The 115,343-nt window shown below is 66.9% G+C and carries 87 protein-coding genes, 1 tRNA gene, 4 pseudogenes and 1 riboswitch (1 of these 93 only partly in view); of the genes and pseudogenes, 51 read left to right on the forward strand and 41 right to left on the reverse strand.

Going from position 1 to position 115,343, the window contains the following annotated elements; genetic code table 11:
• Positions 1-575 carry the 5' end (the start) of a hydantoinase/carbamoylase family amidase gene (locus tag AC0IY1_RS12150; protein ID WP_471769819.1) on the reverse strand. Its footprint begins 628 nt before the window's first position, so only the first 575 of its 1,203 coding nucleotides appear in the window; its start codon is at positions 573-575; its stop codon lies off the left edge, out of view.
• Between the two features lie 360 nt (positions 576-935).
• Positions 936-2,138, reverse strand: coding sequence for an acetylornithine deacetylase (argE, locus tag AC0IY1_RS12155; protein WP_471769820.1), 1,203 nt, complete (start codon positions 2,136-2,138; stop codon positions 936-938).
• A 368-nt stretch (positions 2,139-2,506) separates the two neighbouring features.
• Between argE and AC0IY1_RS12160 the strand changes: the two genes are divergently transcribed.
• From AC0IY1_RS12160 to AC0IY1_RS12245, 18 genes are all read left to right on the forward strand, one after another.
• Complete coding sequence (locus tag AC0IY1_RS12160; protein ID WP_471769821.1) at positions 2,507-4,183, forward strand: ABC transporter substrate-binding protein; 1,677 nt, start codon at positions 2,507-2,509, stop codon at positions 4,181-4,183.
• A 28-nt stretch (positions 4,184-4,211) separates the two neighbouring features.
• Positions 4,212-5,189 (forward strand): ABC transporter permease, encoded by a 978-nt coding sequence (locus AC0IY1_RS12165; protein WP_471769822.1) that lies wholly within the window; start codon positions 4,212-4,214, stop codon positions 5,187-5,189.
• On the forward strand, positions 5,186-6,103 hold the full coding sequence (locus AC0IY1_RS12170; protein WP_055958619.1) for an ABC transporter permease: 918 nt from the start codon (positions 5,186-5,188) through the stop codon (positions 6,101-6,103). Before AC0IY1_RS12165 ends, AC0IY1_RS12170 begins: the two co-directional genes overlap by 4 nt.
• Positions 6,100-7,104 (forward strand): ABC transporter ATP-binding protein, encoded by a 1,005-nt coding sequence (locus tag AC0IY1_RS12175; protein WP_471769824.1) that lies wholly within the window; start codon positions 6,100-6,102, stop codon positions 7,102-7,104. Before AC0IY1_RS12170 ends, AC0IY1_RS12175 begins: the two co-directional genes overlap by 4 nt.
• Positions 7,101-8,102 (forward strand): ABC transporter ATP-binding protein, encoded by a 1,002-nt coding sequence (locus tag AC0IY1_RS12180; protein ID WP_471769825.1) that lies wholly within the window; start codon positions 7,101-7,103, stop codon positions 8,100-8,102. The genes AC0IY1_RS12175 and AC0IY1_RS12180 overlap by 4 nt, the downstream gene beginning before the upstream one ends.
• 283 nt (positions 8,103-8,385) lie before the next feature.
• Positions 8,386-9,357, forward strand: coding sequence for a Gfo/Idh/MocA family protein (locus AC0IY1_RS12185; protein WP_055958628.1), 972 nt, complete (start codon positions 8,386-8,388; stop codon positions 9,355-9,357).
• A 153-nt stretch (positions 9,358-9,510) separates the two neighbouring features.
• Positions 9,511-10,296, forward strand: a complete 786-nt coding sequence (locus AC0IY1_RS12190) for a GntR family transcriptional regulator (RefSeq protein ID WP_471769827.1) — start codon at positions 9,511-9,513, stop codon at positions 10,294-10,296.
• Between the two features lie 206 nt (positions 10,297-10,502).
• Positions 10,503-11,372 (forward strand): transporter substrate-binding domain-containing protein, encoded by an 870-nt coding sequence (locus AC0IY1_RS12195; RefSeq protein ID WP_471769828.1) that lies wholly within the window; start codon positions 10,503-10,505, stop codon positions 11,370-11,372.
• A 9-nt stretch (positions 11,373-11,381) separates the two neighbouring features.
• Positions 11,382-12,035, forward strand: coding sequence for an amino acid ABC transporter permease (locus tag AC0IY1_RS12200; RefSeq protein WP_244477472.1), 654 nt, complete (start codon positions 11,382-11,384; stop codon positions 12,033-12,035).
• 77 nt (positions 12,036-12,112) lie between these two features.
• The gene (locus AC0IY1_RS12205) at positions 12,113-12,835 is read left to right on the forward strand and encodes an amino acid ABC transporter ATP-binding protein (RefSeq protein WP_471769829.1); all 723 of its coding nucleotides are present in this window, start codon (positions 12,113-12,115) and stop codon (positions 12,833-12,835) included.
• Positions 12,832-14,181 (forward strand): amidohydrolase family protein, encoded by a 1,350-nt coding sequence (locus tag AC0IY1_RS12210; RefSeq protein WP_471769831.1) that lies wholly within the window; start codon positions 12,832-12,834, stop codon positions 14,179-14,181. The genes AC0IY1_RS12205 and AC0IY1_RS12210 overlap by 4 nt, the downstream gene beginning before the upstream one ends.
• Entirely contained in the window at positions 14,178-14,933 is a 756-nt protein-coding gene (locus AC0IY1_RS12215) for an aspartate/glutamate racemase family protein (RefSeq protein WP_471769833.1), read from the forward strand. Before AC0IY1_RS12210 ends, AC0IY1_RS12215 begins: the two co-directional genes overlap by 4 nt.
• 258 nt (positions 14,934-15,191) lie before the next feature.
• Positions 15,192-16,811 (forward strand): ABC transporter substrate-binding protein, encoded by a 1,620-nt coding sequence (locus tag AC0IY1_RS12220; RefSeq protein ID WP_471769834.1) that lies wholly within the window; start codon positions 15,192-15,194, stop codon positions 16,809-16,811.
• A gap of 4 nt (positions 16,812-16,815) precedes the next feature.
• Positions 16,816-17,787 carry an ABC transporter permease gene (locus tag AC0IY1_RS12225; protein ID WP_103710886.1) on the forward strand — a complete coding sequence of 324 codons (972 nt, stop codon included), beginning with the start codon at positions 16,816-16,818 and terminating at the stop codon, positions 17,785-17,787.
• Positions 17,788-17,789: 2 nt separating this feature from the next.
• Positions 17,790-18,617: an ABC transporter permease gene (locus AC0IY1_RS12230; RefSeq protein WP_471769836.1), complete on the forward strand. Its 828-nt coding sequence runs from the start codon at positions 17,790-17,792 to the stop codon at positions 18,615-18,617.
• Positions 18,614-20,254, forward strand: coding sequence for an ABC transporter ATP-binding protein (locus AC0IY1_RS12235; RefSeq protein WP_471769838.1), 1,641 nt, complete (start codon positions 18,614-18,616; stop codon positions 20,252-20,254). The genes AC0IY1_RS12230 and AC0IY1_RS12235 overlap by 4 nt, the downstream gene beginning before the upstream one ends.
• The gene (locus tag AC0IY1_RS12240) at positions 20,251-21,432 is read left to right on the forward strand and encodes an amidase (protein WP_471769840.1); all 1,182 of its coding nucleotides are present in this window, start codon (positions 20,251-20,253) and stop codon (positions 21,430-21,432) included. The genes AC0IY1_RS12235 and AC0IY1_RS12240 overlap by 4 nt, the downstream gene beginning before the upstream one ends.
• Before the next feature lie 3 nt (positions 21,433-21,435).
• Positions 21,436-21,849 (forward strand): AtzH-like domain-containing protein, encoded by a 414-nt coding sequence (locus tag AC0IY1_RS12245; RefSeq protein WP_055958659.1) that lies wholly within the window; start codon positions 21,436-21,438, stop codon positions 21,847-21,849.
• A 7-nt stretch (positions 21,850-21,856) separates the two neighbouring features.
• On the opposite strand, the gene AC0IY1_RS12250 is transcribed toward AC0IY1_RS12245, so the two are convergent.
• Both AC0IY1_RS12250 and AC0IY1_RS12255 read right to left on the reverse strand, forming a co-directional pair.
• On the reverse strand, positions 21,857-22,873 hold the full coding sequence (locus tag AC0IY1_RS12250) for an alpha/beta fold hydrolase (RefSeq protein WP_471769842.1): 1,017 nt from the start codon (positions 22,871-22,873) through the stop codon (positions 21,857-21,859).
• Between the two features lie 327 nt (positions 22,874-23,200).
• On the reverse strand, positions 23,201-23,608 hold the full coding sequence (locus AC0IY1_RS12255; protein WP_471769844.1) for a VOC family protein: 408 nt from the start codon (positions 23,606-23,608) through the stop codon (positions 23,201-23,203).
• Between the two features lie 91 nt (positions 23,609-23,699).
• Between AC0IY1_RS12255 and AC0IY1_RS12260 the strand changes: the two genes are divergently transcribed.
• Positions 23,700-24,401: a helix-turn-helix transcriptional regulator gene (locus tag AC0IY1_RS12260; RefSeq protein ID WP_471769846.1), complete on the forward strand. Its 702-nt coding sequence runs from the start codon at positions 23,700-23,702 to the stop codon at positions 24,399-24,401.
• Between the two features lie 153 nt (positions 24,402-24,554).
• Here AC0IY1_RS12260 and AC0IY1_RS12265 read toward each other — a convergent pair whose 3' ends face one another.
• From AC0IY1_RS12265 to solA, 5 genes are all read right to left on the reverse strand, one after another.
• Positions 24,555-25,307 (reverse strand): amino acid ABC transporter ATP-binding protein, encoded by a 753-nt coding sequence (locus AC0IY1_RS12265; RefSeq protein WP_471769848.1) that lies wholly within the window; start codon positions 25,305-25,307, stop codon positions 24,555-24,557.
• 29 nt (positions 25,308-25,336) lie between these two features.
• The gene (locus AC0IY1_RS12270; RefSeq protein ID WP_471769849.1) at positions 25,337-26,188 is read right to left on the reverse strand and encodes an amino acid ABC transporter permease; all 852 of its coding nucleotides are present in this window, start codon (positions 26,186-26,188) and stop codon (positions 25,337-25,339) included.
• The gene (locus tag AC0IY1_RS12275; protein ID WP_055958678.1) at positions 26,185-26,931 is read right to left on the reverse strand and encodes an amino acid ABC transporter permease; all 747 of its coding nucleotides are present in this window, start codon (positions 26,929-26,931) and stop codon (positions 26,185-26,187) included. Before AC0IY1_RS12275 ends, AC0IY1_RS12270 begins: the two co-directional genes overlap by 4 nt.
• Before the next feature lie 40 nt (positions 26,932-26,971).
• The gene (locus AC0IY1_RS12280) at positions 26,972-27,802 is read right to left on the reverse strand and encodes a transporter substrate-binding domain-containing protein (RefSeq protein WP_471769851.1); all 831 of its coding nucleotides are present in this window, start codon (positions 27,800-27,802) and stop codon (positions 26,972-26,974) included.
• 131 nt (positions 27,803-27,933) lie between these two features.
• Positions 27,934-29,103: an N-methyl-L-tryptophan oxidase gene (gene solA / locus AC0IY1_RS12285; protein WP_471769853.1), complete on the reverse strand. Its 1,170-nt coding sequence runs from the start codon at positions 29,101-29,103 to the stop codon at positions 27,934-27,936.
• A 533-nt stretch (positions 29,104-29,636) separates the two neighbouring features.
• Between solA and AC0IY1_RS12290 the strand changes: the two genes are divergently transcribed.
• The 8 genes and pseudogenes from AC0IY1_RS12290 to AC0IY1_RS12325 all read left to right on the forward strand — a co-directional run bounded on the left by AC0IY1_RS12290 (position 29,637) and on the right by AC0IY1_RS12325 (position 38,566).
• Complete coding sequence (locus AC0IY1_RS12290; RefSeq protein WP_471769854.1) at positions 29,637-30,692, forward strand: ABC transporter substrate-binding protein; 1,056 nt, start codon at positions 29,637-29,639, stop codon at positions 30,690-30,692.
• Positions 30,693-30,743: 51 nt separating this feature from the next.
• Positions 30,744-31,673, forward strand: a complete 930-nt coding sequence (locus tag AC0IY1_RS12295; RefSeq protein WP_471769856.1) for an ABC transporter permease — start codon at positions 30,744-30,746, stop codon at positions 31,671-31,673.
• A complete protein-coding gene (locus tag AC0IY1_RS12300) occupies positions 31,670-32,485 on the forward strand; it encodes an ABC transporter ATP-binding protein (protein ID WP_103710859.1) in 816 nt (271 codons plus the stop codon). Before AC0IY1_RS12295 ends, AC0IY1_RS12300 begins: the two co-directional genes overlap by 4 nt.
• A gap of 49 nt (positions 32,486-32,534) precedes the next feature.
• Positions 32,535-34,073, forward strand: coding sequence for an amidohydrolase family protein (locus tag AC0IY1_RS12305; protein ID WP_471769857.1), 1,539 nt, complete (start codon positions 32,535-32,537; stop codon positions 34,071-34,073).
• Positions 34,074-34,116: 43 nt separating this feature from the next.
• Positions 34,117-35,718 (forward strand): ABC transporter substrate-binding protein, encoded by a 1,602-nt coding sequence (locus tag AC0IY1_RS12310; protein WP_471769859.1) that lies wholly within the window; start codon positions 34,117-34,119, stop codon positions 35,716-35,718.
• 7 nt (positions 35,719-35,725) lie between these two features.
• Positions 35,726-37,153 (forward strand): amidase, encoded by a 1,428-nt coding sequence (locus AC0IY1_RS12315; protein ID WP_471769861.1) that lies wholly within the window; start codon positions 35,726-35,728, stop codon positions 37,151-37,153.
• A gap of 71 nt (positions 37,154-37,224) precedes the next feature.
• Positions 37,225-37,380, forward strand: a pseudogene (locus AC0IY1_RS12320) (SDR family NAD(P)-dependent oxidoreductase); the annotation flags it as partial.
• A gap of 163 nt (positions 37,381-37,543) precedes the next feature.
• Complete coding sequence (locus AC0IY1_RS12325; protein WP_471769862.1) at positions 37,544-38,566, forward strand: aldo/keto reductase; 1,023 nt, start codon at positions 37,544-37,546, stop codon at positions 38,564-38,566.
• Between the two features lie 99 nt (positions 38,567-38,665).
• On the opposite strand, the pseudogene AC0IY1_RS12330 reads toward AC0IY1_RS12325, so the two are convergent.
• The 6 genes and pseudogenes from AC0IY1_RS12330 to AC0IY1_RS12355 all read right to left on the reverse strand — a co-directional run bounded on the left by AC0IY1_RS12330 (position 38,666) and on the right by AC0IY1_RS12355 (position 47,928).
• Positions 38,666-39,808: pseudogene (locus tag AC0IY1_RS12330) on the reverse strand (IS3 family transposase).
• A 247-nt stretch (positions 39,809-40,055) separates the two neighbouring features.
• Positions 40,056-42,443 carry a TonB-dependent siderophore receptor gene (locus tag AC0IY1_RS12335; RefSeq protein ID WP_471769864.1) on the reverse strand — a complete coding sequence of 796 codons (2,388 nt, stop codon included), beginning with the start codon at positions 42,441-42,443 and terminating at the stop codon, positions 40,056-40,058.
• 251 nt (positions 42,444-42,694) lie between these two features.
• Complete coding sequence (gene fhuB, locus AC0IY1_RS12340; RefSeq protein ID WP_471769866.1) at positions 42,695-44,692, reverse strand: Fe(3+)-hydroxamate ABC transporter permease FhuB; 1,998 nt, start codon at positions 44,690-44,692, stop codon at positions 42,695-42,697.
• A complete protein-coding gene (locus AC0IY1_RS12345; RefSeq protein ID WP_471769868.1) occupies positions 44,685-45,578 on the reverse strand; it encodes an ABC transporter substrate-binding protein in 894 nt (297 codons plus the stop codon). Before AC0IY1_RS12345 ends, fhuB begins: the two co-directional genes overlap by 8 nt.
• A complete protein-coding gene (locus AC0IY1_RS12350; protein ID WP_471769869.1) occupies positions 45,568-46,848 on the reverse strand; it encodes an MFS transporter in 1,281 nt (426 codons plus the stop codon). Before AC0IY1_RS12350 ends, AC0IY1_RS12345 begins: the two co-directional genes overlap by 11 nt.
• A gap of 9 nt (positions 46,849-46,857) precedes the next feature.
• Entirely contained in the window at positions 46,858-47,928 is a 1,071-nt protein-coding gene (locus AC0IY1_RS12355; RefSeq protein ID WP_471769871.1) for a DUF2218 domain-containing protein, read from the reverse strand.
• Positions 47,929-48,168: 240 nt separating this feature from the next.
• Between AC0IY1_RS12355 and AC0IY1_RS12360 the strand changes: the two genes are divergently transcribed.
• On the forward strand, positions 48,169-48,927 hold the full coding sequence (locus AC0IY1_RS12360; protein WP_471769873.1) for a thioesterase II family protein: 759 nt from the start codon (positions 48,169-48,171) through the stop codon (positions 48,925-48,927).
• A gap of 7 nt (positions 48,928-48,934) precedes the next feature.
• Here the strand turns inward: AC0IY1_RS12360 and AC0IY1_RS12365 are convergent, their stop codons facing one another.
• Entirely contained in the window at positions 48,935-49,471 is a 537-nt protein-coding gene (locus tag AC0IY1_RS12365; protein WP_244477474.1) for a sigma-70 family RNA polymerase sigma factor, read from the reverse strand.
• Positions 49,472-49,813: 342 nt separating this feature from the next.
• Between AC0IY1_RS12365 and AC0IY1_RS12370 the strand changes: the two genes are divergently transcribed.
• On the forward strand, positions 49,814-50,566 hold the full coding sequence (locus tag AC0IY1_RS12370; RefSeq protein ID WP_471769875.1) for a GNAT family N-acetyltransferase: 753 nt from the start codon (positions 49,814-49,816) through the stop codon (positions 50,564-50,566).
• Positions 50,567-50,608: 42 nt separating this feature from the next.
• On the opposite strand, the gene AC0IY1_RS12375 is transcribed toward AC0IY1_RS12370, so the two are convergent.
• Genes AC0IY1_RS12375 through AC0IY1_RS12385 form a run of 3 tightly spaced genes read right to left on the reverse strand, consistent with a single transcriptional unit; the run spans position 50,609 to position 64,700 of the window.
• Positions 50,609-54,730, reverse strand: a complete 4,122-nt coding sequence (locus AC0IY1_RS12375) for an amino acid adenylation domain-containing protein (protein ID WP_471769876.1) — start codon at positions 54,728-54,730, stop codon at positions 50,609-50,611.
• Positions 54,731-64,432, reverse strand: a complete 9,702-nt coding sequence (locus AC0IY1_RS12380; RefSeq protein WP_471769878.1) for an amino acid adenylation domain-containing protein — start codon at positions 64,430-64,432, stop codon at positions 54,731-54,733.
• A gap of 43 nt (positions 64,433-64,475) precedes the next feature.
• Positions 64,476-64,700 carry an MbtH family protein gene (locus AC0IY1_RS12385; RefSeq protein ID WP_055955600.1) on the reverse strand — a complete coding sequence of 75 codons (225 nt, stop codon included), beginning with the start codon at positions 64,698-64,700 and terminating at the stop codon, positions 64,476-64,478.
• Between the two features lie 270 nt (positions 64,701-64,970).
• Between AC0IY1_RS12385 and AC0IY1_RS12390 the strand changes: the two genes are divergently transcribed.
• The 3 genes from AC0IY1_RS12390 to AC0IY1_RS12400 are packed head-to-tail and all read left to right on the forward strand — an operon-like array spanning position 64,971 to position 68,301.
• Positions 64,971-66,053 (forward strand): GNAT family N-acetyltransferase, encoded by a 1,083-nt coding sequence (locus AC0IY1_RS12390; protein ID WP_471769880.1) that lies wholly within the window; start codon positions 64,971-64,973, stop codon positions 66,051-66,053.
• The gene (locus tag AC0IY1_RS12395) at positions 66,050-67,426 is read left to right on the forward strand and encodes a lysine N(6)-hydroxylase/L-ornithine N(5)-oxygenase family protein (RefSeq protein WP_082513158.1); all 1,377 of its coding nucleotides are present in this window, start codon (positions 66,050-66,052) and stop codon (positions 67,424-67,426) included. Before AC0IY1_RS12390 ends, AC0IY1_RS12395 begins: the two co-directional genes overlap by 4 nt.
• A gap of 41 nt (positions 67,427-67,467) precedes the next feature.
• A complete protein-coding gene (locus AC0IY1_RS12400; protein WP_055955597.1) occupies positions 67,468-68,301 on the forward strand; it encodes an ATP-binding cassette domain-containing protein in 834 nt (277 codons plus the stop codon).
• Here AC0IY1_RS12400 and AC0IY1_RS12405 read toward each other — a convergent pair.
• On the reverse strand, positions 68,291-68,419 hold the full coding sequence (locus AC0IY1_RS12405) for a hypothetical protein (RefSeq protein WP_280137557.1): 129 nt from the start codon (positions 68,417-68,419) through the stop codon (positions 68,291-68,293). The genes AC0IY1_RS12400 and AC0IY1_RS12405 overlap by 11 nt on opposite strands.
• Before the next feature lie 615 nt (positions 68,420-69,034).
• On the opposite strand from AC0IY1_RS12405, the pseudogene AC0IY1_RS12410 reads away from it, so the two are divergent.
• Positions 69,035-69,551: pseudogene (locus tag AC0IY1_RS12410) on the forward strand (hypothetical protein).
• Positions 69,552-70,066: 515 nt separating this feature from the next.
• Here the strand turns inward: AC0IY1_RS12410 and AC0IY1_RS12415 are convergent.
• Positions 70,067-70,172 (reverse strand) — tRNA-OTHER (locus AC0IY1_RS12415).
• 322 nt (positions 70,173-70,494) lie between these two features.
• Between AC0IY1_RS12415 and AC0IY1_RS12420 the strand changes: the two genes are divergently transcribed.
• Positions 70,495-70,842 (forward strand): hypothetical protein, encoded by a 348-nt coding sequence (locus tag AC0IY1_RS12420; protein WP_471769882.1) that lies wholly within the window; start codon positions 70,495-70,497, stop codon positions 70,840-70,842.
• A 112-nt stretch (positions 70,843-70,954) separates the two neighbouring features.
• Here AC0IY1_RS12420 and AC0IY1_RS12425 read toward each other — a convergent pair whose 3' ends face one another.
• Positions 70,955-72,028 (reverse strand): HD domain-containing phosphohydrolase, encoded by a 1,074-nt coding sequence (locus AC0IY1_RS12425; RefSeq protein WP_471769884.1) that lies wholly within the window; start codon positions 72,026-72,028, stop codon positions 70,955-70,957.
• Positions 72,029-72,402: 374 nt separating this feature from the next.
• Here AC0IY1_RS12425 and AC0IY1_RS12430 point away from each other — a divergent pair, with 374 nt between their 5' ends.
• The 4 genes from AC0IY1_RS12430 to AC0IY1_RS12445 all read left to right on the forward strand — a co-directional run bounded on the left by AC0IY1_RS12430 (position 72,403) and on the right by AC0IY1_RS12445 (position 74,961).
• Entirely contained in the window at positions 72,403-72,606 is a 204-nt protein-coding gene (locus tag AC0IY1_RS12430) for a hypothetical protein (RefSeq protein WP_471769886.1), read from the forward strand.
• The gene (locus AC0IY1_RS12435) at positions 72,597-72,992 is read left to right on the forward strand and encodes a response regulator (protein WP_471769888.1); all 396 of its coding nucleotides are present in this window, start codon (positions 72,597-72,599) and stop codon (positions 72,990-72,992) included. The genes AC0IY1_RS12430 and AC0IY1_RS12435 overlap by 10 nt, the downstream gene beginning before the upstream one ends.
• 951 nt (positions 72,993-73,943) lie before the next feature.
• The gene (locus AC0IY1_RS12440; protein WP_471770006.1) at positions 73,944-74,393 is read left to right on the forward strand and encodes a Ros/MucR family transcriptional regulator; all 450 of its coding nucleotides are present in this window, start codon (positions 73,944-73,946) and stop codon (positions 74,391-74,393) included.
• 199 nt (positions 74,394-74,592) lie between these two features.
• Complete coding sequence (locus AC0IY1_RS12445) at positions 74,593-74,961, forward strand: cupredoxin domain-containing protein (protein WP_471769889.1); 369 nt, start codon at positions 74,593-74,595, stop codon at positions 74,959-74,961.
• 32 nt (positions 74,962-74,993) lie between these two features.
• On the opposite strand, the gene AC0IY1_RS12450 is transcribed toward AC0IY1_RS12445, so the two are convergent.
• From AC0IY1_RS12450 to AC0IY1_RS12460, 3 genes are all read right to left on the reverse strand, one after another.
• Entirely contained in the window at positions 74,994-75,983 is a 990-nt protein-coding gene (locus tag AC0IY1_RS12450; protein WP_471769890.1) for a hypothetical protein, read from the reverse strand.
• A gap of 557 nt (positions 75,984-76,540) precedes the next feature.
• Positions 76,541-76,780, reverse strand: coding sequence for a DUF6894 family protein (locus tag AC0IY1_RS12455; RefSeq protein WP_471769891.1), 240 nt, complete (start codon positions 76,778-76,780; stop codon positions 76,541-76,543).
• Between the two features lie 160 nt (positions 76,781-76,940).
• Positions 76,941-77,591 (reverse strand): Crp/Fnr family transcriptional regulator, encoded by a 651-nt coding sequence (locus AC0IY1_RS12460; RefSeq protein WP_471769893.1) that lies wholly within the window; start codon positions 77,589-77,591, stop codon positions 76,941-76,943.
• Positions 77,592-78,252: 661 nt separating this feature from the next.
• Between AC0IY1_RS12460 and AC0IY1_RS12465 the strand changes: the two genes are divergently transcribed.
• The 4 genes from AC0IY1_RS12465 to AC0IY1_RS12480 all read left to right on the forward strand — a co-directional run bounded on the left by AC0IY1_RS12465 (position 78,253) and on the right by AC0IY1_RS12480 (position 86,947).
• Positions 78,253-83,874: a beta strand repeat-containing protein gene (locus AC0IY1_RS12465; protein WP_471769894.1), complete on the forward strand. Its 5,622-nt coding sequence runs from the start codon at positions 78,253-78,255 to the stop codon at positions 83,872-83,874.
• Positions 83,875-84,317: 443 nt separating this feature from the next.
• Positions 84,318-85,796 carry a TadE/TadG family type IV pilus assembly protein gene (locus AC0IY1_RS12470; protein ID WP_471769896.1) on the forward strand — a complete coding sequence of 493 codons (1,479 nt, stop codon included), beginning with the start codon at positions 84,318-84,320 and terminating at the stop codon, positions 85,794-85,796.
• Positions 85,793-86,374: a TadE/TadG family type IV pilus assembly protein gene (locus AC0IY1_RS12475; RefSeq protein WP_471769897.1), complete on the forward strand. Its 582-nt coding sequence runs from the start codon at positions 85,793-85,795 to the stop codon at positions 86,372-86,374. Before AC0IY1_RS12470 ends, AC0IY1_RS12475 begins: the two co-directional genes overlap by 4 nt.
• A 3-nt stretch (positions 86,375-86,377) precedes the next feature.
• The gene (locus tag AC0IY1_RS12480; protein WP_471769899.1) at positions 86,378-86,947 is read left to right on the forward strand and encodes a TadE/TadG family type IV pilus assembly protein; all 570 of its coding nucleotides are present in this window, start codon (positions 86,378-86,380) and stop codon (positions 86,945-86,947) included.
• A gap of 315 nt (positions 86,948-87,262) precedes the next feature.
• Here the strand turns inward: AC0IY1_RS12480 and AC0IY1_RS12485 are convergent, their stop codons facing one another.
• From AC0IY1_RS12485 to AC0IY1_RS12505, 5 genes and pseudogenes are all read right to left on the reverse strand, one after another.
• On the reverse strand, positions 87,263-88,027 hold the full coding sequence (locus tag AC0IY1_RS12485; protein WP_471769900.1) for a GGDEF domain-containing protein: 765 nt from the start codon (positions 88,025-88,027) through the stop codon (positions 87,263-87,265).
• A 373-nt stretch (positions 88,028-88,400) separates the two neighbouring features.
• Positions 88,401-88,585, reverse strand: a pseudogene (locus AC0IY1_RS12490) (IS5/IS1182 family transposase); the annotation flags it as partial.
• A gap of 57 nt (positions 88,586-88,642) precedes the next feature.
• The gene (locus AC0IY1_RS12495; RefSeq protein WP_471769902.1) at positions 88,643-89,035 is read right to left on the reverse strand and encodes a group III truncated hemoglobin; all 393 of its coding nucleotides are present in this window, start codon (positions 89,033-89,035) and stop codon (positions 88,643-88,645) included.
• Positions 89,036-89,115: 80 nt separating this feature from the next.
• A complete protein-coding gene (tnpC, locus tag AC0IY1_RS12500) occupies positions 89,116-90,396 on the reverse strand; it encodes an IS66 family transposase (RefSeq protein ID WP_471769904.1) in 1,281 nt (426 codons plus the stop codon).
• A gap of 64 nt (positions 90,397-90,460) precedes the next feature.
• On the reverse strand, positions 90,461-91,102 hold the full coding sequence (locus tag AC0IY1_RS12505) for a 2,3-bisphosphoglycerate-dependent phosphoglycerate mutase (protein ID WP_471769905.1): 642 nt from the start codon (positions 91,100-91,102) through the stop codon (positions 90,461-90,463).
• A gap of 324 nt (positions 91,103-91,426) precedes the next feature.
• Between AC0IY1_RS12505 and AC0IY1_RS12510 the strand changes: the two genes are divergently transcribed.
• Positions 91,427-91,768 (forward strand): hypothetical protein, encoded by a 342-nt coding sequence (locus tag AC0IY1_RS12510; protein ID WP_471769906.1) that lies wholly within the window; start codon positions 91,427-91,429, stop codon positions 91,766-91,768.
• A 14-nt stretch (positions 91,769-91,782) separates the two neighbouring features.
• Here AC0IY1_RS12510 and AC0IY1_RS12515 read toward each other — a convergent pair whose 3' ends face one another.
• Positions 91,783-92,643 carry a hypothetical protein gene (locus AC0IY1_RS12515; protein ID WP_471769907.1) on the reverse strand — a complete coding sequence of 287 codons (861 nt, stop codon included), beginning with the start codon at positions 92,641-92,643 and terminating at the stop codon, positions 91,783-91,785.
• Between the two features lie 228 nt (positions 92,644-92,871).
• On the opposite strand from AC0IY1_RS12515, the gene AC0IY1_RS12520 reads away from it, so the two are divergent.
• Complete coding sequence (locus AC0IY1_RS12520) at positions 92,872-93,705, forward strand: hypothetical protein (RefSeq protein ID WP_471769908.1); 834 nt, start codon at positions 92,872-92,874, stop codon at positions 93,703-93,705.
• Positions 93,706-93,941: 236 nt separating this feature from the next.
• Here the strand turns inward: AC0IY1_RS12520 and AC0IY1_RS12525 are convergent, their stop codons facing one another.
• Positions 93,942-94,406, reverse strand: a complete 465-nt coding sequence (locus AC0IY1_RS12525; RefSeq protein WP_471769909.1) for a DUF6641 family protein — start codon at positions 94,404-94,406, stop codon at positions 93,942-93,944.
• Positions 94,407-95,141: 735 nt separating this feature from the next.
• Here AC0IY1_RS12525 and AC0IY1_RS12530 point away from each other — a divergent pair.
• From AC0IY1_RS12530 to AC0IY1_RS12545, 4 genes are all read left to right on the forward strand, one after another.
• On the forward strand, positions 95,142-95,726 hold the full coding sequence (locus AC0IY1_RS12530; protein ID WP_471769910.1) for a hypothetical protein: 585 nt from the start codon (positions 95,142-95,144) through the stop codon (positions 95,724-95,726).
• Positions 95,727-95,967: 241 nt separating this feature from the next.
• On the forward strand, positions 95,968-97,731 hold the full coding sequence (locus tag AC0IY1_RS12535; protein WP_471769912.1) for a hypothetical protein: 1,764 nt from the start codon (positions 95,968-95,970) through the stop codon (positions 97,729-97,731).
• A 79-nt stretch (positions 97,732-97,810) separates the two neighbouring features.
• Positions 97,811-99,073 carry a hypothetical protein gene (locus tag AC0IY1_RS12540; RefSeq protein ID WP_471769915.1) on the forward strand — a complete coding sequence of 421 codons (1,263 nt, stop codon included), beginning with the start codon at positions 97,811-97,813 and terminating at the stop codon, positions 99,071-99,073.
• Between the two features lie 101 nt (positions 99,074-99,174).
• Positions 99,175-100,269 (forward strand): hypothetical protein, encoded by a 1,095-nt coding sequence (locus tag AC0IY1_RS12545; RefSeq protein ID WP_471769917.1) that lies wholly within the window; start codon positions 99,175-99,177, stop codon positions 100,267-100,269.
• Between the two features lie 34 nt (positions 100,270-100,303).
• Here AC0IY1_RS12545 and AC0IY1_RS12550 read toward each other — a convergent pair whose 3' ends face one another.
• Complete coding sequence (locus tag AC0IY1_RS12550; protein ID WP_471769919.1) at positions 100,304-100,681, reverse strand: DUF2958 domain-containing protein; 378 nt, start codon at positions 100,679-100,681, stop codon at positions 100,304-100,306.
• 647 nt (positions 100,682-101,328) lie between these two features.
• Between AC0IY1_RS12550 and AC0IY1_RS12555 the strand changes: the two genes are divergently transcribed.
• Positions 101,329-103,521, forward strand: a complete 2,193-nt coding sequence (locus tag AC0IY1_RS12555; RefSeq protein WP_471769920.1) for a TonB-dependent siderophore receptor — start codon at positions 101,329-101,331, stop codon at positions 103,519-103,521.
• Positions 103,522-103,591: 70 nt separating this feature from the next.
• On the forward strand, positions 103,592-104,539 hold the full coding sequence (locus AC0IY1_RS12560; protein WP_471769922.1) for an alpha/beta hydrolase: 948 nt from the start codon (positions 103,592-103,594) through the stop codon (positions 104,537-104,539).
• 366 nt (positions 104,540-104,905) lie between these two features.
• Here AC0IY1_RS12560 and AC0IY1_RS12565 read toward each other — a convergent pair whose 3' ends face one another.
• From AC0IY1_RS12565 to AC0IY1_RS12590, 6 genes are read right to left on the reverse strand one after another with little or no spacing between them, the layout of a single operon-like run.
• Positions 104,906-106,069: an acetyltransferase domain-containing protein gene (locus AC0IY1_RS12565; RefSeq protein ID WP_471769924.1), complete on the reverse strand. Its 1,164-nt coding sequence runs from the start codon at positions 106,067-106,069 to the stop codon at positions 104,906-104,908.
• Positions 106,066-106,377 carry a hypothetical protein gene (locus tag AC0IY1_RS12570; protein ID WP_471769927.1) on the reverse strand — a complete coding sequence of 104 codons (312 nt, stop codon included), beginning with the start codon at positions 106,375-106,377 and terminating at the stop codon, positions 106,066-106,068. The genes AC0IY1_RS12565 and AC0IY1_RS12570 overlap by 4 nt, the downstream gene beginning before the upstream one ends.
• The gene (locus tag AC0IY1_RS12575) at positions 106,374-107,861 is read right to left on the reverse strand and encodes an ABC transporter permease subunit (protein WP_471769929.1); all 1,488 of its coding nucleotides are present in this window, start codon (positions 107,859-107,861) and stop codon (positions 106,374-106,376) included. Before AC0IY1_RS12575 ends, AC0IY1_RS12570 begins: the two co-directional genes overlap by 4 nt.
• Entirely contained in the window at positions 107,858-109,252 is a 1,395-nt protein-coding gene (locus tag AC0IY1_RS12580) for a DUF3526 domain-containing protein (protein ID WP_471769931.1), read from the reverse strand. The genes AC0IY1_RS12575 and AC0IY1_RS12580 overlap by 4 nt, the downstream gene beginning before the upstream one ends.
• A complete protein-coding gene (locus AC0IY1_RS12585) occupies positions 109,249-109,992 on the reverse strand; it encodes an ABC transporter ATP-binding protein (protein ID WP_471769933.1) in 744 nt (247 codons plus the stop codon). Before AC0IY1_RS12585 ends, AC0IY1_RS12580 begins: the two co-directional genes overlap by 4 nt.
• Positions 109,992-112,151: a TonB-dependent siderophore receptor gene (locus AC0IY1_RS12590; RefSeq protein WP_471770008.1), complete on the reverse strand. Its 2,160-nt coding sequence runs from the start codon at positions 112,149-112,151 to the stop codon at positions 109,992-109,994. Before AC0IY1_RS12590 ends, AC0IY1_RS12585 begins: the two co-directional genes overlap by 1 nt.
• A 183-nt stretch (positions 112,152-112,334) precedes the next feature.
• A riboswitch (cobalamin riboswitch) is annotated at positions 112,335-112,544 on the reverse strand.
• Positions 112,545-113,081: 537 nt separating this feature from the next.
• Here AC0IY1_RS12590 and AC0IY1_RS12595 point away from each other — a divergent pair.
• The gene (locus tag AC0IY1_RS12595; protein ID WP_471769935.1) at positions 113,082-113,651 is read left to right on the forward strand and encodes a tyrosine-type recombinase/integrase; all 570 of its coding nucleotides are present in this window, start codon (positions 113,082-113,084) and stop codon (positions 113,649-113,651) included.
• Positions 113,652-113,694: 43 nt separating this feature from the next.
• Here AC0IY1_RS12595 and AC0IY1_RS12600 read toward each other — a convergent pair whose 3' ends face one another.
• Positions 113,695-113,976 (reverse strand): DUF2312 domain-containing protein, encoded by a 282-nt coding sequence (locus AC0IY1_RS12600; protein ID WP_471769937.1) that lies wholly within the window; start codon positions 113,974-113,976, stop codon positions 113,695-113,697.
• A 251-nt stretch (positions 113,977-114,227) separates the two neighbouring features.
• Positions 114,228-114,443: a hypothetical protein gene (locus AC0IY1_RS12605; protein ID WP_471769938.1), complete on the reverse strand. Its 216-nt coding sequence runs from the start codon at positions 114,441-114,443 to the stop codon at positions 114,228-114,230.
• Positions 114,444-115,343: the final 900 nt, after the last annotated feature.

Genomic DNA, 115,343 nt, shown 5'->3' on the forward strand with positions numbered 1-115,343 from the left:
AGATGCAGGCCGGCGGCCTCTAGCTGCGTGCCCTGTTCGATATGCAGTTCCAGAAAGCCGCGGTAGCGGGCGGGATCCAATCGCGTCCGCGGTTGCCCCGCGAGACCGGCCGATTCGAGGGCCGCGCGCAGGGGCGTGCCGTCGGTCCGGTTGCGGGCGGCGTCGATCTCGGCCTCGGTCAGGTCACCGATCGCTGAGCGGCTCCCGAGGAAGCCGCCGGAGAAATGCCCCTCTTCGTCCGCGAAGGCGACGACGTCGACCGGAAGGCCGGCCCGGGCCAGCGCCAAGCCGGCGACGACGCCGAGCGCCCCGTCGAGCCAGCCAGCCTCGTTCTGGGTCTCGATGTGGCTGCCTACGAGGAGGTGGGGGCCTGGGCCGCGATGACGCCCGAGGACGTTGCCGATTCCATCGATCGATGCCTCAAGTCCGCATCCCTCGAGTCGCGCCATCAGCCAGCGGCGCGATTCCATATCTTGGGGCGAGAAGGTGGGCCGGTGAACACCGGTCCGGAACTGGCCGATCTCGCGCAAGGCGTACAGGTCGGCGAGGAAAGCGTCCGTATCGATCTTGGTCATTGCAGGGTCCGGCCTCTGAGCGCCCGAACCCTGCAAGCCTCGTGCAGAGGGGAATTCGGCCGCTTCGCGCCGCCCATCCACCCTCGGACTCCCAGCCGAGCGAGGAAAGATCGCCTGACCACAGCGCCGTCTCGTCCCCCGCTCGCGAACCCACAGAGGCCACGGCCCGTCGCCCGCCTGTCATGGCTGATGTTGAGACGCTGGGTGATCTTCGCGGACAGGGAATTTCCTGCTTCGCCAGGACTCATGTTCGCCAGGACTGATGCCAAGCGTGTTTTCATCGTGGGTTCAAGAGGTTTGAGCTGAGGTTGATGCCGTCATGACGCCTGCCGGCATCGACGAAAACGGGCGTGTTCCCTTTCAGATGCAGCTGTGCGCGATGAGCTGATGGATAAAGGCTGCACAGGCTTCGAGTTCGTCGCGGGTCACATACTCGTCCGCCTTGTGCGCGCGCGCGATGGAGCCCGGGCCGATCACCACGCTCGGCGTGTTGCCCAGCGCCTCGAACAGGCCGGCCTCGGTTCCGTAGGAAACTTTGGCGTGGCCATTTCGGCCGGCGAGCGTCTTGGCCAGGGTGACGATCTCGGCCTCCGGGCGGGTCTCAAGGCCCGGATAGTCGATCAGCGGCTCTATCGCGACGCCGCAGGCAGGATCGACGGCCTGCATCATCGGCGCCAAGATGTCCGTGGCATAGGCGATCGCCGCCGCCGCGAGAGCCGCCGCATCGTCGCCACCGATCGCGCGGTACTCGAACTCCACCGAGCAGGTTTCCGGCACGATATTGAGCGCCGATCCGCCACGGACGACGCTGGACAGGCCCGTGGTGTGGGGCACATCGTAGAGTGCGTCCCGCCGCCCGTCACGAACGAGTGCCTCGGCCGAGAGCCGCACATGTTCGATGAAGCGGGCCGCGTACTCCACCGCATTGACGCCCTGCGGGGCCAATGCCGAATGGCAGGCGAGGCCCCGAAAGGTGACGCGCGCAGCAGACTTCCCCTTGTGGCCGACGACCACCTCCATTCCTGTCGGTTCGCCGACGAAACAGCCGCGCGGGTGCAGGCCCCGTTCCAGCATCCGCGCGATGAGGGGGCGGACGCCGAGGCAGCCGATTTCCTCGTCGTAGGAAATCGCGAGATGGATCGGTGTCGTGAGCCCCGCCGTGATCATCGCAGGTAACGCAGCGAGGCAGACGGCGAGGAAGCCCTTCATGTCGGAAGTGCCGCGACCGTAGAGGCGCCCTGCCTCCTCGCGCAGGACGAAGGGATCGGACGACCAAGGCTGGCCCTCGACCGGGACCACGTCGCTGTGGCCCGAGAGCACGTAACCCGGTTTGTCCCCGGGCCCCACGCTGATCCAGAGAGCCGCCTTGTTGCCGGTGGCGTCCGGGACCCGCTCCACCGCGGCCCCATGACCACGGGCGAAGGCTTCCACCCAGTCGATCAGCGGTAGGTTCGAGCGCGTGCTGACTGTGTCGAAAGCGACGAGCGTGGCGAGAATCGCGACGCTATCGGGCACCTCCGCTCGCGAGGGGGCATCTGACGTTATCCGGGTCTGTCGCGTCATGGCTTTGGCGTCATGGCTTTGGCGTCATGGATTTCGCGTCACGGCTTTCGATCGTGTGCCGGAGCAGTGTGTGGCGACCTGTCGGATCCGGGCCGGAGCCGAAACGCGGATCACCGGTCCCACGGCTGCGAAGCCCGGCGGAAACCCCGGGCCCGATCCGAAACCCGAGTCCGGGCAGCGGTCGCCGGAGCGGTAAGCAACCGCCTTGGTAACGGATCAGTCGGCGTTCGTCTGCAAAGACGTTTGGACCGTCACGTCACGGTTTGGCATGATTGACGCTTCCGGCCCAGAGAGGCAGACCTTGCTGCCGCTGGGCTCGGCCCTGCCCGTGCCTCACGCCGTTTCACGATCCACGACGGACATCCTTGATGACGCAGACGCCTGAGACTGCCGGGCGGACCCCCGGCCTATGCTGGATTCGGGCCGTGGCCGGCCTCGCCATCTCAGGTGTCGTCGCCATCTCGGGTGTCGTCGCCCTCGCGGGCGATGCGGCGCAGGCGCGGGACCTTCGGGTCGGCCTGAGCGCCGAGCCGACCTCGATGGATCCGCACTTCCACAACCTCGGGCCCAACAACGCCTTGCGCCGGCACATCTTCGAGTCGCTCGTCGATACGGACGCCCAGATGAGGCTCAAGCCTTCGCTCGCCCTGTCGTGGACGCCGCGCGATACGACCACCTGGGAGTTCAAGCTGCGGCCCGGCGTGACCTTCTCGGACGGCACGCCGTTCACGGCGCAGGACGTGATCTACACCTTCTGCCGGATCCCGCTGGTCGAGAATTCGCCCTCGTCCTTCGCCACCTTCGTCAAACCCTTCACGCGGGTCGAAGCGCCTGATCCGCTCACCGTGGTGGTGACCACCGACGGCCCGCTGCCGCTTCTGCCCACGAACCTGACGGCGCTCGGAATGCTGAGCGCCAAGGCGTCGGGGGCCGCGGGCGCGGTGACCTTCGCCAAGGGCGGCTGCACCGGCATGGGAACGCCGCCGCGGTCCACCGACTTCGCCGATCCGAAGGTCTCGGTCGGCACCGGCCCCTACGTCCTGCGGGAATACGTCCGCGGCACGCAGATCGTGCTGGCGCCGAACCCGTCCTACTGGGGACCCAAGTCCGCCTTCGACAAGGTGACGATGAAGCCGATCCCCTCGACGGGACCGCGGGTCGCGGCGCTGCTCGCCGGCGACGTCGATCTCATCGAGAGCCCGGCGATCCAGGACCTGCCCCGGATCGAGGGGGCCGGGTTCACCGTAACCAAGGGGCTGTCGAACCGCATCATCTACGTCCATCTCGACCAGTTCGATGGGCCGGACTGGAAGACCCCGACCATCAAGGGCACCGACCGGAACCCCCTGCGTGACGTTCGCGTGCGGGAAGCCCTCTCCAAGGCGGTCGACCGGAAGGCCATCGTCGAGCGGGTGATGGGCGGAGTGGCGCAGGCGGCGGGCGAGATCCTGCCTTACCCGCTCTCCGGCACGACCAAGGACTTCCCGATCGTGCCCTACGACCCCAAGGGGGCCAAGGACCTGCTCACGCAAGCCGGTTATCCGAACGGGTTCGAGATCACGCTCGGCACGCCGAACGACCGCTACATCAACGACGAGAAGGTGGCACAGGTCATCGCGCAGATGTGGACCCGCATCGGCGTGAAGACCGGCATCGACGCCTCCACGGCTTCGACCTTCTTCACCCGGCGCAACAAGTTCGAGTTCTCGGCCTATCTCTCCGGCTGGGGAGCGGACTCGGGCGACATGTCGAACTCCCTGAACTCGCTGCTGCTGTGCTTCGACCCGGTGAAGGGGCTCGGCTTCACAAATCGCGGGCGCTACTGCAACCGCGAGGTCGACCGACTGACGGTCGAGGCGATGGCGACCTTCGAGGAGGCGAAGCGCGAGGATCTGCTTCGGCAGGCCTCGGCGCTCGCCATGAAGGACTACCCGCTGATCCCGCTTCACTTCGAGGTGACGCCCTGGGCCACGGCCAAGGGCCTGCGCTACGTGCCGCGCATCGATCAGTACACGCTGGTGATGAACGTGGAACTGACCCCGTGACGGTCGATCCTCGGGAGCAGCCCTGCCCGTGCTGACCTACCTCATCCAGCGTTTCGGCCAGGCGGTGCTCACGGTCGCTGCCATGGCGACCTTGGTGTTTCTCGGTGTCTACGCCATTGCCGACCCGGTCGACGTGCTCGCCGCACCGGACGCGACGCCGGACGAACGCGCGCAGATCAGCCGACGCCTCGGCCTCGACCAGCCCCTCTGGATGCAGTTCGCCACCTTCGTCTGGCGCGCGCTGCACGGCGACCTCGGCCGCTCGTTCGTCTACAACGAGCCGGCCTTCACGGTGATCCTGCAGCGGCTCCCCGCGACCCTGGAACTCGCCTTCACAGCGCTCTTCATCGCGATCGCCCTCGGCCTGCCCCTCGGACTCTGGGCGGGCCTGCGCGCGGAAAAAGCCACCGACAAGGCGATCATGGGCGGGTCCATCCTGGCCTTCTCCCTGCCGAACTTCTGGCAGGGACTGATGCTGGTCCTGATCTTTTCGGTGACGCTGGGCTGGCTGCCGGCCGGGGGGCGTGGCGAGACCGTGCGCGTCCTCGGGCTCGATCTCGGCTTCCTCACCCTCGACGGCCTTCGCCACCTCATCCTGCCGGCCGTGAACCTCGCCCTGTTCAAGCTCGCGGTGGTGATCCGCCTCGCCCGGGCCGGAACCCGTGAGGCCATGCTGCAGGACTACGTCCGGTTTGCCCGCGCCAAGGGATTGCGGCCGGCCCGCATCGTCGGCGTTCATGTCCTCAAGAACATCCTGCTGCCCGTGGTCACGGTGATCGGCCTGGAATTCGGCTCGATGATCGCGTTCGCGGTGGTCACCGAGACGGTGTTCGCCTGGCCCGGCATCGGCAAGCTGCTGATTGATTCGATCAACCGCCTCGACCGGCCGGTGATCGTCGCCTACCTCATGCTGACGGTGTGTCTGTTCGTGCTGATCAACTTCGTCATCGATCTGATCTATGCCGCCCTCGACCCCCGGGTGCGCCTCGCGGAAACGGACGCATGACGCCCGCGGCCACTCTCCCGGAAGAGCCGGTCCCGTACCGGGCGGATCCGGTCTGGCGCGCCCACGCTCGCGCGTTCTTCCGCTCCCCCGCGGCCGGCCTCGGCCTCGTCATCCTGGTGGCCGTGGCCCTGGTGGCAGCGCTGGCGCCCTGGATCACGCCGCAGGATCCCTACGACCTCGCGAGCCTCGATGTCATGGATGGCACGCAGCCGCCTGGAAGCCGGAGCTTCGCCGGGCTCACCTACTGGCTCGGAACCGATGCCCAGGGGCGCGACATGCTGTCGGCCATCGTCTACGGGCTGCGCGTCTCGCTCGTCGTCAGCCTCTCGGCGACACTCATCGCCGCGTCCGTCGGCTCCTGCATCGGCGTGCTCGCAGCCAATGCGGGCGGGCGGCTGGATGCCGTGCTGATGCGCCTCGTCGACCTGCAGCTCTCGTTCCCCGCGATCCTGATCGCCCTGGTGTTGCTCGCCGCTTTCGGGCGGGGCATCGACAAGGTGGTGATCGCCCTGGTGGCCGTGCAGTGGGCCTACTACGCTCGGGCGATCCGGGCCCAGGCCTTGGTGGAACGGCGCCGGGAGTACATGGAGGCGGCCCGGGCGCTCGCGCTCCCGCGCACCAGCCTGATCTTCCGGCACCTCCTGCCGAACTGTCTGGCTCCGGTGATCGTGGTCGCGACCATGCAGGTGGCCCACGCCATCGCCCTCGAAGCCACGCTCTCCTTCCTCGGCGTCGGCGTGCCGGTGACCGAACCCTCCCTCGGGCTTCTGATCAAGAACGGCTACGACTACCTGCTCTCGGGCAAGTACTGGATCTCGACCTTTCCGGGCCTTGCCCTCGTCGCCGTCATCGTGGCCATCAACCTCGTGGGAGACCGTTTGCGCGACGTGCTCAACCCCAGGCTCTCCGCGTGAGCGCGCCGGACCGGACACCTCCGGCCAATGCGCCCGTCCTCGCCGTCGAGAACCTTCAGGTCGCCTTTCGGGCCGGCGGCCGGGAACACCTCGCGGTCCAGGGGCTGGACCTGTCCGTATACCGCGGGGAGGTGGTGGGGCTCGTCGGTGAATCCGGCTCCGGCAAATCCGTCACCGGGCTTGCCCTCATGGGCCTGATCGACGCTCCGGGCCGTGTCGCCGGAGGAAGGATCGTCTTCGAGGGCCGCGATCTCATGGGCCTGTCCGAGGCCGAGCTTCGGCGCCTGCGCGGCGCCCGCATGGCGATGATCTTCCAGGACCCGATGACCACCCTGAACCCGGTACTCCGGGTGGAAACCCAGATCGTCGAGGCGATCACCGCCCACGAGCGGGTTTCCGCGAAGGCGGCCCGCGCCCGCGCCCGCGAGGCGCTGGTGCGCGTTGGCATCCCCGCGCCCGACGAGCGCCTCGGGGCCTACCCGCACCAGCTCTCGGGCGGCATGCGCCAGCGGATCGCCATCGCCATCGCGCTGCTGCATCGCCCCGCCCTCCTCATCGCTGACGAACCCACCACCGCGCTCGACGTGACGATCCAGGCCCAGATACTGGCGGAGGCGCAGGATCTGTGTGCCGAGATGGGCACCGCGTTGATCTGGATCACCCACGACCTCGCGGTGGTCTCCGGTCTCGCCGACCGGCTCCTCGTGATGTATGCGGGTCGGGTCGTCGAGGCCGGTCCGGTGGCCGAGGTTGTGGAGGCGCCGCTCCACCCCTACAGCGCCGGACTGATCGGCTCGGCCCCGAGCCGCAACAAGCGCGGCGCCCGCTTGGCGCAGATCCCTGGCCTCGCCCCGCCGCTGGGCCGACGTCCACCGGGCTGCGCCTTCGCGCCCCGCTGCTTCAACGTCCGGCCCGACTGTTCCGAGCCTCCGCCCCTGGTCCGCCGGTCGGGCCGGGAGGCCCTCTGCCGGTATCCTCTCAGCGAGACCGTCGTCGCGTGAAGCCCCTCGTGACCCTGGAATCCGTGTCGAAGCGTTTCGGCACAACACCCTCCCTCGCCGCCCGCATCGCCCGCCTGCTCGGCGAGCGCCGCCGACCCACCAGCGTCCAGGCGGTTTCGGACATCGACATGCGCGTGGAGGCCGGCGAAGTCGTCGGGCTCGTCGGTGAGTCCGGTTGCGGCAAGTCCACACTCGCCCGCCTCGTGGCCGGCCTCCACGTGCCGAGCGACGGGCGCGTTCGACGCGCGGGCGTGGATCTCACTGAGATGACCCCCACCGAGCGCCGGGCCGCTCAGCTCAGCGTTCAGATGGTGTTTCAAGACGCCACGGCCTCACTCAATCCACGCATGCGCGTTCTCGACATCGTCGGCGAGGCGCCCGTCGCCCATGGCCTCGTGAGCGCCGGGGCCAAGCGGGACTACGTCGCCGACCTCCTCGCACGCGTGAGCCTCGGGGCGGATGCGATGGCCCGCTTCCCCCATCAGTTCTCCGGGGGGCAGCGAGCCCGGATCGGCATCGCCCGGGCGCTGGCGGTGCGGCCGAAGATGCTCGTCCTCGACGAGTCCGTTGCGGCCCTCGACGTCTCGATCCAAGCCCAGGTGCTCAACCTCTTTCTCGACCTGCGCCGCGATCTCGGGCTGACCTACCTGTTCGTCAGCCACGATCTCGGGGTGATCGAGCACGTGGCGACGCGGGTCCTGGTCATGTATCTCGGCCGCATCGTCGAGGAGGGGCCGGCGGAGGCACTGTTCGCCGCCCCGGCCCATCCCTACACGATCAGCCTCCTCGCGCAGACGCCGCGGCTCGTGCCGGGCAAGCGCCGCTTCCAGGGGCTCGTCGGCGAGCCTCCCTCGCCCCTGGCTCCGCCGCCCGGCTGCGCCTTCCATCCGCGCTGTGCCCATGCCATCGCGCGCTGCCGGGTCGAGCGACCGGTGCTGCGCAGCCTTGCGGGTGAACGCCACGTCGCCTGCCACCTGGACCGATCGGAGTTCGGATGAGGTCAGCCCCCGAGCTCTGCCCGTCACGAGGATGATCGATGGACCGAACCCAAAGGCCGGATGATCAGAAATCCCGGGCAAATCGTCAGGGCAGTCCGACCGCCGTGCGTCTTTCTCCAAGCCGCTGACTTGCTCCAAGCAGCTGAGTTGCTCCAGGCCTCTGAAATGAACGCCGGCAACCATCGTCACGCCCGGCTGGAGCCGCCGGCTGGACGCTCATCCCTGAACCAAGACCGTTCACGCAGATACAGCCTGGACATTCCCGCGAGAAGGCCGTTTGCACATGACACGAGACGCTCTGTCCCTCGGCATCATCGGCGCCGGCATCATGGGGGAACGCATGCTCGGCGTCGTGTCCGCTCAGACGGACATTCCTATCCGCGTTGCCGGGATCTGGGATCCATCCCCCGCCTCGCTGGACCGGATCGCCGGCACGTTTCCGGCGGTGACAAGGATGGCGGATGCCGACGCGCTGATCGCGGCAAGTACGTGTGTCTACGTGGCTTCGCCGCCCGGCTCGCATATCGGCTACGCCCGGAGGGCCTCGGCCGCGGGGCGCAGCGTCTTCCTGGAGAAGCCCCTCGCTGTCGACCTGGAAGAGGCACGCCGGTTCGTGGCGGAGGGCGACGCTGTGGGCGCAGTGAACTTCCCGTTCGCGTCCTCTCCTGCGGTGGCCACCATCGCACGCTGGATCGCCGAGGGCGCAATCGGCGCCCCGCGTCGTCTGGTGATCGATGTGGCCTTCGCGCATTGGCCGCGGCCCTGGCAGACCGACGCCGCGGCTTGGCTCGACGCGCGCAGGGAGGGCGGCTTCACGCGCGAAGTCGTCTCGCATTTCCTGTTCCTGACCCGACGTCTCGTGGGCCCGCTGCGCGAGCTGCGGGGCAATGCCAACTTTCCCGAGCCCCACCGCTCCGAACGGGCGATCCAGGCGACGCTCCGAGCGGGCGACGTACCGGTCTTCGTCACCGGCCAAGTCGGTGGAACCCGGCAGGACGACCACAACACCTGGACCCTCCTGGGCGAGAGCGGGGCGGTTCGCCTGCGGGATTGGTCGATCGCCGAGCGCCTACGGCCGAACGGACACTTCGAGACGGCACCGGATGCGTTGCCCAACGACCAGGCACGGCTGGTCGCCCTCCGGCGTCAGCTCGACGGTGTCGTCCGGATGACCCGTGGCGAGCCGCACGCGCTCGCCACCTTCGTCGAGGCGCTGGAGGTCCAGGAAGTCGTCGAAGGGCTCGTCGCCCGATAGGCGCGACCTGACGTCAGCCTGAACTGCAGGCAATGGCGGTGGCGGTTGCCACACGGGGCATCGACCGCACCGGTCGATGCGGATTGCCATGAGGACGTCCCTGGGTATTCCCTGCGCGAACGCCGATTGAGGCATGACCGGGAATGCGTTGAGATGGATCGCCCTGCCGAGCCAGCCCGGCCCGCCCCGCCTGCCGACGCAATCCCGCTGTCCCGCCGCGTTCCTTTCGCCCGGCAGATCGCCGACACCCTGCGGGATCTGATCGTTCGTGGCGATCTGGCTGCGGGGAGCCGGATCGTCGAGCGCACGCTGTGCGAACGCTTGAGCGTCTCGCGCACGCCCCTGCGCGAGGCTTTGAAGCTTTTGGAGGCCGATGGTCTGATCGAACTCAGCCAAAATCGCGGTGCGCGGGTCATGTCCATGACGATCACGGAGGCCGGGCACCTGTTCGAGCTGATCGCAGGCCTGGAAGGTTTTGCCGCGGAGTTGGCCGTTGCTCGCGCATGCCCTGACGACATCATCGCTCTGGAGCTTCAACATGCACAAATGCTTAAGCATTACGCTGACCAGGAGAAAGATGCTTACTTTGCGCTCAACAATGCCATCCACGACGCCGTGGTTCGCCTGTCCGGGAACCCGCTCCTGATCGCGACCCATGCGTCGATCCTGTTGCGGGCCCGACGGGGACGCTACATGGCGATCGTCGACCCTCTGCGCTGGCGCGAGTCCGTTGCTGAGCACGCGGCGCTGATGGCGGCATTCCGGTCCTGCGATGCGCCCGCGGCCGGTGCCGTGTGGCGGCAGCATCTTCGGAGGACGGGTGAAACCGTCCGTACCGCGCTGGGCCAGCCAGCGGTTTCCGCGGACGGGGCGAGCGAACAGCATTCCGCCGAGACGTGCCTTACCGGCTCCGAGACCCGCCGACCCAGTTCGGACTGACCGCCCGACCCGCGCTCACGCGCCCGGTCGCGAAGACGCAGTTCCCGGATGTCCCTCGGCATCGCACCGTTCGGTCTGCGGCCTTCCACCTGGCAAGCGTGCCTGCCAGTCACGCGTCGTCGCCGTTGATTCTATTCGGTTTTTACCGATGGCATGCAATTTGGATGGGGTGATCACCTGTCCGGCGAACCGATTGCGAGACTGCCATGGTCGCGAAGATCCACCTCAGGCACCCGAACCGCCGCGGGCTCCTGCGCGTCGGGGGGCTCGCGGGCCTGGCCTCGGTGTCCTTGCGCCGATCGGCCTGGGCGGCAGCAGAGACGACGCTCGAAGCGATCCGCCGGGCCGGGCTCGTGCGCGTCGGCTGCGAGGCCGCGTACCGGCCCTTCACCTTTCGCGAGGGCGGCAATGTGGTCGGCTACGATGTCGATCTCGCCGCGCTCCTCTTCGCACCCCTCGGCGTCAGGGTTGAGATGGTGGACACGGCTTGGGCCGGCGTGATCCCGGCCCTCTACGCCGGCAACTTCGACCTGATCATGACCTCGCTCACCTACACCAAGGAGCGCGTTCAGCGCGTCGGCTATACGATCCCCTACGCGGAGGCGACCCAGGAACTCCTCGTCCGCGCATCCGACGCCCAGGCAATCCGCTCCCTGGATGGGATGGCCGGCAAGATCCTCGGCGTGAAGCTGGGCTCGGCCGGCGACACCATGAAGGTCGGGCTCGACGCGAAGCTGAAGGCCGCCGCCGGCACCGGATTCTCGGAGGTCAAGACCTACGACGATCACCCCGCGGCCTATCTCGCACTGGCTCAGGGTTCCGTCGATGGGGTGATCAACACGCTTGCGACCCTGACGCAGGTCACCAAGGATGCGCCCGGACGGTATGCCGTTGTCCGCGATATCGGGCCCCGCAACTGGGCCGGTATCGGGGTGCGGAAAGAGGATGCGGCGCTGATCGCGTTCCTCGACGCACGGATCACCGCCCTGAAGGCGAGCGGCGATATCTATGCCCTGCAGGAGAAATGGTTCGGCATCCGCATGGATCTCGCCGACCACATCCCGACCTTCTCCTGAGGCGATGCCGTGAGCATCGATTGGGCCGTCGTCGCGATGGCCATACCACTCCTGGCGCAGGGCGCCCTCACGAGCCTGAGGATCGCCGCCCTCGCAGGTCTCCTCGGGTTGGCAGGGGGCGTCGCGCTCGGCCTGATCGCCCTCGGCGGCTTTACGCCGGCGCGCCTCGCCGTTCGGGCCTACGTGGACTTCATCCGTGGAACGCCGCTCCTCATCCAGATCTTCATCGTCTTCTTCGGCCTTCCGATGCTCGGATGGCGGCCCGGCGAATACCTGTCGGGGGTCATCGCGCTCTCGCTGAACAGTGCCGGCTATATCGCCGAGATCGTGCGCGGCGCGGTCGGTTCGATCGAACGGGGCCAGACAGAGGCGGCGCAGTCCATCGGGCTCACCCGCGGCAAGATCCTGCTCCACGTCCTGCTGCCGCAGGCCATCCGCCCGATGACGCCGGCGCTGACCAACGACCTGATCACCCTCGTGAAGAACACCTCACTTCTGTCGGTGATCTCCGTCTACGAGCTGACCCGCTCCGGCCAGGCGATCATCGCGTCACACTTTGCCCCGCTGGAGATCTTCGCGCTGCTGGCGCTGTACTACTACCTCATCATTTCAGTGCTGGCTTACATCTCCAGATTGATCGAACGGAAGCTTCCCGCATGGTAGGGCCCGAACGATCATCCCTCCCCGCGCCGGCGCCGCTGCTGTCCATCCGGAACCTGTGCAAGCGGTTCGGGGACCGCATGGTCCTCAAGGATGTCTCCTTCGAGATCGGCGCGGGCGAGGCCGTGGTGCTGATCGGGCCATCGGGCTCGGGCAAGACCACGGTGCTGCGCTGCCTGAACCAGCTCGAGACCCCCACATCGGGCACGATCACCCTGGCGGGCGACGTCATCGGCGGCAAGCTGGCTCCGGATGGGACACGGTGGAAGCCTTTCGGTGAGGCAGACATCGCCGGCCAGCGCCGACGCTTCGGCTTCGTGTTTCAACGCTTCAACCTTTTCCCCCACCTCAGCGCCTTGCAGAACGTCGCTCTGGGACCGCGCCTGACCCTGGGACTACCGAAGGCCACGGCCGAGGCGCGCGCGGCGGCGCACCTGGAGCGGGTTCGGCTCGCAGACCACCGGGACAAGCGGCCCGGGCAACTCTCCGGCGGCCAGCAACAGCGTGTGGCCATCGCGCGTGCGCTCGCCATGGAGCCGGAGTTGATCCTCTTCGACGAGCCGACCTCCGCGCTCGATCCCGAACTCGTCCACGAAGTCCTCGACGTCATGCGCGCTCTTGCCCGCGACGGCATGACGATGATCGTCGTCACGCACGAGATGAGCTTCGCGCGGCAGGTCGCCCACCGCGTGGTCTTCATGGCGGACGGGGCGATCGTCGAGCAGGGCGCGCCCGACGCCCTCTTCACCGCGCCGCAGCACGAGACGACGCGCCGCTTCCTCGCCCACGTGCGGAATCGATGACCCCGATGCGTCCGCTCGACCTCCTGCTGACGGGCGCCACGGCGCTGACGGCGAACCCCCGCGACCCGGTGATCGCCGATGCCGTCGTCGGGATCACGGCCAACCGCATCACGCGGATCGGTCGTGCGCCGACCGGCGAGCCCCTGCCCGTTGCGCGCCGTGTCCTGCATCTGCCGGGACGCGTCATCACGCCCGGCTTCGTCAACATCCACACGCATACGACCCTCGCCATGGTGCGCGGCGTCGCCGAGGATCTGGGCTTCGCCCCGGCCTACACGCCGGGCATCCCGCAGGGGCACATGGTGACCCCGGACGAGGCCTGCGCCATCGCTCGGCTCGGGGCCCTCGAGGCGCTGCTGTTCGGCTCGACGCTGATCAACGATACCTTCGTGCATGCCGATGTGATCACCCCCGCGATGGCGGAGCTCGGTCTCCGGGTCTGGTCCTGCGGCCGCATCCACGACGTCGATTTCAGCGGCGTCTCGACGGGGCGCTGGGTGCATCGGGACGCGATCGGCGACCAAACCCTCGGGGCGGCGCTCGACCTCGCCGCGCGCTACGAGGGCCGCAGTGACCTTCGGATCGGCGTCCAGCTCGCGGCGCACGCGCCCGATACCTGCTCGACGCCGTTCCTTCGGCGGATCGCGGAGGCGGCCCGCTCTACCGGCCTGCGGGTCACGACGCACCTGTCCCAGAGCAAGGTCGAAGTCGCCCGCATCCGCGAGCGGGACGGGATGAGCCCGCCCGAACTTCTCGACGCGGTCGGGCTTCTCGACGATCGGTTGCTCGCCGCCCACTGCATCCACGTCAGCGAGGCCGACATCGCCCGCATCGGGCGTGCGGGTATCGGCATCGCGCATATCGCGAAGGGCAATGCCACGGGGGGAACGATCGCCCCCACCGCACGCCTCCGCGCGGCGGGGGCACGGCTGACCCTCGGCACCGACAACATGCACGCGGATATGGTGGAGGTGATGCGCTGGGCGCTCGCCATAGGCCGCATCCAGGCCGGCGCGGTCACCGCGGAGTGGCAACCCGAGGCCGTGCTCGACATGGCGACGATGGCGGGCGCCCACGCCATGGGTCTTGCGGACGAGATCGGGAGCCTGGAGCCCGGCAAAAGGGCGGACCTCGTCGTCTTCGATTTCCGCCGCCCGCACCTGACGCCGAACCGCAATCCCCTCGGAAACCTCGTCCACACCGCGCAGGGACGGGACGTCGCGATGGTTCTGGTCGACGGCGCCGTCGTGGTGGAGGACGGCCGCCCCACCCGCGCCGATGCCGACACGATCCGGCGCGACGCCGAGCGCGCCATCACGGCCTTGTGGGAGCGCGCCCGGGCATGAAGATCCTGCTTCTCAATCCGAACACTTCCACGGCGATGACGGAGCGGATGTCGACGGAGGCCGCCGGAGCCCTGGCGCCCGACACCGACCTGACCGCCATCACGGCGATCCGGGGCCTGCCCTACATCGCGAGCCGGGCCGAGGCGCAACTGGCCGGCAGCACTGTCCTCGAAATGCTGGCCGAGCATCGCCGGGGGTACGACGCGGCCATCATCGCGGCCTTCGGCGATCCCGGCCTGATCGCGGCGCGGGAACTCTTCGACCTGCCCGTGATCGGCATGGCGGAAGCCGCAATGCACACCGCCTGCATGCTTGGCCAGCGGTTCGCCATCGTCACCTTCTCACCCACCCTGCTGCCCTGGTACGAGGATGCCGTCGCGCTCGCCGGCCTCGGCGCGCGCTGTTCGGCTCTGCGGGCCGTCCGGGTGGGGTTCCGCTCGGTCACCGAGGTCCAGCATGAGCTGGAAGCCGAGATCGCGGCGCTGATCCGGCGAACGATCCGGGAGGACGGCGCCGACGTGGTGGTGCTCGCCGGCGCTCCCCTGACGGGTCTCGCGAAGCGCCTTCGCGCAGAGATGTCCGTTCCCCTCGTGGATCCGCTCGCCGCGGCCCTGGGCCAGGCGCAGGCCCTGGTCCGCCTGGCACCCGCGCCGGCGCGCGCCGGTCGCTTCGCGCGGCCCGGGGCGAAGGCGACCGCAGGTCTGGCGCCTGCTCTCGCGCGGTGGATCGAACACCGTGAGGAGCCGGGATGAGGCAGGGGCCGTTCGACCCGCCGCCCGCGACGCTGGCGGGATGCGGGCGGCCGTCGGATCCGTCGCGGGAGCAACAATCTCCTTGTTGGGCGCCGGCAGACGACATCGCTCATCGTATTGTCTTCATCGGGCGGCGGATTTTGCTGCTGTTTCTCAAATACTGATCGCGAACACGACCGCCGTGTTTCGGGGAGACATCCTCGGACGTTCTGGCATCCGTTTTGCTGAGCCTTCGCCTATCGCCTGGAGTACTCTGGTTTGTCTCAGTCACCACACCTGACGAAGCTCTCCCGCCGCGCGGTGCTCGCTCTCCCGGTCGGCCTTGCGGCGGCCTCGGGACACGTGGCCGCGGCCGAACCCCGGCGGGGCGGCACGATGGTGATGATCGTGCATCCCGAACCTTCGACGCTGGCGCACTACGCCGTCACCGCCGGCAACATCCCGCCCATCGCGACGCAGGTCTACGAGGGGCTGTGCACCTATGACTGGGACCTGAACCCCCAACCGAACCTGGCCCGATCGTGGGAGATCGCGCCCGACGGCAAAACCATCACCTTCAAGCTGCAGGAGGGCGTGACCTTCCACAACGGCAAGCCGTTCACCAGCGCCGACGTGCAGTACTCGTTCATGGAAGTCCTGAAGAAGTACAACCCGATCGCTCCGGTGATGCTGACGGAACTGACGTCGGTCGACACGCCTGATCCCCTGACGGCGGTTCTGCACCTCGCCAACCCGGCGCCGTACCTGATGAAGGCCCTGTCCGGGCGTGACCTTCCGATCCTGTGCAAGTCCGTCTTCGAGGGGACCGATGTCCTCCAGAACCCCAGCGCCAACAAACCGATCGGCACCGGGCCGTTCAAGTTTGTGAGTTGGGAGCGTGGGCAGTCCGTGCGGCTCGATCGGAACGAGCATTACTGGAAACCCGGCCTGCCCTACCTCAACCGCATCATCGCCCGTTTCATCCCGGATGCGGGAACCCGGTCGGCGGCGATGGAGGCCGGCGAGGCCCATTTCGCCGCCTACAGCGCGGTGAACTACGCCGACCTGGCACGCATGACATCCAATCCCATCCTGGGGCTGACGACCAAGGGCTACGAGATGACGCCGGCCCAGAGCGTGCTCGAACTCAACGGCCGGCACCCGCAACTCCAGAAGAAGGGCGTGCGTCAGGCGATCGCCTATGCGATCGATCGCAACGTCATCCTGCGGGACGTCATGTACGGCTACGGCCAGCCCGCGACCGGTCCGCTCAGCCGCAAATTCAAGACGGCCGGGCTCTACACGGACGACCTGCGACGGTTCGACGTTCCGGATCGCCTCGAGATCGCCAACCGTCTGCTCGACGAGGCCGGCGCGCCGCGCGGCGCCGACTCCATGCGCTTCGGCCTGCATCTGGAGGTCAATTCATTCGGCGAACAATGGCTGCGGCAGGCCGAATACCTGAAGCAGGCCCTGGCACCGGTCGGCATCGACGTGACGCTGCGGTCCGAGGACACGGCGACGTGGCTCCGGCGGGTCTACACGAACTACGACTACGACCTGAACGAGCCGTTCCTGAGCCAGGGCGTCGATCCGGTCTATGGCCTGAACAAGCAGTTCCTGACGTCGCAGATCCGCAAGGGCGTCACCTTCGTCAACGACATGTTCTACAGCAACCCGGAGGTCGACCGGATACTCGACGCGGGCATGCGCGAGCCAGATCCGATCAAGCGCGGCGACATCTACAAGAAAGTCCAGCAGATCCTTGCCGAGGACTGCCCGATGGTCTGGCTGATCGACGTACAATACGTCAGCGTGTTCAACACGAAGCTGCACGACCACACCACAGGTCCGCTGGGGACGCAGCAGGCGTTCGAGCGGGCCTGGATGGACAAGTAGCGTCGTGCGGCTCGCGCGCTATCTCGGCCACCGGATCCTGCTGGCGATTCCGGTGGTGCTCGGCATCGTCGTACTCAACTTCTTCCTCATTCACCTCGCGCCCGGCGACGCGGCCTCGGTCCTGGCGGGCGAGAGCGGTGCGGCGAGCCCTGAATACCTGGAGCAGTTGCGGCAGAAGTTCGGGCTGGACCAGCCGCTCGGCACGCAGTTCCTCGTCTACCTGACGAACATGCTGCACCTGAACCTCGGATACTCGTTCCGCAACGACAGTCCGGTCACCGACCTCATCCTCGACCGGCTCTGGCCGACGGGCCTGCTGATGCTGACGGCCTTCGGGGCCGCCCTCGTGGCCGGGACCCTGCTGGGGTTGATCGCCGCCACACGGCGGAACTCGTGGCGCGATAGCGTCATCTCGCTCGTGAGCCTCGTCGCCTACGCGACGCCGGGCTTCTGGCTCGGCCTGATGATGATCGTGGTCTTCGCGATCCATCTCGGCTGGCTCCCGACCAGCGGCTTCGACACGGTCGGCGCCGACACCGAGGGCTGGGATCAGGTTTGGGACGTTGCCCGCCATCTCGTGATGCCGGCCATCGCCCTGTCGCTGTTCTATCTCGCCGTCTACGCCCGGGTGATGCGGGCCTCCGTGCTGGAGCAGGTCGGCATGGACTACGTCACCACGGCGCGCGCCAAGGGTCAGACCGAAACCCGGATCATGACGGGGCACGTTCTGCGCAACGCGCTTCTCCCCGTCGTGACCATGGCGGGCGTTCAGGCCGGTAACCTGATCGGCGGGTCCATCGTCGTCGAGACGGTCTTCGGCTGGCCGGGGATCGGCACGCTGGCGTTCAACGCCCTGCAATCTCGTGACCTGAACCTGCTGCTGGGGATCTTCTTCGTGTCGGCCTGCCTCGTCGTTCTGGTGAACCTCGCGGTCGATCTCATCTACACCGCCCTCGATCCGCGAATGGAGCTCTGAGCATGGGCGCCGGTCTCGCGCGCTTCGCCCGCAACCGCATGGCCCTGTTCGGCGCGGCCATCCTGCTCGGGCTTCTGCTTCTGGTCCTGGCGACGCCAGCCCTCTTTCCAGGCGATCCATTCCGCCTCGTCGGGCCTGCCCTCCAGCCACCGGGCGGGCGCTTCCTGCTCGGCACCGATACCCTCGGGCGGGACGTCGCCGCGCAGATCGCCTACGGCGCCCGCACCTCCCTGCTGATCGGCGTCGGCGCAACGCTCGGCGCCATCCTCTTCGGCGTGATCGTCGGCGGATTGGCCGGGTACTACCGCGGCGCCGTCGAGATCGTCCTCATGCGGGTCACCGAGTTCTTCCAGACCATTCCGGCCTTCGTCCTCGCGATCCTGATCGTGGCGATCCTCTCGCCCTCCGTGACGAGCGAGATCATTGCCATCGCGGCCGTGTCCTGGCCGGGCATCGCGCGCCTCGTCCGGGGCGAGTTCGCGGTCCTCGGTGGCCGGGAGTTCATCCTCGCCTGCACGGGGCTCGGGGCCAGCGACGCGCGGATCATCTTCCGGCACATGCTGCCGAACTGCACCGCGCCGATCATCGCGGTCGGCTCACTTCTGATCGGCACGGCGATCCTGATCGAGGCCGGGCTCGCCTTCCTCGGCCTCGGCGACCCCAACGTGATGAGTTGGGGCCTGATCATCAGCGCCGGCCGCGCGGTTCTGCGTTCGGCGTGGTGGATCTGCACCTTCCCGGGCATCGCCATCCTGCTCACGGTGCTGGCCATCAATCTCGTGGGCGATGGATTGAACGAAGCTCTGAATCCGAGGCTGCGCGAGCGATGAACACCACCGTTCTCGACATCGAGAAGCTCTCGATCGGCCTGCCGCCCGGAGCGGACCGCGCCCAGGCCGTGACGGATGTCGACCTCGCCCTCCGGGCCGGGGCGGTCACCTGCCTGATCGGCGAGAGTGGATCGGGGAAGTCGATGGTGGCTCGCGCGATCCTGGGATTGCTGCCGAAACCGCATGTCCGCATTGCCGGCGGCCGCCTCCTGTTCGAGGGGCAGGACCTTGCGGCGATCGATGAGCGCGGGATGCGAGCGATCCGGGGCGCCAGGATCGCGATGATTTTCCAGGAGCCGATGACGGCCCTGAACCCCCTCCATACGATCGGGCGCCAACTCGACGAGATCCTGCGCATTCACACGACGATCGGCCGCGCCGCGCGTCGCGACAGGATCCTCGCGCTCCTCGACAGCGTCCACCTGCCGGACCCGGCACGCCTCGCCCGCGCGTTCCCGCACCAATTGTCGGGAGGGCAGCGACAGCGCGCGATGATCGCCATGGCGCTAGCGCTCAAACCGCGCCTGCTGATCGCGGACGAGCCGACCACGGCTCTCGACGTCACCACCCAGGCGCAGATCCTTCACCTGATCCGTGACCTTCAACGCGAGCACGGCACCTCGGTCCTGTTCATCACGCATGATTTCGGCGTGGTCGCCGATATCGCCGACAGCGTGGCGGTCCTGCAGAAGGGACGGCTGGTGGAGCAAGGCGGGGTCGCGGACGTCCTCGGCCGCCCCCAGCATCCGTATACCCGCTCGCTCATCGCCGCCGTGCCGAAGCTGGCGCCGCCTCCGGTCCGGCCAGCGAGTACGGCCCCCCTGGTCGTGGAGGGACGTAAGATCGAGAAGGCCTACGGGGCGCGCGGGCTGTTCGGCGGCCGGGCGATCCGGGCGCTGGCCCAGGTCGATGTCGAACTCCGGCGCGGGGAGACCCTCGGAGTGGTCGGGGAGAGCGGCTCCGGCAAGAGCACCCTGGCCCGCGCCGTGACCCGGCTCATGCCGGTGGATGGCGGCGAAATCCTGCTCTCGGGCCACAACGTCGCCGACCTGAGCCGCGCCCAGATGCGCCCGCATCGCAAGCGCGTGCAGATGGTGTTCCAGGATCCCTACGCCTCCCTCGATCCGCGCCAGCGCGTGATCGACATCATCGCGGAGGGACCAATCATCCACGGCACCACGCCCGCGGTGGCTCAGGAGGAAGCGCGCGTGCTGCTCGGTCTGGTCGGCCTCGATCCGTCGGCCGCGCGACGCTTTCCCCACGAGTTCAGCGGAGGCCAGCGCCAACGGATCGGCATCGCCCGCGCGCTCGCTCTCCAGCCGGATATCCTCGTCGCCGACGAACCGGTCTCCGCGCTCGACGTTTCGGTGCAGGCCCAGATCCTCGCGCTTCTTGCCGACATCAAGGCTCGGCTTCAGCTCAGCATGCTGTTCGTCACCCACGATCTGCGCGTCGCCCTCCAGGTCTGCGACCGGATCGCCGTGATGCGGCAGGGGGCTGTGGTGGAAGTCGGCCCCACGGCAGAGATCTACGCGTCGCCGAAGCATCCCTACACGGCCGCCCTGTTCGCCGCCGTACCCGGCGCCGACTGGCAGGAACGGGCGAGCCGGCCCATTCACGAGCGGACACACGCATGACCCCACCCCCTGGAAACGCCACCGAAGCCTTCCTGCCCGGCCCCCGGGCCAAGGTCGCGGGGGCCCCGTCCGGTCCGCTTGTCGGTCTCACTTTCGCGGTCAAGGATCTGATCGACGTCGCCGACATTCCGACCGGCGGCGGCAATCCGGATTGGCCGCGTGTCCATCCGACGCCGACCCGGCATGCGGCCGTCGTGCGGTCCCTGCTGGACGCCGGAGCCTCCGTCGTCGGGAAGACCGTCACGGACGAGGTCTCGCTCGGCATCCTCGGCGAGAACGCGCATGACGGCACCCCCCTGAACCCGGTCGCGCCCGATCGTGTCCCCGGAGGCTCATCCAGCGGGTCGGCCTCCGCCGTGGCTGCCGGGGCGTGCGATTTCGCCCTGGGAACAGACACGGGCGGCTCGGTGCGCGTCCCGGCGAGTTTCTGCGGACTCTACGGGATTCGCCCGACCCATGGTCGCGTCGACTTCACCGGCATCGCCCCGCAGGCGCCGACCTCCGATACGTGCGGATGGTTCGCCCGCGACGCTGGCACGTTCTCCCGCGTCGCCGAGATCCTCCTCGGCGACCCGCTTCCGACCACCCTGCCCCCTCGCCTGCTCGTCGCCACCGATGCCTTCGGCTTCGCGGACGCTTCGGTGCAGGCCGCACTGGCACCCATGGTCGACCGGCTCGCGAGCCTGATCGGACATCGGCAGGACGTGACCTTGGCGCCGCAGGGCTTGTCGGTCTGGCAACGGGCGCAGCGGGTGCTGCAGGGAAGCGAGGCCTGGGCGACGTTCGCGCCTTGGATCGATACCTGCAATCCCCGCCTGGCCTTCGGTGTCGCCCGGGCCCTCATTCAGGGCTCGATGATGTCGGAGGCCGAGCGGAATGCCGCGACCCTCATGCGGATCGAGGCGCGGGCGCGGATGGCCCTCCTCCTCCCGCCGGGCACGATCCTGTGTCTGCCGACGACACCGTTCGCGGCGCCGCCCAAAGGACTGCCCCTCCACCTGCTCAACCCGCTGCGTGAGCGCATCAGCTGCCTCACCAGCCATGGCGGCCTGACGGGTGTGCCGCAGGTGAACCTTCCGGGCGCTACGGACCAGGACGCCCCGATCGGCCTGTCGATCATCGGGGGTGTCGGAACGGATCTCGACCTGATCCGGGTCGCGGTTGCTATGGAGAGATAAGCGATGGATGCCAGCCTGAACCAGCCGCACGTGGTCGCCGAAGTGTCCGCCCTGTTCGAGCGCTACGAGCAGGCGCTGATCGACAAGGATGTGGGTGTCCTGGACGACACGTTCTGGGATAGCCCCCACACGATCCGCTATGCGGTCCACGAGAACGGTTATGGCTTCGCGGCAATCCATGCCGCCCGCGTCGCCGCCGTCCCGGTGCCCGGGGGCATCAAGGAGGCCCGCATTCGCCTCGAGATCCTGACCGTGGGCACGGATCTCGCCACGGTGAACCTCGAGTTCAAGCCACGGGGAAAGCCCGGGATCGGCCGCCAGAGCCAGACGTGGTTCCGTTTCCCGGAGCAGGGGTGGAAGGTGATCGCCGCCCACGTGTCGATCATGCCCCCGGCGTCGGAGGGCGCCGGGGCCTGATCGCGCGCTAGGTCTCGAGCCAGGCGCGGACAGCGTTCTTGAGGAACGCGGCGTCCGCCGGAATGCCGGCGGGATTGCCGGCCCGGTGTCCCCAGATGCTGGGGATCGGCGTCAGCGCGGCGGTGCGCAGCCGGGATCGTTCGGCCGCGTTGTCGGCAACGCGAAAGTACAGGTCGGTCTCCCCCGGCATGAGCAGGACCCGGGCGGTGATCGCTCCGAGCGCCCGGTCCAGGTCCCCGCCGTAGCGATCGTTGGCACTGATGTCGCTCGCTTCCCAGGTCTGGAGCTGCGCGTAGAGGTCCGCTGCGGGACGGCGCGCGAAGCGCTCCTCCCAATCGGATCGCAGGAACGTCTCCAGATCCGGGGCGCCGAGGGCGACCTCGTGCAGGTTGGCGCGATAGAAGTCCTGGCTCAGCGCCCAACCGGCATAGATGCGCCCGAACGCCCGCAACGCAGCCTTCGGTTCAGAGAGGAAACGCCCTGGCCCGCGGTATTCCGGCGCGGCTTCCAGAACCGCCAGCAACCCCTTCAGGAAGACCCGGTTGTGCGTGGCCGTCCGGGCGCTTCCACAGACGACGACCGCGCGTTCGACCGCCTCGGGAAACAGGGCGGCCCAGTGATAGGCCTGCTGCGCACCCATCGACCAGCCGTAGACGGCATGCAGCCGTTCGATCCCCCAGAGGTCTGCCAGGAGGCGTCGCTGGGCATGAACGTTGTCCCAAGTGGTCACGAGACCGGGCCAGGCCGGTGTCCCCGACGGGCTGGTCGAGAGGCCGTTGCCGAACATGTCGGGAATGACGACGAACCAGCGCGTGGGATCGAGCACGCCGTCAGGACCGATCAACCATTCCAGGTCGGGGTGTTGGGCGGAATAGCTGGTCGGGTAGAGCACGACGTTGTCCCGCGCAGCGGAAAGCGTACCGTGCGTCTTCCAGGTCAGACGTGCATCGGGGAGGATGTCGCCCGATTGCAACCGCAAATCACCGAGGTGGTAAGAGCCGGTATCCGTAGGCCAGCCGCCCATGTGGCGCTCCTCGTTCGTCGAACATGCAGGACTGAAGACCAGCGCGTCGCGCGGGCGGGCACGCCACGGGCGAGGCGGTGAAGACGGGCGTACCCCATCCCGCGATGCGACGTTAGCACGATGACGCGTCATGGCGATGTCGACGCGCCGCTCAGAGTCTCGATGAGACGCGCCCCCAGGAGGGCTCGCGCGTCGTCGCCGAGGCGGTCCTCACCTGCACGCCCGATGGCCGGCCGGACGTGGTCCTCGCGACCGGCACGGTCACGCCGGGGACGCCCATCAGGGCCGAGAGTGGTCCCAGCATGCGACGGCCCGCGTCTCGCCGTATCAGCCTTGATCGAAGCGCTGCCTGGCCTCCGACGTCATGGGGGCGAACAGATTGACGAGCGTGCCGTCCGGGTCACGCAGGAGCAGCGAGCGGTTACCCCACGGCATCGTTGTGGGCGGCTGCACCACCGCCACGGCGATGCTGGACGTGATCCGTGCGTGTTCCGCGTCCACGTCGCCGACCCGGAACTCGATGATGACGCTTCGATTGGCTGCAGGCTCGGCGACAGCATCCCCGCCGAAGAAGCCCAGCGTACGCGTGCTCCCAATCGCCAGCGTTGCGCCCGGCGTGCGGATCTCGATGAAGTCGGGCGTGTAGTGCGTGGCGGTAAGCCCCGTCACAGCCTCGTAGAAGCTGACGAGACGGCCGACGTCGGCGGTGATGATACGGGTCGAGGCAAGATGCACGTCGTTCTCCGGAGCAAGTGCGGTTTTGTCCCCGCCGAGGATGGACGTAGCCGAACCCTGCTGACAGCATCCTGTCAGGAGAGATGAGCCGATGCGCCGCGCCGACCGCCTGTTCCAGATCATCCAGATCCTGCGCCGCTCGGCGCGTCCGATCACGGCCGCGGTGCTGGCGGGCGAACTCGAAGTGACCGTCCGCACGGTCTACCGCGACGTCGCGGACCTGATCGCGCAGCGCGTGCCGATCCGTGGCGAGGCTGGGGTCGGCTACGTCCTCGACCGCGCGTACGACATGCCGCCGCTGATGCTCAGCGCCGACGAACTGGAAGCGGCGGTGATCGGTGCGCAGTGGGTCGCCAAGCGGGGCGATCCAGGGCTGGCGAGCGCAGCACGCAACCTGCTCGCCAAGATTTCCGAGGTCGTCCCCGATCACCTGCGCCCGTTCATCGCTGACCCGGGCGTCAGTGCCGGCCCCACGCGGCCCGCATCCGCCGATGGCCTCGACATGGCGCGGCTGCGCGCCGCGATCCGCACTGGGTGCAAGCTGCGCATCAGCTATCGTGACGAAGCTGGCCGTGCGAGCGAGCGCGTCGTCTGGCCGGTGATGGTCGGCTACGCCGAAACCGTCCGGCTGCTCGCGGCATGGTGTGAATGGCGGCAGGCCTTCCGCCACTTCCGCACCGACCGCATCGAGGCTTCGGCCCTCCTGGACGAGCGCTTCGAGCGACGACCCGGCGATCTGCGGCGGGACTGGAAGCGCCAGTTCGAGGCCGAGCGCGGCGTTCGCCTCCCTTGATCGGCTGCCGGAACCGTCGCCGGTCGAGCCACCGGTTCCGGACACGGCGCGGGTCGCGTGCCCCGACGGAGTGGGGCCGCGAGCCGTCGGTCGCGTTCCCAGCAGGCACGGAGGCGATGCCCCGAGCTTGTCCGACGGCGCCGGGCGAGCGCCTCAAAGAACCTGGGACAGAAAACGTCGGGTGCGCGGATCGACGGCGGACGCAAACAGGGTCTCGGGGGGACCGTGCTCGACGATGACGCCGCGATCGGTGAAGTAGACGTGGTCGGCGACCTCGCGGGCGAAGTTCATCTCGTGGGTGACGAGGAGGCAGGTCATGCCCTCCTCGGCCAGTTCGCGGATGGTGACCAGCACCTCCTTGACCGTCTCGGGATCGAGCGCGGCGGTGACCTCGTCGAACAGCATCACCTCCGGCCGCATCGCCAGCGATCGGGCGATGGCGACCCGCTGCTGCTGCCCGCCCGACATCTCGCCGGGATAGGCCGCCTCCTTGCCCGCGAGCCGCACCTTGGCGAGGAGCGCGCGCGCCCGGACCTCGACCTCCCGCTTGTCCTGGCCGAGCACGTGGATGGGCGCCATCATCACGTTCTGCAGCGCCGTCTTGTGTGGAAACAGGTTGTACTGCTGGAACACCATGCCGACCTTGCGCCGCAGGGCCAGCTTGTCGAGCTTCGGATCGACCACCTCGATGCCGTCGACCCGGATGGTGCCGGAGGTGACCGGGACGAGGGCGTTGATGCAGCGGATCAGCGTCGACTTGCCCGAGCCCGACGGCCCGATGATGCAGACGACCTCGCCCCGGCGCACGTCGAAGCTGATGCCCTTGAGGACCTCGGCCTCGCCGAAGGCCTTGTGCACGTCGAGCACCTGCACGATCGGGCGGTCGGCGGGCGGGACACGCGACATCGGGGACGCACCATCGGACAAGGGAGGCCTCACGCCGTCTCGAACCGCCGCTCCAGGCGCGCGGTCAGCCGGTCGATCGGGTAGCAGTAGAGGAAGAAGCACAGCAGGGCGAAGCCGTAGAGCGGCGCGAACAGTTCGGGCCTGCCCCCTTCCGCCGCGTGGACCTGCGCCGTCAGCGTCAGCATCTCGGTGACGCCCACGATGGAGGCCTGGACGGTGGCCATGGCGATCAAGGCGTAGACGTTCATCCAGGGGGGCAACATCCGCTTGAGGCATTGCGGCAGGATGATGCGGAACAGCGTCTGGCGCCGGGTGAAGGCCAGGGATTCGGCCGCTTCCCACTGGGTGGCCGGAACGGAGCGCACGGCGCCGCGCACGATCTCGGCGACGTTGGCCATCACCGGCAGCGCGAATCCGACCGTCGCCTTGATCCAGTCGGGCAGCGGCACGCGCAACCCGAACACCGTGACCTGGAACGGCACGAGAAACATCACGAAGAACAGCAGCACCAGCCAGGGCACGTTGCGGAAGAACTGCGTCAGGCCCCAGGCGACGCGGCGCAGGATCGGCCCCTCGCTGACCAGGGCGAGGCCCAGCCCGACGCCCGCCCCCGTCCCGAGGAGCATCGCCACGAGCGAGATCGCGACGTTGAAGGCAAAGCCCGTGAGCAGCAGCGGTGCCCAGCGCAGGATCACCTGGAGCGGCGACAGCACTGCGTCGGGCCCCTGGGCGAGGGCCGGCATCACGAGGACGAGGCCGGCGAGCCACGCTCCGAGGAGCCAGGCCCGCACCGGGCTGAGGGTGAACCGGGCCCGGGTGCGCGAGACCCGGAACGGTAGCAGGACCGGCAGGTCGCCCGCCGTCGACGGCCGTGGCCTCACCGGCTGTAACCCGGGATTCGCAGGGCCCGCTCCCAGCGGTGCATCAGCCAGACCAGGACGCCGACGAGGACGGCGTAGGTCGCCAGCAGGACGATCATCATCTCCAGCACGTTCTGCGATTCCGACCAGATCTGCTTCACCGCGTAGAGCGTCTCCGGCACCGCGATGGCGTAGGCCAGGGTGGTGGTCTTCAGGAGATTGATCAGGTTGTTGTTGAGGGCCGGCAGGCAGACCCGGAGGGCGAGCGGCAGCACGACGTAGAGGTAGGCCTTGAGCCGGGTGTAGCCGAGGGACTCGGCCGCCTCGACGGTGGTGCGCGGCACCGCCTCGATGCCCGAGCGGAAGATCTCGACGTTGAAGGCCCCGGCGAACAGGGCCAGCGCGACGATGGCCCATTGCACGTTGTCGAGGAGCGGCACCCGCAGGCCGTCGGCGGTCTGGGTGGCCGGCAGCAGGGTGCCGAGCCCGAAGTAGAAGAAGAAGATCTGCACCAGCGGCGGCGTATTCCGGAACACGACGACGAAGCCGTTGACGAGGCCGCGCAGGAACCGGGAGGGGCCGCCCTGCAGAAGCGCTCCCACGGCGCCGATGACGAGGCTCGCCAGGATCGTCGTCACCGCGAGCAGCAGGGTGGTCTTCAAGCCGTTGACGTAGCGGTCCCAGTCATAGGGGTCGTAGAAGACCGTGAAGTTGTAGCCCGTGGTCTCGTAGAGGCCCCGGAACCAGTTCGGAACGGCGTCCATCGTGCTCCTCGAGATGGCCGGTCGTTCGGCCCGGCGCGGTTCAGTTGGTCGCGTTCTTGTACTTTTCGTGCATCGCCTTTGAGTATTCCGTCGGCTCGATGCCCCACTTCTTCTCCTCCGCGACGATGAAGCCGGACTTCATCCACTCCTTGGTCGTCGTCTCCAGGAGGCCCTGCAGCGCGCCGTTGCCGAGCGCCACCGCCATCATCCAGGGGGCGTCGAGGATGCCCTTCAGCGGCAGCCCGTAATCCGCCTTCCAGTCGGCGTCGAGGAGTTTCCCCTGAAGCATGCTCTGGTCGTAGACGTAGCCGAGACAATTGCCCTGCTTGAGCGCGAAGAGCGGCTTCTCGGAGCCGTCGAAGGCGACGATCTCCGCACCGTAGGTCCGGGCCACGTCCTTGTTGTACCAGGCGCCCGAGGTGGCGCAGAGGGGCTTGCCCTTCAGCTGCGCCCAGTCCGTGATGCCGGCTTTCTTCGGCAGCATCACGTTGACGAAGTCGGAATAGTATTGCGGGTCGATGGCCTGCACCACGCGGCGGCGCTCCGGCTTGTCTGAGAGCGTGGCGATGAGGAGGTCGACCTTGCCCTGCTGCAGGAACTCGATCCGGTTGGAGGAGACCACCGGCACGAGCTCGAGCTTCACGCCGAGGCGCTTGGCGACGTCGGCGGCCAGGTCCGGCTCGAGCCCGATGATCGCCCCGCTGGGATCGCGGAAGCCGAAGGGCCGGTAATCCGCCTTCACGCCGACGATGAGGGTCCCGCGCTGCTTGATCGCCTCGATCCCATCCGCCGCCGTCGCCAGGGACGCCGACAGCACGGTGGCCGCCGCGAGCAGACCAGAGCCGAGAAACGTCGAAGTCGGCTTGCGCATGGAAGGATACCTTCTGCTGAGCACATCCGGCTCGACCGGAGACGAGACCGGGGCTCGACGCGCGCTCTTCGGGGAGACTGCCCTTACGGGTCCGATCGGGTCAAGCAATCGACAGGCCATGGCTGTGGGGATCAGCCGAACCGCGCGAGCGCATAGGGTGCGAGAGCGATGCGCCCGCCGCCCCGCAGCATCTCCTCGGCCACGGCCTCGCCGATTCCGGCCGAGTGCTTGAAGCCGTGCCCGGAGCAGGCCGACACGACGAGGACCCGGTCCATCCGCGGGTGGCGATCGATGATGAAGCCCCGGTCGGGCGTCACGGTGTAGAGGCAGGCGGCGGCCCGGGTCACCCGCGCCGATGCGCCGGCGAGCCGGCCCGCCACGTGGTGTCGGTGCATCGCGGCGGATTCCGCGGGGCTCACGACGCGGTCGAGGGACTCGGCCTGCGTCGATGTCGCGTACTGCTCGGTGGCGACCTTCACCTCGGCCTCGCCCGGCAGGGGCGGGAAGCCGTAGAGGTAGTCTGTGTCGCCGGAACCGTGCATCCAGATGAAGACCGGCGCATCGGGCCCGTAGGCCGAGGCGTCGTCGAGGGCGTACCAGTGCAGCAGCTGGCGGTTGACGGTGAGCAGGTCCGTGAAGGGCGCGCCGAGCAGGGGCGCGGTCCAGGCTCCGGCGGCGACCACCACCTGATCGGCCTGGACGAGGCCGCGATCGGTCTCGATGCGGACCCCGCCCGGCTCCTGGCGGATCGATCGCACCGTCGTCCCGGTGCGGATCTCGGCCCCGAGCGCGCCGGCTCGGTGGAGCTGCGCGGCGATGCAGCGCTCGGGCCGGACGTAGCCGCCGCCGGGCTCGTAATAGGCCTTCTCGTCGCCGCCGAGATGGCGGAACTGGGGGAAGCGGCGCGCCACCTCGCGCCCGTCGAGAACCTCGTGCGGGATCGCGAAAGCCCGCGCGGCATCGATCGAGCGCCCGACGAAATCCGGCTTCCCGTGATGCGAGGAAACACCGCTGCCCGGCCCCATCACGAGCGCGCCGCAGGCCGTCAGCAGCGTTTCGCCGGTCTCTGCTTCCAGGCTCCGCCAGATCCGGTGCGAGGCCAGGACGAAGGGGACGTAATCGCGGCCCTCGCCGACGGCCTGCCGAGTGATGCGGCTCTCACCGTGGCTCGACCCCGAGCTATGCGGCGGGGCGAAGCGATCGAGGCCGACCGCCTTCGCCCCGCGCAAGCCCAACTGGTAGAGGGCCGCGCTGCCCATGGCGCCGAGGCCGACGACGGCAATCTCAAAACGGTCTTCCATCGGTGGATGCGCTCCGGTCCGCCCTCGCGGAGAATGCCGTTCGCTTGCGGAAAAATCGATGGCGAGGCAATGCGCCGGGCGGGATGCCAAGCCCGGCCTGCCGATGGGACGGCGCCGTCGCCGGCTCGCTCCGTCGCCGGACCCCGCTGCGATCGCTGAATCGATCGCCGGCACCCGTAAGCGACCGTACAAGAGGGCGATGTCGTCCAATATGAATCAGATTCAAAACGCGAATGCTTGCCTGATACGCGCCTCTGAGCGCCTTCTGGATTGATTTTTCTCGTGATTGATCTTCCATGGCGCGAACGGATAGGACGGTGAACGGCCTGCATAGGCGGCTTGGCGCGTGCCTTGCATGAGGTGGCGCGCAGCGCAGAGCCACCGGCTCTCATGGGTTGGCGTGCCCATCCGACGATGCCCGTCCTGGACGGTGCTGCCCGGTCCGACTGCATCATGCCCTCCTCGATGCAGCCCTGCGTCCGGCAGACCGAACGGTCGCGGTGTCATCGCCCTCTGCGGGATCGGAGAGCATCATGTGCGAACGTGACGGTCTGTTCTTTCAACGCTTCTCCCGGCGTGGCCTGCTCCGCGCAGCGGGATCGGCCGGCGCGGCCATCGCGCTGCCGGCCCATCTCGCGGCCCTGGTCGCACCGGCCGCCGCGGCGGGCGCGATGACCACCGTCAAGGCGACCCACGGGTCCGGCTTCTGCAACCTCGGCATGTTCCTCGCCCATGAGCGCAAACTGACCGAGGGCGACGGGGTCAGCCTGGATTTCGTGGTGACGCCCTCGAACGCCGAGATCACGACCATGTTCGGTGCCGGGCTCGTCGACATGTCGATGATCCCCTACTCGAACTTCATGACCCTGTACGACGCCGGTGCCCCGGTGAAGATCGTCGCCGGCGGCGGTGTCCAGGGCTGCATGATCGTGGCGCGCGAAGGCATCCGGTCCGCGGCCGACCTGAGGGGCAAGACCCTGGGCACCTTCCAGGCCGACACCCTCGAGGTCCTGCCGTTCGACTACCTCAAGAAGGCCGGACTGACCTTCCAGGACCTCGACGTACGCTACCTCGATACCTCACCGGAGCTGGCCCAGGCCTTCATCGCCGGCGCGGTCGATGCGATCTGCCATATCGAGCCCTACGCCACGCAGTGCCTGCAGTCGCGCAAGGGCGCCACGCTCCTCTCGGACGGAACCGATGTCTACGGCGCCGGCTATTCCGATTGCGTCCTCGCGGCGCGGACGCCGCTGATCGAGAAGAGCCCCGCCACCGTACGGGCGGTGATCAAGGCCCTGTTCACCGCGCAGTCGCAGATCGAATCCGATCGCGCCGCGGCGCTGAAGGACACCGTCGGCAACTACTACAAGACCACCATGGAAGCCGCGGTCGACGCCTCCGCCAAGCAACCCGTCTGCACGGATCAGCGCAATCAGACCGACTTCATCATCGCCCGCGGGCAGTCGATGAAGGAGATGGGCTACGTCAAGAAGGCGCCCGGACCCGATGCCTTCGACTGGAGCCTGATGGAGCAGGTCATCGCCGAGAACCGGCCGCTCTATGACGGGCTGAAGCTGAAATCGGCCTGACGGACCCCGCGTCTCCCGGACCCGATTCCCGATCTTCCGAAAGGCAGCCTCATGGCCGCGACGGACGTTCCCCTCGGCGCAGTGGCGCCGGTTTCCGCACAATCCGCGCAGGCGGCTCCGGGACAGGGGCGGCCCCTCGCTCCCCGGCGATACCCGCGCCTGCGCGCGGGTCTGGCGACCCTCGGCTGGAGCCTGGCCTCGCTCGGCCTGTTCGCCGGCCTGTGGGAGGCCCTCTGGGCCCTGGGGTTCCTGAACCCGCTGCTCCTGCCGCCCCCGCACCTGTTCCTCGCCGACCTGCCCGCGACCCTGAAGTATTTCGACCGGTCCAACCGGATCGGCAGCCGCAGCGAGGGCGGGGGTGTGACGCCGCTCCTCGCCACCATCGGGTGGACGACCATGCGGGTCACGGTCGGGCTCGTCCTCGGCTTCGTCGGCGGCGTCCTGGTGGGCGCGCTGCTCCACTATGTCCGGCTGTTCCGCAACCTCGTCCTGCCCACGGTGCTCCTGCTGGCGCCGATCTCGCCGGTGGCCTGGCTGCCGGTGGCGATCTTCGTCTTCGGAATCGGCGACGTGCCGGCGATCTTCCTCGTCTTCATCACGCTGTTCTTCGCCATCGCGCTGACGACGAGCACCCAGATCGCAGCGGTGCCGGTCACCTACCTCAACGTCGCCCGCATCATGGGGGCGGATACCCGCCAGACCTTCTTCCGCGTGGTGCTGCCGGCGATCCTGCCGGGGCTGTTCATGACCCTGCGCCTCAACCTGTTCGCCGCCTGGATGGTGGTGCTGATCGCGGAGGCGGTGGGCGTCGGCAGCGGCCTCGGGCAGATCGTCTCGCTCGCCCGCTCGACCTTCAACGCCCGCCTCAGTTTCTTCACCATGGCGATCATCGGCCTGCTCGGCTTCAGCTTCGACTGGGCCCTGCGCCAGATCCAGGCCCGGATGCTGTGGTGGATCGCACCCCAGGGAGGCGGTCGATGAACGCTCCGGTCCCGACCCCCTCGCTCCGCCGCCCGGCCGTGCACCTGTCGGGTGTCGGCAAGACCTGGACGCCGGCCGGACGCGGCCCCGTCCAGGCCCTGCGCGACGTCGACCTCGACATCGCCCCCGGCGAGTTCGTGGTCTTCCTCGGCCCCTCCGGCTGCGGAAAGTCGACGCTGCTCTACATGATCGCCGGGCTGGAGCCGGCGAGCGCCGGCACGATGGAAGCTGACGGCCTGCCGATCACGGGGCCGTCGGCCGAGCGCGGCCTGATCTTCCAGGACGCCTCGCTGTTCCCCTGGCTGACGATCCTCGACAACGTCGCCTTCGGCCTCTCCATCGGCGCGGTCCAGAAGCTGAAGCGCCGGGAGATTGCCGCCGAGATGCTGCGGCGGGTCGGCCTCGCCGACATGATGGACAAGAAGCCGGACGAGCTCTCCGGGGGCATGCGCCAGCGCGCCGCCTGCGCCCGGGCCCTCGCCATGCGCCCGAAGGTCCTCATGATGGACGAGCCCTTCGCGGCCCTCGACGTCCAGACCCGCGCCAAGATGCAGGATTTCCTGCTGCAGATCTGGCGCGACAGCGGTGCCTCGATCGTCCTCGTCACGCATTCCATCGACGAGGCGGTCGCGCTGGCCGATCGGGTCGTGGTGTTCACCGCCCGTCCCGGCCGGGTGAAGACCATCGTACCGGTGGATCTGCCCCGCCCGCGCAATCCCCGCGACCCGCGCTTCCACGACCTGCGCGACCGCTTCGGCGAACTCCTCGCCGACGAGGTCGACCGGGCCTTCGCGGAGCAGGAGGCGCGCTGAGCGCCGTCCTCGTCCGCCGCCATCGTTCTCAACCGCCTGAAGGATCAGCATGACCGAGATCATCGTCGAGGCCCGCACCATCATCACGGGCGTGCAGGACCGGCATACCCCGATCGTCCACGACAACGCCGCCGTGCTGGTGCGCGACGGCGTCCTCGTCGCGGTCGGCGATCCGGCGGCCTTGCGCGCCACGGCACCGGACGCGACCGTGCATCGTTACCCGCGCCACGTGATGCTGCCGGGCTTCGTCAACAGCCATCACCATGTCGGGCTCACCCCCCTGCAACTCGGCTCGCCCGACCACGCCCTGGAACTCTGGTTCGCCACCCGCATCGCCGCCAAGCGGGTCGACCACGAACTCGACACCCTTTATTCCGCCTTCGAGATGCTCGCCTCCGGCGTCACCACCGTGCAGCACATCCACGGCTGGATGGCGGGCGGCTACGAGCAGGTCCACGGCGCGGCCTCGCAGGTGCTCGGCGCCTATCGCAAGATCGGGATGCGCGCCTCCTACTGCTACGCCGTGCGCGAGCAGAACCGCCTCGTCTACGAGGCCGACGAAGCCTTCTGCGAACGCCTGCCCCAGCCCGTCGCCGGGCAGCTGATGGCGCATCTCAAGGCGCAGTCGATGCCCTTCGCGGATTTCATGACCCTGTTCGAGACCCTGAAGGCGGAGAACGAGGGCGAGCGCCTCACCCGGATCCAGCTGGCTCCGGCCAACCTGCACTGGTGCAGCGACGAGGCGCTGCAGACCCTCGATGCCACCGCGCGCAAGCACGGCGTGCCCATGCACATGCACCTTCTCGAGACCGTCTATCAGAAGGAATATGCCCGGCGCCGGACCGGCAAGACCGCCGTGCGGCACCTGCACGACCTCGGCGTGCTCGGGCCGCACCTGACCCTCGGGCACGGCGTCTGGCTGACGGCGGAGGATGCCGACATCGCCGCCGAGACCGGCACCTGCATCTGCCACAACTGCTCGTCGAACTTCCGCCTGCGCTCCGGCGTGGCGCCCCTCAACCTCTACGAGGCCAAGGGCATGACCGTCGGGATGGGCCTCGACGAGGCGGGCATCAACGAGGACCGGGATATGCTCCAGGAGCTGCGCCTCGTCCTGCGCGCGCACCGCACCCCCGGCATGGACGACGACGTGCCCACGTGCCCGCAGGTCCTGCGGATGGCGACCGAGCACGGCGCCAAGACCACCGCCTTCGGCCAGAGCATCGGCCGGCTCGATCCGGGCCGCTTCTTCGACGCGGTGCTGATCGACTACGACAAGGCGACCTATCCCTACCAGGACACCGACATCCCGATCCTCGACGCGCTGATGCAGCGCGCCAAGACGGGAGCCGTCGATGCGGTCTTCGTCGACGGGCAGATCGTCTACGCCGACGGCCGCTTCACCCGGGTCGACCGCGATGCCGTGCTCGCCGAGATCGCCGAAACCCTCGGCCGGCCGCGGACCCCGGAAGAGGTCGCCCGGCGGGAGCTCGGGCTCGCCGTCACGCCCCACGTCAAGGCCTTCTACGACGGCTACCTGCCTGACGCCCCGCGCCAGCCCTTCTACGCGCCGTCCTCGCGCACCTGATGGTCTGCCCACGCTCCGCCACGGAAACACGAGGTCCGACACGATGATGGGTCGAAAGCGGGCGGCGCTCATCGCCGCGGGGATCGGGGCCTGCACGTCCGCTGCGCAGGCCGAGAGCGCGTTGCGTATCGCCATGACGGCGACCGACATCCCAACCACCACGGGGATGCCGAACAACGGCTTCGAAGGCCTGCGTTTCCTCGGCTATCCGGTCTTCGAGCCGCTGGTGCAGTGGGACCTCACGCGCAGCGACCGGCCCGCGACCCTCAAGCCCGGATTGGCCGAGCGCTGGGAGCAAATGCCCGAGGACAAGCGGACCTGGCTGTTCCATCTGCGCGACGGCGTCGCGTTCCACGACGGCACGCCCTTCACCGCCGATGCCGTGCTGTGGAATCTCGACCGCTACTTCAAGGCCGACAGCCCGCAATACGAGGTGGCCGCCGCCGGCATCACGAAGACGCGTGTGCCGATCATCGCCGGCTATCGCAAGCTCGATGAGCGCACGGTCGCGGTCACGACGACCGTCGCGGCCTCGTACTTCCCCTACATGATGGTCTACCTGCTGTTCACCGCGCCGTCCTCGTTCGAGAAGGGCGGGCGCACCTGGGCCGGGACCGCGATGCTGCCGGCCGCCGGGACGGGACCGTTCCGGATCACGCGGGTCAGTCCGCGCGAGGCCGTCGATCTGGCGCGGTTCGACAGCTACTGGGACGCCACGCGCCGGGCGAAGGTCGACCGGATCCGGCTGATGCCGATCCCGGAGGCGAATGCCCGGATCGCCGCCCTGCGCTCGGGACAGGTCGACTGGATCGAGGTCCCGGCCGCCGACGGGATTCCCACGCTGAAGGCGGCGGGCTTCACCGTCACCACGGGCTCCTACCCGCATGTCTGGCCGTGGTTCTACAACATCGGCGCCAAGGACAGCCCGTTCCGCGATGTGCGGATCCGGCAGGCGCTGAACTACTGCGTGGACCGCGACGCGATCGTCGGCTTCCTCAACGGGACGGCCGAGCCGGCGGTCGGTTGGCTGAAGGCCGACGATCCGAGCTTCGGCGCGCCGCAGAACCATTACGGCTTCGACCCGGAGCGGGGCCGGGCCCTCCTGGCCGAGGCCGGGTACGGACCCCGGAAGCCCTTGGCCTTCCCGGTGATGATCTCGACCTCGGGCTCGGGCCAGATGCTGCCGCTGCCGATGAACGAATTCCTGCAGGAGAACCTGAAGCAGTCCTGCGGCGTCGAGGTGCGCTTCGACGTGGTGGAATGGCAGGTGCTCCTGAACGCCACCCGCGCCCTGCCGGATGCCGCGAGCCTCTCGGGTGCCATGGCGCTCAACGTGAGTTCGCCCACCTCGGATGCGGGCGTCATGGCCCGCTACTTCTCCTCCGATCGCTTTCCGCCGGGCGGCTTCAACTTCCCCAACTGGAAGGATGAGACCTTCGACGCCGCGCTCCAGCGCCTGTCGGACTCGACCGACCCGGCGGTGATCGCCGCGGCGACCCGCACCGCGCACGAGCGCCTCGTGGACGACCCGCCCTGGCTCTACGTCGTGCACGACCGCAATCCGCGCGCGATGTCGCCACGGGTGAAGGGTTTCATCCCGGCCCAATCGTGGTTCCTCGACCTGTCCCTCGTCAGCGTCCAGTAGGCGTTCCATGTCCGACCCGACCCATCTCGACGCCCTCTCCCTCGCCGAGGCGATCGCCGCCCGTCGCCTGTCGCCGGTGGACGCCGTCGCGGCGCACCTCGCCCGGATCGCCGTCCATGAGACGACGCTGCAGGCCTTCACGGAGGTCTATGCCGACGATGCGCGCCTCGCCGCCGAGGGCGCCGACCGGGCGATCCGCTCCGGTCACGCCGTCGGTCCCCTGCACGGGGTGCCGGTGGTGCTCAAGGACCTGATCGACCTCGCCGGCCGGATCACCATGGGGGGATCGGCCGCGCACCGGGCCCGGCGGGCGCGCACCACGGCCACCATCGCCCAACGGCTGATCGGGCAGGGAATGATCGTGCTGGGCAAGACGCACACCGTGGAGTTCGCCTATGGCGGGTGGGGCACCAACCCGCATCTCGGCACGCCCCGGAACCCCTGGGACCTCGCGGTGGCCCGCACCCCCGGTGGATCGAGCAGCGGCACCGGCGTCTCCGTGGCGGCCCGCATGGCACCCTGGGGGATCGGCACCGACACGGGCGGATCCGTCCGCCTGCCCGCCTCGTTCTGCGGGCTCACCGGGCTCAAGGTCACGGTCGGGCGCGTCAGCACCCACGGGATCGTCCCGTTGAGCGCCACCCTGGATACGCCGGGGCCGCTGGGCCGCTCGGTCGCCGACGTGGCGGTCCTCTATCGCGCGATCGCGGGACCCGACATCCTCGATCCCGCAACGCGCGGCATCGACCCGGTCGATCCGCTACCCGGACTGACGCGCGGCGTGCGCGGACTGCGTCTCGCCCACATGCCGAGGGTGGAACGCGAGGGGGTCTCGCCCGAGGTCCTGAGCGCCTACGACGCGGCCCTCGCGCAGTTCGAACGGCTCGGTGCCGAGGTGGTGGAGATTGCCCTGCCGTTCCGCTTCGCCGAGCTCACGAGCGTCCAGGCCAGCGCGGTGACCAATGCCGAGGCCTACTTCGTCAACGGCCGCCTTGCGGAGGACCCGGACGCTCCCCTCGGCGATGCCGTCCGGGCCCGCATCCTGGCCGGGGCAAGCGTGACCGCGCAGGATTATCTCGCCACCCAGTCCCTGCGCCGCGATCTCCAGCGCCGGTTCCTGGCCGCGATGGAGGGGTTCGACGCCCTGCTGACGCCGACCACCGAGACGGCGGCCATTCCCCTCGCTGAGGTCGACGAGGGGCACCTGCCCTCGCGCTTCACCCGGTTCGGTAACCTGCTGGATCTCTGTGCCTTGGCCTTGCCCGACGGTTTCACCGGGGCGGGCCTGCCGCTCTCCCTCCAGATCACGTGCCGTGGTTACGAAGAGGCCATGGCATTGCGGATCGGGCATGCCTATCAAACAGCCACCGCGTGGCACCTGCGCAGCCCCTCCCTGGCAGATACCAACGGTCCCGCGCTTCGATCGCCGCCCTGATGCGACGCCGTACGATGCCGTCCGGGCCGACGCGGCGTCGGTCGCGGGCTGCGGATCGCTCGAAGCCTCGCATGGCACGCGGTTCGCTCGCAGCCTCGCATGGCACGCGGTTCGCGGACCGCATCCCGATGGGCCGCGGGGCCGGGCCCGAGGAACTCGCCGACGCCATCGCCGTCCTGGCAAGCCACGATGCGCGTTTCGGCACCGGCGTGAACCGGCCGGTCGACGGTGGGTTGTCCGCCTCGAACGGCCAACCGCGCCAGGCCCGATCCCATCGCGCACCCCGGACATGCGCCGGTCCGCCGGGGCGGATGCCGCCTTCGGTCGGCGAAGCCCCGGGTCGGGTCGCCGATCGCCGGCGAAGCGACCCCCTCGAAACGGAGAACGACCATGGACGTCAGACGCCTCGGACATTCGGGCCTTCGTGTCCCCGCCCTGAGCTTCGGCACCGCGACCTTCGGCGGAGGGAACGACTTCTTCAAGGCATGGGGGTCGACCGACGCGGGCGGTGCCTCTCGCCTCGTCGACGTCTGCCTCGACCACGGCGTGACGATGTTCGACAGCGCCGACGTCTATTCGGAGGGGCTGGCCGAGGAGATCCTGGGCGCCGCCATCAAGGGCAAGCGAGACCGCCTGCTGATCTCGACCAAGACCACCTTCCCGATGGGCGACGACCCCAACGGCTTCGGCTCGTCCCGCCAGCATCTCGTCGACGCGGTGGACAAGGCCCTCAAACGGTTGGGCGTCGAGCACATCGACCTGCTGCAACTGCACGGGCAGGACTACAACACCCCGGTGGAGGAGACGCTCTCGACGCTCGACGGGATCGTGCGCTCCGGCAAGGTCCGCTACATCGGCGCCTCGAACTTCTCCGGTTGGCACCTGATGAAGTCGCTCGCGGTTGCGGACCGATACGGCTATCCGAGGCACGTGGCGCACCAGGCCTACTACTCGCTGCTCAACCGCGACTACGAGTGGGAGCTGATGCCGCTCGGGCGCGACCAGGGCGTCGGCGCCGTGATCTGGAGCCCCCTGGGCTGGGGCAAGCTGACCGGCAAGATCCGTCGCGATCAACCGCCGAAGCCCGGCACGCGGGCGCATGACATCGCCGAGACCGGACCGCACTACGAGCCGGAGCGCCTGTTCCGGATCGTCGATGCGCTGCTCGGCGTCGCCGCGGAGACCGGCAAGACCGTGCCCCAGATCGCGCTGAACTGGCTGCTCCAGCGCCCGACGGTGTCCAGCATCGTGGTGGGGGCGCGCAACGAGGAGCAGCTCATCGAGAACATCGGTGCGGTGGGTTGGAGCCTCTCGGCGGGACAGGTGGCCAGGCTCGACGCGGCCAGCGACGTGCCCCCGGCCTATCCGGTCTGGCACCAGCGCGGCTTCCCGATGTTGAACGAGCGCGGCTGACCGACGCGAACCTGGCAGGCTGGACGAACCCGACAGGCGGGACGACCCTGGCAGGCGGGACGAACCTGACCGGTATTTTGGACCGAGCTGATTGAGAGGCTACTGCATGGTGGCGGCCATGGGTAGCCGGAAGGTCAGGTCCGGGACGGTGACAGGCGCGGGCGGCCGGTAGTCCAAGGACGGATGCGGTCGAACGCGCTTGTGGGTATTCTGCCAAATCCCGATCACGGTCTGTACCTCCTTGAGCGAGTAAAAGATTTCTCGGCGTAGGCACTCGTCCTTCAGCTTGCCGTTGAAGCTCTCACAATAGCCATTCTCCCACGGCGATCCTGATACAATGGACTGGATCTGCGGGCCGGTTTTGGCGACCCATTTCCGCAAAGCCTTCGAGATCATCTCTGGGCCGTTGTCGCAGCGGATGTTGTCTGGCATGCCATGCAGGCACATCGCATCGGCCAGCGCCTCGATCACACCCAGACTCTTGATGCGCCTCGCGACCTTGAGCGCCAGGCAGGCGCGACTGTGCTCGTCGATCAGCGTCAGGATACGCAGGCTTCGCCCGTCATGGGTCTGACCCTGCACGAAGTCGAAGCTCCAGACGTGATGGCGATGGAGCGGCCGCAGCCGCACGCAGGAGCCATCGTTCAACCACAGCCGGCTTCGCGGCCGATGCTTTTGCGGAACCTTGAGCCCCTGACGACGCCAGATCCGCTGAACCCGGTCTTTCCCCACCTGCCAACCCACTGCCTGCAGCAGCGCGGTGACGCGGCGGTAGCCCTGGCGTCCGTGACGAAGACGCCAAGGCGACGATGGCGCGGGTCAGCGCATCCTCGTCAGCCGGTACCGTGGGCACGTAGCGTTGCGTGCCCCGGTGCTGGCCGACGATCCGGCAGGCGTGGCGCTCCGAGAGGCCATACCTCTCCTGGATCGCGTCGACTGCCTGCCGGCGTCGCTCCGGGGCTACAAGTTTCCCGCGGCGACGTCCGCCAGCACCTGACCCTCCAACGATAAGACAGCCACGAGCCGGCGCAATCGCGCGTTCTCGCGCTCCAGATCCTTCATCCGACGGGCCTGATCGATCTGCAGGTCGCCGTACTCCTTGCGCCAGCGATAGTCGCTTTGCTCGGAAATCTCGGCCTCCTTGCAAGCCAGCGCCAAACTCTTGCCCTGGGCCGTCTGCACCTCAATCTGGCGCAGCTTCAGCACAACCTGCTCCGCACCCGTCTTCTGACCTCGCTTCATGCCCAACTCCTTCAATCCTGGCTGATCCTCTCAATCAGCCCGGTCCAAAGCCAGCCGGTCAGGTCACTTCTGTGGCCGCCTCCCGGCGGAAACGCTGATCCCCCGTTTCCCGGCCGCATACGCGCTCGCCGTCCAAATTCCGGATCTCGTCCGTGTCGAGTGACGGCGCGCCATCGACGCATCACGGAGGAGCGGCCGTGGCACGTTCCCGGGATTGGACGGGCCGCGCTCGACGATCGTCGACGGGTCACCACCGATAGCTCACGGTTCCGGTGACGCGGCGGCCTTCGCCGTAGTTGCAGCCGACGAAGCCGATCAGCTGCGAGCAGGTGCCAACGAAGACGCGGTCGAGGAGGTTGTTGGCGGCCACCTGGAAGCGCCAGTTCTCGTACTGGTATCGCACCGCCGCATCGACCAGGAAGTAGTCCGGCACCCGGATGGTGTTCTGGACGTCGCCGAAGCTGGCGCCGACGTAGCGGAAGCCGGCGCCGAGGCCGAGGCCGCGGAACGGGCCCTCCTGTACGGTGTAGTCGGCCCAGGTGGCGGCGGTGAAGTTCGGCACCTGGATGGGGCGTCGGCCGACCGCGCTCAGGGCTCCGGCGGGAGGCTCGTCCTTCGTGACCTCGGCGCTCAGGACGGTCGCCGAGGAAATCAGCTTGAACCCGTCGAGCAGGTCCATGGTGGCCTCGGTCTCGAAGCCCTTCACCGAGATCTCGCCAACCTGATAGAACGCCTGCTGCAGCGGATCGGTGGGGTCGAAGGTCAGTGCGTTGGTCTTCTTGGTGTCGAACACCGAGAACAGGATCGAGCTCGCGGCCCCCGGCGGCTGGAACTTCACACCGGCCTCGAGGGTCTCGCCGCGCTCGGGCTTGGGCGGGAGGATGTTGTAGGAGGTCGGGATCACGCCGACATCCGGAATGGTCTGCGTCGTGCTCTGCTGGACGTAGACCGGCAGCACGTTGAAGGAGCGCGCCGCCGAGACGTAGGGCGTCAGGCCGTTGTCGAAGAGGTAGGACAGGCCGGCCCGGCCGCTGAAGGCCTGGGCATCCTGGTTCGCGCCGAAGACGGCGGGAATGGCGTTGGAGATTCCGGAGGCGTCGAGCTGCTGGCGCACGGCGTCGATCGGCGGGTTGGCGGCGGTCGTCTTCGTCGTCACCCAGTCGTAGCGGCCGTTGAGGCTGAGCACCCAGCGGTCGTCGAACTTGACCTGGTCCTGGGCGTAGAGTCCGACCTGCTCCTGGTCGATGCGCGCGAGCCGCGTCTGCGGCAGGGAGGCGACGCCGGTGCCGTAGACCGGGTTCAGGATGTCGAGGGGGCCGACCAGGGGGCCGGCGCCGAGGAGCGCCGCGGTCGGACCGCCGAACTGATTGCTCTTGTTGCTGACCTTGCTGTAGTCGACGCCCACCAGGGCGGTGTTCTTGATACGGCCGAACTGGGAATCGTTCTGGAGCTGCGTGTCGACGGTGAAGACGCCGTATTCCTCCAGCCAGGTCTGCGCCGAGCGCCCCAGGATGTTGGGCGCCGTCGAGCTGCCGTCGTTGGCGTAGACCGTGTTGTAGTCCGTCGAGGCATGGGCGTAGCGCAGGTTCTGGCGCACGGTCCAGGAATCGTCGAGCCGGTGCGAGAACTGGTACCCGCCCTCGAAGTGCTCGGCGAGGAAGCTGGAGAAATTCGGCTCTCCGAGGAAGCGGCTGCGCAGCTGCGCCCGATAGGGATTGCTGCCGTTGGTGTAGTCGCGCGGAATGGACCGGAACGTGTCGCCAATGCGATCCTTCTGATAGTTGCCGAGCAGCGTCAGGCTCGTATCGGCCGAGGGCGCGAAGGTGACCGCCGGGGCGATGTAGATCCGGTCCAGCGGCGTATTATCCACCTGCGTGCCGCCCTCGCGCAGGAGGCCGGTGACGCGGTAGAGGATCGTCTTCTCGGGATTGACCGGACCGCTCAGGTCGAAGCCGAACTGCTTGCGGTTGAAGCTGCCGTAGCCCCCGAAGATCTCGCGATACGGTACGGCAAGGGGCTTCTTGGTGATGAAATTGACGAGGCCGCCGGGATCGTTGAGCCCGAACAGGCCCGAGGTCGGGCCACGCAGGACGTCGATGCGCTCGACGCCGTAGGGCTCGATGGGGAAGCCCGAGAAGCTGGTCTGGGGCAGGCGCAGGCCGTCCTTGTAGATGCCGCGCTGGGTCTGGTCGAAGCCCCGGATGATGAGCTGGTCAAACCGGCCGTCCTGCCCCTGCGGCGAGGAGACCACGCCGGCGCTGTAGCTCAGCGCGTCGGCCAGGTTCTGGACCCCGCGATCCTCGATCTGCTTCTGCGTGACCACCGAGATCGACTGGGGCACCTCGCGCAAGGGGGTGTCGGTCTTGGTGCCGGTGCTCGACGTCGGGACGACGTAGGACGTGGCCGCCTTCAACGCGCTCGCGGTGCCGGCCGGGATGCCGGTCCCCGAACCGGCCACCGAGATGGTGTCGAGCTGGACCGCGGCGGTGCCGCCCGTGCCCTGCGCCAGGGCCGTGCCGCTCCCCAGGACCGGCACCGTCGCCGCCAGCGCGAGGGCGGAAACGCCTGCCGCGCCGATCCGGCGACCGGGACGCGCGGACCTGGAGGAGGCGGGACGGAGTTCGACCTGGATCATGGGGAATGCTTTCCGATGCCGATCTTGACGTCATGCAGCAGACGGGATCAGCGAGATCCGTCAAATCGGCACTTGCCGAACACTTCCGCGAATTTTGGAGGTATTCTAAGCAGGTAAACCTATCTTGCGGCGACAGGGTGCACATGCGGAAGGCTATTGATCAAGCTGACTCAGGGATTGTCTCGCATATTTCAATACGACGTTGTTGAATTAGCACATTTGTACTTTGTAATTAATAAAAAGACCAAGTTTTATCGCCGGGCCAGCAGCCACATCATGAAGGGCGCGCCCACGAGAGCGGCGACAAGGCCGGCCGGAAGCTGGTCGGGGAAGAAGGCCATCCGGCCGACGAAATCCGCCGCCACCATGATCAGCGCGCCGACGAGGGCGGAGCCCGCGAGGTGGGGTGCGGCCCGCGCCAGGCCGGCGAGCCGCGCCACCTGGGGAGCCACCAGGCCGACGAAACTCAGGGGGCCGGCGACGAGGGTTCCGGCTGCCGTGAGGAGGGCCGCCAGCGTCAGGATCGCGAGGCGGCTTCCGCGCAGGTTCAACCCCAGGGCCCGCCCGGTGGCGTCCCCCAGCGGCATCAGGTCGAGCCAGCGCACCACCAGGGGCAGGCAGGCCGCCCCGATCCCGAGGAGCACCACGGCCGCGACGGCATCGCCGGGTGCGACCCGCGCCGTGGAACCCGCCGTCCAGGCCCGCAGCATGACCACCGCGGGATCGCCGCTGATCATCAGGATGGTGAGCAGCGCGCCGAAGCCCGTGGTGAGGGCGATGCCGGCGAGCAGCATCTGCTCCGGCGCGAGGGCGGCCCGCCGGGCGAGCGTCAGGATCGCCAGGAGGGTGGCGAGCGCGCCGAGCCCACCCGCGCCGAGGAGCATCGCCCGGTCCGGCAGGGCGACGAGGAGGCTGACGGCGATGAGCCCGAACGCCGCTCCCGCGCTCACGCCGAGGACCTCCGGGCTGGCGAGCGGGTTGCCCGTGAGGCGCTGGACCAGGGCGCCGGCCAGCGCCAGGGTCGCGCCCGCAGCCAGCGAGGCGACGACGCGCGGCCAGCGCCAGGGCATCACCTCGGCCAGCCCGTCGCCGAGGCTGAGGACCCAGCCGCCGTCCTGACGGCCGAGCACCAGGGCGCCGACGGACAGGAGCGCCAGCAGCGCGCCCCAGGCCGCGATGCGGCGCCAGGGTCTCGGCGCGCGCGCCGCCGCCTCGGCGGCGTGATGGAGGCTCCCGACCCCGCGCAGGCGGGGCAGCAGCCAGAGCAGCAGTGGCACGCCGAGGAGGGCCGCGAAGGCGCCGGTCGGCAGCGAGACCAGGGGGCCGAGGGCCAGCACCACCGCATCGGTCAGCCAGAGCAGGGCCCCCCCGAGCAGGGGCGCGGCGATCAGCCGGTCGCGCAGGCGCCGGGTGCCGGTGAGCCGCACCAGGATCGGCGCGGCGAAGCCGACGAAGCCGATCACGCCGACGCCGCTCACGACGAAGCCGGCGAGCGCCACCGCGAGCACCAGGGCGCCGAGGCGGGCCGGCCCGAGGCCGAGCCCGAGGCTGCGCGCGTTGGTCTCGTCGAGATCCAGGAGCGCGAGCGGCCGGACCATCAGGGCCACGAGCCCGGCGGCGACCGCGAGGCGCGGCGCGAGGTAGGCCGGGGCCGACCAGTCGTTCATGGCCAGCGACCCAGCCCCCCAGACGAACAGGCCGAACAGGCGCTCCTGGTGCAAGATGACCAGGAGGGTCTGGATCGCCCCGCAGGTGAGCTCGATCACGAGCCCGGCCAGCAGCAGCCCGAGAGGCGCGAAGCCCCGGCTTCGGCCGAGGGCGAAGACCGCGAGGGCCGCGAGGCCGGCGCCTGCGAGCGCCACCGCCTCGTGCCCCTCCGCGAACAGGCCCGGGGCGAACAGGGAGGCGAGCGCCAGGGCCAGCTGCGCGCCGGCCGAGATGCCGAGGGTCGAGGGCGAGGCCAGGGGATTGCGCAGGACCTGCTGCAGCACGGTGCCGGACAGGGCCAGCGCCGCGCCGGCGAGCCAAGCGGTGGCGAGACGGGGCGCGAGGCTCTCGTGCAGGATGACCTGATGGATGTCGGTCCAGTCCGGGCTCCACAGGGCGGACAGGGCCCGCGCCAGGGGTAGGTCCGCCGTGAGGCTGCGCAGGGTGAGGAGCGTGGCCGCGAGGCTCACGGCCCCGATGAGCAGCGCCGTGCCGGAGGGGCGACGCGCGGAGGCGCCCGCGATGGCCCGCGCCTCAGCCACGCGGACACGTCTCCCGCTGTTGCTCCGCCATCAGCCCGGCAAAGCGCGCGATCGCCGGCAGGCCGCCGTAGAACCAGACCGGCGCCAGCACGGTGACCCGGTGATCGCGCACCGCCGGAAGCGTCTGCCAGAGCCGGCTCGATGCCAGGGCACGGGCGGCATCCGAGCGGATCGGCCCGATATGGACGATGCGGGCGTCGGGTGGACCGGCGGCGAGTTGCTCGATGCCGAGCACGGCGAAGCCGTAGGCGTTGGTCGGCCCGGTCCACGCATTGGCGAGGCCGAGGCGGTCGAGCACCGTCTGGAACAGGCTGTTGCGCCCGTAGACCACCACGTTGCGGTGATCGACGATCCAGACGAGGAAGACCGGTCGCCGATCGCCGGGGCAGGCCACGGCGGCGAGAGTGTCCAGCAGCGTCGCGGTGCGGGTCTCCAGGGCCTCGGCGGCGGCCTCGCGCCCGATCAGCGCGGCGATGCGCCGGGTTTCGGCCCGGGCCTGGGCGTAGGGCGTGCCGGCCTGGGCGTAGATCGAGACCGCCTCGGTCGGCGCGATCCGTCGGAGGAAGTCGCCCTGACTGGCGACCTGGAGGGGGTTGCCCAGGATGAGGTCGGGCTTCAGGCGGGCCAGGACCTCGAGATTCGGCTCCACGACGAGGCCCAGATCGGTGACACCCGCCGGCAGGGCGGGCGCCACGACGGTGCGGTTGTAGCCCTCCGGCTGGGTCACGCCGACGGGCACGACGCCGAGGCCGAGCAGCAGTTCCACCGCGCCCCAGTCGAGGGCGGCGACGCGGGGGGGCGCCGGTTCGGCCCGCGCCGGAAGCACGGCGGCGAGAAGAACGAGGATCCATCCGAGGACGATCCGGCGACGAGCCTCAGCGCGCATCGGCGGGGACCAGCCCGGCATGGCCGGTCTTGGGGGCGCGCTCGGGCGCGAGGCTCGCCTGGCGGAGGCTCGGGACGAAGGCGGCGAATCCGGCCGTCGCCGCGAGGCAGAGCCCCCCGCCCGCCACCAGGGCGAGGCGCACGGAGGCGAGATGCGCGCTGGTGCCCATCTGCATGCCGCCGAGCGCCGGGCCGAGGGTCTCCTCCAGCACCCAGAGGCTCGAGACCCGGCCGAGCATCGCGTCCGGCGTGGCGCGCTGGATCAGGGCGGCGCGCAGGATGCCGGCGAGGCTCGCGGCGGCGCCCAGGACGGCGAGGACGAGGAGAGCCGGGACGAGGCCGCCGACGAGGCCGAGCGCGAGGCAGGCGCCGGCCCAGACCGCCACGCAGGCGAGCAGCCAGCGCCCCGCCCGGGGGCTCGCCCCGGCACGGCCGGAGCCGAGGGCGCCGACCAGGGCGCCCACCGCGGGCGCGGCGTAGAGGAGGCCGAGGCTGTCGGCATCGCCCAGGACGGCGCGGGCGGCGAGTTCGGGCAGGAGCACGTAGGGCACCGCGAAGACCAGGGCGACGAGGTCGATGAGCAGGAGGCCGAGCACCAGGGGCGAGCGCAGCAGGAACCGGAGCCCTCCCGCCCGATCCGACGACGCGTCGCCCATTGGCGCGCCCCGCTCCGGCGGCAGGCGCGGCAGCCGAGCGAGGAGGATGGGCGTCAGGCCCGAGGCCAGCGCCACCCATCCGTAGCAGGCGACGAGGCCCATCCGCGCCGTGATCGCCCCGGCGAGGAACGGCCCCGCGATGGCCCCGGCCTGGGCCGCCACGGCGGTGAGGGCGGCCGCCCCGGCCAGGTGCTCGCGCCCGACCAGGGCCGGGGTCGCGGCCATCAGGGCCGGCATGCCGAAGCCGAAGGTCGCCCCGCCCACCACGGCCGCGGCGAAGATCGGCAGGATTCCGGGCTCGGGCATCGCCGCGTTGCCCATCAGGATCAGGATGGCGGCGAGATGCGCGGACCGGGACCACACCATCACGGCGCGTCGGTCGAAGCGGTCGGCGAGCCGGCCGCCGACGATCAGCGACAGGGCCATCGGCCCCGCCACGGCGGCGTTCAGCAGCGCCACCTGCAGGGACGAGTCCGTGAGTGCGTAGGTCTGCAGGCTGACGGCGACGCCGAGCACCCCGAAGGCCAGGAAGGAGGCGGCCCGCGCCGCGTAGAGCAGCCGGAAGCCCGGGCTCGCGCGCAGGGGCGCGATGTCGAGGAAGCCGGAGGCGGCCATCGCGCGCCCCTACGCCTCCGCGTCCTCGCTGTGCCCGCGCCGCCAATAGGCCACCGCAAGATGCCGGTCGCGGGGCAGGCCGCAGGTCTTGCGCCAATGGGCGCGCAGGGCCTTGAAGGTCTCGAACTCGGTGCCGGCCCAGGCGAAGACGCTGCGGTCCTGCGGGATCGGGATGGCGCGGACGGCCTCGGCCAGCTGGGGGGTGGTGCCGGCGGGGGCGCCCTTGCGGTGCAACCAGCGCAGGGCGAGGCCCGCGGGATGCTGCAGGGCCAGTTCGTCGGCTGCATCGTCCACCTCGACGACCGCCACGCCGGTGGCGTCGGGCGCCAGGCGCTCGAGGATACGGCCGATCGCCGGCAGCGCCGTGTCGTCGCCGGCCAGGAGGTACCATTGCGCGGGGGCGACGCCGCGCCCGCCGGGTCCCAGTATGCCGACGACATCGCCGAGGCGGGCCCGCGCGGCGAAGGCGGCCCCCGGACCGGGCGCCGCGTGCAGGACGAAGTCCAGCGTGATCTCGCCGGCCTCCGCGTCGACCCGCCGGACGGTGTAGGTGCGCAGGGCCGGCGCGGCCGGCCCCTCCGGCCAGACCGGGATGCCGTTGGCGCCCGGCACCGGCCAGACCGGCGGCTGGCCCGCGGGCGGTATCAGCAGGTGGATGTGCATGTCCGGCGCGTCGTAGCGACCGAGATCCTGGCCCGCGAAGGTGATGCGGCGCAGGTTCGGGGTGAGATCCCGGATGCGGCTCACCCGGACCTCGCGCAGGCTCGGCAGGGTGGTGTCCGCGCAGCCGTCCCCCGTCCAGACCAGGCGGGCCTCCGCCGCGCCCGGCAGCTCCTGCAGGTGCTGGGCGAGCATGAACTTGATAGCGGCGAGCCGGGTCGTGTCATCGGCCTCGGCCCGCAGGGTGAGGCGGTCCCGGTCGCTCTCCAGGATGCCGGTGCCGACGTCGAAGGCGATCCGGGTCCGGCCGGGCGCCGCCTCGACGACGAAGTCGTGCTCCTCGAAATGCGCGCAGAGATGCGCCACGTGGCGCTCCGCATCGGCGAGGTGGACCTCGGCCTCGGCTGCCAGCAATGTCACAGGATGATCTCCCCGTTCGTGCGGATGGGCGATGCGCCCCGATCGAGTGGCTGCTCAGGTCGGCCAGCCCTAGACGAAGGACAGCCGCAAGACAACCGCAATGCTTGCTTTATCATTATTCTAATTCAGTATAAAAACGTATTATCCGATCACATTCGACGACTGTTCTTTGCCTGCACTGCCGAAACCTGTGTAGAAACGCCCAGGCGATGCCGCTCCGGACCTGATCGAGACCGCCCCATGACGCAGACCTGTCCCGTCTTCCCGCGCGGGCCCCTCAACCCGGCGGGTCCGGTGCGCCTCGTCTGCCTGCCCTTCGCCGGCGGGAACGCCACCGCCTACGCGTCGCTGGAGCGCGCGCTCGCCGACGTCGCCGAGGTGCGGGTGCCGGAGCTGCCCGGGCGCGGCACCCGCTTCGGCGAGGCCTTCGCCACCGACCTGCCAACCGTCGCGGCCGAGATCGCCGGGGCCCTCCGGGCGATGCCGCAGAAGCCCCTCGTGCTGTTCGGCCATTCCCTGGGCACCCTCATCGCCTACGAGGTCGCGCGTACCCTCGCGGCCGCCGGAGGCGCGCCCCGTCACCTCGTCCTGAGCGGGCGCCGGGCGCCGCTGACCGGGGAAGGCCCGCTCGCGGAGGAGGCCCTGACGGACGCGGCCCTGGAAGCCCGCATGCGGCGCCTCGGCGGGACCCCGCCCGAGTTGTTCGCGGCGCGCGACCTGCTTGCCCTGGTGCTGCCGGTGGTACGGGCCGATTACCGCCTCGCCTCGCAACATGTACCGGATCCGACGTCGCAGCTCCTCGGGCTCCCGGCCACGATCCTGGGCGGCGACGCCGACCTCGACAACCCGCCCGGGCTGCTGCCCGGATGGGGCGCCTGGCTCGGGCGCGCGCCCGCGGTGCAGATCTGGCCCGGCGGCCACTTCTTCATCCGCGCGCAGGGGGAGCGCCTCGCGGCCCTGTTGCGCGACGTGATCGCGGCCGAGGCGCCCGCGCCCTGAGCCGGGCTCACGCGGCCGCCGCCCGGCACAGGGCGGTGCCGTCGCGGATGATGAAGTTCACCAGCGTCGGCGAGATCCCGGCCTCCCGGGCCAGGACGTTCTGCGGCACGCCGTCGATGCGATGGGCCAGGAAGACCCGGCGGGTGCGATCCGGCGTCCGCTCCAGGGCGGCCAGCACGGCCCGCAGGGCCTCGCAGCGCTCCAGATGCGCCAGCGGGCAGGCGCAGGGGGCCGGCACCGCCTCCGCGTCGGCATCCGGCGCCAGGCGGCAGCGCTCGCGCAGGTGCCGCCTGGCGCAGTCGACCGCGGCGTTGCGGACCATCCGGCGCAGGTAGGGGGCCGGCGCCGCAACCTCGGGACAGGCGGAGGCCTCGCACAGCTTCAGGACGACGTCCTGCACCACGTCCTCCGCCGTGGCACGGTCGCGCAGGATGCGGGCGGCGACCTCCACCAGGGCCGCCTGCTCGCGCACCAGGGCGGCGAGCAGGGTGGCGGCGGCGGGCGGCATGCCCCGCGGGGATGCGGAAACCGGGGTCCGTGTCATCGACAGCCCTCCTCGTGGCGATGGCCGCGACGATCCTTCGGGACGGGCCGGACGGGCGTCCGGCGTCGCATCCCGCGTGATCGTCGATTTCACGAACGAGGCTATGTCGACAAATCGAGATCGAATTCAAGCTTCTGATTGTAGATGATATCTATAATTAGAAGAGTTCTAGAAAATAAGAGTTCGTATTTTTCTAGATTAGTCTCGCGTTTTCTGTTCATGATACGCTTGGCGGGCGCATGATACGCTTGGCGGGCGGAAGATTATGGGATCCTCGCGCGCCCGAACGGAGCGACAGCCGGAGGAGAACGGATGAGTTTGGGCGGATTGGACTTTCAGACGTTGCTCGATACCCATCTCCGGATGCAGGCCGGATGCTACGTCGCGGGCGTGGAGCCGGCCCCCGGCGGTGGGTGCTACATCCGATCCGCCCTGCCGGAGCCGGGCTTCAACCTCGCCGTCGGGACGGGGGATCTCGGCTGGGTCGCGGCCACCGCCCGCCGCCACGGACGCCGGCCGGCCCTCCTCGCCCTCGACGACGCGGCCTCCCCCGATCCGGACGTGAAACCGGCCTGCATCGGGCGCTTCCCGACCCACTGGATGGTCCGGGACAGCGGCGCGCCGGGATCGTCCACGACCGGGTCGGCCCTCTCGGACAGTCTCGCCCTCACGGTGGAAACCAATCCCGCTCCTGGGCGGGACTTCCTCACGGTCTGCGGCGACCTCTACGCGGACCCGGCCACGAATGCCGTGGCGCAGGCCGTGTTCGTGCCGGTCCTCGCGGCCGCGCGGGCGGTGCCGGGCGTCGAGACCCGCCACCTCACGCTCAGCGAGGCCGGGACGCCCGTGGCCTGCGCCTCACTCTATCGCGCCGGATCGCGCGCGGGCCTCTACAATGTCGGCACCCGCGCCCCCCACCAGGGCCGGGGCCTCGGCGCCGCGGTGACACGGGCCGCCCTCCGTTGTGCCGCGGAGGCCGGCGCCGGAACGGTGTCCCTGCAATGCGTCGGTGACGGCCCGGTCGAGCGCCTCTACCAGCGCCTCGGCTTCACGGTGGCGGCAAGCCCGGTCCTCTGGGTCTTCGACGACGCTTGAACGCCCCCTCAGGCGGGGCTTGGATTCAAGCGGGGCTTGGATTCAGGCGGGGCTTGGATTCAGGCGGGCGGCGAAGCTGTCGTGGAAGGCGGGGGAATCGACGATCTCCCGATGGGTCACCCCCGGGATGACGTCTCGGCTGAGCACGTTTCGGGAATAGCGGGTCCAGTCCACGTGGTTGAGGCCGCGCGCGAGCGACTCTCCGGCGAGCCAGACCCGGATCGGGGCGTCGAAGGCCGCGGCCCGGTATCCCCGGTAAAGCAGCGTGTTGTCCACGAAGGTCCAGAGCTCGAATTCCTTGCTGCCGAGGCCCGGTCCGTCGGCGGGGAGCGGTCCGGTGGCGGCGACGTAGGCGAGGAACTGCGCCGTCAGGCTCTCGTCCATGCGCCGGAACAGGTCCTCCCAGTCGGCGCGCATGGGCGCGCGTTCGAGCCAGCTGGCGACCTGCGCCTCCCGGGCGCGACGCTCCCGGGGGTCCAGGAGCGGCAGGGCACCGACCGCGAAGTTCACGTCGATGTCGCAGACATCGAGCATGCCGACGAAGGTCAGGTCCACGTCCGAGCCCAGCATCCGCGCGGCCTCGTAGGCGAGCACGCCGCCCCAGGACCAGCCGAGCAGCGTGCAGGGCCGACCGGCGCATTCGGCTCGGATGGTCTCGGCGTAGCGGGCGGCGATGTCCTCCACCGAGACGACATTCTTGCGGGCCTCGCTCAGGGAGTAGCAGACGAAGCCGGTCACCGGCTGGTCCGGCCCGAGCCGGCGGACCAGGGGCGCATATTCACGGGTGTTCACCATCAGGCCGGGGAAGCAGTACAGCATCGGGCGGGTCCCGCCCCGCGCCAGTTGCACCACCTCGGCATGGCCCACCGCGTCGGCGGTCAGCGCCGCCGCCAGGGTCGCCACGGTCTGGTTGTTGAACAGGTCGGCGATGGTCGGGCCGCGTCCGGGGAAGGCCGTTCCCAGCGCGGTCAGGACCCGCAGGGCCGTCAGCGAATGGGCGCCGGCCTCGAAGACGTTCTGATCGGGGTGAAGGGCGGGCAGGCCGAGGGCCTCGGCCCAGATACCGGCCACCACGGCCTCCGTCTCGCTCAAGGGCCGTGCCGGCGCGTCCTCGGGCAGCTGATCGGCCGGGTCCGGCAGGGCCGCCCGGTCGAGCTTGCCCCCCGGCGTCAGCGGCAGGGCCGCCAGAACCACGATCCGGCCCGGCACCAGGTAGTCCGGCAGACGCCGCGCCAGGGCCGCGCGCAAGCCCGCCTCCGCCGGCGCGGCGCCGGGCGCCGCCACCACGTAGCCCACCAGGCGCGGACCCGCCGGCCCGTCCCGCAGGGCGGCGGCCGCCCCCGCCACCGTCTCCTGGGCGAGCAGGGCCGCCTCGACCTCGCCCAGCTCGATCCGGAAGCCGCGCAGCTTCACCTGCGCGTCCGCCCGCCCGAGATACGCCACCGTCCCGTCCGCCCGCCAGCGGGCGAGGTCCCCCGTGCGGTAGAGCCGGGCCCCGGGCGCCCCGTAGGGGTCGGGCAGGAAGCGGGCCGCCGTCTGACCCGGCTGGCCGAGATAGCCCCGCGCCAGGCAGGCGCCGCCGAGGTAGAGCTCGCCCGTCACCCCCACCGGCACCGGCTCCAGGGCCGCGTCGAGGATCAGGGCGCGGCGCGGACCCACCGCCCGGCCGATCGGCGCGTAGGCGTCCTCCACCGTGGCCTCCGGGCCGGTCTTCCAGGCCAGGGGCGAGATCACCGTCTCGGTGGGCCCGTAGCCGTTGATGAGGAAGCGCGGGCGCAAGGCCCGCGCGATCAGCCCGAAGCTCTCGCGCGAGAGGGCCTCGCCGCCGAAGGCGTAGGAGCGCGGGCTGGGGGCGGGGCCGGCGGCGGCCTCGAGCGCCAGGGCGTGCATGTAGGCGGTGGGAAAGCCCGCATGGCTGACGCGGTGTCGCTCCATGGCGTCGAGGGCCTCGCGCGGGGTCCAGAGGCCGTCGGGCTTGAGCACGACGCAGCCGCCGAAGGCCAGGGGCACCATCCAGCGCTCGTGGGCGCCGTCGAAGCTCATGGAGAGGACGTGGAGTTCGCGGGTCTCGGGTCCGGTCTGGTAGAGGGCGCCGGTGGCGCGGATATGGGCGGCCAGGGGTCCGTGGGCGACGGCCACGCCCTTGGGCCGTCCGGTGGAGCCGGAGGTGTGGATGACGTAGGCGAGCTGGTCCGGGTGCAGCGTGACGGCGGGGGCGGTGGCGGGCTCGGCCGCGAGGTCGAGGGCGTCATGGTCGAGGGTCCCGGGCAGGCCGGGGACGGTGGCGAGGCGGGCGAGGGTGTCGGCGTCGCCGAGGACGAGGCGCGGTTCGGCATCGGCCAGGAGGGCGGCGATCCGGGCGGGGGGCAGGCCGGGATCGAGGGGCAGGAAGGCGCCGCCCGCGCGCAGGATTGCGAGGAAGGCGGCGATCTGGCGGGCGGAGCGCGGCAGGGCGACGGCGACGCGGGTCTCGGCCCGGACGCCGTGCCGGACGAGGGCGTGGGCGAGGCGGTTGGCGCTGGCGTCGAGGGCGGCGAAGGTGGTGGTCTCGCCGCCGATTACGGCGGGCGCGTCGGGGCGTGCGGCGGCGGCGCGCGCGATCAGGCCGGGCAGGAGGTCCTCGGCCAGGGGGAGCGGTCCGGGATAGGGGGCCGACAGGGCCAGGCGGGTCCGTTCCGGGACGAGGGGCAGGAGGTCCACCCGCCGCGACGGCTCCGCCACCGCAGCGGACAGGAGACGCAGGAAGCCGTCGCGCATCCGCTCCACGGTCTCTTGGTGGAACAGGTCGCGGGCATAGCCGAAGGTCCCGCTCAGGGTCCCGTCCGCGGACCCGACCGTCTCCAGCACCAGGTCGAACTGGATGCTGCCAGTTTCGCGGCCGAACGGCGCCACGGTGAGGTCGCCGACCGTGAACCGGTCCGGGCCGGCGACGCGGTGGTTGTGCATCACCTGGACGAGGGGGGTGTGACTGACGCTGCGCCGGGTCTGCAGGGCATCCACCAGCCGCTCGAAGGGCAGGTCCGCATGTCCCTGCGCCTCCAGCATGGCCTCACGCACCCCCACAACGAAGCGCTCCACGCTTGCGGCCGGGTCGACGTCCAGGCGCAGCGCCAGGGTGTTCACGAACAGGCCGACCACGCGCTCGGTCTCCGGCCGCCCGCGATTGGCGATTGGCACGCCGATGCGCAGGGACGTCTCGCCGGTGATCCGGCGCAGGAGCAGTGCGAAGATCGCGAGGAGCACCATGGCGGGGGTCGCGCCGGCCACCCGCGCGAGCCCGCGCAGCCCCTCCGCGACACCCGCCTCCACCGCGAAGGCGACGGCCGCACCGCGAAAGCTCTGGACCGCGGGCCGGGCCCTGTCGAGGGGCAGCGGCAGCACCGGGTCGCCGGTGCCGAGAAGGTCGCGCCAGCGCCCGAGCTGCCGGTCGAGCTCGCCCGCTTCCAGCCAGTCGCGCTGCCAACGGGCATAATCCGCATAGGCGATGGGCAGGGGCGGCAGGTCGGCCGCGCGCCCGGACGCGTAGAGCCGCATCAACTCGATCAGGAGGATCTCGACCGAGCGGCCGTCGGCGACGAGGTGGTGCAGGGTCAGGAGCAGGACGTGTCGGTCCGGTCCGCAGCGCACCAGCAGCGTCCGCAGCAGCGGCGGGACGGCGAGGTCGAAGGCCCCCCGCGCCTCGGCCCGCGAGAGGGCGTCGAGGCGTTCCCGCTGCGCCGGCGGGGCGAGATCCGAGACATCCGCGTCGCGCAGCAGGGTGTCGCCGACGGCCCCGTGGGTCACCGCCTCGACCCGGTCCTCCGATCCCGGGCGGAAGCCGGTCCGCAGGCTCGGATGCCGCGCCGCGAGGGCCGCGAGCGCAGCTGCAAGGGCCGCCCGGTCCAGGGGACCGTCGAGCCGGAGGCCACCGGCGATGTGCAGGAGGGCCGCGTCGCCGCCCATTCGGCCGATCATCCAGAGGCGCTCCTGTGCATAGGAGAGCCGGGCGCAGGACACGGGGAGACCGGAGGGCTGGCCAACCGCCGGATCTGCCGCTTCGCCCGGCACGATGGGCAGGCGCCCGAAATCGATGCCGCGGGCGGCCAGGGCCTCGAGGAAGAGCCGGCGCTTCTCGGCGGGGAGGCGGCCGAAGCGGCGGCTGAGGTCGGCGGCGTGGGCGTTCACTCAGGCCTCCAGATCGGCGAGGAGATCGTCCATGGCGGAGAGATCGCCAGGGTCGCCCGCCCCGTCGGCGCGCTTCGCCTCCACCGCCCGGGCTAGGCCGCACAGGGGCTGGGCCTCGAATACGGTGCGGATCGGAACCGGGGTACCGAGGCGCTGGCCGATCCGCATCGCCACCTGCGCGGCGCTCAGGGAATGCCCCCCGAGGGCGAAGAAGTTGTCGTCGCGGGTCACCGCGCTGACGTCCAGCACCTCGCACCAGATCGTCGCGATCGCCCGCTCCGTCTCGCCCTCCGGCGGTTCCGAGACCGGATTGGCGCGCGTCTGTTCGGGCAGGGTTCGGGTGTCGAGCTTGCCATTGGGGGTCAGCGGCAGGGCCGCCAGGGCAACGATGACGGCCGGCACCATGTGCTCGGGCAGCCGCCGCAGCAGGCGGGCGCGCAGGCCGGGCTCGTCCAGGTCCCCGGCCGCCGGATCCGCCGGGACCACGTAGGCGAAGAGGCGCGGCCCGCCGGGGCCGTCGCGCAGGATCACGGTCGCATCCGCGACCTCCGGCTCGGCCCGGAGAGCCGCCGCGACCTCGCCGGTCTCGATGCGGTAGCCGCGCAGCTTCACCTGCCCGTCGCACCGGCCGAGATAGGCGAGGCTGCCGTCGGGCCGGCGCAGGGCGCGGTCGCCGCTGCGGTAGAGCCGTGCCCCCGGTGGGCCGTAGGGATCGGGCACGAAGCGCGCGGCGGTGAGGCCGGGCCGGCCGAGGTAACCGCTGGCGAGGCCGGCGCCGCCCACGTGGATCTCCCCCGGCACGCCGTCCGGCACCGGATCCAGGGCGTCGTCGAGGAGGTGGAGAGTCAGGTCCGGCAGGGCCTCGCCGATCGGGCTGTCCGGCGATGCGGCGTCGCCGGCCCGCAACGCCCGCGAGGTGACGTGCACCGTGGTCTCGGTGATGCCGTACATGTTGACGAGCCGGGGGGCCGCGTCGCCAAAGCGCTCGAACCAGGGCGCGAGGCCGGCGACATCCAGGGCCTCGCCGCCGAACACGATCGTGCGCAGGGCGAGAGGCGGGGACGGCGTGCGGGCCAGAACCGCCTGCATCAGCGGCCGGAAGGCGGAGGGGGTCTGGTTCAGGACCGTGACGCTCTCGTGCACGAGGAGATCGAGGAAGGCGTCCGCCGCCCGCGCGACCGAACGGGGCACCACGACGAGGCGCCCGCCATGGCAGAGGGCGCCGAAGATCTCCCAGACCGAGAAGTCGAATCCGTAGGCGTGGAACAGCGTCCATACATCGGCCTCGCCGAAGCCGAACTGGCCCTGCGTGGTCTCCAGGAGCCGGGCGACGTTGGCGTGGGTGATCACGACGCCCTTGGGCTGTCCCGTGGAGCCCGAGGTGTAGATCACGTAGGCCGGCTGGTCGGGATGGGGCGGCCCCGGCAGGGTCACGGCGTCGGTCTCGTCCGGAAGCGGGCCGTCGAGGCGGATGAGGCGGGGCGCCGGCGTGGGCCCCGCGACGTCCGGCCCGAGGGCGTCGCCCTGGACCAGGACATGTGCGGCGCCCGAATCGGCCAGCAGGAAGGCGAGCCGGTCGGCCGGGTAGCCGGGATCGAGGGGCAGGTAACCGGCGCCGCTCTTCAGGATCGCCAGCAGGCCGACCACGAGATCGAGGGAGCGCTCGGCGCAGAGGCCCACCAGGGCGCCCGGTCGGACACCGGCGCGCACGAGGTGACGGGCCAGCCGCGCGGCGCGGGCGTCGAGCGCGCCGTAGCTGAGGTCCGCGTCCGCGCAGGTCACGGCGATCGCCTGGGGGCGACGCTGCGCCTGCGCGGCGATGCGCCGGTGGATCGCCGGCTCAGCCGGTGCTGGCCCGGCCGGGGCCGGCAGGCGGACACCGGCCCACCCCGCGCGGCGCTCGCCCTCCGGAACGAGGTCCAGGCTCCCAAGGGGCGCCTGCGCGTTCTCCGCCAGGGCCGCGAGGGTGCCCAGCATCTGCGCCGCCAGCCGGTCGATGTCGGCGGTGCCGATCCGGGCGCGGTCGTGGCTCCAGGTCAGGCGCGGCGCCGCATCGAGGAGGACCGAGAGCGTGAGGGGCGCGTCCGTCGCCTCCAGGGTCGTCACCGGCCCGAAGCGCAGGCCGCCCGCGTCGCGGTCGCGGACCACGGCATCGATGGGGTAGTTCTCGACCACGAGAAGGCTGTCGAAGAGCGGCCGGCCCGGCGACCCCGCCCAGCCCTGGATCGCCACCAGCGGCGCCAGGGCATGGTCGCGCAGGGTCGCGGCCGCGTCCTGCAGCTCCCGCAGCCACGTGCCGACCGGCCTCTCGGCCGGGAGGTGGATGCAGCGCGGCACCGTGTTGATGAACAGGCCGAGCACCGCATGCATCCCGCCGTCATCGGCGGGCCGGCCCGAGACCGTGACGCCGAAGGCCACCCGGGACCGGTTGGTGAAGCGCGCCAGCGTCAGGGCCCAGGCGGCCTCGAACAGAGTTGCGAGGGTGACGCGCTCGGCGCGCGCCACGGCCTTGAGGCGCGCGATCAGCGCCCGATCCAGCGGGGTGTCGACAGTTCCGTGGCCGGTCCACCCCGTCTCGCCCGAGAGGGCGGGCGCGAGGAGGCTCGGTTCGTCGAGGGGCGCCAGGGCATCCCGCCAATAGGCCGCGTCGCCTACGGAATCGCCCCGTGCCAGGGCGGCGACGTGCTCCCGGAACAGGCGGTGCGGCGGCTCCAAGGCCTCGCCCGCATAGGTCCGCAGCACCTCGGAGACGAGGCGGGCATTGCTCCAGCCGTCGAGGAGGAGGTGGTGGCAGGTCCAGATCAGGCGGTGGGACCCGTCCGGAAGGGCTGCCAGGAGGAGCCGCATCAGCGGAGGACGCGCGAGGTCGAAGCCCTGCGCCCGCTCGGCTTCCGCCAGGGCGCCGAGATCCGGCGCCGCGTCCGTGCGCAGGTCGCGCCACGCGACGGGAAGCTCCGCCGTCGCGTGGACCGCCTGGAGCGGCGCGCCCATCGCCTCGGTCCAGAGAAAGCCGCTGCGCAGGACCGGGTGCCGGGCGAGCGCCGCCCGCCACGCCGCCACGAAGCGCGGGGCGTCGAGGCCCCCGATGGTGACGGCGAGCTGGTTCACGTAGAGGCCCGTTCCGGGCGCGGCGAGGGCGTGGAACAGGATGCCGGCCTGGGCGGGGGCGAGCGGGTAGAGGTCGCGGACGCTGCGGTCGTCGAGGCCGAGGCGATCGAGCCCGTCCTGGTCGAGGCCGGCGAGGGGCACGGCGGACGGGGTCAGGCCATGCGCCTCCGGTGCGGATGCCAGCGCCGCGAGTTCGTCCCGGATGCGCTCCGACAGGGTCCCAATGGTGCGCTCCGTGAAGCGCGTCTTCGCATAGGCGAGGCGCAGGGTGAGGCTGCCGCCGCGCACGTAGCTGTCGATGGTGAGCTCGGCGCCGAGCGGTGAATCCGGGTCGGCCGAGAGGTGCATGTCCTCGGCGTCCAGGGCGAACAGGCCGCCCGGGGCGAGACCGTCGAGGGTGCCGAGATGGTTGAAGGTCAGGGCCGGAACCGGCAGGGCGGCGAGGCGGTCGCGGATCTCGGTGGGACCCAGTTCGCGCAGGCGGCCGAATTCGTCCGCCGCGCCGGGCAGGCAGCGCAGGGCCTCCTTGACCGTCCGAACGTCGCGATCGCGGTCCCCCGTGAGGGCGAGGCGCACCGGAACCAGCGTGGTGAACCAGCCCACGGTGCGCTCCACCGCCAGGGCCGCATCGCGGCCGTGCCGTTCCACGGTGACGTGCAGGGTGTCTCCGCCAGCCCAGGCGGCGACGGCACGGGCGATGCCGGTGAGCACCCGCTCGTGCAGGCGCGGGCGCGTCGCCCCCCCTGCCCTGTCGAGGCCGGCGGTGGTGCCGGCATCGAAGGCGATCCGGATCTCGCGGGCGTCGCGCTGCCGGCGGGTGCCGTCCGGATGGTCGACCGGCAGGGCACGGGAGGGGGCGCCAAGGGCGGCGATCCAGGGCGCAGGGTCTCGCGGCGGCTGCGTGCCCACATGGTGCGCGACGGCGCGGAACGGGACGGCCGGGGCGGAGAGCGCGGCATCGTCGCGGTACAGCGCTTCGAGGTCGGTGAGGAGTATGCGCCAGGAGACGGCGTCGACGACCAGGTGGTGGGCGGTCAGCAGGAGGCGGGCCGGGCCGTCGTCGGCCACGGCGAGGATTGCCGCGAAGACCCGGCCGCACGCGAGGTCGAGGCTCCGCTCGGCGGCGCGGAAGCAGGCTTCCGTCTCGGCCTCGTATGCGACCGCAACCTGGGCGACCGGGTCGGGCAGCTGCTCGGCCGGGACGGGCGCCTGGGTCCAGGCCCCCTCGTGGTCGCGCCGGAAGGCCGTGCGCAGGGCCTCGTGGCGGGCCGGAAGACGGCGCAGCGCGTCGGCGAGGCGGTCGCCGTCGACATCCGCCCCGAGGGTCAGGCGCAGCGACTGGTTCCAGTGGTCCGGGCGTGGCATGTCCTGGCGCAGGAACCACGCCTGGATCGGCGTGAGCGGAGCCGGGCCTTCCGGCAGGGCGGGCGCGGCCGCCTCGGTGCCGCGCGTCCGGAGCACGCGAGCCAGGGCCGCCACGGTCTGATGCGCGAAGATCTGCCGGGGCTGCGCGGCAAAGCCCGCCGCGCGCAGGCGCGCCACGATCTGGAGGCTGAGGATCGAGTCGCCGCCGGCCTCGAAGAAGTTTTGATCGGGGTGGATGGTTGTGAGGCCGAGGGCCTCGGCCCAGATGCGCGCGACCACAGCTTCGGTCTCGGTGAGCGGGCGGGCCGGGGCCGCTTCGACCGGGAGGTCGGCGGGCGCCGGCAGGGCCGCCCGGTCGAGCTTGCCCCCCGGCGTCAGCGGCAGGGCCGCCAGAACCACGATCCGGCCCGGCACCAGGTAGTCCGGCAGACGCCGCGCCAGGGCCGCGCGCAAGCCCGCCTCCGCCGGCGCGGCGCCGGGCGCCGCCACCACGTAGCCCACCAGGCGCGGACCCGCCGGCCCGTCCCGCAGGGCGGCGGCCGCCCCCGCCACCGTCTCCTGGGCGAGCAGGGCCGCCTCGACCTCGCCCAGCTCGATCCGGAAGCCGCGCAGCTTCACCTGCGCGTCCGCCCGCCCGAGATACGCCACCGTCCCGTCCGCCCGCCAGCGGGCGAGGTCCCCCGTGCGGTAGAGCCGGGCCCCGGGCGCCCCGTAGGGGTCGGGCAGGAAGCGGGCCGCCGTCTGACCCGGCTGGCCGAGATAGCCCCGCGCCAGGCAGGCGCCGCCGAGGTAGAGCTCGCCCGTCACCCCCACCGGCACCGGCTCCAGGGCCGCGTCGAGGATCAGGGCGCGGCGCGGACCCACCGCCCGGCCGATCGGCGCGTAGGCGTCCTCCACCGTGGCCTCCGGGCCGGTCTTCCAGGCCAGGGGCGAGATCACCGTCTCGGTGGGCCCGTAGCCGTTGATGAGGAAGCGCGGGCGCAAGGCCCGCGCGATCAGCCCGAAGCTCTCGCGCGAGAGGGCCTCGCCGCCGAAGGCGTAGGAGCGCGGGCTGGGGGCGGGGCCGGCGGCGGCCTCGAGCGCCAGGGCGTGCATGTAGGCGGTGGGAAAGCCCGCATGGCTGACGCGGTGTCGCTCCATGGCGTCGAGGGCCTCGCGCGGGGTCCAGAGGCCGTCGGGCTTGAGCACGACGCAGCCGCCGAAGGCCAGGGGCACCATCCAGCGCTCGTGGGCGCCGTCGAAGCTCATGGAGAGGACGTGGAGTTCGCGGGTCTCGGGTCCGGTCTGGTAGAGGGCGCCGGTGGCGCGGATATGGGCGGCCAGGGGTCCGTGGGCGACGGCCACGCCCTTGGGCCGTCCGGTGGAGCCGGAGGTGTGGATGACGTAGGCGAGCTGGTCCGGGTGCAGCGTGACGGCGGGGGCGGTGGCGGGCTCGGCCGCGAGGTCGAGGGCGTCATGGTCGAGGGTCCCGGGCAGGCCGGGGACGGTGGCGAGGCGGGCGAGGGTGTCGGCGTCGCCGAGGACGAGGCGCGGTTCGGCATCGGCCAGGAGGGCGGCGATCCGGGCGGGGGGCAGGCCGGGATCGAGGGGCAGGAAGGCGCCGCCCGCGCGCAGGATTGCGAGGAAGGCGGCGATCTGGCGGGCGGAGCGCGGCAGGGCGACGGCGACGCGGGTCTCGGCCCGGACGCCGTGCCGGACGAGGGCGTGGGCGAGGCGGTTGGCGCTGGCGTCGAGGGCGGCGAAGGTGGTGGTCTCGCCGCCGATTACGGCGGGCGCGTCGGGGCGTGCGGCGGCGGCGCGCGCGATCAGGCCGGGCAGGAGGTCCTCGGCCAGGGGGAGCGGTCCGGGATAGGGGGCCGACAGGGCCAGGCGGGTCCGTTCCGGGACGAGGGGCAGGAGGTCCACCCGCCGCGACGGCTCCGCCACCAGCGCAACCAGAAGACGAAGGAAACCGTCGCGGATTCTCGTGACCGCTGGGGCGTCGAACAGCGCGGTGCGATAGGCGAAGGTGCAGGCGGGCGCCTCCGCGTTCTCCGCAACTTCCAGAACGAGGTCAAAGGCCGGAGTGCCTGTATCCCGCCCGAAAGCCGTGAGGCTGAGGCCGCCCGCCTCCCCGAGGGTGCCGAGCCCGGCCGGCTGCTGGCTGATCATGACCTGCGCCAGGGGGGCGCGGCCGGGTACGCGCTGCGGCTGCAGCGCCTCCACCAGGCGCTCGAACGGCAGCTCGGCATGGGCCTGCGCCTCCGCCAGCACGGACCAGACCCGAGCGACAAGGTCGCGCCCGTCGCCGGTGGGCTCGATCGCGACCGGGATGACCAGGGTGTTCACGAAGAGGCCGACGAGGCCCTCCGTCTCCGGGCGCTGGCGCCCGGCCACCGGCACGGCGAGGCGCAGGGCGCGCGTCCCCGCGAAGCGGCCCAGGACCAGCGCGAAGGCGGCGGTCAGCACGGCGAAGGGCGAGGTGCCGGTGGCGCGCGCGAAATCCGCCACGCCGCGGCCGAGGGCCGGATCGATCTGGAAAGCGAGCCGGCCGGGGGACGCCGTCTCGGTTGGGCGGGCGCGGTCGCTCAAAGCGAGATCCGGCTCCGGGCCATCCAGGCGCGCGCGCCACCAGGCGAGGTCCTCGGCGCGGGCCGCTTCCCGGGCCGGGTCGCGCTGCCAAGCCGCGACGTCGACGGGCTGGATCGGCAGGGGCTCGAGGGGATCCGCCCGGCCCGCGCGGGCCGCCGCGTAGAGGGCCGGCCATTCGCGCAGGATCACCCGCATCGACCAGCCGTCGGCGACGATGTGGTGCATCGTGACGAGAAGCACGTGCGCCTCGGGGGCGCAGCGCACCAGCCGGAACCGGGAGAGGGCGCCGCCATCGAGGGTGAAGGGAGCCTCCGCCTCTGCATGCATGAGCGCCTCCAGGGCTTCTTCGCGCGCCCGCTCGTCGAGCCCAGACAGGTCCGTTTCGGGCAGGCCGGGCGATGCGGCCACGGGATCGATCACGGCATCCGCCCGCCCGTCCGGGCGCTGGCGCAGCCGCGTGCGGAAGGCCTCGTGGCGCGCCGTCAGCGCGGACAGGGTGGTTTCGAGGGCCGCACGGTCCATGGGGCCGTCGAGGCGCAGTCCGCCGGCGATGTGGTGGCCGGGGCCGTCGCCGTAGGCGGCCTCGAACCATAGGCGGTCCTGGCCGGGCGAGAGCGGTAGCGCGCCCGACCGATCCGCGCGCGGGATCGCGGCCTGGGCGGCGCCGGTCTCGCGCAGGCGGTCCAGGGCCTGCGCGAGGGCGCCGAGGCGCGGATGGGCGAACAGGGTCGCGGCGGGCAGGGACAGGCCGGTCGCGGCGTGGATCTCGGTCAGGATGCGGATCGCGCTGAGGGAGTCGCCCCCTTGGGCGAAGAAGTGGCTGTCGCGATCCTGCTCCGTCCGCCCGAGGATCCGGGCGAACAGCCCGGCCACCAGTGCCTCGGTGGGCGTGAGAGCCGCGGATTGCTGCGTTCGCGCCGCGGCCAGCCGGCCATCCTCGATCACCGCGTAGGCATCGAGGCTGCCCGCCAGCCAGCCCTCTCGGGTCGCCCCGCGCTGGATCTTGCCGCTTGAGGTGCGCGGCAGGCCGCCCGGATTGAGGAGCACGACGACGCCGGCGGTCTCCAGGAAAGCGTCGGCCACGGCTTCCGAGACCAGAGCCGCCAGAGCCTCGGGCCGCACCAGCTTCTGGACGCTGCGCGAGACTTCCACGGCGACGCCGATGCCCTCGCGGCCCTCGCGTTCCAGGCCGAAGGCGGCGATCCGGCCCTGGCGCAGGATGTCGACCTCCGCCTCGACCACCCGCTCGACGTCCTGCGGATAGACGTTCTGCCCGCGCAGGATGATGAGGTCCTTGGCCCGTCCCACCAAGACGAGCCGCCCCGCCGTCAGGAAGCCGAGGTCGCCGGTACGCAGCCAGCGCCGGCCCTCGACCTCCGGGAAGGTCTCGGCGCTCGCCGCCGGGTTGCGCCAATAGCCCTGGGCGAGGCTGGGGCCGGAGACGCGGACCTCGCCGACGACGCCCTCCGGCAGGAAGACCCCGGCCGGGTCGGCGATCCTGACCGGGTGGTCCTCCTGCGACATGCCGCACTCGACGAGGCGGCTCGCCTCCTCGCTCGCCGTCTCCCGTGCCTCGCCCCGGGCTAGGCTCCCGGGGTCGAGGTCGAGGCTGCGCAGGCCGGCGCCGCGCCTGCCCGCCGAAACGAACAGGGTCGCCTCGGCGAGGCCGTAGCAGGGCATGAGCGCGCGCGGGTCAAAGCCGGCAGGGGCGAAGCGCGCGGCGAAATCCGCCATGGTCGCGGCGCGCACCATCTCGGAGCCCGAGAAGGCCACCTGCCAGGAGGATAGGTCGAGGCGCGCCAGGGCGTCGTCGTCGATGCGGTCATGGCAGAGCCGGAAGGCGAAGTCGGGGCCGCCGCTCACCGTGCCGCGATGGCGGTGGATCGCCTCCGGCCAGCGGGCGGGACGTCCCAGGAAGTGCTTGGGCGACATCAGCACAGCCGGGATGCCGGCATGGATCGGCTGCAGCAGCCCACCGATCAGGCCCATGTCGTGGTAGAGCGGCAGCCAGCTCACCATCACGTCGTCCGCGCGGAAGCCGAGGCCATCGCGGATCGCGCGCTCGTTCGCCATCAGGTTGGCGTGGCTGACCACGACGCCCTTGGGCGAGGCCGTGGAGCCCGAGGTGTATTGTAGGAAGGCGATCCCGTCCGGCTCCGGCAATTGGCCTCGCCAGTCCGCGGCCTCCGCCGTCGCGATGTCCTCGACGCTGAGGACCACCGCCGCGGCGGCCCCCGGCATGGCCCGGACGATGTCGGCGGCCTCGCGGTGCACGAGGATCGCCGCCGGCTCGGAATCCGTCAGGATCGCCGACAGCCGGGCCTGATGCTGCGCCCGGAGTGCCTCGGGCGGGAAGGCCGGCACCGCGATCAGGCCGGCATAGAGGCAGCCGAAGAAGGCCGCCACGTAGTCGAGGCCCGTCTCCAGCATCACGGCGACCCGGTCGCCCGGCAGCGCATGGCCCTGGAGCCGGGCAGCGACGGCCCGGACGCGCCGGTCGAGGTCCGCGTAGCTCACCGTGATCTCGCCGGAGGCCGGATCGTCGAGGAAATGCAGGGCCGCGACCGGGCCATGGGCCTCGGCCAGCCCGCGCAGGTGGCGGACGAAATCGCGGGCGGGGGCCACCGTGATCGGAGCGCGCGGGACGACGACGGTCATCGGATCTCCTGACGACATGCGAGGCTGGGGAGCGGCGGCGGGCTCAGGTCCGGGGCGCCGGCGCGTCCCCGTCGAGGGCGCGCCGCAGCGAGGCCGGGCGCATGTCGGTCCAGACCGTGTCGATATGGGCGAGGCAGTCGGCCCGGGTCCCTGAATATCCGGTGGCGGCCCAGCCCTGCGGCACCGGCCGGAAGGACGGCCAGATGGAGTATTGCGCCTCGTGGTTGAGGACGACGAGGAACGTCGCTTCGCTGTCGTCGATCGCCATGGGCCTGCTCCCGGAACGCTGCGGTCTCGCTAGGCAGGACGGTGAGGGCCGCCGCGAATTTAGTCCGACGCCGCGAAAAAAGTTCGGGCCGGGCCTAAATCGCGGCGGCGCCCCGGCGTCCTTGTGGGCAACAGGTGCTGCGTCCCCGGCGCGACCGGGGGCGGTCCGCGCCTGACAGCGGAGAACCTGACAGCGGAGAACCTGCCGGCGTGCAGACCTGTCAGCCGTGCAGACCTGCCAGCGAAGGCGAGGCCGATGTTGCGAACCCCCATGCCCTTTCGCGCCGGAGAGGCGGCCGGCCGCCCCCGGATCGTCCACCAGGCCGGCGAACAGCTCAGCGTCGTGGCGGACGACCGTGTGGCCCTGCGCCTGCGGCTGTCCGGGACCAGCCCCGTCCGCCTGACCTTCGAGGATGGGGAGGGCCTGGACGCCGCAACCGCGCTGCCCGCCCTGATGGCCGCGTTCGAGGCCGTCTCGGCGGCCCATCCGGACCAGGACCGGATCGGTCTGGACCTCGCGGGCGCCGCGGATCTCGTGCCGGCCCTGCGCGCCGCGGGCCTCGCGGTGGGTGACGGGGACGCGCTCGCGGTCCATGCCGCCCTGCTCTGGCAGCGCCCCGAGCCCTGGCTCGCGGACCCGTCGCGCCGGGACTTCCCCGCCATGCCGGTGATGACCGAGGGGCGGCGCCATCCCCTGCGTGCGCCCAAGCCTACGGGACTCCTCTATCGGCGCTTCATCCCCTGGCTCGGACAGTCGGTTGCGTTCCGGGCGGCGACCCTCGACGACGTCGATCGGCTGCACCGCTGGATGAACGACCCGCGCGTCGACGCGGTCTGGGCGGAGGCGGGTTCCCGCGCCAAGCACGAGGCCTACCTCGCCGGCCTCATCGCCGATCCGCACATGCTCCCCCTGATCGGCAGCTTCGGCGACGAACCGTTCGGCTATTTCGAGGTGTACTGGGCCAAGGAGAACCGCCTCGCGCCGTTCTACGAGGTGCGCGACTACGATCGCGGCTGGCACGTGCTGGTGGGCGAGGACCGGTTCCGTGGCCGGCCCTACGTCTCCGCCTGGCTGCCCTCGCTGATGCACGCCCTCTTCCTCGACGATGCGCGCACCGACCGGATCGTCGGCGAGCCCCGGGCCGATCACGTCCAGCAGCTGCGCAACCTCGAACGCTCGGGCTTCGCCCGCATCAAGACCTTCGACTTCCCGCACAAGCGCGCCGCCCTGGTGATGCTGTTGCGCGAGCGCTTCTTCGGCGAGCGGCTGTGGGCGCCGAACCCGCCGCAGGCGCAGCCCGCGCGCGGGGACGACGCGACAATCGCAGACCGCGCGCTGGGAGCCGCCGCATGACAGAAGGCTATCAGTCCGACGCCGCCCTGGGCCTTCGAAGCCCGGCCGCTGAGTCCGAGGCGTTCACCTTCGGCGGCGAGAGACCGGACGGCGCCGTGCAGGACGTGATCGGGATCGGCTTCGGCCCGTCGAACCTCGCTCTCGCCATCGCCCTCGACGAGGCCGGCCGCCGAAGCGGACGCCCCGCCCGGGTGCGCTACCTGGAGCGCCAGCCCGAGTTTCTCTGGCACGGTGGCATGCTGCTCCCCGACAGCGGCATGCAGATCTCGTTCCTGAAGGACCTCGTCACCCTGCGCGACCCGACGAGCCCGTTCAGCTTCATCAATTACCTGCACGTGCACGGCCGGCTGACCGACTACATCAACCGCAAGTCGTTCTATCCGAGCCGGATCGAGTTCAACGACTACCTGCGCTGGGTGGCGTCCCACTTCGCCGACCGGTGCGACTACGGCGAGACCGTCCTGGCGGTGGAGCCGGAGCGGACGGGCGAGACGGTGCGCCACCTCGTCGTGCGCTCGGCGGACGGCGCTGGGCGCGAGCGTCGCCGCCGGACCCGGGCCGTCGTCCTCGCCACGGGCGGCGAGCCGCGCATCCCGGAGGCCTTCGCGGGCTTGCATGGCAATCCGCGCGTGTTTCATTCCTCAGGCTACCTTCGGAGCATCGAGGCGCTCCCCCTCGCCGGCCCCTCGCCGCGCATCGCCGTGATCGGCGCCGGCCAGACCGCCGCCGAGCTGTTCCTCGACCTCCAGAGCCGGCTGCCGGGCGCACGGATCGACATGATCTTCCGCGGCCAGGCCCTGAAGCCGGCCGACGACAGCCCCTTCGTCAACGAGATCTTCAATCCCGACTTCACCGACTTCGTCTATGGCCAGCCCGATCCGGGCCGCAGCGCGCTGATCGAGGAATTCCGCGGCACCAACTACTCGGTGATCGACGGCGATCTCCTGACCCGGATCTACGAGATCCTCTACCAGCAGAAGGTCGTGGGCGCGGCCCGGCACGCCCTGTACCGGCGGACCCGCGTGGAGGCCGTGACCGACCACGGCCCGCAGGTCGCGCTCGACCTCGTCGACGAGGCCGAGGGCGCCCGCCGCCGGGACCGCTACGACGCGGTGATCCTGGCCACCGGCTATCGGCGCGACCGGGTCCGGTCCCTGATGCCGGCCCTGGAGCCCTACCTCGCGGACGGAGGCGTCGATCGCGATTACCGCCTGCGGACCCGGCCCGGCTTCGAGCCGGCCGTCTACCTGCAGGGTTTCAGCGAGGAGAGCCACGGCCTGAGCGACACACTGCTTTCCATCCTGGTGGTTCGCGGGCAGGAGATCGCGCAGGCGCTGCTGAGGGACGCTCCCCCGGTCCGCGCCTCGGCCTGATCCCGCCCCGCCCGACCTCACGCCCCGACGGACCATCCCGGATGATCGCCACAGCCTCTCCACCCGCCGAAGCCCCCGGGGCCGCCCCACCGGCGGGGGACGCGGTGGGCTATCGGCTCGATGGGGTGTCGTTCGTGGTGCCCGGGCGCCAGCTCCTCGCTCCCCTCACCCTCGACTTGCCGAGCCGGGGCGTCGTCGGCCTCGTGGGGCATAACGGTTCCGGCAAATCGACCCTGATCAAGCTGCTGGGACGCCAGCAGCGCCCGAGCGGGGGCCGCATCGGCTTCCGGGGTCGCGCCCTTGACGACTGGGGCGACAGGGCCTTCGCGCGCGCCGTCGCCTACCTGCCGCAGGCGACGCCCCAGGCGCCGGGACTGCTGGTGCGCGAGCTCGTCGCCATGGGCCGCTATCCCTGGCACGGAGCCCTGGGGCGGATCGGCGCCGCCGACCGCCGCATCGTCACGGAGGCGATGGCGCTCACCGGCACGGAGGCCTTCGCCGAGCGTCTCGTCGACAGCCTCTCGGGGGGCGAGCGCCAGCGGGTCTGGCTCGCCATGCTGGTGGCGCAGGATGCCGGCTGCCTCCTCCTCGACGAGCCGATCTCGGCCCTCGACGTCGCGCACCAGGTCGAGGTGATGGCCCTGGTCCGGCGCCTGGCCGATGCGCGCGGCGTCACGGTGCTGGTGGTCCTGCACGACATCAACCTGGCGGCCCGCTACTGCGACGAGATCCTCGCCTTGCACGGCGGGCACCTCATTCGGCGCGGCTCCCCGGACGACCTTCTAACGCCGGAGTCACTGGAAGCCGTCTACGGGATTCGCATGGGGATATTCCGGCACCCGGACACAGGCATCCCCATCAGCTTCACCCGGTGACGCCGGCAATCGCCGCCGACGGCGCGAAGGGCGCAAGGTCCCAGCCCGGAAACCGAAGCAAGCGCACTTTCAGGTCGATGCGGTCCTGCCTGCCCTTTGGCCGGAGCACCATGGCCATGTACGCTCCGATCGATTCCTTTCCCATGAAGGATAGGCGGGAAGCCTCCGGGGGATCTGCAACCCACGCGCCTGGTCTTCCTTCGGCGGACTTAGATCGGGACACGACGGAAGGCTTCTCCGGAGGGTTCTCCCCCTGAAGGAACGCCCCCCGGATCTCCATCCGTCGGTCCCGTGCCGGGGGCTGGGAAGGTCTGCTTGGCCTCGTGCAGGAGCATGGCCTAGACCACGGCACGGTGTTCCCGACGCCGCCAACTTTCGCGCGCACCATCCGGCGGCGTGAACCGTCGAATTGGGCTCCGGGTTCGTGCGGGACGCTCGTGGAGCTCCTGACGGGTCCCCGCCGGCGACGCACCAACGCCTGCATGATCGCCGCCGGGCGGGGCCGCGCCATCGCGTTGGGGCTCATTGCCCGGGCGAGCGCATGAACCGCCCCACGCCGCGCCCCCCTGCTCGACCAGCCCTCTCGCCTGTCCGGGTAGGTCGCGGGGGGCGCGGCTCGAGAAGTCACGGCTCGCGTGACCATATTCGGGGAGTGGATGCGCCTCCGGCGATCCCGTCTCAACCCTAGCATTACAGTTACGTTGTTGATGGGGTTCTGAATCCCTGCCTCACCCTGATTCGCGCATCATGGACGACCGGGATCTCTATCGAGGCGACGCTGGAGTTGTGGGCCTCGGCGCTGCGAGACGGGAAGGGGCGCAGGCGGCCTCTGTTCACCCAGGAGCGGGTCGCCGCCGCGGCGGGTGCTGTCCTGGACGGACGGTTCGGCGCGGAGCGGCGCAAGACCGGTTGGATGCGGGCGGAAGCCGCGGGCGATCCTGGGCCTTGGCGTCAAGATCCGGCGCAGCTTGGCTGACGCCGAGCTGGCCTACTTCACGACCTGGTGCCCGGCCGGCACGCCGATCCAGACCCTGGTGGCGGTCGAGGGACGACGTTGGAGCATTGAGGATGCGTTCGAGACGGCCAAGACCGAACTCGGGCTCGCTCACAACGAGACCCGCTCCTGGCACGGCGGGCACCGACCCGTCAGCCTGGTGATGATGGCCTTCGCCCTGCTGGCGGTGATCCGCCATCACGCCAACGTACTGCCCCCAAAAAGACCGGCTCGGACGAGACTACACGCCCATTGATCCGCGGGTCGGTGCAGGAGATCCGCCGCATCGCGGTCCGACTCGCGCAGCGGCGCATCCAGCCCGCTCACGTCATCGCAGGGTCGCTCCGGCGACGGGCGCATCAGGCCGCCGCTCGCCAAGCCCATCTCAAACGCCGTACCTCAGACCGCAAACGGCGACGACAAGGCCTGAAGCCCAGGACAGCCACCCGACGGACATCACACATTAAAACGCAACTGTAATGTTAGCCGCGGGCAACCTCGACTTCCCGCCGGAAGCGGAGGAGCAGAGGAGCACTCTGGGGGCCTACCTCGGCGTCTGCAGCTTTGCTTGCTACGAAGGAATCGATTCGCGGGAAGGCGTAATCGATCCATCGCAGGTACTCGAATTCTTCCACCAAGCAGCGAACTTCGAGCGGAATAGAAGGGACGGAAAATGCGACTGGGCCGCACGGGTTTGGCAACCCAATTGCGACCCAGCGAAAGTTTCATTAGATTTCAGTGAAGATTTTTCTGCTAAGTTATTGAATTCATTGGTAGCGAGGGAGGGATTTGAACCCCCGACACAAGGATTATGATCTGCGCGCGAGCGTGTCTAAGTCATTGATCGCGCACGCGTCTCTGATGCGCTGCGCTAGCTCTGTGCTAACTACTGTTCTGTCCGCCCTCCCCTGCCATAACGAACCTGCCGGTCACGATTGGCACGTCGCTTCAACTCCGGCCCGAACAGGAGTGACACCGGAGGGAACTCCAGCACCCGTGGCTTCTTGCCTCGCAGGATACCGGGATGATGGAGTGTGTCATGGCTTCGGACGATAAGACGATAGCCCCCGTTCTCAACGTGCCGCCCAAGGGCAAGCCCCTGGTCGAACCCCGCGTCAGCGACGATCAGGCCGAGGCCGGCCCAACCTCGCCTGGCCGCGTTGCCCCATCTCAGGACCCGGGTCCGGAAACAGGTGGCTATGACGATCACTCGCCAAGTCGGCACCCGACGAACGAGAAGGGCGGCTACGGTGCCGGTTGAGGAAAGAACAGTTACAGACCTGGATCGTGCTGAATGGCGAGCCCAAGGCCTGAAGGCTGGCGATGACTACGGCAGCGAACTTGCAGCGCTGGCAAGGGGTGATGTCAGTGACCCACAACTTCAGGATCTTGTTGCATCAATGGGCGTGAAACTCCGAGAAGAGGCTCAGCGTTTTAGAGACATGGCAACCCCGGAGGAACTGATCGAGGAGTTCACCCGGGCGGCCGTCGAGCGCGTAATGCTCAGGATGCATGCTGCTCACACCGTGTTCGACACATCCTCCTGACTTCGCTTCCCGAGGCGCCTTGCTTTTGGCATTGCCGGGGAGATCCCGCAGGGCGCCTCAACCGCGTTGACCGTCTGCATATCGATCGAGATTTGCCGGACTCGTTGGTCTCTCAGGATGCGAGCCGGACCGCGTCGCAATCTTGGTTCTCATCCACCGCCGAACCGGCCGCCAGGAGCGGTTGGTTATGGGCTTTGAGAAATGCATTGACGCAGCGCGGGTCGAAATGGCTGCCCGCCTGTTCGCGCAGGTGGGCAAAGGCATTGCTGTGCGACCAAGCCTGCTTGTAGGGGCGCTTTGAGGTAAGGGCATCGAACACGTCGGCGACGGCGACGATGCGGCCTCCGAGGGGGATCGCCTCGCCCCGCAGGCCATAGGGGTAGCCCGTGCCGTCCCAGCGCTCGTGGTGGGTGGCAGCGATCTCCGCCGCCAACCGCATGACGGCAGAAGCACTGCTGCCGAGAATGCGTTGTCCCCGTTCGGCGTGCAGCTCCATTTCCCGACGTTCCTCGGGCGTGAGCAGGCCTGGCTTGAGCAGGATGGCATCCGGCACAGCGATTTTGCCGACATCATGCATAGTCGCCGCCAAGCTCATCAAACGGCATTCGTCGGGCGCAAGGCCGAGGGCCCGCGCGATCCGCCCCGCGGACGCCGAGACCCGGGCAATATGGTCGCCGGTGTCTGTGTCCCGGCTCTCGGCCGCTCGCATCAGCGTGGAGATGATCTCCCGCTCACGATCCTCGACCAGAGCGACAGCGGCTGCGACCTCCCGGGTGAGCTGTGCGGCGTGGTCCTGAAGGGCTCGATGCGCCTTCGAGAGTGCAAGCAGGTTCGTGACGCGGGCACAAACCTCGACCGGGTCGACGGGCTTGGTCAGGAAGTCGGTGGCGCCGGCCTCCAGGGCCTCGCGCCGCAGTTTGCGCTGATCGAGACTGGTGACCATGACCGTCGGGACGTTGGCAAGCTCCGGAATGCTCCGGACCGCCCGGATGAACTCCATCCCATTCATGCCGGGCATATCGTAGTCGGTGATCACGACGCCGATTTCGGCCGCGTTTAACCGAGCGAAGTCGAGCGCATCCGCCGGCACGGTGAAGTCATGCGCTATACATCCTACGATGGGTCGCAGAGCGGCGACCACCAGCAGGTTGTTCATCTCGGCGTCGTCGAGGACGAGTGCCCGCATCAGTCGGTATTCCAGGCTTTGTAGCCCCCCTTATGCATCAGGGCATTCTGACGATACCCGTGATACGAACATCTCCTGAATGGGATGCGGAGCGTTGCCGAAGCCTGAACGCAGCGCGCTTATCCTCAGCTTTCGGATTGTCGCGGTATTATTCTTCGAGGCGACAATCGTCCGTTTACTAAAAACGGCTTTGGGCAGCCCCTACTCATGGGTCGGAGGCGGAATGTGATGAAGATCAAAAGATCGTCTACACGGTCACGCTAATCTTCTCAGGCCAGATTATGGATTAGCCGGCACCGACGATCATGTGATGCCCGACGACTTTCTGACCATGTTAGGGATCGAACTCGATCAGAAGTCGAGGACCCGACCGGATGGTGTTTGATGAGAACGACCCGGCTCGGGTGATCCTCAACCAACTCGATCAGATCGAATCGTTAATCGATTGCCTCGAAGAGATCGTTGTTGCCCTCCGCAACGACGCCCGGCACGTCGAGGCCGACAAGATCATGCACGCAATCCGGGACCAACGCTTCCAAGCCATGCTTACGCGCGGACAGGTCGCAACATGGGGATGACCGCCTCGTTCGCCCTCCTCGTCGAAGGGCATCAGCTTGTCCGAATGGACGCCACGACCATCCTTGAAGACGCGGGGTTTAGGGTGTTGGACGTTGCGACGGGTGATGCAGCCCTCGACATCCTTCGCCAACACGGGCGAGCATTGACCCTTCTGTTCACGTCCGTGGGTCTCACCGGAGAACTCAACGGGTTCGCACTGGCACGCAAGGTGGCCTCGGACTACCCCAACATCAGCATTGTCGTCGCTTCAGGGCACTACCAGCCAGCCCCTGGTGATCTGCCGGATTCGGCTTGCTTCATCCCGAAGCCCTTCTCTGCCGGGATCGTGCGTGAGCACCTTCGACGGATCATACCGGACGAGAAGAAGCCTGCTTCGTTGGGATGAAACGAAAATGACCCGCCGAAGCGGGCCAAGGTGGGTCTTCTGTGAGAGTCATGGGAGACCAGTTCACTCGCGCCCCTTCGCATTCCGTCGAGGCACCGCATAGCGGCCAAGTCGTCACGCCACCGGCTGGGCCAGGATCCGCTTCACGTCATCCACCTTGGTATGCTTCGGAGCACGCCGACGCGGTTTGCCAGAGCCTATCTAGCGGGGACAAGCTACCGGTTCGCTGCGAGGCGTGGCGCACTCGCACCGTTTAGGTCGAGCGGGAAGTGCAGTGTAGCGGCATCGAGGTCGTGCGAGTGGCGATCAAGCCAGAGACGTTCACAGCCTGGTGCGAGGTCGCTGGCTTGCCGGCTGGCAGTTCGGCACATGCCCGGTACGCTGCCGAAGCTCTGAAACGCCAAGCACACCAAGGTAGGAAGCACGAAGCCAAGAGGCGCATGTGCGTAAGCTGTATGCCAGTTCGAACGGGGACCGATGGGACCTCGTGGTCGACGCCTCCTCGGGCTACACCTTCGTGCGTCACACGGCCAACGAGCCCTCAGGCGGCAACGTGGCCAACATAGCTCTGCCGATCTTCCTCAGCCTCGACGCCGGTGGCCCCGAGCACCAGGCACTCTGGGCTTTGATCCGACACTCGCTGTCGAAAGGGACCAAGCCAGTCCGGCGCAACACCAGGCAGGCTCAAAGAGCTTTACCTTGTCTTGTCCCATCTGGTCTACGACCAGCAACCGCAGTTCTGAGAGAACATGGACACGCTCCGCGGTAGCGTGCCCTACGATCTAGATGCGGCAGATCTGCCTACATCAGGATGTCGGATCTGATCAATGTCTTGGCTCGCATTGTGCTTCTTTGCGGGACGATCGCGGAACCATCAGACCACAAGGATCTCACGTGCTGCACACTCTCGAAGAAGACATCTCTCAAGATGCCGCTGTCGGTTACGTCGACATGACGGTCGACATCGTGTCGGCCTACGTTTCGAATAACCCAGTCCGCCCCACCGATCTCGGCGAGCTGATTACATCTGTGCATCAGACCCTTAAAGGGCTCAGCGGGCCTGCTACGGCAGCCGCGGATGAGGTTGAGAAGCCCTCGCCGGCTCAGATCAAGAAGTCGATCACGCCGGATGCGCTCATCAGCTTCGAGGACAGCAAGCCCTACAAGACGCTGCGCCGGCATCTGAGCCTTCGGGGCCTCTCGGCAGAGGCCTACCGGGCGAAGTACGGCCTGCCTGTCGATTACCCAATGACTTGTACCAGCTACTCGGCACAGCGCTCCGAGCTTGCTCGCTCGCTGGGGCTCGGGAGCTTCCGGAAGGCCGCGGCAAAGGCTGCTGAGCCTGATGAGACAGCGTCGGAGGCGCCGAAGCGCCGCGGTCGGAAGCCAAAAGTTGCTTGAAGCGAGGAAGGGTGGGGTCAACCCCAGCCATTCATGGGCTGGGGTCCGGTTCCCAGGCAGCGCCAAGACCCGCTGCCTGGCTCGAAGGGCTCGGTTTTCGTTAATTTTACGGGTAGGTCAAGTCGTAAGGGATATGTCTTGTTACTCAGCTCCTGCTACTGCTCCGACGTTGCGATTTAGCTGCTTGAGATACTTTGCGATGAACATCACCCGCTTCATGGCTTACCAGAAACACACGGTTCTAGGTTTCGCAGGCTTCGCGGCTATCTCTGGCGTGCTTACGAGTGTAGCTCTCGCTGGCTTGGGTAGTGCGGCTTACATGATCAGCCAAAAAGGTCGAACATTCCAGCCAAGCGAGACGCGCATACAAAGAGGTGGAACCATCACGTTCGTCAACGATGACGGTGATCTCGTTCATCATGCCTATCTCAGTACCGATGACTTTAGCTTTGATACTGGCGATCAAGCCCCGGGCAGCAGGGTCGACATGACGTTTACCAAGAGTGGTACCTTCGTCGTGATGTGCGCTGTCCATCCCAAAATGAAGCTGATTGTTCGGGTGGACTGATGCTTCGCTGAGTGCTCCAGTTGCATCGTTCTTCAGAGGAGCGGCATGCCGCTAATAGTCGCGTAAAGAAATGAGTGGCTCGTATAGTATATAACGAGGAAGGTCGCGAGCGCAGCGCCATAGTAGGCAGGCACCAGCATTGTGCTTCGGACTCTCACTGCGACACGGGCATCGTCAGCAGCGATGCCAAGCAGTACGACGATGATGCCGGAATGACCGATCGCATCGACCTTGCCGAACTCGAACACCGCTGAGACGAAGACCGCGGTCAGGATGATCGCACTCATGCGACGGACCAGCGGGGTCCAGATCAGTGCGAAGGCGAGGGTGAACTCGATCACGCCAGCCGCATTCATGAACAGCTCGTTCGAGAAGCCCATCGTCATCTCGGGCTTGGCCGTCAGCAGCGGATCGGTCCAGTGCGGATAGGCCCACTTCTCGACAGAGGCCCACATCAGGGTAACGGCGGCGCTCAACCGCACCACGTCGAGGGGACGCAGGCCAAACAGGGTGCGGTCGAAGCTGACGAGTGTCAGGTAGGCGGCAATGCCGAGAAAGACCGGATAATCGGCGAGGTGGAAGGCACCGTAGTTCCAGGTGGCAAAGCCGAACAGGAACACGATGCCAAGGGCGGCGAGGGGGAGCGTCTGCTTCCAGATCAGCATCGTGGCGATGCCAAGCTGCAGCCACGGGATCCAGGAGAGGTCGGTCTTCAGCTCAGGTGTGAGAATGATGCCGCCGAGGTTCCACAGCGACACGAAGAAGAAGCCTAGCGTCGCTCGGACCAGCAGGGTCGTGTCCGTGCGCAGCCGCGAGGTCACCCGGTCGAGGGCGTTGAGCAGGTACGTTCCGAGCGGCGTGCCTTCCATCAGGCAGCCGGCCATCAGGCAGACGAGGGACAGGCCGACGAGCCACTCGAACTCGGCACAGAGCACCTGTTCGAGACCGCGTGGCTGGCCAGCTACATCGTAGGCGCAGAACCACTTCACATGCGCGCTCGCGCTACCAACCCCCAGCAGCATCAGAGGCACAGACAGGCATACCGCCAGCCGTGAGGGGAGCCAGCTGGGACCAAGCAGACGCATGAGGAGATGCTCGAGGGTACGTAGGCGGGCACCTGCCCGCCTGAGTAGGTTCCTACAAAGTTCCCTTGGACGCTAATGAATTGTTAACCGGCATTTTCAGATGGTTAATCCGCCCGGGGCCCTTTGTTTAATCCCTGCCTGCGAGAAACAGGCAGGGAGATGCGAATGGCGGTTCTGAGCTTTGTGTGTCTGGTGTCAGGGGTCATTTCGGCTGGCGTCGCTGCGCATCGGCCACAGCAACAGGCTGTCCTCGAAGGCGTTGGCGGCGGCCTATTGATCGGGGGCCTATGCCTGCTCGGAGCGGGGCTCCCGCTATTCCGCTGACGGTCGCATGCTCAACCTGCGTCTGTCGCGGGCGTGTCGCAAACGCGGTAGCGCTGGCGTTTACTCGGCGTTGACCAAACGGCCAGCAGGGCGCCTTCCGAACCGGAGGCCGCCCATGATCCTGTCCGCTATTGCTGCCAAGCTGAAGCAGAGCGCCAAGGGCGACTTCGTTACCGGATCAGCCAAGTTCCTACATAAGACAATGCGGCTGAGTAGATGGAACGACCTTCCTCGTCTGTCACTAGAACCGTAAATGCTTGATGCTCCCCGTCAGCTGGCACTTCACCCGCCGCGATCAGCGGTAAGAGCTTTTTTGCTTCTTGAGCAGCCTCATGCGGGCCAGTAAGCTCCGTGCCTTCCTCGTCACGCGTCATCACGCGATCGTACGTATCGAAGAAGTAGCGAGGCATAGAATACTCCGGGTGCATTAAGTGAGACCACATAGGTCTCCTGATCGAGGGCACCAGGGATCAAAGCTAAATCAGTTGAAATTCTTCCATGCCAGGAGCCACCGTGATCGCGAGAATAGACCGCTTCGACCGGATAGTCAAAAAGCCCATTCAACAATTATTAAGTATTAGATAGCGTAGGCTCAAGAGAAAGATAACTGATATTGAAATCAGCAAAGTTCATTAGGCCCTCAACATTGAGAACGCGAACGTTTTTTTCTTTGAATTCGATGAGTTCATCTCGACGAAGTCTCTGAAGCATGCGGTTCACGTGAACCGTCGTTAGCCCAGTGGCATCGCTGAGATCGGCCTGCGTCAAAGGTAAGTGGTAGCTGTTTTGGTCTACCACACCAATGGCTTGAAGTCGTACCAAGAATTCACAAAAGAGATGCGCAATCTGCTGTTCGGCCGAACGACGTCGCGAAGAGATAAGCCACTCACGCAAGATGCTTTCATCTAGAAGTGCGGCCCACCGAAAAGCGCGGTCGAGGGTGGGATGCTTGGCCACGAGGCCACCTACGGCTTCCCGTGGAATTCGGATAAATTCGCATTCGCTGAGGGTACGAATGGAATGGTCCATCATCCCGAGGGTCGACACATTAACATCGCAGATATCTCCAGGGATGAGGAAGCCCACGGTCACCCGACTGCCGTCTGGGAAAGCTTTGTAGCGGCAGGCAAATCCACTGTGAACCACATGAACGTACTCAGGACTATCTCCTTCCAGCAGAGAGCTTTTCCGGGAGCGTACCTTCAGGAGGATCGTGTCCAAGCTCTCTAGCGCGGCTATCTCCGTATCGGAGAGGACGAAGCGACGCTCGAACTTCTTAATAAGTGGGGTAATCATGGCGCATAAGAGTTTATTCCTTTTAGGAGCAGTCAATAATATACCTCACCTGAAAATATCAATATCGCAAATGACACCGTGCTATTTATAGTTGTTACAACTTTAAGGGATAATATAAATGGATTTATAGCAGAAATCTTCTCAACATCTAGTGAGCAACAAAAAAAGGACCTCCCTCGCTATCCGAAATTTACTTTGAAATTATTCACTGTATCGATCCGAGTATCGATAATTTTCGCATCGATTTCAGGTAAACCGAAATACAAATTAAATATTGAAGTTTCTAATAAATCTTTTTAGCAAGAAAATCAATGTATTTTGTTCCTTTGACTCACAATTTAGATTGATACCAAACAAGGATATTTTGCATTCAATTCTAGGCGGCCGCATTGTTGGGGATACGCTCTCGCCTGGATCAGAAAGCACGCTCTGAGAGCTTGACCATTTCAAGCAAACGACTGTTGCGCTTTTGCCTCTAATGGCACGATTTCTGGCAACCCTTGCGCACGTTTCCGGTTGTTAAATCCTGATTAACCACCTCGATTATTAACTTCGATCATATCACGGTTTGGTGAGTCGAACTTCGATGTGTATCAGGTCGCCGGAAGCCACTGTCTTCGCTCAAGGAAGAATCGCTGGTTCAAATAAATCGCGGAGCGTTCGAAGAATAATTTTATCTTCCACGAGCCTTGTTGCAGCCGCATATGCATCATCTGCTCATGCGCAGTATTCTGGCATTGTTGACGTCTGCGCAGGTCTCGGCGTTCGTTTGCCGCATCTGACGGCGCCCACCCCTATTGCTTCAGGAGGGCTGCTTGGCGCAGTAAGCACAACATTGACGGGTTTGGTCGATAACATCAATCAAGGTGTCATTGCGCCTCTGTCTGACGTTACACTGCGCGTGGGTGTTCTCGATGCCAACGGCAATTTGGTCAGCGCCACCAGTCCAGCCAGCTGCAATCTGACCGCATCTAGCTTCGTCCTAAATGCCAACAAGGGGCTGGCGATCGGTGGCGGTCGCATAACCGGTCTTGGTAGTCTCACTGGAACTCTGGCCGATGCTGGCGACGTCTCTGCCATCGCTCTAGGGAGTGGCGCGGTCACGGCAGCCGGCAAAATCGATGCGCTCGCGCTAGGATCGAATGCGAGCGTCACGGCCAATCAAGCCCTCGCGATCGGCCTGCGCGGTAGCGTCAGTGCCGACGATGGCATCGCGCTGGGCACCGACGCGCGCAGTACCGCCACAGCTGCACTTGGTCTTGGCGCAAGGAGTGCGGCCAGCGCTCCCGGCTCGGTTGCGCTCGGCAGCGGGTCCGTTGCCAATCGTGCCGGGCTTTCCGGAGCCGTCGAAAGCTTCAGCGGCGTCACGGTTGCGTCGACCAGCGGCGCGGTCTCGGTGGGGGATGCGGGTACCGAGCGGCAGATCGTCAATGTCGCGGGTGGGACGAAGCCAACCGATGCCGTTAATCTGCGGCAGCTCTCCAGTGTCGGCAGCAATCTCGCTAATGGACTTGGAGGCGGTGCCAAGTTCGATGCTACCACCGGGCTGTTCACGGCCCCGAGCTTTACCGTTCAAGGCAGCTCCTACAACAACGTCGGTGGGGCCCTCGGTGCGCTTGACCTTCGCCTGACTGGCAACACCACGGCAATCTCGACCACGGCGGCGAACCTGCAGAGCCTGCAGGATCAGGTCACAGGCCTGCCCAACCACGTTCAGCAGGATGCCGTCACGCGTATACTGACGATCGGAAAGGGCACCGACGGAACGCTCCTGAGCATTTCCGGACTCAGTGGAGACCGTCGTGTCAGCGGCGTGAGCGCGGGCCTCAACGGCAACGATGCGGTCAATCTCACGCAGCTACGCGCCTCCGGCCAGTCCCTTGCATCATCCCTGGGGGGCGGTGCCAGCTTCGATGCTGTGACGGGCAGCTATCAAGCTCCGGGCTACAGCATCGGCGGGACCTCATACGCTTCGGTCGGCGGGGCTCTGGGGGCTCTCGATACCTTGTCCGTGCAGTACGTCCGCGGAAGCAACGGCACGGCGACCGCTTCGATCGACTTGAGTAAGGGCGGTATGCTTGGCGCCGTTGGCATCCATGGCTTGGCGCCCGGCCTTGTCGCCGGTGGCTCAGGAGACGCCATCAACGGTGCGCAGCTCTACGCCACCAATCAACAGGTTGCCTCGAACACCGCGGGTCTTACCAGCCTGCAGAACGTCGTCGGCAGCAGTTCCCTCGGCCTGGTGAGCCAGGATCCAACCAGCCGCACCCTGACCCTCGGCGCGGCCACGGATGGCACGCGCGTCAGCGTCGCTGGGACGCTTGGTGCACGTCAGGTCAGTGGGATCGCATCCGGAACCGTCAGTGCCAATTCGACGGACGCCGTGAACGGAGCGCAGCTCAACGCCACGAACCAGACGCTAGCGGGCAACGCTGCGGCCGTCACCAGCGTACAAGGCCAGCTCACGAGTACGGCCACCAATCTCAACGCCTCACTGAGCACCTTGCAAGGTCAGCTCGGGACGACGGCGACGTCGTTGGCGAGCACCACGGGCGATCTCACCGCCCTGCGCTCCAGCGTACAGAGCGGGACGATCGGTCTCGTACAGCAGAACGCGATCACCCGCGAACTCTCGGTCGGCAGTGGCAGCGATGGTGGCCGGATCAGCCTTGCCGGGACCTCAGGCCCTCGACAGGTCACAGGGGTGGCCGTCGGTAGCGTTGCAGCCGGCTCGACCGATGCGGTCAATGGCGGACAGCTCTCAGCGACGAACCAGGCCGTGGCCGGTAATGCCGCCGGTCTCGCCAGCCTCCAGGGTCAGGTAAGTACTCATACAAGCGAGATCGCCAACAACACCGCGAACCTGATCACGCTTCAGGGGCAGACCACGACGAACACGAGCGGCCTGGCCAGCACCGCGAGCAGCCTTGCCAACCTGCAGATCGGCTTGGCCAACGGCAGCGTCGGCCTTGTGCAGCAGAATGGCGTTGCCGGACCCGTCACCGTTGCCGGCGATACGGGCGGAAACCTCGTCAGTGTTGCAGGCCGGAGCACCGATCGTCGTGTGACAGGCGTTGCTGCCGCAACGGGCGCTAACGATGCCGTCAACCTGGCGCAGCTCAACACCATCGTGGCAGGGATCGGCGGCGGTGGCGTGACGGCCCTCGCCAGCAACAATCTCTCGGGTCTTACTTTGCCACAAGCGATGGGGCGCGATGCGGTCAGCCTCGGCTACGGCTCCCTGGCCACGGGTACCCGCAGCGTCGCTCTCGGTGCTGGCTCAATCGCCGATGCCGCCGACACCCTGTCGGTTGGAACCACGACTGCAACGCGCCGCATCGTCAACGTCAGCGATGGGACTGTATCCGCTAGCTCGAGCGATGCCGTCACCGGGCGGCAGCTCTACGCGGCTAACGAGGCCCTGGCACTGACCGCTGGCCGGGTCGCAAGCGTGCAGGGAGGGCTCGCCAGCCTTGGCCAAACCTTGGGTGGGGGTGCTGCCTTCGACGCTGCCACTGGAACGTTCACGGCCCCCACCTTCACGGTTGCCGGGCTTAGCTATGGCACCGTCTCAGGAGCCATTGGGGCCCTCGATCAACGTACAGGCCTGAACAGCACCGACATCGTGGCCCTGCAGCGCGCCAGCTCAGCCAATGCCTCCACGGTCACGAGCCTCCAGGGACAGGTGACGACGAACACGACCAACCTGACGGGCGTGACGGCGAACCTGACCAGCCTTCAGTCCGGCATCGCCGGTGGTACCCTAGGGCTCGTGCAGCAGGATCCGACGAGCCGCAATCTCAGCGTCGGTGCGGCTACGAACGGCACTCAGATCAGTTTGTCCGGAAGCGCGGGTGATCGGCGCGTCACGGGCGTCGCCAGCGGTCTCAGCGCCAACGATGCCGTCAATGTCAGCCAGCTCAGCGCAGCCTTGACGAACCTAAGCACCGGCAGTTCACCGGGTATTGCCATCAACGGTCAATCCGGCCTGTCGATCGCCGCGGCCACGGGAGGCGATGCCGTTGCCTTGGGCTACGGCGCCTCGGCAGGCGCAGCGCGCTCGGTCGCGCTCGGCAGTGGCTCGGTGGCGACGCAGGCTGATACGGTCTCGGTCGGGGCCGCAGGAACTGAGCGCCGCATCGTCAACGTGGCCGGTGGCACGATCGCAGCGGGCTCCACCGATGCAGTCAATGGAGGGCAGCTCTACAGCACCAATCAGCAGGTGAGCACGATCTCGACCTCGTTGACGGCACTGCGCGGCAGCCTGGACGATGGCACGATCGGTCTCGTGCAGCAGAACGTCACCAGCGGCAACATCACGGTGGCGGCAGGCACCGGCGGCAGCGTCGTCGATCTCAACGGCTCACAGGGCACGCGGAAACTAACCGGACTCACCGCTGGCACGACCGGCAGCGATGCGGTGAACGTCGCGCAGCTCAACGCGGCGGTGACGGGGGTGGGCGCGCGCATCGGCGACTTGCCGCTAGCCGCGAGCAATCAGTCCGGCTTGGCGACGCCGTCCGTCACCGCACGCGATGCCCTCGCGCTGGGCCAGGGCGCAAAGGTCACGGCAGACCGCGCCATTGCCCTGGGGAACGGCTCGCTCGCCGATCAGGCCGATACGCTCTCGGTCGGGCGTGTCGGGGCCGAACGGCGCATCGTCCATGTCGCCAGCGGCGGCTTGAGCAGTGCTTCGACCGATGCCATTAACGGTGGGCAGCTCTTTGCCACCAACACGCAGCTGGCCGGTATGCTCGGCGGCGGAGCCCGCTTCGATGCCGCGGCTGGCTGGACGGGGCCGAGCTACACCATCCGCGGCAGTACCTACGCGGATGTTGGCAGTGCCCTGAGCGCCGTCGATACGGCTCTGGCTCGGAACAGCTCGGAGATCGGTGCGGTGACGCAGAAGCTCGCCTCGCTGCAGGGCGGTACGGGCGGGGGAGGCGTTACGGTACAGCCAACGAGCACGGGCGGATCCGTCAACGTCGCGGCACAGGTCGGAGGCACGGTTGTCAACGTGTCCGGCACGGAAGGACCGCGTCAGGTCAGCGGTGTCGCCGACGGCAAAGCCGCCGGTGACGCGGTCAACCTTGGCCAGCTCAACACGACGGCGCAGGCTGTCGAGGCCAAGCTTCAGGACTTCCCCGTACGGGCAAACAACAGCCGGGGTGCCGCAAAGCCGATCGCCTCCGGCACTGATGCCTACGCGAGCGGATATGGCGCCAAGGCTATCGGGAGCGCGAGCGTCGCCGTGGGTTCCATGACCAACTCACGAGGCGTCGCCACCACGACCATCGGCAACGACAGCGATGCTATAGGCGATCGAACAACCGCGGTGGGTGCCAGCAGCATGGCAAGTGGCGTCGACAGCGCGGCTTTCGGACAAGGAAGCCAGGCGATGGCGGCTGCCGCGACAGCCATCGGCACGGCTTCTCAAGCGACCTGGGATGGGGCCACGGCCATCGGCTACGGCGCACGGGCCGTGGCCGACCCGACGACCGCTGTCGGCTTCAACACTCTGGCCAGCGGGAACGAAGCCTCGGCATTTGGCGCCTATGCCAGTGCCACAGGCGAGAACAGCACGGCGTTGGGTCGCTCGGCCAACACGAGCGGCGCAGGTGCTACAGCCATCGGCGTGAATGCCAGTGCTGAAGGCACTGACAGCGTCGCGCTTGGCCGAGGTGCCGTGGCCAAGCAGGACAACGCGATGGCGATTGGGGCTGGCGTGACCACAACGCGGGCCAATCAGGTCGCGATCGGAGCCCAGCGCAACAGCTACACACTGGCGGGTGTCGGCTCCGCTCAGAGCAGGGCAGCGCAGACGGGCTCTACAAACTTCGTGACGGCTGATGCCTCCGGCAATCTGGCAACCTCCGACTATGGACCGGGCCATATCGCGAACCTGGCGAACCAAGTTGGTGTCTTGGGCGCACAGATCAGTGGCGTCAGTCAGTACGCCACGGCAACGCGTCGAGAAGCGCGTCAGGGCATTGCCGCTGCCATGGCGATGACCTCGGCCTCGATGCCTTCGCAGCCGGGCAAGACAAGCTGGACGGTCAACAGTGCCACGTTCCGAGGCGAATGGGCCGGCGGCATCGGCCTGGCACACCGGCTCGATACCGCAATCCCGATCGCTCTCACGGCCGGCTACAGCTACAGCCAAGCCAATCAACAGGGCGTGCGGGCAGGCTTGGCGGGCGAGTTCTAAAGCGCCGCTTAAGCTTCACACCTCATCAAGCTATCACTTGAAAACGAACGTTACAAACATGCAAGCACAATCTTCGGTGGCTACGCGAGCGTCAGTATCTATTCTTGCGCTGATCTACATTAGCGGTCGCGGAGCTGTACCATGCATGGTCCGTGAAATTGCGCCCGGAGCGGCCAAGCTGCAACTGAGTGTTAATTGCTAATTACCAAGCAGTTTTATGCTAATTATCACGAAGAACGGCCGCAGATTTTCATGTGAAATAAATTATTGCGACGGAGAACTGGTCGAAGTCACGTTCACCTAGTGCGAAAATTTCATAGCTATCGAGCGTGTAGCTTGGTGCTGGATCTAATCCATAAAATAGCATGCCGCGGTTTTGTATGCTCTGGCTCTCTCCACCCGCTTCATACGCCGCTCGGCTCGTTGCCGACGAGCGCGGCGGCGTGGCCGTCATCTTTGCACTGACACTAATCCCGCTTCTCGTGCTCTCCGGCATGGCAGTCGACCTCAGCGCGAACACCAACGTTCGTCGCAAGGCTCAAAACGCCGTCGACGCGGCCGCACTTTCTCTGGCCAAGCTTCCCTCCGGACTGACGGATGCAGACCTTGCCGACCGTGCCAAGCGGCAAGTGTCCGCCGCCTTGGCAGGAAGCCAAGCGATTGGCCTCAACGTCGCAATGCTTCGATCGGGAGACACCATCCGAGTGACGGCGACGGGCACGACGCCGACCTCTCTCACCCGTATGGCGGGATACAACAGCCTGCCCTTGAACGTGTCCGGAACCTCGAAGCGCGGATCGGGCAACCTCGAAGTGGCGCTTGTTCTCGATAACACCGGGTCAATGGCTGGAGCTAAGCTTGCCAATCTGAAGGCGGCAGCTAATGATTTGGTCAATAATCTTTTTGAGGAGGTGGATCCAGCCAAGCCAAATGCGCTGAAGGTCGCCGTCGTCCCGTTTTCGATGACCGTGAACGTTGGAGCTGGCCGTTCCGGGGACGCCTTCGTCGACAAGGACGGACTGGCTTCTTACCACTCCCAGATCTTTGCCGCGAAAGCCAACCGCCTCGCCCTCTTTACGAAGATAGGTGTGGCTTGGGGAGGATGCGTCGAGAGCCGCCCTGCCCCCTACGATGTCGAGGACATCCCTGCGAACCAGGGAACACCCGACAGCCTGTTCGTGCCCTACTTCGCTCCCGACGAGTCGGACTACGAAAACAACGCAGCGAACGATTATCTCAGCGATTATAGCGGGTTGGCTGGCCTGTTCGTCTATGACGACCGTAAGCGGCAGGGTCAGACGGCCAAATACGGCACCTCCTGGAAAGTCTCGCGCTCGGACAGAGCCAATGGGTCCGGCTATCTCTACGGACCAAACTCGGGCTGCGAACTCCAGCCCATCACCCCATTAACGACGTCGAAGGCGACCGTCGCCGCGGCCATATCGAGCATGAGCGTGATCGGTGACACCAACGTTGCTATCGGACTTGCCTGGGGCTGGCACGTTCTGTCGCCGACAGGTCCGCTGATCAAAGGCGCGCCCTACTCCGATTTGAACACCCGCAAATTTGCGGTGGTGATGACGGACGGTCAAAATACGAGCGGCTACAGGAACAACAGTAATGAGTCGGTTTACTCCGGTATCGGCTACATCTGGGCCAATCGTCTTGGTACGACTTCCCCGGATACTGCGACGCGCACACGTGCAATTGATAGCCGCCTTGCTCTGCTCTGCTCCAACATGAAGAGCGCCGGTATACAGATCTTTGCGGTCCGCGTCGAAGTCACCGAAGGCACGAGCGATCTGCTGCGCAACTGCGCCACCAGCCCCTCTATGTTCTACGACGTATCTGACTCCAGCAATCTGACCGCTACCTTTCGGGCCATTGGGGCTCAAATTAGCGAATTGAGGATCTCGCGGTGACCCGCGCCTGCACAAGGTTCAGCTCATTGCGTCAGCTGGTTTGGATTGCCCAACGCTTCCGGACCCGGCAGGACGGAGCTACCGCCGTAGAATTCGCCATGGTTGGGATGCCCTTTTTTGCTCTCGTTTGTGCCCTGTTTGAGGCTGGCCTGCTGCTTCTTTCACAGCAGACCCTCGACAATGCCCTGGACTATGCTGCTCGATCCATGTTCACGGGAGCCTTCCAGGAAGAATACGATGGAACAGCTTCGGTAGACCGACTGCGCAAGGCAATCTGTTCACAGGTTACTACTTTTCCCTGCGATAAAGTCTTGATTGATGTCAGCACCTCGTCGACGTTCGCAGCCCGGTCACTCTCCAGTCCGTATGATGCGGCGGCGAAGGGCGTCGCCGCTAATTTCGGCAAGACGTTCCAGTGTCCGTCGGGGAACGATGTCGTCACCGTGCGCGCCGCTGTGACTGTCCCACGGTACTTTGGTTTCCTAGATCCCGACGTCATGGCTATCGGCAAAACGGCGCGCCTCATTGTCTCGACCGTGATCTTCAGGGCCGAGCCGTACACTACGGGCAAGTGCTGATTTATGCGCGGCCCATCACACATCGTCCGCGACCAAAACGGTATCGCAGCCGTCGAGTTCGCCCTTGTCGCGCCCTTCCTCATCCTGCTCTTGATGGGGACCGTCGAGTTCCCACGCGCCTACGGCATCAGTCAGGGCTTGGAAAAGAGCGCACGGACCATGGCCGACCTCATCTCGCGCGGCAGCCTCAACTCAGTGGACGACGTGTATGCCGCAGCCTCTGCTGTGACCTTTCCCTACGACACTTCGGCGGCCAAGATCGTCCTGACTGCAGTGGGGGTCTATACTAGAGGACAGGGCCTCGTCGCACGTGTCTGCTCGACCACCGCCAGAAACGATACGGCCCCAGCAATCGACTCTGAGCTCGGCGAGCCCATCCCCTCTGAAGCAAGGTCAGGAGCCCGCTACGTCACGGCAAAGATTAGTTTTAACTATATTCCTGTGTTCGGTGTTTTCCCCGGGCTTGATAAACTTACCTTCACGAAGACCGTCTCCTGGCCGGTGCGAGGCACGGGTTCCAACAGCCTTGCCGAAACGATCCTACCAGGCGGAAAGGCATGCAAGACTGTGTGAATGCAGCGAGAAACCTGAAGTATTTCTATTCCAGCAGGCCAGCTAGTCAGGCTTCAGAAACGGATATTTTGCCGCCAAGTTGCGAAAAATTCATTTGTTTCGCTTGAGTTGCGTTTGGTTGTTGGTAATTAGGCTTTTCATACAGAAATAGTGTTGTACCGGGACTTAAGTCTAACCGCTCCCGCTTCCCTAGTCACGGGACTGCAGTTTAATTTATTTTGCGGCGCGTGCTTGATTGCGTCCTCTGTGCTTGGCCTCGTACAAAGCCTGATCGGCACGTTCGACAAGTGCGGCGTCACTCTCCGTTGCCTTGAACTAGGCAACCCCAATTGAACATGTGACCTGACCGATTGTCTCGCCCGTGTCGCGCTTGATCAAGCGACGTCCGGCGAGTTTCTCGCAAAACTGCGTGGCAACCGTGAGGCCAGCCGTCAAATCGGCTCCGTCAAGCAGGATTGCAAACTCTTCGCCACCATATCGCGCAGCGGTGTCGCGACCCTTGATGTTATCGGAGAGTAGTCGACCCACCAAACGCAGGACATGGTCACCTGTGCGATGACCATGGGTGTCGTTGAAGCGCTTGAAGTGATCGATATCCAGGAGGAGCAAGGAGAACACACTCGACGAGTCTGCCTTCGCTCGCTTCCCGGCCTGGCGGAGGCGAGTATCGAAGGCTTTGCGGTTTGCAATGCCGGTCAGTCCATCCGTGGTGGCCTCTTGCTGTACAGCAACGAGGTTCTGGCGCAACTTGGCGATACGATCTGACGAGGTCGAAAGCTCCAGCTCCAAAGCCCGGTTGCGCTCGCTTGCCTGTGCCGTCTCGGTTGCCAATGCTGTGATGGCTTGCAAGAGCCCGTCCGCAGTCAAGCGAGCGTCAAGGCGTCCTGCCCAATGTGCGAGAGCCTCGTCATAGCTGCGTAGCCCGCGCTGGTTACCTGAGATCTGCTCGATCAAAGCTTGCGCGGCCTTGACGATCGCGTCCGATCCTGGGTTGATGGTATCTGCGTCGCCTTTGTCGACAAAGTACTCCTGATGCAATTCCTCAAGCAAATTGGAGGAAAGTGCGACACCATTTCCCAAACAGGCAGTCAGGCGCTGAGTTAGCTCGGGCTTTTATTAGCGTAATAGGCATAGAGCACCTCATAGTGCTGGGGTGTCGGTAACACGCCGTGCTTCTGCAGTGCTTGCCAGGCTGTACTACCCAAAATCTGAACTTGGACCGTATCATGGGTGGTGGTGCGATCTTGCTGCCAATGAACCATCGTCCAAACTTCAATCTCTTTCGACGGACACTCAAGCGCGTGATACACCTTCGAGATTAATATCTAACTTCAGCGGCAAGCCGTCAGAGGCAGCAAGCTCGATGGACTGTGTCCCACGATGAAGTGCATCGTCTGGCAGGATCAAATATCACGCAAATGTGAAACTTTGGTCTTGGAGCCTGCTTGTGAATTCACGGGTGAGCGTTTTGGCGCACTAGATACTTCTCATGGCGACGAGGATCATCGCCGTTGAGACATCAATGCGGTCTTTGTAGTCACGTACAAGGCGCCGCCGCCATCGAATCATCCATCCGAAGCTGCTTTCGACAACCCAGCAGCGCGGCAACACCTCGAAGCCTTTGGCGGTGTCCATGCGGAAGGACGGATCTGATGCCGCGGAATGCGGCCCTAAAAGCAGACTGCCGAGGTAATCTCAGCAATCTTGCTGTAGACCCTCTGGTCGGAAAAATAGGCCCGCTTTTAAGCTATCTCCGATCCGGTTCGCACGTTCCGCGAGGAGCAGAGCTACGTCTGTAGAGAATATTTCCCCGGCTGTTTGTTCGAATAGCGCGAGCCAGCGCGCGAAATGAGCCGGGGTCAGTTCAGCCGGCCTCTGATGCTTACCAAACGGATTGCCCTTGTAGCGGCCAGATTTTAGCAGCACCGAGGACCAGAAATCTTGGATGACTGTGAGGTGACGTGGCCAATCGCCATCAGGGATGATGCGAGCAAAAACTGGCCCAATTAGGGGATCGCGCTGAACCTTGGTGTAGAAGGCGGCAAGGAAAGTTTGCAGCGTTGCTTCCGTAAGGCTATTGTGCAGCATTTGGGCTCGATCAGTCGCGGCTTGAATTGGAGCTATTGAGGCCCCTCCTCCCGTAATTACCCAGGGCCGTAATGGCGGGTTTAAGCGCCGACGGTCTTGAGGATGGTGCCGAAGGGCGTGGCACCGGTCAGGCGTGCGGTATCGACGACGGTGCGGATGTCGGCCTCGCCCTCGGCGGCCCACATCGCGCGGTAGCCGTTGGTCACCTTCCGCTGGATCACGGACGGGCGCAGCAGCCGTTCCGAGCCGTTGTTGGTCGGCTCGACCGCGCCGGGATGGGCGAGGAACACCAGGAGCTGATGGCGAGCCCGGCCGATCTTGGCCTGGAGGGCTCGGGTCAGGTCGCAGCCGCTCGGTGTGGCGAGGATGGCGCTGAGCTGTCGATCCAGGCTCCGACGCTTGGCGGCCAGCGTCGAGGTGGCCAAGTCGGTGACGTGCTCGGCCAGGGCGAACACGGCCTGCAGCCAGAGCTGCAGCCGCCAGGGCACGGGGTCGTCGCTCACCTCGACGACATAGGCGACGTCCCGGGCAAGATGGGCGAGGCAGGTCTGGTGCGCAGCCGCGTGGCCCTGCTGTGCAGTGTAGCGATCCGAGATCCACACCGCGGGCCGGTGGCCGTCCATCATCTCCCGCACCACGACGGCGCCCCGCGTCGGCGAGGCCTGGTGGACGACCGCCTCGGCTGAATGGAAGACCCAATGGTAAGCGTTGCTGCCCTCGATGCGCACGCCCGTCTCGTCCGATGCGACCACCGCGGCCCGGCGCAGGGCGGACACGGCGGCCGCGCGACCGGAGCGGAAGCGCCTTTGCGCGCGCTGAAGCAGGTTCATCAGCCCGCCCTGGCTGAGGGTGAGACCGAACAGGTCCGACAAGGCCGCCTGTAGACGCTCGTAGGACAGCGCCTGGAAGGTCTTCAGATACGTCGCCACCGCATGCAGCCGCGGGCCGAACGGCGTGCCGCGCGCCGCCTCCGGCACCGGCGCGACCATCCGCGTCCCGCAGGTCGGGCAGTGCACGGCCAACCGTCGATGCTGCGTCACGACCGGCACCACCTCCGGCAACTCGATCCGCTCGGACACGCTCACGATCTCGGCGGGAAGATCGCCGTGCAGGGCGCCGCCGCAGCATGAACAGCGGTCGGGACGATGCTCGACAACCCCGTCGGGATCGTCGCTGATCGCCCGGCTATGCCCCTCGTGTCCCGGCTTGGCCCCGCCGGGTTTGGATTGCTCGCGCCGCTCTTTGCGGTCGGTCGCTGGCGGCTTCGAGGAGGTGCGCGAGGTCTTGTCCGGACGCTGCAGCCGCAGCACCAGTTCGATCAGCTCCTCGCGGCTCAACCGCTCAAGATCGCTGCGTCCCATCCCATGAAGGAATCAGCGAAATCCAACTCGCGCAAGGGCCTGGGTAATTGCCTCCTCCCGATTGTCATAGCGAAGAGGGCGCAACGACCGAGGTCTTCTCAATCACCGCGCCTAATTCCGAAAAGCTGTAGATGAGAATCTCACTCGTGGTGATATTGAAGTCCATCAACGCCTCCGGGGTTAGGTTCTCCAGATACATGACGATGGAGCGGAGCGAATTGCCGTGGGCGACAACAAGGACGCGCTGACCTTCCTGAACTCGCACTGCAAGCTCCTGCTCGTAGAACGGAACTGTTCTGGCTGCGGTCATGGCAAGGCTTTCACCACCTGGGGGGACAGCATCGTAGGATTTGCGCCAGAGGTGGACCTGTTCCGGGCTCCACTGGCTGCGTGCCTCCGCCTTGTTGAGGCCCGACAGCTCACCGTAGTCCCGCTCGTTCAGGGCACTGTCGGCTCGGATCGGGAGATCGCTCTGATCCAGCTGCTCCAACATTAGCGTCAATGTCCGCTGCGCCCGGTCCAGCTTGCTCGTGAATGCGATGTCGAAGCGGAAACCGAGCTCCTTCAGTTTGCGTCCGGCTGCCTTCGCCTCTGCGACGCCGCGCTCGGTCAGGTCGGGATTGCGAAACCCTGAGAACAGGTTCTGCTCGTTGTCGGTGCTTTGCCCATGCCGCACGAGCACGAGCGTTCTGACTGCGGATGACATCGTTTCTCCCTATGCCGCGCTGTCTACGCAGCTGACCGGCCAGGAGCAATGTTCCCTCGCGTTACCGAGGCGTCGTCCTGTTTTGCAAAGTCAGGGAGTATGCGAACGCTGGACCGCAGAACGCAGCTGGAGCGGTCAGCATGAATGCCCTCCCCTGTGTGGAATGGGCAACCTGCGTATGCTTCAGCGTCGGTGGTCCCACGGCATCCTCGGCGCTCGCTGTGTGCATGCCGGGGCGAAGCCGACCGTTAGCTGCCAACAGAGATCGTCTCGCTGGGGAGAAACGTTTATCCAAGCTCGTATATGTCAGTCCGAGAGGTAAGCATGGCTACGACAATCCAGCTGATTGACGAGGCGATAGCTATCGGAAGGATCGGCCGGCTTGCACAGGGAAGGGTCTGCTTGGACGTAACCGGGGAACTCATCAATGAGATCGCCGACTGGCTCGAAAATCACCCTGGTTTGCCTTTTACGGTAGTTTCGCTGCGAAGCGGGGGCGAACTCCATCAATTTTGGGTGCTGCTCAACGCTTTTGAGGCCCAGCACCAGCATGTTCGTGCGAACAATCGGGCATTGATGCTATTCAAGCAGTTTTGGATGGCATCGGAGTTAGATGTGGTCTGGATCGTGCCACCGGGTACCCGAACGTTTTTGTATACGTTCTGATAGGAAAATATCGATCAATGGCTCCACTGTGCCTCTTTCACGGAGCAACTTGTGATACTGCGACCTGCGAAGAGCTCTGAATTGTACAGGGTGATGCGCTGACCTGGCGGTACGATGTAGCTGGTGGCGTCCGCGTACAGGGGTGCAACTCGCAGATCCTGTTTATGAGGGCGGCTTCCACTTGCGGCGTTTAGTACCCAGCAGGAAAAGCTCACTCGTATGAGGCTGGCATCGCCCCGCGTGTTGGTGACATCGAACACGTAACGGTTGTCGCGGTCCTTGGCGTAGGTGAAGGCGGGTTTGAATGCAGGGTCCGCGTAAAAATCGGCGGAGCCAATGCTACAAGTGGTGAGCCGCATGCTCATGCCAGGTTCCCAGAGGATTCCGTCACTGGACAACAAGGGTTGCTCCACCTCCTCACTGGGTGCCAACCATCCCCCGGCGCCAACGGAAATCTCCCGCACACGCTGGCTGGGCGTACCATTCGCGAACACCGGTGTGCAATGAACCATGGCCAGGCGGAGCCAGTCCCGGGCGTGCCGATTGATGATGCGCCCGTACAGGTGAGATCCTTCAATGCGGGTCTCCAAGCCCACGGGGGCATTTGCGCCGTAGCGATGAAAGTCTCCGCTGGGTTTGATCTCCCTCTGCATGATGCGCTCGCCGTACCCCATGGCCAGGGGGAGTGCGCCAACCACCAGCACCAAGAGGATGGAATTACCGAGAGTGCCCGCCACGAGCATGAGAAAGCCCGCGCCGAAGACCAGGGCGCCGAGGATGATGAACTCGTAGAGGTAGGGGGCGAATGGATCGAGGCCCGAGTACCAGGCCGCACACGTGCCGATGGCTGTGCTGGTGAGCCAGAGCCGGAGCATCGCTTATCCTTGCATCTCCTGAGGGATCGGATGGGCAAAGCCACTCCGTTCGATGCGCCCTTCCCCGGAGCAGCACCTGTCATCCCGCGCCCAGGAAGCTTCAGGACCAGCAGGCATCGGGCTCAGCACTCCTGCAGCACGGAAGCTCTTCGATCGCGCGCGTGAGCCTTCTGAAGCAGCGCTGAAAGCCCTGGCCATGATCACCGGGGCAGTGGCACATATTCTAGCATGACCACGCTCACCCACCCGCCGGTCTGGAGCCTCCTCTCGCATGCCAGCCTGGACGCTCTGTTGGATCTGCAAGCCGGGGGTATGCCGGAGGTGATCGCAGTTGATGCCGGCAAGGATGCCGCCATGGCCGCGCCACTGGTCGCGACCACGCGCCTTATGTTGGATCGCGCCAAGGCTCCCGCCGGTCTCACGCTCACCGCCACGGGCGCGCTGAGTCGCGCCGACGTTCGTGCGCTCTTCGATGCCTTGGCATGGCCTGGCTATGACAAAGCCCAGGTTCTGGCAGCGAATAAGGTGCTCAACGAGATCGATGTGATGCCCGTGGAGGCCACCCGGCTTGTTGCGCAGACTGCCAAGCTGTTTCGCAAACGGCAGCGACGGCTGCTCGTGACCAAAGCCGGTGTGGCCCTCGGCCGTGAGGAGCAAGCCAGTGCGCTGTTCGGCTGCCTGTTCGAGACGGTGTTCTGGCGGATCAACCTTGGCTATTTTGATCGCGTGCCCATGGAGGCCTGGCCGCAGAACCACATCGGCATCGTGCTGTGGTGCCTTTCTGTCATGCCGCCGGAATGGATCGCCCGCGAGGACCTGATGCGTAGCTGCACCGTGTGGGACCCCGCGTTGGACCAAGGTCCGGCAGATTTCGCGGGCTATGCCTTCGAGAGCCGGGTGCTTCGTCCACTCACGTGGCTTGGCCTGTTCGAGACGCGGCTGGTGGAAGATGACAGCGCCCCCTCGTGGCGGCGTGATCGGCAATACCGGAAAGCACCACTGTTCGATCAGGCCATTCGGTTCCGCGTGGAGCTCGACAAGCCAGTGGGCCGCGCACACTAACGGATCGCAGGGATTGGGGTGCGATGGCCAGTGGCGGCTTCGTGAGCGACGGAATAGGTTCGTCTGCACGCAAGCAGCGGAGCTCGATATTGGTGCGCCTAAGCTCTTGAGATTGCGCTCATAAAAATCGCTCAACTGCAGTCTTTGATTGTATGAGCGACGCGCTCCAGGAATGCTGCAGCGATGGCGATGAGCAGCACGATCAGCCATGCAGCTCACCGCCATACGAAGGACGCTCAGGCAGCCTTGGAGTTTCGCCGCTCCGCCATCATGAGACCGCGAGCGGCGGCGGCCTCCTTGATTTGCGGATCAAGCTCCCCTGCCCTCACGGCGGTGATCAGCGCTTCAAGGGTCGCCGGCAGCTTGTCCAGGCTGCCGATGTTGATGGCAGCCTTGCCCGGCTGTAATTCCAGCGGCTTGCCGCCCACGCGCATGATCAGATGCACTGTTCCGGCTTCGTCCTGGAACCAGCCCTTGCGGACGCGCTGGTTCACCTCGACCCGCACACGCTGACCCGATGCGTCCTTGCGCATACCGATTGTCTTCGGTGGCTCATACAGCCGACCCTCGAGGGTGGCGCTTGCCATACACTTCTGCTTGGTAAGTTGACCCAGCAGCTTTTCACGGGCGCGGGAAAGAGGGTCATTGGCCGAAGCTGCGGGTGCTGCGGCGCTCAGCTTGAGGGTTTTCAACACAGACATAATCGTGTCCTTCTATGTGAGCTACTGCAGCTCTCATGTTCGGGATGGTACTGCCGTTGTTCAGCCGTTCAACCGAAGACTGGTGTTGCGCGACTGACTTGTGTCTTACACACTGCGTTGCTGGTTGCCTCGATTGATTGTAGATCGAGAAAATGCCGAGAAAAGCTCGTCCGCGTGTGTTTGCTAGTGGCAGCACCAAGTGCTTACCTAAACTATTGATTTTACACTCTGTTTTCTGCAAATTCTGCGTGTTTTAAGCTGACAGCAGTTCGCTCAGAGTGCGGCACAACCTTCCCAGCCCAAGAACCCAAAAAATCAAATGGGTAGACTGGAAGTCCGTGAGTGGCGGGCCCCATGGAGCGACAGCGAAATGGCGCCACGAGCAGCCCTCGTCTGATGGCGAGAGCCAGCAAGACGAGGAGCGCAGCGCATCGACATTCGACGGGGTCGCGAGTGGCTTGCGAGCAGCGCGAGCAAGACACGACGCGAACCGTCGTATGTCAGGACGGCTATGCCTGATCCAGTTGGGAGCAATGTGGGTGCGTCTATACTACTTCTACGAAGTAGTATGGATGTAATCTATTACTTTCCATCTAGATCAGTATTGCCTCCTATAAATATACATACAACTAGCCTATTGCAATGCTATTATCAGGTCATAGTTAGCAGGCACAGTTTAGGCTTTCTCTTTTACAAGTGGCCGTGACCATAATGCATCCAACAAGGAGAAGGAAGATGAAGAGCACGTCAATTGATACTAAAGTCCACGCATTCCTGCATAATAGATATGCTGCAAGCAAAAACTATCAAGAAGGAGCGGGCCGCGTTTTTGATATAAGCTTCCAAGATTACTGCAAAATATGGAAGCGCAGCAACTATAAGTTCGCAAAATTGAAGGAGCATGTCATCATGAATACCGCCTGGGAATTCATGGCCAGTGACGACGGCTACGTCCTGACATGGAAAAACAAAAATGCTTTCAAGACAGGCATCATCAACGCGGAAACTATGGAGATTAAAACCCGTAAGATGAGCATGCGGGTATGCCACATGCAGGCGGGTGACACGCATAGACCTGAGAGCATCGAGAAGATCAGGAAAGCCAGGACCGGAACCATCCAGTCCGCGGAAACACGGCAATCCATTGGCAAGGCTCTCAAGGGCCGGCCAAAGAGCGACGAGCACAAAGCTAGGATGAGGCAGGCGGCTTTGGCTCGGCATGCCAGGCGGCGGGAGCAAGCCAAGGTTTACGCAGGTATATATTTTGCAGTTCCGTTGAACGGAAAGTCCGCAATTAACCAATCCGTTCCAGCTAAGTAGATTTCAACAAAACTAATCCTAAAATTCCGATTGACGATCATCAAAACTATGATAATTGTACTCCCTGACTGCGCGGGCCGAAACTCTTGCCTACGCAATCGATTGGTTGGTGGTGGCAGACTGCTGCGCACCTGGAGCCGCGAAGGTCCATCCAACCACCAAAACCCCCGCTTTGTAAGCGGCTGTTTTGACGTGCTGCCAATCCTGGCAGTGCGGCAATCGATTGTGTTTGGAGTTTTCGATGACCGCTGTTCTCACTGCGCAGACTGCTGCTCCCTCCGACGTCATCACCGCAACTTCGTTGCCTGCGGTGATTGCTGACAACGAGGGTCTGCTGAACGAGCATGTTCTCGAAGGCGGCGCCGCTCCTTCAGAAACGGACATTGCTGACTGGAATGCCTCAATCACCGCGATGGGCGAGGTCGAGAACAACTTTCGTACCCGGACGCGAGGAGCCGGATGGATGCGGTTCGCTATGAGCGTGCTAGCGTACTGGGCCGCGCCGGATAAAGGGTTCCACGATGCGTTTGGCGAAGGCAAGCTAACGCCGCCTCGCAGCAATCACGAATTTGCCCGGGCTGCTTCAGCTCTATACCGGCACGACGTCTCGATCACCGACAACAACAATCACAACAGCAAGCGAATTAGCTCTTTGTGCGCGCAGTACGATGGCTTGCTCCAGGCTCTCCGCGAGCAGGGCCATCGCATCGAAGACTTTCAACTAAGCCGGGACAGCGTCCGTTTGTTGCTCATTGGCATCGAGAAGGCGGGTGGTACCAACGCTTTGGAGCGTAAGGAGCCCACCGACACTGATCGTTCGCCACGTCCTGTCGTTCTCGATCCGAAGCAGAAGACTGACATTCTCAGCGAGCGCGCATGGGCAGTCTTGCAAGGCGAGCGCATATCCAAACCTCGTTTTGTGTTTCAGGCCGTGCACGAGGATGGAGCCATCGAGGAGCTCAGTCTGCCTCAGGACCTGGTGAGCCAGGCCGTTGCCGCTCAGGCCAAGCCACTTCCGCGCACCCAGGCTCTGGCAGAGATGCTGTTGATGGGCGCCTGCGTGCTTGTCGAGGCTACATCTGAGGTCAAGATCAGAAGTGCTGATCCCGGCGACAGCCGTACCGAGAGGCGCACCGACGAGAAACAGGTGGTGTTCCAGCCGGATGGAAGGATTACGCAGAGCCTTAGGAAGGCTGAGAACGGTAGCGTTGTCGTGGAGTGCCGCAACCACGAGCCACACATCATTCTTGGTGAGGCAGTCTCAGAACCAGAGCGGCTGGAGACCATTGCTCGCAAGCGCATCGAAGTGAACATCTTGCCGGCCGATCGCCGGGCGGTGTTCGAGGTCAGCGTGGTCGAAGCTTCAGACAGGAAGACTGCCGTACGCCGGCTCGTGGTCAGCACCAAGGCTGCCAGCGAGGACGGTGGCGAAGGGTTCGGTGCACTGCTGCAACGGCTCACAGGCGATCACCTCCCCAAGGATATCAACCCTGCGGCTCTCACTGCCAAGGCGCATTGCGAGGTGGCGCAGGACGAGTTCCGCCGTCACTCGACCTCATACATCGAGAAGGCAGGGAAGGCTGTCCGTAACGCTACCAAGGACCAGAAGGCCTCTAAGAAAAAGAATAAAAAACCTAAGGCGCCACCAGAATTGAGCATCACAGTTAGTAGCGAAGGCCTCACGGTGTTTAACGCCGAGGCAGATGACGCGGCTAAAAGCGTGTCCGCCATAAATGTCCACAGCTCGGGCAGCATGAGTGTTCGGTTGGATGACTACGCGGCTTTCCTCGAAGCCTTCAATGGGGTGGTTGCGGAGGTGAACACCGGCGTCCGGTGCGAGATGGGGGATCGTGTGCTGACAATAGAGTTCAGCACGACGAGCGCCGCTTATCGCGTGTTCATCCCACAAGCGAGCAACGGCGTGCGGAAGGACTTCTGCATTAGGGCCATCCTGCCTCGGGAACGGCCCGAAGGGGCGACCCTAGAGCCCACTGCGGACATCTGACCGCGCAAGCGACCGTGACCCAGGGGTGCCATTCACCGGCACCCCGCTTTCGTCCCACTCTAAAAAATTGGATACCGCAATGATCGCGCCTCATCAGCGTGCGAACGACTACGCGCGCTTTCTCCCTGCGGTGAACGGCAACTCTGCTCGATTCACTCGAAAACCGGCAACTACTCATATTAGACCGCTTCCCACCGGTCTGACCGCCCAGCAGCTGGACTTCCTCGATCCGGCCGGTCTGTTCTACTATCCCTGGGCCCTCTACACGGCCGCTGAAGGGGTCAAGGACACTCAGCCTACGATGATCTCGCATCGGGATCGCAGCACCTCGTTCGTCCTCGGTGACAGCGGCGGCTTCTCGCTCATCAGCGGTGCCGTCAAAACGCCTATGCATATATTCCGAGATCAGTCGCTCCGGTGGATCGAGCGCAATTGCGACGTAGGCTTGCCCGTAGACGTTCCCACTCGCGCCATCAACGCACAGCCTGATGTCTGGACCTTCCGAAAATGCCTGGATGCCACCCTCGACAACACGGAATTCGCCAACGCCAGCGCCTGTGCGGGAACGCAGTTGCTAGCTGTGTACCAGGGCCGCAATCACCGGGAAGCCCAGCAATGGGTAGCCGAGATGAAGACCCAGCGCATGTGGGGCATTGCGTTGGGCGGCCACACGCGGCTGGACTTTTGGTTTTGGTGCAAGGCGATCAAGACCCTCATCGACGATGGCTTTTTGGATCACATCCGGCATATCCACGTTCTCGGTACCACTGAGCCAGGCGTCGCCGTACTTCTGACCGCCGTGAAGCGGGCGCTGCGCTCCTATCTCAAGCGCGACGATCTAGAGGTCACCTTCGACAGCAGCCGGGCTTACCGCATCACGCAAGCCTATGGTCAGGTCACCCTAGGATTGAAGCTGGGCATGGCCGGCAACAGCGGTGCAGACAATGCCTTCGACTTTCGTTCGTTTACCTTTCCGCAGAAGGGCGGAAAGCTGGATCGAGCGGCGCAGTTTCCCTTCGATAGCCCACTCGGTCGCCTGTGCACGGTCGGCGACTTCATGCCTGCTGCAAGCCCTGCTGACCCTGCCTTTGACGCTGTAGGTTCGAATCTCCTCAGTCATCATGAAACCTACATGGAGCTGACTGCTATCGAACAAGCGAACCTACTTTGTGACATGGATCAGAAGCAGCGATCGCTTGTGCCGTGGCATATCCAAGCGAGCGTCAGGGCCATCCATCGCCTGTTCGAAACCGGCGACACCACACATTTCGACGACCATAAATTTCTGCTTCAACACTACAACAAAGGCTTGCTCGAAAGCAGCCTTGACGATTTCCGTTAAACGGAAAGCCCTAGCAGACGCACAGCGTCGCTGCGCAAGCGTCGCTGTGCGCCCAACTGTCAATAGGTCCGAATTCATAACATCGAAGTAGGGGCAAATCAGTGTGCGAAGACACTCAGGATCTAGGCGAACTCAGGGTCGGATCGCCCGCCGTAACAAGCGGGAAGGATGATCCGCGCGGCATCCTTGATGGCCAGGCTTTCGACACCGCGGCCCACTCCAGCGTTGAGACATCGATCACGCCCAGGACGCCTACTGAACTGGCTGCCTCTTCCTTTCGTGAGCAGGTAGCTGCGCAAGTCGCCCAGCAGTTCGGCGCATTCATCACGTCTTTTCGCCCGCAGGACGAAGCCAAATGGCGCAAGCGCAGGGATGCTTTTGCTCGGCAACTCACCGCCTGGATGAACAATACGGATGTTCCCTTGCACCTCCGGCTGAGCGGCTGGAGCCAAGCAGATGTGAATGCCTTCGAAGCTGATTATCAAGGTTTGCTGGCACGGGTGTGCGGATCTGGTGGCTCTTTCAAGCCGGAAGCCGGAGCGCTGCTCATTCACAACCGCATCGCGTGCCTCAAGGCGTTCTACGCGAGTGAATATGACTGGGGCGTCATGATGGATGATGACGCGGTACTCTACGATAAGGCGCAACACAACAGCGCTTGGAGCTTATTTTCAGAGATGGCAAAGAACGGCCTGGCTGCTTATGCTGAGGTAGACGTGTTCTTTCCCAACAATCCGGGCAAGCCTGGTGGTGGGTTTAACGCCAAATATGCCGAGGACCCCGCGTTGTATGCGGGAAATCACGTTTTTGAGCGCAACCCTGACCTGAAGGGGAGCATGTTCGTCGTGCGGAACTTCCGAAAAGCCAAGCGGCGCGAGGTGCTACCTGATTCCTCCTATACGATCCACGGCGAGGACACCCTGTTCGCTACAGAAGCGATCAAGCAGGGTTGCACCGTCATGAAGTGCTGGAACATCAATCTCAGGGAGTTGGTGGGCGAGCGTGATAGCCATTTCGGCGGCGCTCGTTTCAGGGCCATGCGCGATGCTCACGTCCGCATCGCTGAGATGTACAAACACGATGGGCTGCGGATGCGAAAGCCCGACGATGAAAGCAGCAAGACGTTGGAACGCAAAGAATTTTACGCCAAATGCTGGAAGGCGCGCCCGGTGAAGTGGAGAACGCCTAAGCCGTGATTAGGTCCGGGGCCCTGCTACGGAACAGTGCTCGTTACCCAAAGCTGTCAGCTGCAGGGTATATTCCCGGCGTGCTGCCTAACTCAACGATGCGCCCAGCGGCTCTCGCGGCACGCGCATAGACGCTGACCGGGTGCACTCCGCGGAAGGAGAGATCGCGCTCCAGGCCAATCGCGAGCCCTGCGCTTACCTCTTTCAACTCATCCAAGCTCACATAGCCGAGCTCGGGTTCGCCCACACCGAGATCGCATAGTCCAAATAGGGTGTCTCCATCGGCATCAAGCTCACACAGCAGCCAGGTCGCCGGTCCCATGGGGTTGAACAGCTTGACGATGGGAGTGTGGTCGCGATCTCGCTGGCGGCCATTAGCCAAGAGCAACTCTCGGGTTGCAGCGTCGATCAGGGGCAGCATGAACGTCCTCGCCTTTGAAACGAGGAAGCCGTGCAGCCAAGACCATCAAAGAGCGAGCTGCTCCCTGCGGGCGAAGGTCGCGAATGAAAACGTCATAAAACTTAGTTTATGTGAGGTTTGCTGCTAAGTTATTGATCCAATAGAGCTGTACTCAGCTCTCGCTCTGGTCAGAATTTGAAAACAACATGCTTTGTATTAAAGGTGCACAAAATGTGAGGTTCTAATGAAATAGGCGCGAAGCGGACGTTCCGCTTGCGACCCCTACCTGTCATCCAGACCGTCGTCGGCGTTTCTCCAAAGCGGCCGTCCGTTAGCCGCCCAGCAACTTCGGTTCGGGGTGGGGAGCGGACCTTGCCCCTTCACCCTGAAGCGGACGTTCCGCCATCGACCCAACTTCAGCGCTGCGATCAGTCAGTTCACTATCATGAAGCAGCATCTCAAAATTGATTGAACCGCTTAAAAAGGACAGTGATGATATGTTGATGTAAGACCTTGCTACTCGACGCTATACGGGGCTAGGTTAAAACTACTTCAGATTTGAAGTGCTCTAAGTGTGTGATAAATAGCACAATTCCTACTTGCTACGCGGGTCGTATCTCGCAATGAGTACGATACTGCGCCGCTTAGGGCGCCTACTAGCGTGCGCCATGTCCCATCGCTCGTCCCTCCTTGCTCTGCTGCTCGCCACAACGGCTCTGACCGGGGCCGCGAGTGCGCAGGAACAAAGCGTTCGGCTCGACCAGCTCTCGGTCGAAGGGGCCTTACCCGGGCCGGCGGCAGGTAGCGGAGCAAATCTCAGCGGTGGTGATGGTGGGACGGCGGCGACAAGCGGCGGCGGCGGCGGCCCTTCCGGGATCACCGGCTACACTGCTCGGATCAGCCCCACGGCAACCAAAACCAACACGCCCCTGCTCGAAACCCCGCAATCGGTCACGGTGCTCACTCGCGAGGCCCTCAACGATCGCAACGTCCAGACGCTCAACGAGGCCATCGGCTATGTGGCCGGCGTGTCCTCGAACGTCTTCGGCTTCGATCCGCGCTTCGACTCGTTCTTCGTCCGCGGCTTCAGCCTGACCTACGACGGCATCTTCCGGGATGGCCTGCGCCAGGTCGCGTCGGGTCTGACGGTGCCGCGCATCGAGCCCTACGGCATCGAGGCGGCCACGATCCTGCGCGGACCGGCCTCCGGCCTCTACGGGCTCGGCTCGCCCGGCGGCATCCTCGACGTCACCACGAAGCGCCCAGTCTTCACGCCCTTCGGCGAGGTTCAGCTGCAGGTCGGCAACTTCGACCGCTATCAGGGCAACTTCGACATCGGCGGTCCAGTCGAGGGCACGGGCGGCACGCTCGCGTACCGCGTCACCGGCATCAAGCGGCAGTCAGACACCTTCATCCCCGGGGGCTCGGACGACCGGAGCTACATCGCGCCGTCCTTCACCTGGAAGCCATCCGCCGACACCAGCTTCACGTTCCTGAGCGAGTACCAGGAGACCAAGCTTCCGGGCAGCACGACGTTCTTCAACCAGAACCTGCGCCCGACCCGGATCTACTCAGGCGATCCAGCCTTTAACGACTTTCGGCAGCAGCAGGGGCGCGTCGGCTACGCATTCGAGCACCGCTTCGACGGGGATTTGGTCTTCCGGCAGAACTTCCGCTTCTACGACATCAGCAACGACTATCGCTACGCGTCCATCAACGCCCTCAGCCCCAACGGTACGAGCGCAAGCCGGTCGACCGGATATTCGCGGCAGTTCCTGAGCCAGATCACGCTCGACAATCAGATCGAGGCGCACATCACCACGGGGCCGGTCGCGCACACGCTGGTGGCAGGTCTCGACTATGCGCATTCGGATTTCAATTATCGCTTCGGCTTCGGCGCGGCCCCCGATCTCAACCTCGTTACGCGCAATTACGGCCAGCAGCCGATCCTCGCGCCGCTGTTGGGCCCACGTACCGCGCAGAGCCAGGATCAGGTCGGCCTATACCTGCAGGAGCAAGCCAAGTTCGACCGCTTCGTGCTGACTTTAACCGGGCGCTACGACTGGGTGTCACAGACCACGACCGCGGCTCCCGCTGCCGCGACCCAGCAGAACGACCAAGCCTTCACGGGCCGCGTCGGTCTCAACTATCTCCTGGCCCCCGGGCTGGTCCCCTATGCCAGCTACGCCACCACCTTCGCGCCGCAGCCTGGCGTCGATGCCACCGGGCGTGCCTTCCGGCCAGCGACGGGGGACCAGATCGAGGCCGGCGTCAAATACCTGATCCCCGGCACGAACATCCAGGCGGGGTTTGCCGGCTTCGACATCGTCCAGAGTAGCGTCCTGCGCACGGATCCGAACAATGTCGCCTTCCAGGTGGCGACCGGCGCCGTCGAGTCCCGCGGCTTCGAGATGGAGGCCATCGCCAACTTCGCGCCGGGCACCAACCTCACCCTCGCCTACACGCACCTCAACCTGCGCTATCTCAGCCAGACCTCGTTCGCGGGTCAGTCCCTGGACGGCAACGCCCTCTCGGGCATTCCCGGAGATACCTTCACCGGCTTCCTGAGCTACCTGTTCCCGTCGAGCTCGGCCCTGCGCGGACTGACCGTCGGCGGCGGCATTCGCTTCAACGCCAACAGCTTCGCCAACGACGAGAACACGGTCCGGAACCCGACGGTGACGCTGTTCGACGCGTTGATCGCCTACGATTTCGCCGCCATCGACCCGGCCTACAAGGGCTTCCGCGCTCAGGTGAACGCGAACAACATCTTCGACCGCGACTACTTCACCTGTCAGGCGGGCTTCTGCTATCGGGGCGCCCCCGCCACCGTCATCGGCAGCCTGATCTACCGGTGGTGATCGTGAAGGACGTCATGGTCGGGGACCAACACCCGCGGATGATGGGCGCGGCCCGGGCGGACAGAGCCCAGTGAGCGCCCCCGTTTCACGTCGCACTGCGGTTGGCCTCCTGGCGACCACCTGGATGACGCTGGGTGGGCATTCGGTCCTCGCCGCTAGTCCTGATGAGCCGGCACGGCTCGCCGGCGCGGTCAGCTTCGACCTGGGAGGCGACGCGGACCGTCCGCCCTGGCGGATCACCCTCTACGTCCCGCCCGGGGCGGTGCCGGTGGACGGTTGGCCCGTCCTCTACCTCCTCGACGGCAACGCGGTGACGGGCACCGCCATCGACATCGAGCGGGTTCAGGCACCGTACCCTGACGCTACGGGAATCGCATCTCGCTTCGCCGTCGTGGGCATCGGCTACCCGGGCGACGAGGCCCATGATGCCTCGCGCCGCTCATGGGACTACACGCCGCCTCCCGGTCGGTCCTACCCGCCCTCCAAGCCCGGGGGGCTGACATTGCGGACCGGGGGCGCCGACACCTTCCTTCACTTCGTCACGACGACGCTTCGATCCGCGGTCGCGCAGCGGTGCCGGGTCGATCCATCCCGGCAGGCGCTGTTCGGGCATTCCTTCGGCGGCCTGTTCGTCCTCTACGCGCTCACTCAGGCGCCAGCGGCCTTCTCACACTGGATCGCCGCCAGCCCGTCCATCTACTGGGAAGACGCTGTGGTGCTCGGAAGCATCGCGGGCTTGGAGAGGGGCCCCCCGAACGGCCCGCAAGTGCTCTTGCTGGCAGGTGCCTACGAGGAAGCACTCGCCCCGTTCCAACAGGACGCTCCAGACCGTGAGGCGCGCCGTGCTCGCCTCGCCTCGACCCGCACCGTTGAACTGACCCGTGAAATGACGGAGCGGTTGAGCCGGATCTCGGGCGTAACAAGCACCTTCAGCCTCATTCCAGGTCGAACCCACATGACCCTCCTGCCCGAAGCACTTAACGCGGCGGTCGCCTTCTTCATGCAAAGATCGGGATAGCCTCACGGCGAAGGTCGAAGGCTTCAGCACGGCCCGGATCATTCATTGAGGTACACAACAGAGTTGCTGATAGTCGCTGCTCCGCGCGAACGTCCGACGTCATGAATTTACGTCCTGTGCGCAGGCCATCACCAACCCAGTCGTAGAGCTCTGCCTCATCCAATGCCTGGAAGCGAACTCTCTCAGGGTCCGCAAAGGGTGGTGAGCGGGCGCAAGGGCAACGACCGCTTTGATGCATTGCAGTCCAGAAGCGGACCTTTGCACCCCACCCAGCCCAGCCGTGAATTCGCATCGGTCGGTGTCCATTAACGGGACCCATTGCGAGGCTTCTATCGAGCCTCTGGAAGAGGGCATCTCCTGGCGGGCCTACAAGTAGCTCAAGCCCGGCAACGCCGCCCGACGTTTCAGGCCGACCATCCAACGGCAGGCGAGCCAGAGCGAGGGTACAAGGGCCGCCGCGACCAGCCAGATCTGCACCGGTGCTCCCGCCTCGATCCGGCCGGAGGGGGCTCCGAGGCCGAGCGCCTGGGCGCCGTCATGGAGAAGCCGCAACAGCCAGAGATGCGCCAGGTAGAAGAACAGCGGCGCGCCGCCGAAGGTGCGCAGCCACCCAAGGCTTCGCGCCGGCACCGCCTCGAATAAGGCGAGGAGCCCGAGCCCGAGGCTCAGGGTCAGCAACAGGAAGTCGGCCGAGGGCGGGTACTTGGTGAGGTTCACGAAGGAGAGCGCAGTCATTAGGGTCGTCGCTCCCGTCTGCCACGGCACCGGGTCGCCGTAGCCGTTGAGGCCCCGAAGGATCAGGAAGGCGAGGAGCGCCGCGCCGCTCATCGCCAGAAGCCCTTTGCGACGAGGGGCCGGCGCGACCGATCCGGCAAAGAGCGGCCCTAGGGCGTAGCCTGCCGCGATCACGCCGAACCAAGGCAACACGGGATAGGAGGTCCGCGCCACGCCCCAGGGCAGTTCGATGAAGCCGCGCTGGTGCAGGATCGACCAGAGGACGTAGCCGGTGTCGCCGGACTGGAGCACGAATCCGTCGAGCAGGTTGTGGCCGAGCATCACCGCAGCGGCGAAGACGATGAGGGCAGCGCGCTGTAGCCAGAGCAGGGCGGCCAGCGCCACCATGCTGAGGCCGATGGCCCAGATCACCTGCAGGTAGAGGATCGGCGGAGCGAGACTGCGGGTCCAGGCGAGGCTGACCAGCGTCACCTCCATGAGGATCAGCAGGAGGCCGCGCTTGAGCAGGAAGGCACTAGCCGCCCCCCGGTCGCCATGCTTCTGCGCATAGAGGCTGGCGGAGAGGCCGGTGAGCAGGATGAAGACCGGCGCGCAGAGATGCGAGGTCAGCCGAGTCATGACGAGGTCGGGCGGGGTGAGGCTGAGGTCCATCGGGTCGCGAACCTGGGCGTGCAGGTAGACGAACTCCCGCACGTGGTCGACGAGCATGAGCAGCATGACGAGGCCGCGTAGGGCGTCGATGGAAACGATGCGGAATCGCGGACCGTCCGCTCCTTCGAAAGTTGCAGGTCTCATCGCGCGCGCTCCGTTCCGATCCGATGCAAGAGCCGGCCGACATCGACTGGTGTCCAGACTGCGCCGCCGCGCGGCTTGCAGATCCCTCGCCGCGTGAGCTCCAGGGCGAGGCACTGGGGCGTCTGCCCGACTTCCCCACGCATCGCGTCGATAATCGGCATGAGATCGAGAGCGTAGCGGCGGGCGCGCGCGGACGAGGCCCCGCGTCCGGCATCACCGCGCCGGACGCAGGCGGCGGATACGTCACGGGGCTGGGTCGCCACCGGGCTGGCATCCTCGGAGGCTTCGTTCCGGTTCAGGCGCATCATGCAGGCCATCTGGAAAGACGACGGTAGGCCAGCGCGGTCAGGAACAAGGCAACCGCCATGAGACAGCCGAGAGCGACCATCGCCTGATGTTCGGCCGCTACGCGCGGGACGGAGGGCTCGAAAGCCGGCACGGCGTCGTAGGCGGTGAAGTCGAGACGCGCGGGGCAGCCCTCACACACCGAGACTGGATCGAGGGCCTGGGCGAGAATGCGAGGCTCGAAGAACGCACGCAGGTCCCGGCGATAAGCGGTACCCGACGCCAGGAAAGTGGAATGGCGCTCCGCGTCGGTTCCCGCCGCCATCTCCAGTGCGCGCGCGAGGACCGTCGCGGGTGACAGGATCGCCAGGCGCCGGCTCCAGGCCGCCACCGCCCGGGCATGGTCCCGTGCGGCATCACGGTAGCCCGCCAGCGCTTCGTCGTAGAACGCATCGCGGGCGAGGCGCTTGATCTCGGGCGCCTCTGCCAGTCCCGGCCGGCTTACGGCCTTCGAAACCTTGCCGGTCAGCCAAGCCGCGGTGATCCGTGCGCTTTCCTCACCGGTGTAGAAGTGGACCTGAGCCTGCCGGCTCGCATCGATGGCCGCGATCCGAGAAGGCGTCGGCGCGAGGACATCGACCACGAGGCCGAGCGTGCTTGGGAGGGCCACCGTGACGCAGGCCCAAGCCAGTACGAGGATCGCGAGGGCGGCGACGCTCCCGCGCCACAGGCTGGCCACCAGGGCGCAGGCCGACACCCACAAGACGACGTAGGCGGCCAAGGCCGTCGCGAGGAGGGCCAGCGTGACCTTCCATCCGTCGAGCGCTCCAGGGCCGCCCGAGACGATGAGCGCCAACGCCGTTCCGCCGAGCACAGCCGTGATGGCGACCAGGGCCACGGCCCCGAACTTCGCGCTCGCCACGCGACGCGGCCCGACGGGCTGCGACGCGATCATGCGCAGGATGCCGCTGTCGTGCTCGGAGGAAAGCCGCGTGCCTGCGAGCGCGATGACCGCGAGCGGCACAAGGTAGATCAGCACGAAGGCGAGATCGAACGGGCCGAGCCTGAGCCGGGCCGTCGAGCCGGGCTCGTAGGCGGTGTCGTCGAAGACCGTGCTGAAGCCGAAGCTGGCCCGCATGATTGCCGGTTGCACGTCGGACTGGCCGACCGCGAACGCAGCGAGCGGCGTCGGCGGCTTCACCGCGTATACGGCCATGAAGTAGGTCATGTAGCCGAAGGCGTCGGTGGGGTCCTGCCAGTAGTTCACCTTGATCGGCGAGGGCTTGGCGTAGCGCTCATGGGCGGCCCTGGCGTCCCGCACGACCCGGTCGGTGTCGGCGGCGGCCTGCGCGAGGGCGGCCCGCTCCGAGGCGACGCGCCCGGCGCCAGTCCACGCCGCCAGACAGAGTGCTACGAGGAGGGCGGCGAGGATCGCCCAGGTCAGGCGCTCGCGTAGGATCAGGCGCAACTCAGCCTGGACCAGGACAGGGAACCGTACGGTCGTCACGGCTTCAACCTCCGGACCAGGGGAAGGCACAGGGCCGCCATCAGACCGAGCCAGAGGGCGAGGACGAGGGCCGGAACGCGTGCGTTGGCCAGCGTGCTCGCGAACGGCAGTGGCTGGGGGACGAAGGGCGGGATCTCGCCCCATAGGTCCGGCCCGGCGACGAGGCTGGTTCCGCCGCGCTGGGGATGGTCGCGGATCTCGGCGTTCATGCGTTCGGAGATTCGGCGCCGGTAGGCTTCCGCCGCCCAGACGAAGTGGGCGTGCTGAGCAAAATCGGTGCCCGCCAGCGTCTGCGAGAGGGCCTGCAGGGCGACCCGCGGCGACAGGAGGGCAGCCCAGGCCAAGGCCCTGTCCTGGGCCGCGAGGCTGTCGAAGAAGGCGCCGAGCTCGCGGTCGTAGACCGCGAAGTTGTGTCCCTCGTTCTCGGACATCATCAGGCCGCGAAGGTCCACGGGCATTTCGTCGGGGTCGCCGACGCCATAGCGGGCTAGCACCTCGCGCGTACGAACATCGTTCGCCTCGGCGGTGCGATGGCCCCGGAATTCGGCCTCGATCCTGGCTCGGACCTCCCGGTAGGACAGGGCGGGCACGACGGCGTCGACACCGACGACCGCGAGGCGGGGGGCCGCGACACAGAGGAGGACCCAGGCAGCGAGCGAAGCGGCGAGCGCGCCTCGGGCCGTGCGGGCGACCAACGAGACGAGCATCGCGAGCAGCAGGAATACCGCGCCGTAGCCGAGTTGTGCGGCGATCCAGGTCAGCAGTCGCGGAACCACCTGCCAGCCCGCACCATCCTGGCTCATCACCGCGAGCGCGCCGAACCCAAGGAGCGGGAGGCCCAACACGAGGGCGAGGGCGGCAATAAGGGCCGCGAACCGCGTCGCGAAGAGACGTCCCGGCGGAACGCCGTTGCCGAGCGCGAGACGCAGCGTGCCTCGCTCGCGGTCGGCCGCGAAGGCGGAAAAGCCCAGCAGAATGGCGGCGAGCGGCACCACGAGCTGGACGATGTCGGCGACGCTGCTGATGCCGGACCTCGCGAGCGGTCCGGCATCCTGGATGGCGCGGTAGACCGCGTCGTTGAAGACATGCGCCTCGACCCGTACCATCCGGCCCGTATAGGGCTCGGTACCGGGATCGAGCACGGCAAGCGGTGCGGAGGGACGGAACACCCACAGCCCGAAATGGTCGGCCGAATGCGGGTTCTTGGCATCCTGGCCGAGCCAGCGCGCGCGCTCGGCAGCCGCGACCTGAGCGACCTCGGCGGCGTAGCGCGTGGAATCCCGCCAGGCGCCGAGGCCCGCGACCGTGAGCAGCAGGACGAGGACGGCACCGATCCAGCGAAGGCGCGCATCGCGGGCGGTGCGCGCGAGTTCGGCCGCGAGCTGCCTCACGCCGCGCTCCCCGCCAGGCGCTCGATGTAGAGCCGCTCCAGGCCGACATGGTCGAGGGTCCTGGGGTCGATCTCCTCGACGATCTGGCCACGGCTCAGCACGCCGACGCGCCCAGCCATCTCGCGCACGCGGTAGAGGTCGTGAGTCGCCATCAGAATGGCGGTGCCGCGCTCAGCGGCCGCCCGGACCGTGGTGGAGAAGTCCGCGGCCGCGCTCGGATCGAGGCCTGAGGTGGGTTCGTCGAGGAGGAGGAGCCGGGCACGGCGCGCGAGTGCCACCGCGATGCCGACCTTCTGGCGCATGCCCTTGGAATAGGAGCCGGCGGGACGCTCATAGGCAGTCTCGGCAAGGCCGGCCTCGGCGAGGAGCGTGCGGGCGCTCGCCTTGCTCAAGTTGAGGCCGGCCAGCGTCGTGAAGTAGCACAGGTTCTCCACGCCGGAGAGGCTGGGATAGAGCGCCACCTGTTCGGGGATGTAGGCCACGTTCCGGCGAGCGCCGACCGGATCGGCGCCGGCGTCCACACCGCAGACCCGGACCGTGCCGGCATCCGCCTTCAGGAAGCCGAGGATCAGGTTGACCGTGGTGGTCTTGCCGGCACCGTTCGGCCCGAGCAGGGCGAAGACCTCGCCGGGGCGGAGCGACAGGTCGAGGCCATCGAGGGCGTGGCGTTCGCCGAAGCGCTTGCCCGCCCCCTGGATCTCAAGGACGAGGTCGCTCGCATGGGTCGTGACCTCAGCCATCAGAAGCGCACCGAGATCGTGCCGGTGAAGCGCCGGGGCGCGCCGGGATAGACCCTAAAGACGTTGTTCGAGCTCTCGTAATACGTCGCGTCGAAGATGTTCTCGACGTTGAGACCGAAGCGCATGTTCTCGTAGCGATAGTAGGCCAGGGCATCGACCGCGATGTAGGCCGGGAGCACGAAGCCGGAGCCCGCCGCGTCTCCGGCGCGTTCGCCGACGCCGCGCACGCCGCCGCCGAGGCCGAGGCCCTTCCAGGGGCCGGCCTGCACCTCGTGCACGGCGAGCAGGCTGCCCGAATGGCGCGGGATGTTGATCAGCGGCGACCCCACGGGGAGCACGTTGTCCTTCGTGACCACGGCGTCGGCGTAGACGTAGCCCGCCAGGACCTTGATCTCGGGGGTGATCTGGCCGGCAGCGGTCAGTTCGAAGCCCTGGCTGCGCACGCCGCCCGCTGCCAACGAGAAGCCGCTGTTGTTGGGGTCGGCCGTGAGCACGTTCTGCCGCTCGATGCGGAAGGCCGCTGCCGTCAGGCCGAGCGCGCCGCCGAACACATCGAGCTTGGCACCGACTTCGTAGCCGATGCCGGTCTCGGGCTCGAACGGCACGGAGCGAGCTACCGCGAAGGCGTCGGGGCCGATATTGGGCCGGAAGCTGGTGCCTACATTGGTGTAGAGCGAGAGCTCCGGCAGGGGCTGGTAGACGAGGCCGGCGCGCGGTGTCGCCGCCACCCGGGATTGTTCCGTCTGCGTCGCCGTTGTGCGCTCGCGGAAGGATTGTTCGAAGAAGTCGAACCGGACCCCGAGCAGGGCTTTCCACTCCGGACTGAGCGCGATCTGGTCCTGGGCGTAGAGGGCGGTGTTGGTGACCCGCTCCAGGTTGTTGCGCCGGATGGTCAGCGGCGGCAGGGCCTGGCCGTAGCGCGGATCGTAGATGTCGAGGCTGTAGGGGCTCTGGCGGAAGTTCGAGCGGTCGTAGACCACGCGGCTGTCGGTGCTCTCGCGCTCGAAGCCGAGAAGCAGGGTATGACCGAAATCGCCGGTGGTGAAGCGCCCCACCACCTCGGCCTGGCCGATGGCGGTATCCCAGCGGTAATCGCGAAAGTTCCGGTCGCGCAGAACCGTGCGGTTGTCGGCGGCGAGGCCACGGACCTCCGCCGATTCCCCGACCAGCGAGCCGGTGTTGAAGTGGGTGGCCAGCCGCATCTGCCAATCGGCGTTGAAGCGATGCTCGACGCGCACCTGCATCGTGTCCGAACTCTGATCGGTGCTCTGCCCGGGCTCACCGAGGAAGCGGGAGATTGGCAGGAATCCCAGTTGCTTGTTGATCGCGATCACGCCCCGGTCGACGACGATGCGGTTGCGCAGGAACTCGGTTTCGACGGTGACCTTCGTGTCCGGCGTGATCTGCCAGCTAACGACGGGAGCTACGAGGAGCCGGTCGCCATCGACGAAATCGCGAAAGCTGTTCTGGCGTCCGCCCGCGAAGTTGAAGCGGTAGAGGAGCGTGCCGTCCTCGTTCAGGGCGCCGCCGGCATCCACCGTGCCGCGGAACTGCTCGAACGAGCCCCATAGGCCGCCCATCTCGACGAAGCGCTCGGCGGTCGGCTGCTTGGTGACGAAGTTGACGAGGCCGCCCGGGTCGCTGCGCCCGAACAGACCGCCGCCGGGACCCTTCAGGACCTCGATCCGCTCGACGTTCTGGGTGTCGGGGGGCGGCGGCGAGCCCCGGTTGATCGAGAAGCCGTTGCGATAGAGTTCCGAGGTCGTCGTGCCGCGGATGGCGTAGCTGAACACCGTCAGGCCGCCGAAATTGTTCTGCTGTGCCACGCCGGGCGTGTAGTTGAAGACTCGGTCGACACGGGTGGCGGCGAGATCCGTGATGACCTCGTGCGGCGCCACGGTAACGACCTGGGGCACGTCGCGCTGAGGCGTGTCGGTCTTCGTGCTGCTCACCGCCCGGTCGGCCCGGTAGCCCGGGGTCGGACCGATTAGGCCTATCCCCGGGTTTGGACCAGCACCAACGACTGGGGCACTCCCGCCAGCTCCCTCTACGGAGAGTTCCTCCAGCGTGACGGCCTCCTGCGCCCGAGCCTCCAGGGCAGGCGCCCCCGCCGAGAGGATTGCGGCGAGCGCGTAGTGCGATCCTCGACGCCTCGACATCCGACGACGCTTCGCCGGAACGGGCAGGTTCAGGATCGGGGCCTTCGAGGTCGGCAGGTTGGGACGAAGGGGCACCGGTGCGCTCAAGGTTGTCGAGCGGCGGCCGAGCGGGTGCCCTCACGGGATCGGCCGCGTCAGCAGCCGAGCCCGCTCATGCGCTCCGCCGGGACACCCCGCCCGAGAGACGTATCGTGGTGCAAGGCAGGTCTCCTGGCTCGCGGGTCGTTGCCCTCGCCTCAGCCTTCCCGGTGCAACGCACCAGTGACCATGAACGGAAAGGACTCGCCGCTGACAGTTGCGGGGGCAGCTTCGGAAGCACTCCTGCGAGCACCCCGAATTCCCTCTTAGCCCGCGAGCCGACGACCCGCAGGAACCTTGACGGTCAGACATTCGCTGGGCGCTGCCGCATAGTCAATCGAGGGAACGCCATTTTCCGCAACATTGTAACATTGCATCGGTATGGTTCTGGATGGTTGTGCGTCGTCAGATGATTTGGGACTGTCTGCGGTGTTCAGGAGCGGAGGCTTTGGTCCATCCGGGGTGGGAGGTTAGGCAGCCTGCGCCCAGTGGTGCAACTGGCCGATGCCCGATGGCCTCCACGATAGGCCGCTTAAGGACGTCTTCCGATCGAAAGCAGCCGGACCGCATTCCACCCCCTCCAGTCGTACAACTCCGGTTCACGGGACACCCGGGAAGCGGACATTCGCGAAGTCTGAGAAAGGTCGCGAGCGGAAATGATCATGTTTTAATTAGGCGAGTCAAAAGCTCCGCACCGGGTGACCAAAAAAGAAACGTCATAAAAGCTGTGTTTTATGACGTTCGATAGCAAGCTAAGTCTTTGCTGGCGCTGATTTAGTTCCAGGCCTCGCCCTCCCCGTCAACTGGAAACAGCATGCTTTGTCGCTGACCCGCGCAAAACATGAGGTTCTAATGAAGCAGGCCAGGGTGCCCACCGAGATTGAATTCAAACGTCTGGCTGCAGTGGTGAGCCAGGGCAAATATGGGCCTCGCAACCGTATGGCCCTGATGCTGAGCTACTTGGCCGGGCTACGAGTGGGAGAGATTGCGTCGCTTCGGTGGAGCGACCTCCTCGACGGCGAGGGCAAGGTTCGCGAGCAGCTCCGACTCAGCGCGGCTGTCACCAAGGGCGGGCATGCCCGAGTGGTGTTCCTGAATGCTCGGCTTCGCAAGGAGGTGGAGCAGTACCGGTGCAGCCTCGCTCAACCCCCTGCCCCGCTGCAGCCGGTGCTGATCACGCAGAAGCGCTCAGCGTTCAGCGCGAACACGCTGTGCCAGCTCATGAGGGGCTGGTACGACCTTGCAGGTTTGGATGGCGGATCAAGCCACAGCGGCCGCCGATGGTTCATCACGCGGCTGGCTCATGCTGGGATCTCTCCCAAAGCCATCATGATGCTCGCTGGCCACCAGCATCTCTCGACCACGCAGCGGTATATCGACGTGAACGATGAGATGATGCGCGCTGCCGTGGAGATACTCTGAACCCCACGACAGCACAGTGCTTGAAAAAGGTCTTGATTGCCGCTTAGGCCGCTTCAGCCATCGGAGCGGGGCTGGGAGCATCCATCGCCCGCATGTAGACGTCGAGTAGCGTCTCGTGCTCGTCCCGCTCGTCCTGATCCAGCTTGCGCAGCTTGAGGATCTCCTTGAGGATCTTCACATCGAGCCCTTCGCCTTTGGCCTCCAGGAAGATCTCCTTCTTGGCCTCCATCAGGTCCTTGATCTCTTCCTCAACCTTCTCGACGCGCTCGATAATCGAGCGGATGCGGTCGCCCGCAATGCCAACGGTATCGATGGTGTCGGACATGCTCTCTCCCTCGGCTGTTCCGATCCGCAACCTCGTGGGTTTGGGTAAGCGAGAGGTTAAGGCTGTCCGCTCGATGTGCCGGTTGTCGGCGAGGCAGAGCCCGTCGTGCGCGGGACCATCGTTGCGTTCCTAGAAAGCGGGCTGACCCATTCACCGGTCGCGTAGCGGTGCCAGGTCGGAAATAGAAAAAGCCCCGCCATTCGATGACAGGGCTCTTGAACGTGTAGCTTCAGTGTGGTGCCGAAGCTCGCTTAAGCGGCGACCGTAGCAGTGCCAGCCGCAGCGTTCTCGTTTCCGACCTTGATCGCGCGGGTCTTTGCAGAAGCAGGAGTACCCTGCGTGACGGCCACAAGCTCGCCTGCTGAAGAGGAGGCGTCACCCTTGGGGCTAAGGCGGTCAGCTACGAAAGCCACCAGCGCGACGTTGACGGTACCAGCAGCGAGAACGGCGAGAAGCAGGGTGATCATGGTGCGAGGCCCAGGTGGTCGTTTGCGTTGCAGCATCTATGACACCAGCCTGTGGTTGTTGGTATGCCAGATGCCAAATACCAGTCATTCGCTGAACGCATGCTGCAGCCCATAAACAGGCTAAGCCCCTACTTTCAAGTAGTATAGTGCAGAGATCTCCACCTGAGGCGTGCTATTTTGCATGGACAGAGGTTCGGTGATCTGCTTAATCCGTTTCTGCAACGCACCTGAGGAACAGCCCAGTTCATGCGTATTGCGTGGATTGCGATTGCTGCCCACGAAGGAAGAGAAGCTGCTGCATGTATGCTGCCAAAAACCGCCAAGCTACTGAGCAGTGGATCACGCCGCCTGAGCCTGCTCTCAACCGCTACCTACTGCGCTCGCGCCGCTCCGCTGCAAACGATAACCGCCGCTCGTTCTCTAAATTCTTTCCAGTTTTGCAGATCAGCGCTTGTATTGCGTTGAGCAGCGCCCTCACCCTTGTCGTCGCTCTCGTTCGCTAGGGCTGTGTTGCAGAATTAAGGGCTGAGCAGCCTCTCGTGGCATGGCTCGATAGGGTATGCGTGCCGGGTGGCGGGCAGCTCCTTGGCGAACCTATGCAGGGCCGTCTCAGGTATGCTCTCGCAGGCGTGCTCATCTCCAACACTGTGGTCCCGAAGTGGTGCACCATCTGGTCGCCTTTGCGCGCCACCAGGGGCCTGTGGCAGCTCGGGCATCGGCAACCCGCAGGCAATACCTGAGGGCACCTCGGAGATGTGGGCGAGCGTGCCGTTCGCGCGTTCACCGAACAGGAGGCTCTCCGGGGCATGTTGGGCCGTCACGCCAGCTTGCTTGAGCATTGAGCCTTCACCGTGAGCGATCCAACCGCTGGCCGTACCGCTGCCTTCACCACTCCTCAAC

It is taken from the genome of Methylobacterium sp. AC690, assembly GCF_979256535.1.

What these genes read in the sequence shown, in the direction of transcription:
- argE (WP_471769820.1), bottom strand. Translation starts at nt 2,138, where the DNA reads ATGACGCGACAGACCCGGATAACGTCAGATGCCCCCTCGCGAGCGGAG.
- AC0IY1_RS12160 (WP_471769821.1), top strand. Translation starts at nt 2,507, where the DNA reads ATGACGCAGACGCCTGAGACTGCCGGGCGGACCCCCGGCCTATGCTGG.
- AC0IY1_RS12170 (WP_055958619.1), top strand. Translation starts at nt 5,186, where the DNA reads ATGACGCCCGCGGCCACTCTCCCGGAAGAGCCGGTCCCGTACCGGGCG.
- AC0IY1_RS12185 (WP_055958628.1), top strand. Translation starts at nt 8,386, where the DNA reads ATGACACGAGACGCTCTGTCCCTCGGCATCATCGGCGCCGGCATCATG.
- AC0IY1_RS12190 (WP_471769827.1), top strand. Translation starts at nt 9,511, where the DNA reads ATGGATCGCCCTGCCGAGCCAGCCCGGCCCGCCCCGCCTGCCGACGCA.
- AC0IY1_RS12195 (WP_471769828.1), top strand. Translation starts at nt 10,503, where the DNA reads ATGGTCGCGAAGATCCACCTCAGGCACCCGAACCGCCGCGGGCTCCTG.
- AC0IY1_RS12205 (WP_471769829.1), top strand. Translation starts at nt 12,113, where the DNA reads ATGGTCCTCAAGGATGTCTCCTTCGAGATCGGCGCGGGCGAGGCCGTG.
- AC0IY1_RS12210 (WP_471769831.1), top strand. Translation starts at nt 12,832, where the DNA reads ATGACCCCGATGCGTCCGCTCGACCTCCTGCTGACGGGCGCCACGGCG.
- AC0IY1_RS12215 (WP_471769833.1), top strand. Translation starts at nt 14,178, where the DNA reads ATGAAGATCCTGCTTCTCAATCCGAACACTTCCACGGCGATGACGGAG.
- AC0IY1_RS12230 (WP_471769836.1), top strand. Translation starts at nt 17,790, where the DNA reads ATGGGCGCCGGTCTCGCGCGCTTCGCCCGCAACCGCATGGCCCTGTTC.
- AC0IY1_RS12235 (WP_471769838.1), top strand. Translation starts at nt 18,614, where the DNA reads ATGAACACCACCGTTCTCGACATCGAGAAGCTCTCGATCGGCCTGCCG.
- AC0IY1_RS12240 (WP_471769840.1), top strand. Translation starts at nt 20,251, where the DNA reads ATGACCCCACCCCCTGGAAACGCCACCGAAGCCTTCCTGCCCGGCCCC.
- AC0IY1_RS12245 (WP_055958659.1), top strand. Translation starts at nt 21,436, where the DNA reads ATGGATGCCAGCCTGAACCAGCCGCACGTGGTCGCCGAAGTGTCCGCC.
- AC0IY1_RS12250 (WP_471769842.1), bottom strand. Translation starts at nt 22,873, where the DNA reads ATGGGCGGCTGGCCTACGGATACCGGCTCTTACCACCTCGGTGATTTG.
- AC0IY1_RS12260 (WP_471769846.1), top strand. Translation starts at nt 23,700, where the DNA reads ATGCGCCGCGCCGACCGCCTGTTCCAGATCATCCAGATCCTGCGCCGC.
- AC0IY1_RS12265 (WP_471769848.1), bottom strand. Translation starts at nt 25,307, where the DNA reads ATGTCGCGTGTCCCGCCCGCCGACCGCCCGATCGTGCAGGTGCTCGAC.
- AC0IY1_RS12275 (WP_055958678.1), bottom strand. Translation starts at nt 26,931, where the DNA reads ATGGACGCCGTTCCGAACTGGTTCCGGGGCCTCTACGAGACCACGGGC.
- AC0IY1_RS12280 (WP_471769851.1), bottom strand. Translation starts at nt 27,802, where the DNA reads ATGCGCAAGCCGACTTCGACGTTTCTCGGCTCTGGTCTGCTCGCGGCG.
- solA (WP_471769853.1), bottom strand. Translation starts at nt 29,103, where the DNA reads ATGGAAGACCGTTTTGAGATTGCCGTCGTCGGCCTCGGCGCCATGGGC.
- AC0IY1_RS12290 (WP_471769854.1), top strand. Translation starts at nt 29,637, where the DNA reads ATGTGCGAACGTGACGGTCTGTTCTTTCAACGCTTCTCCCGGCGTGGC.
- AC0IY1_RS12295 (WP_471769856.1), top strand. Translation starts at nt 30,744, where the DNA reads ATGGCCGCGACGGACGTTCCCCTCGGCGCAGTGGCGCCGGTTTCCGCA.
- AC0IY1_RS12300 (WP_103710859.1), top strand. Translation starts at nt 31,670, where the DNA reads ATGAACGCTCCGGTCCCGACCCCCTCGCTCCGCCGCCCGGCCGTGCAC.
- AC0IY1_RS12305 (WP_471769857.1), top strand. Translation starts at nt 32,535, where the DNA reads ATGACCGAGATCATCGTCGAGGCCCGCACCATCATCACGGGCGTGCAG.
- AC0IY1_RS12310 (WP_471769859.1), top strand. Translation starts at nt 34,117, where the DNA reads ATGATGGGTCGAAAGCGGGCGGCGCTCATCGCCGCGGGGATCGGGGCC.
- AC0IY1_RS12315 (WP_471769861.1), top strand. Translation starts at nt 35,726, where the DNA reads ATGTCCGACCCGACCCATCTCGACGCCCTCTCCCTCGCCGAGGCGATC.
- AC0IY1_RS12325 (WP_471769862.1), top strand. Translation starts at nt 37,544, where the DNA reads ATGGACGTCAGACGCCTCGGACATTCGGGCCTTCGTGTCCCCGCCCTG.
- AC0IY1_RS12335 (WP_471769864.1), bottom strand. Translation starts at nt 42,443, where the DNA reads ATGATCCAGGTCGAACTCCGTCCCGCCTCCTCCAGGTCCGCGCGTCCC.
- AC0IY1_RS12345 (WP_471769868.1), bottom strand. Translation starts at nt 45,578, where the DNA reads ATGCGCGCTGAGGCTCGTCGCCGGATCGTCCTCGGATGGATCCTCGTT.
- AC0IY1_RS12350 (WP_471769869.1), bottom strand. Translation starts at nt 46,848, where the DNA reads ATGGCCGCCTCCGGCTTCCTCGACATCGCGCCCCTGCGCGCGAGCCCG.
- AC0IY1_RS12360 (WP_471769873.1), top strand. Translation starts at nt 48,169, where the DNA reads ATGACGCAGACCTGTCCCGTCTTCCCGCGCGGGCCCCTCAACCCGGCG.
- AC0IY1_RS12365 (WP_244477474.1), bottom strand. Translation starts at nt 49,471, where the DNA reads ATGACACGGACCCCGGTTTCCGCATCCCCGCGGGGCATGCCGCCCGCC.
- AC0IY1_RS12380 (WP_471769878.1), bottom strand. Translation starts at nt 64,432, where the DNA reads ATGACCGTCGTCGTCCCGCGCGCTCCGATCACGGTGGCCCCCGCCCGC.
- AC0IY1_RS12385 (WP_055955600.1), bottom strand. Translation starts at nt 64,700, where the DNA reads ATGGCGATCGACGACAGCGAAGCGACGTTCCTCGTCGTCCTCAACCAC.
- AC0IY1_RS12390 (WP_471769880.1), top strand. Translation starts at nt 64,971, where the DNA reads ATGCCCTTTCGCGCCGGAGAGGCGGCCGGCCGCCCCCGGATCGTCCAC.
- AC0IY1_RS12395 (WP_082513158.1), top strand. Translation starts at nt 66,050, where the DNA reads ATGACAGAAGGCTATCAGTCCGACGCCGCCCTGGGCCTTCGAAGCCCG.
- AC0IY1_RS12400 (WP_055955597.1), top strand. Translation starts at nt 67,468, where the DNA reads ATGATCGCCACAGCCTCTCCACCCGCCGAAGCCCCCGGGGCCGCCCCA.
- AC0IY1_RS12405 (WP_280137557.1), bottom strand. Translation starts at nt 68,419, where the DNA reads ATGGCCATGGTGCTCCGGCCAAAGGGCAGGCAGGACCGCATCGACCTG.
- AC0IY1_RS12420 (WP_471769882.1), top strand. Translation starts at nt 70,495, where the DNA reads ATGACGATCACTCGCCAAGTCGGCACCCGACGAACGAGAAGGGCGGCT.
- AC0IY1_RS12425 (WP_471769884.1), bottom strand. Translation starts at nt 72,028, where the DNA reads ATGCGGGCACTCGTCCTCGACGACGCCGAGATGAACAACCTGCTGGTG.
- AC0IY1_RS12430 (WP_471769886.1), top strand. Translation starts at nt 72,403, where the DNA reads ATGGTGTTTGATGAGAACGACCCGGCTCGGGTGATCCTCAACCAACTC.
- AC0IY1_RS12435 (WP_471769888.1), top strand. Translation starts at nt 72,597, where the DNA reads ATGGGGATGACCGCCTCGTTCGCCCTCCTCGTCGAAGGGCATCAGCTT.
- AC0IY1_RS12440 (WP_471770006.1), top strand. Translation starts at nt 73,944, where the DNA reads ATGACGGTCGACATCGTGTCGGCCTACGTTTCGAATAACCCAGTCCGC.
- AC0IY1_RS12445 (WP_471769889.1), top strand. Translation starts at nt 74,593, where the DNA reads ATGAACATCACCCGCTTCATGGCTTACCAGAAACACACGGTTCTAGGT.
- AC0IY1_RS12450 (WP_471769890.1), bottom strand. Translation starts at nt 75,983, where the DNA reads ATGCTGCTGGGGGTTGGTAGCGCGAGCGCGCATGTGAAGTGGTTCTGC.
- AC0IY1_RS12455 (WP_471769891.1), bottom strand. Translation starts at nt 76,780, where the DNA reads ATGCCTCGCTACTTCTTCGATACGTACGATCGCGTGATGACGCGTGAC.
- AC0IY1_RS12465 (WP_471769894.1), top strand. Translation starts at nt 78,253, where the DNA reads ATGTGTATCAGGTCGCCGGAAGCCACTGTCTTCGCTCAAGGAAGAATC.
- AC0IY1_RS12480 (WP_471769899.1), top strand. Translation starts at nt 86,378, where the DNA reads ATGCGCGGCCCATCACACATCGTCCGCGACCAAAACGGTATCGCAGCC.
- AC0IY1_RS12495 (WP_471769902.1), bottom strand. Translation starts at nt 89,035, where the DNA reads ATGCTGCACAATAGCCTTACGGAAGCAACGCTGCAAACTTTCCTTGCC.
- tnpC (WP_471769904.1), bottom strand. Translation starts at nt 90,396, where the DNA reads ATGGGACGCAGCGATCTTGAGCGGTTGAGCCGCGAGGAGCTGATCGAA.
- AC0IY1_RS12505 (WP_471769905.1), bottom strand. Translation starts at nt 91,102, where the DNA reads ATGTCATCCGCAGTCAGAACGCTCGTGCTCGTGCGGCATGGGCAAAGC.
- AC0IY1_RS12510 (WP_471769906.1), top strand. Translation starts at nt 91,427, where the DNA reads ATGGCTACGACAATCCAGCTGATTGACGAGGCGATAGCTATCGGAAGG.
- AC0IY1_RS12515 (WP_471769907.1), bottom strand. Translation starts at nt 92,643, where the DNA reads ATGCTCCGGCTCTGGCTCACCAGCACAGCCATCGGCACGTGTGCGGCC.
- AC0IY1_RS12520 (WP_471769908.1), top strand. Translation starts at nt 92,872, where the DNA reads ATGACCACGCTCACCCACCCGCCGGTCTGGAGCCTCCTCTCGCATGCC.
- AC0IY1_RS12525 (WP_471769909.1), bottom strand. Translation starts at nt 94,406, where the DNA reads ATGTCTGTGTTGAAAACCCTCAAGCTGAGCGCCGCAGCACCCGCAGCT.
- AC0IY1_RS12530 (WP_471769910.1), top strand. Translation starts at nt 95,142, where the DNA reads ATGAAGAGCACGTCAATTGATACTAAAGTCCACGCATTCCTGCATAAT.
- AC0IY1_RS12535 (WP_471769912.1), top strand. Translation starts at nt 95,968, where the DNA reads ATGACCGCTGTTCTCACTGCGCAGACTGCTGCTCCCTCCGACGTCATC.
- AC0IY1_RS12540 (WP_471769915.1), top strand. Translation starts at nt 97,811, where the DNA reads ATGATCGCGCCTCATCAGCGTGCGAACGACTACGCGCGCTTTCTCCCT.
- AC0IY1_RS12550 (WP_471769919.1), bottom strand. Translation starts at nt 100,681, where the DNA reads ATGCTGCCCCTGATCGACGCTGCAACCCGAGAGTTGCTCTTGGCTAAT.
- AC0IY1_RS12555 (WP_471769920.1), top strand. Translation starts at nt 101,329, where the DNA reads ATGTCCCATCGCTCGTCCCTCCTTGCTCTGCTGCTCGCCACAACGGCT.
- AC0IY1_RS12565 (WP_471769924.1), bottom strand. Translation starts at nt 106,069, where the DNA reads ATGAGACCTGCAACTTTCGAAGGAGCGGACGGTCCGCGATTCCGCATC.
- AC0IY1_RS12570 (WP_471769927.1), bottom strand. Translation starts at nt 106,377, where the DNA reads ATGATGCGCCTGAACCGGAACGAAGCCTCCGAGGATGCCAGCCCGGTG.
- AC0IY1_RS12585 (WP_471769933.1), bottom strand. Translation starts at nt 109,992, where the DNA reads ATGGCTGAGGTCACGACCCATGCGAGCGACCTCGTCCTTGAGATCCAG.
- AC0IY1_RS12590 (WP_471770008.1), bottom strand. Translation starts at nt 112,151, where the DNA reads ATGTCGAGGCGTCGAGGATCGCACTACGCGCTCGCCGCAATCCTCTCG.
- AC0IY1_RS12595 (WP_471769935.1), top strand. Translation starts at nt 113,082, where the DNA reads ATGAAGCAGGCCAGGGTGCCCACCGAGATTGAATTCAAACGTCTGGCT.
- AC0IY1_RS12600 (WP_471769937.1), bottom strand. Translation starts at nt 113,976, where the DNA reads ATGTCCGACACCATCGATACCGTTGGCATTGCGGGCGACCGCATCCGC.
- AC0IY1_RS12605 (WP_471769938.1), bottom strand. Translation starts at nt 114,443, where the DNA reads ATGATCACCCTGCTTCTCGCCGTTCTCGCTGCTGGTACCGTCAACGTC.